General features: G+C 73.3%; 71 protein-coding genes and 2 pseudogenes (1 of these 73 running past the window's edge). 27 read left to right on the top strand and 46 right to left on the bottom strand.

The genetic code is table 11. The features are described from left to right. The 3 genes from G3I54_RS11855 to ssuE all read left to right on the top strand — a co-directional run. Positions 1-1,209: the 3' portion of an NtaA/DmoA family FMN-dependent monooxygenase gene (locus G3I54_RS11855; protein ID WP_164613839.1), read on the top strand. 132 nt of this gene lie to the left of the window's left edge; only the last 1,209 of its 1,341 coding nucleotides appear in the window; the start codon falls outside the window, past its left edge; its stop codon occupies positions 1,207-1,209. A gap of 30 nt (positions 1,210-1,239) precedes the next feature. Beyond that, complete coding sequence (locus G3I54_RS11850) at positions 1,240-2,043, top strand: alpha/beta hydrolase (RefSeq protein ID WP_164613837.1); 804 nt, start codon at positions 1,240-1,242, stop codon at positions 2,041-2,043. Positions 2,044-2,123: 80 nt separating this feature from the next. Further along, positions 2,124-2,681, top strand: a complete 558-nt coding sequence (gene ssuE / locus G3I54_RS11845) for an NADPH-dependent FMN reductase (RefSeq protein WP_164613834.1) — start codon at positions 2,124-2,126, stop codon at positions 2,679-2,681. 51 nt (positions 2,682-2,732) lie between these two features. Here the strand turns inward: ssuE and G3I54_RS11840 are convergent, their stop codons facing one another. Together G3I54_RS11840 and G3I54_RS11835 are read right to left on the bottom strand one after the other, a co-directional pair. Beyond that, positions 2,733-3,566 (bottom strand): PIG-L family deacetylase, encoded by an 834-nt coding sequence (locus G3I54_RS11840; RefSeq protein WP_164613832.1) that lies wholly within the window; start codon positions 3,564-3,566, stop codon positions 2,733-2,735. Between the two features lie 194 nt (positions 3,567-3,760). Then, positions 3,761-5,245 (bottom strand): glycosyltransferase family 39 protein, encoded by a 1,485-nt coding sequence (locus G3I54_RS11835; RefSeq protein ID WP_164613830.1) that lies wholly within the window; start codon positions 5,243-5,245, stop codon positions 3,761-3,763. Between the two features lie 125 nt (positions 5,246-5,370). Here G3I54_RS11835 and G3I54_RS11830 point away from each other — a divergent pair, with 125 nt between their 5' ends. Genes G3I54_RS11830 through G3I54_RS11820 form a run of 3 tightly spaced genes read left to right on the top strand, consistent with a single transcriptional unit; the run spans position 5,371 to position 8,826 of the window. Beyond that, on the top strand, positions 5,371-6,051 hold the full coding sequence (locus tag G3I54_RS11830) for a response regulator transcription factor (RefSeq protein WP_164613828.1): 681 nt from the start codon (positions 5,371-5,373) through the stop codon (positions 6,049-6,051). Next, positions 6,038-7,609 carry a HAMP domain-containing sensor histidine kinase gene (locus G3I54_RS11825; RefSeq protein WP_164613826.1) on the top strand — a complete coding sequence of 524 codons (1,572 nt, stop codon included), beginning with the start codon at positions 6,038-6,040 and terminating at the stop codon, positions 7,607-7,609. The genes G3I54_RS11830 and G3I54_RS11825 overlap by 14 nt, the downstream gene beginning before the upstream one ends. Beyond that, the gene (locus G3I54_RS11820) at positions 7,606-8,826 is read left to right on the top strand and encodes a metallophosphoesterase (RefSeq protein WP_164613823.1); all 1,221 of its coding nucleotides are present in this window, start codon (positions 7,606-7,608) and stop codon (positions 8,824-8,826) included. The genes G3I54_RS11825 and G3I54_RS11820 overlap by 4 nt, the downstream gene beginning before the upstream one ends. A 105-nt stretch (positions 8,827-8,931) precedes the next feature. Here G3I54_RS11820 and G3I54_RS11815 read toward each other — a convergent pair whose 3' ends face one another. After that, positions 8,932-9,924, bottom strand: coding sequence for a hypothetical protein (locus G3I54_RS11815; protein ID WP_164613821.1), 993 nt, complete (start codon positions 9,922-9,924; stop codon positions 8,932-8,934). A 312-nt stretch (positions 9,925-10,236) separates the two neighbouring features. On the opposite strand from G3I54_RS11815, the gene G3I54_RS11810 reads away from it, so the two are divergent. From G3I54_RS11810 to G3I54_RS11785, 6 genes are all read left to right on the top strand, one after another. Beyond that, entirely contained in the window at positions 10,237-10,620 is a 384-nt protein-coding gene (locus tag G3I54_RS11810) for a VOC family protein (RefSeq protein WP_164613819.1), read from the top strand. A 68-nt stretch (positions 10,621-10,688) separates the two neighbouring features. Further along, entirely contained in the window at positions 10,689-11,348 is a 660-nt protein-coding gene (locus G3I54_RS11805; protein ID WP_164613817.1) for an MSMEG_1061 family FMN-dependent PPOX-type flavoprotein, read from the top strand. Positions 11,349-11,480: 132 nt separating this feature from the next. After that, positions 11,481-11,696 carry a hypothetical protein gene (locus tag G3I54_RS11800; protein WP_343240313.1) on the top strand — a complete coding sequence of 72 codons (216 nt, stop codon included), beginning with the start codon at positions 11,481-11,483 and terminating at the stop codon, positions 11,694-11,696. 129 nt (positions 11,697-11,825) lie between these two features. Continuing rightward, entirely contained in the window at positions 11,826-12,314 is a 489-nt protein-coding gene (locus G3I54_RS11795) for a MarR family transcriptional regulator (protein WP_239144336.1), read from the top strand. A gap of 112 nt (positions 12,315-12,426) precedes the next feature. Continuing rightward, the gene (locus G3I54_RS11790; protein ID WP_164613813.1) at positions 12,427-13,032 is read left to right on the top strand and encodes a TetR/AcrR family transcriptional regulator; all 606 of its coding nucleotides are present in this window, start codon (positions 12,427-12,429) and stop codon (positions 13,030-13,032) included. A 61-nt stretch (positions 13,033-13,093) separates the two neighbouring features. Further along, positions 13,094-14,752: an acyl-CoA dehydrogenase family protein gene (locus tag G3I54_RS11785; protein WP_164613811.1), complete on the top strand. Its 1,659-nt coding sequence runs from the start codon at positions 13,094-13,096 to the stop codon at positions 14,750-14,752. Here G3I54_RS11785 and G3I54_RS11780 read toward each other — a convergent pair. Further along, on the bottom strand, positions 14,680-15,474 hold the full coding sequence (locus tag G3I54_RS11780) for a TioE family transcriptional regulator (protein ID WP_239144335.1): 795 nt from the start codon (positions 15,472-15,474) through the stop codon (positions 14,680-14,682). The two genes, G3I54_RS11785 and G3I54_RS11780, sit on opposite strands and share 73 nt — an antisense overlap. Before the next feature lie 58 nt (positions 15,475-15,532). Between G3I54_RS11780 and G3I54_RS11775 the strand changes: the two genes are divergently transcribed. The 9 genes and pseudogenes from G3I54_RS11775 (at position 15,533) to G3I54_RS11740 (ending at position 24,509) form a co-directional block, all read left to right on the top strand. Beyond that, positions 15,533-16,735: an erythromycin esterase family protein gene (locus G3I54_RS11775; RefSeq protein WP_164613809.1), complete on the top strand. Its 1,203-nt coding sequence runs from the start codon at positions 15,533-15,535 to the stop codon at positions 16,733-16,735. Positions 16,736-16,818: 83 nt separating this feature from the next. After that, a complete protein-coding gene (locus tag G3I54_RS11770; RefSeq protein WP_164613807.1) occupies positions 16,819-17,718 on the top strand; it encodes an LLM class F420-dependent oxidoreductase in 900 nt (299 codons plus the stop codon). 125 nt (positions 17,719-17,843) lie between these two features. Beyond that, positions 17,844-18,004: pseudogene (locus tag G3I54_RS39410) on the top strand ((2Fe-2S)-binding protein); the annotation flags it as partial. A gap of 478 nt (positions 18,005-18,482) precedes the next feature. Continuing rightward, complete coding sequence (locus tag G3I54_RS11765; RefSeq protein ID WP_030632474.1) at positions 18,483-19,244, top strand: DeoR/GlpR family DNA-binding transcription regulator; 762 nt, start codon at positions 18,483-18,485, stop codon at positions 19,242-19,244. 121 nt (positions 19,245-19,365) lie between these two features. Further along, positions 19,366-20,733: a sugar ABC transporter substrate-binding protein gene (locus G3I54_RS11760; RefSeq protein WP_164613805.1), complete on the top strand. Its 1,368-nt coding sequence runs from the start codon at positions 19,366-19,368 to the stop codon at positions 20,731-20,733. Then, positions 20,730-21,695 carry a sugar ABC transporter permease gene (locus G3I54_RS11755; protein WP_164613803.1) on the top strand — a complete coding sequence of 322 codons (966 nt, stop codon included), beginning with the start codon at positions 20,730-20,732 and terminating at the stop codon, positions 21,693-21,695. The genes G3I54_RS11760 and G3I54_RS11755 overlap by 4 nt, the downstream gene beginning before the upstream one ends. After that, a complete protein-coding gene (locus tag G3I54_RS11750) occupies positions 21,692-22,588 on the top strand; it encodes a carbohydrate ABC transporter permease (RefSeq protein WP_164613801.1) in 897 nt (298 codons plus the stop codon). The genes G3I54_RS11755 and G3I54_RS11750 overlap by 4 nt, the downstream gene beginning before the upstream one ends. Continuing rightward, entirely contained in the window at positions 22,585-23,574 is a 990-nt protein-coding gene (locus tag G3I54_RS11745; protein ID WP_164613799.1) for a zinc-dependent alcohol dehydrogenase family protein, read from the top strand. The genes G3I54_RS11750 and G3I54_RS11745 overlap by 4 nt, the downstream gene beginning before the upstream one ends. Positions 23,575-23,582: 8 nt before the next feature. After that, positions 23,583-24,509 carry a carbohydrate kinase gene (locus tag G3I54_RS11740; RefSeq protein WP_164614126.1) on the top strand — a complete coding sequence of 309 codons (927 nt, stop codon included), beginning with the start codon at positions 23,583-23,585 and terminating at the stop codon, positions 24,507-24,509. A 363-nt stretch (positions 24,510-24,872) separates the two neighbouring features. Here G3I54_RS11740 and G3I54_RS11735 read toward each other — a convergent pair whose 3' ends face one another. Next, positions 24,873-25,466: a TetR/AcrR family transcriptional regulator gene (locus G3I54_RS11735; RefSeq protein ID WP_164613797.1), complete on the bottom strand. Its 594-nt coding sequence runs from the start codon at positions 25,464-25,466 to the stop codon at positions 24,873-24,875. 89 nt (positions 25,467-25,555) lie between these two features. Here G3I54_RS11735 and G3I54_RS11730 point away from each other — a divergent pair, with 89 nt between their 5' ends. Further along, entirely contained in the window at positions 25,556-26,440 is an 885-nt protein-coding gene (locus tag G3I54_RS11730) for an NAD(P)H-binding protein (protein WP_164613795.1), read from the top strand. Here G3I54_RS11730 and G3I54_RS11725 read toward each other — a convergent pair. The 7 genes from G3I54_RS11725 to G3I54_RS11695 all read right to left on the bottom strand — a co-directional run bounded on the left by G3I54_RS11725 (position 26,428) and on the right by G3I54_RS11695 (position 33,185). After that, positions 26,428-26,814, bottom strand: a complete 387-nt coding sequence (locus tag G3I54_RS11725) for a VOC family protein (RefSeq protein WP_164613793.1) — start codon at positions 26,812-26,814, stop codon at positions 26,428-26,430. The genes G3I54_RS11730 and G3I54_RS11725 overlap by 13 nt on opposite strands. Before the next feature lie 49 nt (positions 26,815-26,863). Further along, positions 26,864-27,292, bottom strand: a complete 429-nt coding sequence (locus G3I54_RS11720; RefSeq protein WP_164613791.1) for a DUF4190 domain-containing protein — start codon at positions 27,290-27,292, stop codon at positions 26,864-26,866. A gap of 86 nt (positions 27,293-27,378) precedes the next feature. After that, a complete protein-coding gene (locus G3I54_RS11715) occupies positions 27,379-27,936 on the bottom strand; it encodes an FABP family protein (RefSeq protein ID WP_164613789.1) in 558 nt (185 codons plus the stop codon). 129 nt (positions 27,937-28,065) lie between these two features. Next, positions 28,066-29,787 carry an ABC transporter ATP-binding protein gene (locus G3I54_RS11710; RefSeq protein WP_164613787.1) on the bottom strand — a complete coding sequence of 574 codons (1,722 nt, stop codon included), beginning with the start codon at positions 29,785-29,787 and terminating at the stop codon, positions 28,066-28,068. After that, positions 29,780-31,498, bottom strand: coding sequence for an ABC transporter ATP-binding protein (locus G3I54_RS11705; RefSeq protein WP_164613785.1), 1,719 nt, complete (start codon positions 31,496-31,498; stop codon positions 29,780-29,782). Before G3I54_RS11705 ends, G3I54_RS11710 begins: the two co-directional genes overlap by 8 nt. Then, positions 31,495-32,379: an alpha/beta hydrolase gene (locus G3I54_RS11700; protein ID WP_164613783.1), complete on the bottom strand. Its 885-nt coding sequence runs from the start codon at positions 32,377-32,379 to the stop codon at positions 31,495-31,497. Before G3I54_RS11700 ends, G3I54_RS11705 begins: the two co-directional genes overlap by 4 nt. A gap of 8 nt (positions 32,380-32,387) precedes the next feature. Further along, entirely contained in the window at positions 32,388-33,185 is a 798-nt protein-coding gene (locus G3I54_RS11695; protein WP_164613782.1) for a siderophore-interacting protein, read from the bottom strand. 140 nt (positions 33,186-33,325) lie between these two features. Between G3I54_RS11695 and G3I54_RS11690 the strand changes: the two genes are divergently transcribed. Further along, positions 33,326-34,315, top strand: a complete 990-nt coding sequence (locus G3I54_RS11690) for an ABC transporter substrate-binding protein (RefSeq protein ID WP_239144334.1) — start codon at positions 33,326-33,328, stop codon at positions 34,313-34,315. A 94-nt stretch (positions 34,316-34,409) separates the two neighbouring features. Here the strand turns inward: G3I54_RS11690 and G3I54_RS11685 are convergent, their stop codons facing one another. The 8 genes from G3I54_RS11685 to G3I54_RS11650 form a co-directional block, all read right to left on the bottom strand. Beyond that, positions 34,410-49,880, bottom strand: a complete 15,471-nt coding sequence (locus G3I54_RS11685; protein ID WP_164613779.1) for a non-ribosomal peptide synthetase — start codon at positions 49,878-49,880, stop codon at positions 34,410-34,412. Beyond that, positions 49,877-65,437 (bottom strand): non-ribosomal peptide synthetase, encoded by a 15,561-nt coding sequence (locus G3I54_RS11680; RefSeq protein ID WP_164613777.1) that lies wholly within the window; start codon positions 65,435-65,437, stop codon positions 49,877-49,879. The genes G3I54_RS11685 and G3I54_RS11680 overlap by 4 nt, the downstream gene beginning before the upstream one ends. Next, positions 65,434-83,106: a non-ribosomal peptide synthase/polyketide synthase gene (locus G3I54_RS11675; protein ID WP_164613775.1), complete on the bottom strand. Its 17,673-nt coding sequence runs from the start codon at positions 83,104-83,106 to the stop codon at positions 65,434-65,436. The genes G3I54_RS11680 and G3I54_RS11675 overlap by 4 nt, the downstream gene beginning before the upstream one ends. Before the next feature lie 264 nt (positions 83,107-83,370). Further along, the gene (locus tag G3I54_RS11670; RefSeq protein ID WP_164613773.1) at positions 83,371-85,398 is read right to left on the bottom strand and encodes a multicopper oxidase domain-containing protein; all 2,028 of its coding nucleotides are present in this window, start codon (positions 85,396-85,398) and stop codon (positions 83,371-83,373) included. Then, positions 85,395-85,613: an MbtH family protein gene (locus G3I54_RS11665; protein WP_065479820.1), complete on the bottom strand. Its 219-nt coding sequence runs from the start codon at positions 85,611-85,613 to the stop codon at positions 85,395-85,397. Before G3I54_RS11665 ends, G3I54_RS11670 begins: the two co-directional genes overlap by 4 nt. A gap of 165 nt (positions 85,614-85,778) precedes the next feature. Further along, positions 85,779-86,930: an iron chelate uptake ABC transporter family permease subunit gene (locus G3I54_RS11660; protein ID WP_164613771.1), complete on the bottom strand. Its 1,152-nt coding sequence runs from the start codon at positions 86,928-86,930 to the stop codon at positions 85,779-85,781. Then, positions 86,927-87,994: an iron chelate uptake ABC transporter family permease subunit gene (locus G3I54_RS11655; RefSeq protein ID WP_164613769.1), complete on the bottom strand. Its 1,068-nt coding sequence runs from the start codon at positions 87,992-87,994 to the stop codon at positions 86,927-86,929. The genes G3I54_RS11660 and G3I54_RS11655 overlap by 4 nt, the downstream gene beginning before the upstream one ends. Before the next feature lie 267 nt (positions 87,995-88,261). Further along, positions 88,262-89,155: a siderophore-interacting protein gene (locus G3I54_RS11650; protein WP_164613768.1), complete on the bottom strand. Its 894-nt coding sequence runs from the start codon at positions 89,153-89,155 to the stop codon at positions 88,262-88,264. A 183-nt stretch (positions 89,156-89,338) separates the two neighbouring features. Here G3I54_RS11650 and G3I54_RS11645 point away from each other — a divergent pair, with 183 nt between their 5' ends. Continuing rightward, on the top strand, positions 89,339-90,367 hold the full coding sequence (locus G3I54_RS11645; RefSeq protein WP_164613766.1) for a S66 peptidase family protein: 1,029 nt from the start codon (positions 89,339-89,341) through the stop codon (positions 90,365-90,367). A gap of 61 nt (positions 90,368-90,428) precedes the next feature. On the opposite strand, the gene hypE is transcribed toward G3I54_RS11645, so the two are convergent. From hypE to G3I54_RS11615, 6 genes are all read right to left on the bottom strand, one after another. Beyond that, positions 90,429-91,418 (bottom strand): hydrogenase expression/formation protein HypE, encoded by a 990-nt coding sequence (gene hypE, locus G3I54_RS11640; RefSeq protein WP_343240324.1) that lies wholly within the window; start codon positions 91,416-91,418, stop codon positions 90,429-90,431. 73 nt (positions 91,419-91,491) lie between these two features. Continuing rightward, on the bottom strand, positions 91,492-92,634 hold the full coding sequence (gene hypD / locus G3I54_RS11635; protein WP_164613762.1) for a hydrogenase formation protein HypD: 1,143 nt from the start codon (positions 92,632-92,634) through the stop codon (positions 91,492-91,494). Next, a complete protein-coding gene (locus G3I54_RS11630) occupies positions 92,631-92,966 on the bottom strand; it encodes a HypC/HybG/HupF family hydrogenase formation chaperone (RefSeq protein WP_164613760.1) in 336 nt (111 codons plus the stop codon). Before G3I54_RS11630 ends, hypD begins: the two co-directional genes overlap by 4 nt. Positions 92,967-92,980: 14 nt before the next feature. After that, positions 92,981-95,365 carry a carbamoyltransferase HypF gene (gene hypF, locus G3I54_RS11625; RefSeq protein ID WP_164613758.1) on the bottom strand — a complete coding sequence of 795 codons (2,385 nt, stop codon included), beginning with the start codon at positions 95,363-95,365 and terminating at the stop codon, positions 92,981-92,983. Beyond that, positions 95,362-96,189 carry a hydrogenase nickel incorporation protein HypB gene (hypB, locus tag G3I54_RS11620; RefSeq protein WP_164613756.1) on the bottom strand — a complete coding sequence of 276 codons (828 nt, stop codon included), beginning with the start codon at positions 96,187-96,189 and terminating at the stop codon, positions 95,362-95,364. Before hypB ends, hypF begins: the two co-directional genes overlap by 4 nt. Beyond that, on the bottom strand, positions 96,173-96,577 hold the full coding sequence (locus tag G3I54_RS11615) for a hydrogenase maturation nickel metallochaperone HypA (RefSeq protein WP_164614122.1): 405 nt from the start codon (positions 96,575-96,577) through the stop codon (positions 96,173-96,175). The genes hypB and G3I54_RS11615 overlap by 17 nt, the downstream gene beginning before the upstream one ends. 32 nt (positions 96,578-96,609) lie before the next feature. Between G3I54_RS11615 and G3I54_RS11610 the strand changes: the two genes are divergently transcribed. Beyond that, positions 96,610-97,026 (top strand): helix-turn-helix transcriptional regulator, encoded by a 417-nt coding sequence (locus tag G3I54_RS11610; protein ID WP_164613754.1) that lies wholly within the window; start codon positions 96,610-96,612, stop codon positions 97,024-97,026. Positions 97,027-97,129: 103 nt separating this feature from the next. On the opposite strand, the gene G3I54_RS11605 is transcribed toward G3I54_RS11610, so the two are convergent. From G3I54_RS11605 to G3I54_RS11565, 9 genes are all read right to left on the bottom strand, one after another. After that, positions 97,130-97,696, bottom strand: coding sequence for a hydrogenase maturation protease (locus G3I54_RS11605; RefSeq protein ID WP_164613752.1), 567 nt, complete (start codon positions 97,694-97,696; stop codon positions 97,130-97,132). Then, entirely contained in the window at positions 97,693-99,144 is a 1,452-nt protein-coding gene (locus G3I54_RS11600) for a hypothetical protein (RefSeq protein WP_164613750.1), read from the bottom strand. Before G3I54_RS11600 ends, G3I54_RS11605 begins: the two co-directional genes overlap by 4 nt. Before the next feature lies 1 nt (position 99,145). Next, the gene (locus G3I54_RS11595) at positions 99,146-99,814 is read right to left on the bottom strand and encodes a DUF6084 family protein (RefSeq protein WP_164613748.1); all 669 of its coding nucleotides are present in this window, start codon (positions 99,812-99,814) and stop codon (positions 99,146-99,148) included. Further along, entirely contained in the window at positions 99,811-100,467 is a 657-nt protein-coding gene (locus tag G3I54_RS11590) for a DUF5947 family protein (protein WP_343240312.1), read from the bottom strand. Before G3I54_RS11590 ends, G3I54_RS11595 begins: the two co-directional genes overlap by 4 nt. Continuing rightward, entirely contained in the window at positions 100,464-101,384 is a 921-nt protein-coding gene (locus G3I54_RS11585) for a NifU family protein (protein WP_164613746.1), read from the bottom strand. The genes G3I54_RS11590 and G3I54_RS11585 overlap by 4 nt, the downstream gene beginning before the upstream one ends. Positions 101,385-101,399: 15 nt before the next feature. Further along, on the bottom strand, positions 101,400-103,190 hold the full coding sequence (locus tag G3I54_RS11580; RefSeq protein WP_164613744.1) for a nickel-dependent hydrogenase large subunit: 1,791 nt from the start codon (positions 103,188-103,190) through the stop codon (positions 101,400-101,402). A 77-nt stretch (positions 103,191-103,267) separates the two neighbouring features. Beyond that, the gene (locus G3I54_RS11575; RefSeq protein WP_164613742.1) at positions 103,268-104,350 is read right to left on the bottom strand and encodes a hydrogenase expression protein HypE; all 1,083 of its coding nucleotides are present in this window, start codon (positions 104,348-104,350) and stop codon (positions 103,268-103,270) included. Positions 104,351-104,523: 173 nt separating this feature from the next. Then, the gene (locus tag G3I54_RS11570; protein WP_164613740.1) at positions 104,524-105,087 is read right to left on the bottom strand and encodes a DJ-1/PfpI/YhbO family deglycase/protease; all 564 of its coding nucleotides are present in this window, start codon (positions 105,085-105,087) and stop codon (positions 104,524-104,526) included. 90 nt (positions 105,088-105,177) lie between these two features. Further along, entirely contained in the window at positions 105,178-106,269 is a 1,092-nt protein-coding gene (locus G3I54_RS11565; RefSeq protein ID WP_164613738.1) for a glutamate--cysteine ligase, read from the bottom strand. 302 nt (positions 106,270-106,571) lie between these two features. Here G3I54_RS11565 and G3I54_RS11560 point away from each other — a divergent pair, with 302 nt between their 5' ends. Next, the gene (locus G3I54_RS11560) at positions 106,572-106,820 is read left to right on the top strand and encodes a hypothetical protein (RefSeq protein ID WP_164613736.1); all 249 of its coding nucleotides are present in this window, start codon (positions 106,572-106,574) and stop codon (positions 106,818-106,820) included. Between the two features lie 78 nt (positions 106,821-106,898). On the opposite strand, the gene G3I54_RS11555 is transcribed toward G3I54_RS11560, so the two are convergent. The 11 genes from G3I54_RS11555 to G3I54_RS11505 all read right to left on the bottom strand — a co-directional run bounded on the left by G3I54_RS11555 (position 106,899) and on the right by G3I54_RS11505 (position 114,938). After that, positions 106,899-107,102 (bottom strand): cold-shock protein, encoded by a 204-nt coding sequence (locus G3I54_RS11555; RefSeq protein ID WP_003964323.1) that lies wholly within the window; start codon positions 107,100-107,102, stop codon positions 106,899-106,901. Between the two features lie 233 nt (positions 107,103-107,335). Beyond that, a complete protein-coding gene (locus G3I54_RS11550) occupies positions 107,336-107,713 on the bottom strand; it encodes a hypothetical protein (RefSeq protein WP_164613734.1) in 378 nt (125 codons plus the stop codon). A 66-nt stretch (positions 107,714-107,779) separates the two neighbouring features. Continuing rightward, positions 107,780-108,097: a hypothetical protein gene (locus tag G3I54_RS11545; protein ID WP_164613731.1), complete on the bottom strand. Its 318-nt coding sequence runs from the start codon at positions 108,095-108,097 to the stop codon at positions 107,780-107,782. Then, positions 108,094-108,534, bottom strand: a complete 441-nt coding sequence (locus G3I54_RS11540) for a hypothetical protein (protein ID WP_164613729.1) — start codon at positions 108,532-108,534, stop codon at positions 108,094-108,096. The genes G3I54_RS11545 and G3I54_RS11540 overlap by 4 nt, the downstream gene beginning before the upstream one ends. Position 108,535: 1 nt before the next feature. Next, entirely contained in the window at positions 108,536-109,402 is an 867-nt protein-coding gene (locus G3I54_RS11535) for a hypothetical protein (RefSeq protein WP_164613727.1), read from the bottom strand. 77 nt (positions 109,403-109,479) lie between these two features. Further along, positions 109,480-109,878: a DUF6221 family protein gene (locus G3I54_RS11530; RefSeq protein ID WP_164613725.1), complete on the bottom strand. Its 399-nt coding sequence runs from the start codon at positions 109,876-109,878 to the stop codon at positions 109,480-109,482. 94 nt (positions 109,879-109,972) lie between these two features. Then, positions 109,973-110,428, bottom strand: a complete 456-nt coding sequence (locus G3I54_RS11525) for a VOC family protein (protein ID WP_164613724.1) — start codon at positions 110,426-110,428, stop codon at positions 109,973-109,975. A gap of 3 nt (positions 110,429-110,431) precedes the next feature. Beyond that, positions 110,432-112,117, bottom strand: a complete 1,686-nt coding sequence (locus tag G3I54_RS11520) for an MFS transporter (RefSeq protein WP_164613722.1) — start codon at positions 112,115-112,117, stop codon at positions 110,432-110,434. Between the two features lie 158 nt (positions 112,118-112,275). Next, positions 112,276-113,292: an FAD-dependent monooxygenase gene (locus G3I54_RS11515; RefSeq protein WP_164613720.1), complete on the bottom strand. Its 1,017-nt coding sequence runs from the start codon at positions 113,290-113,292 to the stop codon at positions 112,276-112,278. Then, positions 113,289-113,816, bottom strand: a complete 528-nt coding sequence (locus G3I54_RS11510; protein WP_164613718.1) for an isoprenylcysteine carboxyl methyltransferase family protein — start codon at positions 113,814-113,816, stop codon at positions 113,289-113,291. The genes G3I54_RS11515 and G3I54_RS11510 overlap by 4 nt, the downstream gene beginning before the upstream one ends. Before the next feature lie 69 nt (positions 113,817-113,885). Further along, a complete protein-coding gene (locus tag G3I54_RS11505; RefSeq protein WP_164613716.1) occupies positions 113,886-114,938 on the bottom strand; it encodes a 3-oxoacyl-[acyl-carrier-protein] synthase III C-terminal domain-containing protein in 1,053 nt (350 codons plus the stop codon). A gap of 118 nt (positions 114,939-115,056) precedes the next feature. On the opposite strand from G3I54_RS11505, the pseudogene G3I54_RS11500 reads away from it, so the two are divergent. Continuing rightward, positions 115,057-115,343: pseudogene (locus tag G3I54_RS11500) on the top strand (hypothetical protein); the annotation flags it as partial.

Below are 115,343 nucleotides of genomic sequence, written 5' to 3'. Positions count from 1 at the left end.
GCGGCCGAGCACGCGCTCTTCGACGCCCTGTTCGTCGTCGACAGCCAGTTCATCAACTCCACCTACCCTTCGCACTACCTCAACCGCCTGGAACCGCTGACCCTCCTGTCGGCCGTCGCCACCCACACCCGGCACATCGGTCTGGTCGGCACCGCCAGCTCCACCTACAACTCCCCCTTCAATCTGGCCCGCCGGTTCGCCTCGCTCGACCTCATCAGCGGCGGCCGGGCCGGCTGGAACGTGGTGACCAGCTTCGACACCGGCACCTCGAAGAACTTCGGCCTCGACGAGCACCTGGACTACGCCACCCGCTACGGCCGCGCCCTGGAGTTCGTGCAGGTCGCCCGGGGGCTGTGGGACTCCTACGAGGACGACGCGTTCCCCGCCGACGTGGAGCGGGGCGTCTTCCTCGACCCGGAACGGCTGCACGCCCTCGACCACGAGGGGGAGCACTTCAAGGTCGCAGGACCGCTCAACATCTCCCGCTCGGCGCAGGGCCAGCCCGTCATCTTCCAGGCCGGGGTCTCCGCGGAGGGCCGCGACCTGGCGGCGAGGGTCGCCGAGGGCATCTACGCACCCGGCGGCACCCTGGAGCAGGCCCAGGAGTACTACGCGGACATCAAGAAGCGCACCGCGGCCCACGGCCGCGACCCCGAGCACATCAAGGTCTTCATCCACGGCGGACCGATCGTCGCCGCCACCGACGAGGCGGCCCGGCGGCGCGAGCGGGAGATCTTCGAGGAGGACAACGACTTCGAACGCAACCTCGCCCTCCTCGGCCGCTCGTTCGGCGCGTACGACTTCAGCGTCCACGACCTGGACGCCCCCTTCCCCGACGTCGCCCACCTCGCCGAGAAGGGCGGCCGCACCGGGGCCACGAAGATCATCGAGCGGGCCCGCGAGGAGAAGCTGACGCTGCGCCAGGTGGCCGAGGGAGCGAACGCGTTCCGGCGGTCCCCGTTCGTCGGTGCGCCCGAGACCGTCGCCGACACCATCGAGCAGTGGTACGACGCCGGCACGCTCGACGGCATCAACCTCGCCTTCCGGAACAACGACGACCTCGAACTCTTCGTCGACGGGGTGGTGCCGCTGCTCCAGAAGCGGGGCCTGTTCCGCACCGAGTACGAGGCCGACACCCTGCGGGGCAACCTCGGCCTCCCGATCCCCGCCAACCGCCACACCCGCGAGCGCGAACTCGCGGGCGGCTGAGCGGCCCTGACTCCGAACGAGGAGACCCTCATGACCGAACCGAACCCCCGGCAGGACCTTCGGCACACCGACCACTTCGGCCCCCGGGGGCCCGCCGTGCGCGGCACCGTCGTCGTGGTGCCGGGCCGGGGAGAGACCCATGGCACCTACGCCCGCCTCGGGAAGCGGCTCGCCGCCGACGCCTACCGGGTGCGCGTCGTGGACGCGGCCCGGCTCGACGCCGAGGACCCCGACGGATCGCTGACCCGCCTCGGCGGCCGGATCGCCGAAGCCGTCGCGGGCACGGCGGATCCGGACGGGGCCGTCGTCCACCCCGTGATCCTGGTGGGCGCCGACACGGGGGCCGTCGCGGTGGCGGCGCTGCTCGGCCGGGAGGACGGTGCGGCGGCGGCCGGCCTCCGCCCGGACGCCGTCGTCCTCGCCGGACTCCCGGCGCGTACGACCGCCCCTCCGTCGGGCGATTGGGACGACGAGCTCGACGTGCGCACGTTCTGTCCCGCCCACCGCTCCACCCTCACCGGCGATGCCGCCTTCGGCCGGGGAGCGCTCGACGAGGCGGTGCCCGAGCACCTCCTCGCGGCGGCCTACGCGAGCGAGGCGGACATCCCGGCGCTGATCCTGGCCGGGGACGCCGATCCGCTCGCGGACCGCGACGCTCTCACCCGTACCGCCAAGTCCCTGCCCCGGGCCCGCCTTTCCGTCGTCAGGGACGCCCACCACGACGTCCTCAACGACATGCAGCACCGCTCGGTCGCCGCCGAGATCGTCACCTTCCTCGAAACCCTGCGCAACGAACTCGTCCCGCTCGTCACCGTGGAGTCCAGCGCCTGGTGAGCGAGCCCGGCGGCCCGGGCACCCCGCCCGGCCCCCGCCGGCGAGCCACCCCGCGCACACCGCACCCTGAAAGGTCGCCCATGGCCACCATCCTGTCCGTCTCCGGAAGCCCTTCCGCCACCTCCCGCACCGCGCGGCTCCTGCTCCACCTCGACGACCGGCTCCGGGACCACGGCCACGACGTGGTCTCCCTCGACGTCCGCACCCTGCCCGCCGAAGCCCTGCTGGGAGCCGACTTCGGGCATCCGGCGATCGTCGAGGCCACCGCCCTGTTCGAGCGGGTGGACGGGGTGGTGATCGGCACCCCGATCTACAAGGCCGCCTACTCGGGGCTGCTCAAGTCGCTGCTCGACCTGCTGCCGCAGTACGCGCTGACCGGCAAGACCGTGCTGCCGCTCGCCACCGGCGGCAGCGTGGCCCATGTGCTGGCCATCGACTACGCGTTGCGCCCGGTGCTCACCTCGATGGGCGCGGCCCACGTCGTACCGGGCTGGTTCACGCTCGACAAGGACATCACCGTCGGCGAGGACGGGGCCGTGAGCCTCGCGGCGGACGCGGCGGAGGCGCTCGCCGAGGTCACCGACCGGTTCTCCGCCGTTCTCCGGGACCGCACGGCGGTACTGGCACCGAGCGCCTGAACCACGGCGGACCGGCGGGGGCCCGCTCGCGCACCGGCCCGGAGAGCGTGGTCAGCGCAGTCCGGCGAAGAGATCGTTCTCGGGTACGGGCGCGTCCGTGGTGTCCCTGACCCTGACGAAGGTCTCCATGCCCATGAACGCGGCGAACCTCTCCTTGCCCATCTTGAGGAAGAAGATGTTCTCGCCCTGACTGGCATGCGCGGCCAGCGCGTCGAACTTCTGGCCGCTGAAGTCGGTGGTGTCCACCCAGGTCGTGATCTCGTCGTCCGGGAGCCCGATCTCGGCCAGCGCGGCGGCCTCTTCGGGGTCCGGCTCCGGGATGTCCTCGCCGAACTCGCGCATGGCCTCGCCGAAGCGCTGCATCATCGAGCGCGGCGCCGTCGTCCAGTACACCTTCGGGGTCAGTTCGGTCAGCTCCAGCGCCGCCATCGTGATGCGGTTGGCCTGGATGTGGTCGGGATGCCCGTAGAAGCCGTTCTCGTCATAGGTGACGACCACATCGGGCCGGTAGTGGCGCATGAGTTCGGCGAGGCGCGCGGCGCCCTCCTCCACCGGGGTCCGCCAGAAGGAGCCGGGGGCGTCGTTGCTCGGCCAGCCCGTCATCCCGGAGTCGGCGTAGTCCAGCATCTCCAGGTCGCTGATCTTCAGGACCTCGCAGCTCGCCTCCAGTTCCTTGCGCCGCATGCGGGCGACGGCCGCCGGATCGTGCCCGGGCTCGCCCGGCTTGACACCCCCCGGACCGTCACCGCAACCGCCGTCGGTACAGGTCACCAGCACCGTGCGGATGCCTTCCGCCGCGTACTGCGCCAGGACCCCTCCGGTGCTGGTGGCCTCGTCGTCCGGGTGGGCGTGCACTGCCATGAGCGTCAACGGCCGGTCAGTCATGAAGCGGTCCTCCGTAGAAATACGTCGTGGTCCGAGTGCGCGGCAGACATACCGCGATCGGGGGCCCGGACGGCGGCGGGTCGAAGGCACTGCCGGCAAGGAGCGGCGTCATACCTCCGGCCCTGAGTCGTCGCACACTGGGCGGATCGTGGGGAAGCTGGACAACATACCGGTTCCCCCGCGGCCGGCTCAGGTCAGGTAGGACGCGCTCCTACACGCCCATGGACGGTCACCCGCGCACCATTGACGTCAACTGTTCTGTGTACGCGGAAATGCCGCCGCAGAGTGGCTTCTTTCGCTTCTTCCTGAGCGTTGCCCGGTGAGTGCACCCCCACCGCCCGCACCACGATGATCCGGTCGAACTCCACCATGCGTGCCGCGATCTCGGGGGCGGCCAGCTCGACACCTGCGAGCGTGTTCGATGCCGCGGGGTCCTGTGCCAGGGCGAGATCCACCAGCAAGCGGGTGTCCTCGGGGTCAGCTGCGGTCAGCATCCGTTGCTTGCCAGAGAGATAGAGCAGGCCGTCGCCGGGGCGTCCCTCCTTGCGGACGGCGGCGCCGACGGCGGTGGCGTCGTTGCTCCGGCTCTGGGGAGTCCGCAGCGAAAGGCTCAGCGGTACGAGCGCGACCAGGGCCGCGACCACCGCGACGTACACGGTCGGGGAGTACCGCGGCAGCCGGCGAACGTGGTCCAGCCAGGCGCCCAGCAACAGGGCGATCCCGATGTTGCTGAAAAGGACGTAACGGTCGACGAAGAGCGGCTTGACCAGCGAGGCGGTCAGCAGCAGGACACCCGGAAGCACGAGCATCGGCACAGCCAGCGCGGCAAGGCTCACGGGCCCCGCGCTCCGCAGCGGTGCTCGCGCACACGCCACGCCGACGACCATCGCGACCAGCAGGTGGTCGGGGCGTACCGGTCCGCCGATCCAGGACACCTGCTCCGACTGCCCCGCACTGACGACCGCCAGCGGCAACAGTCCGATCACCACACCGGCAGCGGTGACAGCCCACGCCCTCAGCACCCCTTTCGGAGTGCGGGAGACGATCAGTGTGACGCCGTGTGCGGCCAGGGCAAGAACCGCGAACTCGTGGAGCAGGCACGCCAGGAGCATGGTGGAGCCGTACACCGCCCACCGCCACCGGGCGCGCCGCGGGACGTTGGCCACCAGGGCGTAGGTCGCCCAGGCGATGAGTGCGCAGACCATCGCGTAGGAACGGCCTTCCTGCGCGTATTTCTGGACCTGGGGGAAGAGTGGGAACAGCAGACCTGCCAGCATTCCCACGCGGGGCCCGGCCAGGCGCAGTCCAAGAAGTCCGACTGCGCCCGCCGCGGCGGACATGGCCAGTACGGACGGCAGTCGCAAGGACAGCAGGCCGGCGCCGAACAGATCGAAGATCACCCGCATCACGGCGTAGTACAGGGCATGGACCAGGTCGACGCGCTGGGCCGTGTTCCAGATCTGGTGCGGTTCGCGGTGCGCGAGCTGGTAGGTGACGGCCTCGTCCCCCCACATCGTGTTCTGTCTACGGACACCCCACATCCCCAGCGCGGCGGTCAGCGTCGCGGGGGCGATGGCGACCAGGGCCTTGACCAAGGTGGAGGGTGGCCGAGCAGCGGGCAGCCGGGACGGCCCCATGCTGGTGGCGGCGACGGCGGGGGCACGTACATCGAGGGACATCGGCGGCGGGACCTTTCGGCGGCGTGGAATCGTCGCCAGCGTGCCCGGCCTCTGTTGACCGGTTGCTGACCCAACCTGACCGGCCGATCAGGAATCGCCGCCGGCCCTGTGCGAGGCTGCACGGCATGCGCATCCTGGTGGTCGAAGACGAGGTGGACCTTGCCCACACCCTGCACACCGGTCTGACCGCCGAGGGCTACAGCGTCGATCTCGCCCATGACGGCCGACACGGGCTGTGGATGGCCAGGAATGGTGATTACGCCGTGGTCGTCCTGGACTTGATGCTGCCCGGCCTCAACGGCTACAAGGTCTGCGCCCAGCTGCGCCGCGAGGGCAACGCGACCCCGATCCTGGTGCTCACCGCCAAGGACGGGGAGTGGGACCAGGCGGAGGCCCTGGACACGGGCGCCGACGACTACCTGGCCAAGCCCTTCTCGTACCCGGTGCTGGTCGCACGGCTGCGGGCCCTGGTCAGGCGAGCCGCCGCCGTCGCCCCGCCCGTCCTGGCCGTGGGCGACCTCTCGCTGGACGTCGCCGCCCGGGTCTGCCGCCGGGCCGGGGAGCGGGTGGACCTGACCCCCAGGGAGTTCTCCGTACTGGAACTTCTGGCCCGCCGGGCGGGCCAGGCGGTCTCCAAAGCGGATCTGCTGTATCACGCGTGGCCGGATGACGCCCTGGACCCGAACCTGGTGGAGGCGCGCGTCAGCGTGCTGCGCAAGAAGGTGGACGCCGCGTTCCGCCGGCGGTCCCTGCAGACCGTGCGAGGCATCGGCTACCGTCTGGTCGACGACCGTGAACACGGCTGAGCCGCGACGCCGCTGGTGGCCCCGGTCCGTACGCGCCCGTACCGCCCTGGCCGTCGCCTCGACCGCCGCCGTCATCCTGGTCGCCATCGGCTGGTGGCTGCACCGCGACGTCTACCGCCAGAGCACGCAGATCGCCCAGGACCAGGCTCGCGACCCGCTCCTCGCTCTCGCCGACCAACTGCGTGAAGGCGTTGTTCCCAGCCGTAGAAGCGCCGTGCCGTACGAGGTCGTCGCCACCGGCCGCAGCACAGCTGTCGCCTCCGGCGGAGGAATGGACGTGTTCGCCCCGGGCGCCCGCCATGTGCTGCCCGCCCCGCCCGCGCTCTCCGAACCTGCTGACACCGGTTCGGGCTGGCACTACACGACAATCGACATGCGTATTCCGGAGCGCCACGACGACGAACCGGCGGGCAGCTTCGACATGGCCGGCCGCACCTACCCGGTTCTGTTCACCGACATCTGGGCCGGTGAACTGGACAGCGCCGAAGCCGCCGCTCTGGGAGTCGACGCGGATGCCACACTGCGGGTCCATGTGGTGGTACTCCCCCACACGGCCGAGGCGATCACCGACAACATGGACCTCCTGCTGCTGCGGGCCGGACTGGTCGGCCTCGTGCTGATCTCCGCCGTCACCTACTTCACCGTACGCATCGCGCTGCGGCCGGTCGAAGCGATCCGCGTCATCACCGCCTCGGTCACCGCGAACGACCCCAGAGAGCGCGTCACCGTGCCCGCCACGGGGCACGAGATCGCCGCCCTGGCCACCACCATCAACACCACCCTGCAACGCCTCGACGAGGCCGCCGCCCGGCAAAGACGCTTCGTCGCGGACGCCGCACACGAACTGCGCAGCCCTCTCACCACCCTGCTGGCCAGTCTGGAAGTGGCGCTCGCCTATCCGGAACGCACCGACTGGCCCAGGGCGGTCGCCACCGCCGCACGGCAGACCGGACGCCTTCAGACCCTCGCCGAGGATCTGCTGCTCCTCGCCCGCCTCGACGCCCACGCACCGACGACCGACGGCGGTCCACCCATCGACCTGGCCGCCCTCGTCTCCCGGCTCGTCGAGGAGTACGAGCCGCCGGACCGACCGGTGACACTCACCGCGGACGCCATCGCGCCCGCATACGTGCACGGCAGCCCCGACGACTACGAGCGGCTGCTGCGCAACCTCGTCGACAACGCCACGCGCCACGCCGCGAGTCGCGTCCAGGTCACCGTACGGAACCAGGATGAGCAGGTCGTCCTGTCCGTGCACGATGACGGGCCGGGCGTACCCGCCAAGGACGCGGAGCGCGTCTTCGAACGCTTCGTCCGTCTTGACGACGCCCGCTCCCGTGACCGCGGGGGCGCTGGGCTGGGACTCGCCATCGCCCGCGAACTCGCCCATCGCCACCGAGGCGCCCTCGTCCTCGTCCCCTCGGACCTCGGAGCGTGCTTCCAGCTACGCCTTCCGTCCCCGTCCGTGGAGGCCGGTCCGAGGGCGACCGGATACAGTGCGCGAGATGTCGGCCCGGTCAGGGACGGGAGATGTCAGGGAGGGGAAGGGGAACGGTGACCGAAACCAGCAGCACGCAGCCCGCCGAGGGTGAGGCGCGGGCGTCGCGGCAGAGCCGACTGCACCGCCTGATGCGCTATCTCCCTCTGATCGCCCCCGTCCTGCTCTGGACCGTGCCCTGCTGGGTGCTCCTGTACGGCGGCCAGCACTGGCCGTCGGCCGTCACCCTGGCCGGCACCACCCTGTTCGTCCTCGGCCTTGTCGGCATGCCGCTCGCGATGGCGCGCGGCCACGGTCGACGCCAGCAGGACGGGGCGGCGATCATCGGTGACACCCTGCTGGGCGCCGCCTGGGTTCTGTTCACCTGGTCCGTTCTGTTCGGGGTCCTCCTGCGGCTCGTCCTGACCGTGACCGGAGTCGGCGAGAGCCAGGACCGGGCCCGAATCGTCACCTGGGCGGTCCTCGGCGTGTCCGCCGCCCTGCTCGCCTGGGGGTACGCCGAGGCCCGCCGCGTGCCACGCGTGCGCCGACTCGATGTGCAACTCCCGCGCCTGGGCGCCGGTTTGGACGGTCTCCGTGTCGTCCTCATCACCGACACCCACTACGGCCCACTCGATCGGGCTCGCTGGTCGGCGCGGGTGTGCGAGACGGTGAACACCTTGGAAGCCGACCTGGTCTGCCACACCGGCGACATCGCGGACGGCACGGCCGAACGCCGCCGCGCCCAGGCCGTCCCTCTCGGCACCGTGCAGGCCACTCGGGCCCGTGTGTACGTCACCGGCAACCACGAGTACTACAGCGAGGCCCAGGGCTGGGTCGACCTGATGGGCGAGCTGGGCTGGGAGCCGCTGCGCAACCGGCATCTGCTGCTCGAACGCGAAGGCGACACCCTGGTGGTCGCCGGTGTCGATGACGTCACCGCCGAGTCCTCCGGTCTGGCAGGCCACGGCGCCCACCTCTCCGGAGCGTTGAACGGCGCCGACCCCGACCTGCCCGTCCTGCTCCTGGCGCACCAGCCCAAGTTCGTCGACCGGGCGGCAGCCGACGGCATCGACCTCCAGCTCTCCGGCCACACCCACGGCGGCCAGATCTGGCCCTTCCACCACCTGGTCCGCATCGACCAGCCGGCCCTTGCCGGCCTCAGCCACCACGGCGCCCGCACCCTCCTCTACACCAGCCGCGGCACCGGCTTCTGGGGGCCGCCGTTCCGCGTCTTCGCCCCCAGCGAGATCACCCTGCTCGTGCTCCGTTCCCCGCGCCTGCCCACCTCGTCGTAGCGCCCGCAGCACCCGGCCGGGGCAACACCTCCGCTCCAGCTCTTCCGGGAGCGTCGAGAACGACGCCTGACCTGGGTTCTTGCCCGTCGCACCCATGGCTCTCCGTCAGGTCCACGTCGCAGCGCAGCTGGGGCGGGTCCGGGCGGAGTAGGAGCGGGCAGCCGCTATGAGGCCGAAGCCCAGGCCCGCGAAGGCCAGACCGCCGAAGGCGACCATCCAGGTGATCCCGGAACCGGTGGTGAACACCCCCGACGGTTTCATCCTCGGCAGTACTCCGGTGGCGCTGAGCGGGGCGTAGACCAGCAGGCAGACCCCGTACACCGACAGGCCGACGGAGCTCAACCACGCCGGCAGCAACGGCAGTAGGCGTGGGACTCTCCGTCCGGAGAGGACCAGGGTCCATCGGGGGAACACCTGCCCCCACGGGTACAGCAGTCCCAGCGACAGGAAGATCGCGGCCATCGCCGCCAGCACGGTGACATCGACGCCCACCGACGCGAGGGCCTTCACCACCCCCGACTCGCTGGTGTTCGCCTCCCGCCACCCCTGCGCCGTGACGCCGATCGCATCGCCACCCAGAGTCCAGACGGTCTTGACCCCGGCCCACGGGAGAAGCCCGCACATGAGCAGGTGGACCGCGACGCGGGTGCGCTTCGACGCGACGGAGGGGCCGGGGCGGGCGAGCGGACCGTCGAATCCTCCCGCGTGCTCCTGTCCGCACCGGGGGCATCTGCCGCGCAGCCGTCGGCGGTACGACAGCCCTACGAGGATGAGAAGGGCGGCGCCCACCGCGCTCAACAGGTCGTGCGCCAGGCCGGTGGCACTGTCCACCCCGGAGAACGACGCCAGCATCACGAAGTACGCCGGCAGACTGGCCATCCCCGTCACCGCGGCCGGGACCGCCAGGATCAGCGCCGCTGCCACCATCGCTCGGCCACGCCCGGCAAGCGTCCGAGTGGTGGCCAGGCAGGCCACGGCGGCGAGGACGGCGATGGCCGCCAGCAGGAGCTGGACCGTCGGCGCGTAGGTGACATCCGGCGACCAGGGCACGGCGGCGCCCGACGCAGCCCACGTGACCTGGACCGCGGCGAACAACACGCCCCACACCGCGGCGGCGTGCGGCGCCCACGTGGGCCAGCGCCGCGACCACACCGCCCACCCCGTGTCCCGTAACGGCGGGCCGGAGCCCCCAGGTGTCCGCAAAGTCGTAGGAACAGCCACCGTGACCTCCGGTTCCGCATGATGGAAGTCAAGATTCCCTCTGCCGCCGCACCGGCCACATCCCCCGCGCAGACCATCCGCCTCCCTCGCATGGGGGAGAAACGAAGGCGTCACCAGGGGCGCACCCTGCACGTCGAGCACGGGGCGACCCGGTTGCGATCGGCGTAGGAATCAGAGAGGCTCGCGCGCATGATCTCGGTATTGCAGAACGTGGCCATCGACTGTGCGAATGCCTACGAGCTGGCGCGGTTCTGGAGCGGTGTGACAGGTCGTCCGCTGCATCCGGAGGACGGGCCGGGCAGCCGGGAGACCCAGGTACTGCTGGCGGAGGGGCCGGTGCTGCACTTCAACCAGGTGCCCGAGGCCAAGACGGTCAAGAACCGGATCCATCTGTGCCTGCGCCCTGACACCACGCGCGATCTGGAGGTGGACCGGCTGTTGGAACTCGGTGCCACCTTCGTCGCCGATCACCGGAACCCCGATGGTTCGGGCTGGGCGATCCTCGCTGATCCCGAAGGAAACGAATTCTGTGTTCTGCGCAGCGAGTCCGACCATGCGGCCATGAATTCCTGACGCTCCTGTGCCGCCCCGGGCCAGCGCGACTCCGGTTGGCGCCCGGCCCGGCCCTTTAGGGTCGAGACATGACACCACCCCTTACCGGCACCGCCTTCGACTCCCTCCGCCTCGACGCCGTTGCCGACCAGGAGACGCTGCGCCAGGCCTATGAGCTCCCCAGAGACGCGGCCTTGCGCAAGCAGATGACCGAACTCACCGATCAGACCCGGCGGTTGATCGGATGCTCGTCGCTGGTCCTGGTCGCCAGCACGGACGCCGAGGGCAACTGCGACGTTTCCCCGCGTGGCGGACCCGCCGGGTTCGTCGCCGTTCTGGACTCACGGACGGTGGCGATACCGGACGCGACCGGCAACAAGCGTCTGGACACCCTGCAGAACGTCATCGCCACCGGACGGGCCGGGCTGCTGTTCGTCATCCCGGGACGCACCACGACGCTCAGGGTGAACGGCCGGGCCTGCGTCTCCACCCGCCCGGAGCTGCTGTCGCAACTGACCGCCGTGGGCAAGCCGCCGGCCAGTGCGCTGGTGGTGGGGATCGAGGAGGTCTACCCGCACTGCCCGAAGTCGTTCCTGCGCAGCGCGGCCTGGAAGCCGGATCAGTGGCTGCCGGCGGAGGCACAGCCGACCTCGGCCGAGGTGACGCTGACCCAGCTGCGGATGCCGGAGCTGACGATCGCCGACATCGAGCGGACGGAGGCGGATTCGCTGAAGTACCGGTACGAGTAGCGGGCCGGGCAGCTGGCCGAAGTGCTGGTCGCGGCCTGTGACCGCACCGGTCACGCCAAGATCATCCGGGCCGTGCCCAGGAGTCGCAGGGCGAGCTTCAGGGTGTGCGGCATGGCGCTGCAAATTGTTCAGGTGAACTTCACAGCCGGGGACGAGACGGCGCTCGGCCGGTTCCGGGCGGAGGCGCTCGGCTGGGGCCTGCCCAGCGAAGGGCCCGGAGTCGCCGACCTGGAACCCGTGGGCTTCGACCGGCCCGACCCGTCCGCCGTCTGCGTCGATCTCGTACGCGTACCGGATCCGGAAAGCCCCTGCTGGACGAGGCGTATCCGGCGGAGCGGCCGTGGGTGATGTCCGCCTGATGGCCGCTCCGGCGGGGGCTTCCGGTGCGAGCGGTTCAGCTTCCGGAGCTTCAAGCGCAAAGTGATGGCGGGCTGCGCCGGAGGGGCGGAAAGGTCCATGAGCGGCACGGGAGGACCCATGAGCGGTACGGGCGAGCACGAGGACGACGAGGAGCCGCGATGGCTCGACGAGCAGGAGAAGGCGGCGTGGACGGGGCTGATCTCCCTGGTCCTGCTGCTGCCCGGCAAGCTGGAGTCGCCGCTGCGGCAGGAGCACGGTCTCACCCTGTTCGAGTACCTCGTGCTCAGCCACCTCTCCGAAGCCCCGCAGCGCAAGCTGCGGATGGGAGAGCTCGCCTTCCTCGCCAGCGGGTCGCTCTCCCGCCTGTCCAACGTCATCAAGCGCTGCGAACAGCGCGGCTGGGTCGTGCGGACTCCCGACCCGGCCGACGGCCGCTGCACGCCGGCCGAACTCACCGACACCGGCTTCGACATCGTGCGCCTGGCAGCGCCCACACATCTGCGCGCCGTACGCCGCACCGTCCCCGACTCGCTCAATACGACCGACCAGAAGGCCCTCGCCCGCATCGCGCAGAAGCTGCACATCGTCCCGGACGACCACGGCTGACCGGCATGGGCGCGGCCCGGGCCTCGCCGGAGGTCGAGCACGCGGCGACCGTCGGCGACAGCCGTTGGGGCCGGGCATGGCGGGAAGCCCTGAATGATGGTTCACTTCTTTCATGGCCTACCGCAAGACACCGGCCGAGGTGCGTCGCCTCGAAGCCGCCCGGGAGCATCTGGTCGTCCGTGCCACCGAGGTCGTGGCGGACGTCGGCTGGGCGCAGGCGTCCGTGACGGCTGTCGCCGACGCCGCCGGGATCGCCGCCGGCTCCGTCTACCAGCACTTCGCGTCCAAGTCCGCGCTCGCCGTGGAGGTGTTCCGGCGCGCCGCACAGCGTGAGGTGGACGTGCTGGGTGAGGTGCTGGAGGGCGACGGCGACCCGGTCGGGCGGCTGCGCCTGGGGGTGGAGGTGTTCACCCGCCGCGCCCTGGAGAACCCCGGCCTGGCGTACGCGCTGCTCGCGGCGCCCGCCGAACCTGCGGTCGGGGCGGAACGGCTCGCCTTCCGGCGGCGCTACCGGGCGTTGTTCGCCACGGTGATCGAAGAAGGGATCACCGCGGAGCTGCTGCCCGGCCAGGACACGGAGATCACCGCCGCCGCGCTCACCGGCGCCATCGGCGAGGTCCTCGTCCACCCCCTGAGCACCTCGGCCGCGCACGACACGGACCGGCTCATCGATCGCCTGACCGCCGTGGCCCTGCGCTGCGCCGGCGCGGGACCCTGACCCGGGCCGGCGCCTTCCTGCCACTGCCCAGCCCGCCGCCCCGCCTCCCGGAGGAGATCCGATGCCCACGTCCGACGCACCCCGCAGCAACCCGACCGCCGTGACGCACGAGGTGACGAATCAGCCGCCGCCGCTCACCGGTCACGACGCCGCCGACGACGCGGTGCTGCTCGAAGGGGTACGCCGCGAGGGCGCCGAGTGGCACGTGGACGAGCTGCACCGTTTCGGCCGCTACGTCGGCAGCGAGGAGGCCCAGCACTGGGCCGACCAGGCCAACCGCCACGAGCCGGAGCTGCGGACCCATGACCGTTTCGGCCACCGGGTCGACGAGGTCGAGTTCCACCCGGCGTATCACTCCCTGATGAACGCCTCGGTGGGTGCGGGGCTCGCGGGCGCCGCCTGGGCCGACGCGCGCCCCGGGGCCCATGTCGCCCGCGCCGGCGGCTTCATGCTGGCCACGATGCTGGAACAGGGACACCTGTGCCCGGTCTCGATGACGTACGCCGTCGTCCCGGCGCTGCGCCGCTCCCCCGACCTCGCCAAGGTGTACGAACCGCTGCTGACCAGCCGGGTGTACGAGCCCGGGCTGCGCACCCCCACCGCCAAGCAGGGCCTGCTCGCCGGTATGGGCATGACGGAGAAGCAGGGCGGCACCGATGTGCGGGCCAACACCACGACCGCCGTCGAGCAGTCCGACGGCACCTGGCGGCTGCGCGGGCACAAGTGGTTCACCAGCGCCCCGATGAACGACCTCTTCCTGGTGCTCGCCCAGTCGCCCGGCGGTCTGTCGTGCTTCCTGGTGCCGCGCGTGCTGCCGGACGGGAGCCGTAACACCTTCCGCATCCAGCGGCTCAAGGACAAGCTCGGAAACCGCTCGAACGCCTCCAGCGAGCCCGAGTTCGACGACACCGTCGCCTGGCTCGTCGGTGACGAGGGCAAGGGGGTGCGGACCATCATCGACATGGTGACGATGACCCGGCTCGACTGCGTGCTCGGTTCCGCCGCCGGTGTCCGTGCCGCGCTGGCGCAGGCGGCCCATCACGCACGCCACCGCTCGGTGTTCGGCGCGAAGCTGATCGACCAGCCCCTGATGCGCAACGTTCTGGCGGACCTGGCCCTGGAGTCCGAGGCCGCCACGACCCTGGCCCTTCGCCTGGCGGGCGCGGCCGACCGTGCGCACCGGGGCGACGGCGCGGAACGCGCCTTTCTGCGTCTGGCCACCGCCGTCGGCAAGTACTGGGTGTGCAAGCGGCAGCCCGTCGCGGTCGCCGAGGCCCTGGAATGCCTCGGCGGCAACGGGTACGACGAGGCGTCCGGCATGCCGCGGCTGTACCGCGAGGCCCCGCTCAACGGCATCTGGGAGGGCTCCGGCAATGTCAACGCCCTCGACATGCTGCGGGCGTTGACGCGTGAGCCCGAGTCCGTGGAGGCCTTCCACGCCGAGATCGAGGCGGCGGCCGGGGCGGACGCGCGTCTCGACGCGGCGTGGCGGGAGCTGCGGGCCGAGCTGGCGCACCCGCAGGATGCGCAGCTCCGGGCCCGCCGGGTCGTCGAACGGGCCGCTCTCGTGCTCCAGGGCTCGCTCCTGGTGCGCCACGCGCCGGGGGCGGTGGCCGACGCGTTCTGCGCGTCCCGCCTCGCCGGGGATCAGGGGCTCGCCTTCGGCACGCTTCCCGCGGGCACGGACTTCGCCGCGCTGCTGGGGCGGCTGCCCGCCTGACGGCGGAGGTAGGCGTCGAGCTCGGCGGCTCCGGCCAGCATCGCGCGCCCTCGGGCGGCCAGCCGGGCGTGCCAGTCGCGCAGGGCGGCGGCCAGCGGCTCCAGGCCGCCGGCCGCCCGGACCTGGGCGATCAGCGGGGCGATCTGCTCCAGTCGGTAGCCACCCCGCCTGAGTTGGTGGGCCAGGCCCGCGTCCCGTACGTCGGTCGCGTCGTACACCCGGTACCCGGTCCGCGGGTCGCGGCGCGGGGTCATGAGACCGGCACGCTCCCATTTGCGGAGGGTGGCGGGCCTGATGCCCAGCTTTCCCGCCAGCGGTCCCACATACATGTCGCCGGGGCCCGATGCCTCGTTGGGTGCGGGCACAGCGCCGGGACCCAGGTCACGGAGGGCCTGCTCGACGGCGTGCAGCGTCCGCCGGTCCTCCAGGAGCTGGGCGTGGCTCTCGTCGACGATGCGGAACGCCTCCTCCGGCTCGTCGCGGTTCACCGCCCGCATGATCGACGTCGCGCCCCCGTGTCCATGGCCGGGGATCAGCGCGAGGAACGCGTCGAGGGCGTGCGCGTGCAGCGGTGTGTAGGTGCGGTAGCCGTGAGGAGTGCGGTCGGCGGCCGGGAGGATCCCCGCCGCCTCGTAGTTCCTGACGGCCTGCGTCGACAATCCGTGCCGGCGGGCCAGGTCGACGGGCCTGAGGCGTTCCGTGGTTTGAGGGTTTTGCCGCATGATCCTGAAGTTATCGCGGAAAAGTTTCAACCAAGGGTTCAACGATATGGTTGAAGCCATGGCCAACGACATCAAGGACATCGCCCACGCCGTCGAGGCGACCGCCGTCATGGAGCTGTTCGCCTCGCCGCCCCGGATGCTGACCCTGGGCGAGCCCACCCACGGGGTGGACGCCCCGCTCCGCCTGCGCAACGTGCTCTTCCGGCAGCTCGTCGAGCGGGAGGGCTATCGGACCATCGCCATCGAGAGCGACTGCGTCGCGGGACTGCTGGTGGACGACCATGTGACGACGGGCGCGGGATCGCTCGACGAGGTGCTGGAGCGGGGGTTCAGCCACGGTCTCGGGGCCTCCGCGGCCCATCGTGAACTGGTGCGCTGGATGCGCGCGTTCAACGACGGCCGGCCCGCGTCCGACCGGGTTCGCCTCGCCGGCTTCGACGGCCCGCTGGAGATGGCGTACGCCGCGAGCCCCCGGGAGGCCCTCACCCGGCTCCACCGCCTTCTCGCGGACCATGTGGACCGGGGCCTGCTCCCCTGCAGCGCCGAGACGCTCGACCGTCTGCTCGGCGCCGACGACCGGTGGACCGACCCGGCGGCGATGCTGGATCCGTCCGCGTCCTTCGGGCGGTCGGCCGAGGCCGGGCAACTGCGGCTGCTCGCCGATGATCTGAGCGCGCTGCTCGACGCGTGGACACCGCACCTGATCGCGGCGACCTCGCGGGACGCGTTCGACCGGGCGCGCCTGTACGCACGGGCCGCCTCGGGTCTGCTGCGCTACCACTACTGGATGGCCGACACCTCGCCGAGCCGGCTGTCCCGGCTGACGGGCCTGCGGGATCAGATGATGGCCGACAACCTCCTCGCGCTCGCCGAGCGGGGCCCGGTCCTGGTGCACGCCCACAACAGCCATCTCCAGCGGGACATGAGCTCGATGCGGATGGGCGGCCGACGGCTGGAGTGGTGGAGCGCGGGCTCCATCGTCAACGCCCGCCTGGGCGAGGAGTACGGCTTCCTGGCCACCGCCTTCGGCACGATGCGGCACCAAGGGGTCGGCGTTCCGCCGCCGGACACCCTCGAAGGAACTCTGTACGCGCTCCCGGACGAGCCCAGCCTGCTGGACGCCGCCGAGCTGACCGCCGCCCTCGACGCCGCGGACCCCGTGCGGCGTACGTCCCCGTACTTCGGCTACGCGCCGCTCGACCCGACGCACCTCGCCCGCATCGACGGAGTGGTGTTCATGAAGGACATCCCGGAGGACTGAGCGGGCGCGCAGGCTCCGCACGCCCGGGCGGGTGAATCCCGGCCGGGCAGGAATAGCTGGACCGGGCCGTTGTTGATCACACCATGACTTCTGAGATTTCCGGTACGGGCAGGGCCTTCGGACGCGTGGGGATCTGGAGCGGCGCCCTGCATCCTTCGCGGGTGGACGACGCGGGCAAGGGCGCGATCACGGACGCGCTCGCCGAACTCGAAGGACTGGGGTACGGCACCGTCTGGATCGGGGGCAGCCCGACGCCCGGCGACGCCGCCGCCGTCGTGGCCGCCACCCGCGGAATCACGGTGGCCACCGGCATCCTGAGCATCTGGAACCACACGGCCGAGGAGGTGGCGGCCGGGATCGCGGCGATCGGTCCGGAAGCGCGTGGCCGGTTCGTCCTCGGTCTGGGCGTCAGCCATGGACCGATGGTGCCGCAGTACGCGAAGCCGTACAGCGCGATGGTGGCCTATCTCGACGCGCTCGACGCCGCCGAACCGTCCGTGGGCTCCGGCCACCGGGTCCTGGCGGCTCTCGGGCCGAAGATGCTGAAGCTCGCGGCCGGCCGGTCGCTGGGGGCGCACCCCTATCTCGTCACCACCGAGCACACCGCGGAGGCCCGCGAGGCGCTCGGCCCGGACGCACTGCTCGCCCCGGAGCTGAGCGTGGTGCTGGACACCGACCTCGACCGGGCCCGCACCACCGCGCGGACGATGCTGGGGATGTATCTCCAACTGCCCAACTACACCGACAACCTGTTGCGCCTGGGGTTCACGGAAGGCGACTTCGAGGGCGGCGGCAGCGTCCGTCTTCTCGACGCCCTCTTCGCGCTGGGCGACGCCGAGCAGGTGAAGCGCCGGACCCAGGAGTACCTCGACGCCGGTGCGGACCACGTCGCGTTGCAGGTGCTCACCGCCGAGGAGGGCGGGGCGGGGCTGCCGCGTGCCGCATGGCGTGAGCTGGCCGAGGCTTTCGGCGACGGGCTCTGACGCACCCGAGACCCACCTGTCAACACGTCGCACCCATCGTCCCGTTCGGGTGAGGTGCGGCGTGTCGGGAGGATATCGGCGCGGCTCCGGGCAGCCTCCGTGCGAGCGATCTTGGAGGGGGAGTCGTGGGAGTGTCACGCGAGTACGGGCGACCATCAGTGAGGGTCCGACACCGGCCGACGTGGCGGGGGCGCCAGCCCTGCCCTACCCGAGCGGCCGGTCCGCGCCGGCCTTCTGGCACGAGCTGCGGCCGAGCACCGTGCCCACCCGGCCGCTCGCGGGCCAGCTTCCGGTGACGGGCCGATCGGACCGTTCCGGCGCTGGGCCAATGGGTTCTATCCGGAGTCACCCGGCAGGGGTTCGGTGACCCGGCCTCCTCGCAGCGAGGGCGAGGCCAGCGCCGTGCTCTCCTGATCTGCCCCGAGCCGCCCCGGTCTCAAGCCCCGGATCTCCCGCGCCGCCCGCCCCTCCTGACCCGGCCTTCCCGCGTCTCTTCCCGGTGCCGCGGAGGCCGGGGCTCCGCACTTCGGGCGCCATTCGGGCAGCAGCCACGGGAAAGCGGGCGTCCCGGGCGACCGGATCAGCGGCCGCACCGGCCCTGACCAGCACCGTCGCATTCATGGAAACGGGCATGAACGGGCCGAGCAGATCTGGTGAAGCGGCTGTTCGTGGCCCTGGTACTGCTTGTACAAACGACACATGAGCCCGAACGGACAAGCGGGCCCTGCCCGTAACGGGCCCAGCAGCGACCAGGGAAGTGCGCCGTGGACACCGAGGAACGCCGTCGGGGAATTCTGGACACGGCCCGGCGGGAGGGGTCGGTCGGGGTGAACGCCCTCGCGGACCTGTTCAAGGTGGCCAAGGAGACCGTCCGCCGCGATCTGCATGTGCTGGAGGAGCACGGACTCGTCCGCCGGACCCACGGCGGCGCCTACCCGGTGGAGTCGGCCGGGTTCGAGACCACGCTCGCCGTCCGCACCACCCGCAACGTGCCCCAGAAGTCGCGGATCGCGGCCGCCGCCGCCGATCTGCTCGGCGACGCCGAGACGGTCTTCGTCGACGAGGGCTTCACCCCGCAGCTGGTGGCCGAGGCGCTTCCCCAGAACCGGCCGCTGACCGTGGTCACCGCTTCCCTGGCCGTCGCCACCTCCCTCGCCGGGGCGGAGAAGACCTCGGTGCTGCTGCTGGGCGGCCGGGTGCGCGGCTCGACGATGGCGACCGTCGACCATTGGGCCTCCCGGATGCTCGCGGACTTCGTCATCGACCTGGCGTATCTCGGGGCCAACGGCATCTCCCGCGAGTACGGCCTCACCACCCCGGACCCGGCCGTCGCCGAGGTGAAGGCGCAGGCGCTGCGGAGCTCGCGGCGGCGGATCTTCGCCGGGATCCACAGCAAGTTCGGGGCGGTGAGCTTCTGCCGGTTCGCCGGGGTCGGTGACTTCGAGGCGATCGTCACCGACGCCGGGCTCCCCTCGGCCGAGGCCCAGCGCTACTCCCTCCTGGGCCCCCAGGTCATCCGCGTCTGACCGGCCCGCCCGCACCGCCGACCGCACGACTCTCCGCCACTCCCCCACCAACGCCGGGGCCTGGCTCGCCATGCCCGCAACGACCCGATCACCGAGCCGCTACGACTGATCAGGAGCCCCCATGCCTCATCCAGGACGCCGCCGCCGACCACGTATGCGCGGTCGGGCCTGTGCCGTGACCGCCGCCCTGGCCCTGCTCGCCACCGGCTGTGCCGGAGCGGGCGGGACCTCCTTCGGCGGCGGTGACGCGCTGAACGTGCTGATGGTGAACAACCCGCAGATGGTCGAACTGCAGAAGCTGACCGCGAAGCACTTCACGAAGGAGACCGGCATCAAGGTCCACTTCACGGTGCTGCCCGAGAACGACGTACGGGACAAGATCAGCCAGGACTTCTCCAACCAGGCCGGTCAGTACGACATCGCCACCATCAGCAACTTCGAGCTGCCGTTCTTCGCGAAGAACGGCTGGCTCCACCCTCTCGACGACTACGCGAAGGCCGACACCGCCTTCGACCAGGAGGACATCCTTCAACCGCTCCAGGACTCGCTCACCGCCGAGGACGGCAAGCTCTACGCCCAGCCGTTCTACGGGGAGTCGTCCTTCCTGATGTACCGCAAGGACGTCTTCGAGAAGCAGGGCCTCACCATGCCCGAGAAGCCGACCTGGGAGCAGGTGGCGAAGCTGGCCGAGCAGACGGACGGGTCGGAGCGCGGGATGAAAGGCATATGCCTGCGCGGGCTCCCGGGGTGGGGCGAGGTCATCGCCCCGCTGACCACCGTCGTCAACACGATGGGCGGCACCTGGTTCACCGAGGACTGGGAACCGCGCCTGACCGCACCGGAGTTCAAGAAGGCGACGAAGTTCTATGTCGACCTGGTGCGCAAGCACGGTGAGCTCGGCGCCCCGCAGTCCGGGTACGCCGAGTGCCTGAACAACATGACCCAGGGCAAGACCGCCATGTGGTACGACGCCACCGCGGGCGCCGGTTCCCTGGAGGCGAAGGGCTCCCCGGTGAAGGGGAAGATCGGTTACGTCCCCGCGCCCGTCGAGCGGACCAAGAGCTCCGGCTGGCTCTACACCTGGGCCTGGGGTCTGCAGAAGGCGTCCAAGAAGTCCGACGACGCCTGGAAGTTCGTGTCCTGGGCCTCCAGCAAGGAGTACGAGGAGCTCGTCGGCGCCACCAGCGGCTGGTCCAACGTTCCCGCCGGCAAACGGGCCTCCACCTACGCCAACCCCGACTACCGGGCGGAGGCGGGCGCGTTCGCCGACGTCACCGAGCGGGCCATCTCCGAGGCCGATCCGAAGAATCCGGGCACCCAGCCCCGCCCGACGGCGGGCATCCAGTTCGTCGGCGTACCGGAGTTCACCGATCTGGGCACCCGGGTGGCGCAGGAGATCAGCGCCGCCATCGCGGGCCGCCAGTCGGTGGACGCCGCGCTCGCCGCCTCCCAGAAGCTGGCCGAGAAGGTCGCGGAGGAGTACCGATGACCGTCACCGCAACCAGAGAGGCCACGGCCTCACCGCAGGCTCCGGCGAAGAAGCCGGGCGCCGGGAACCGTCGGCGCGCCTGGGCGACCCGTGCGCCCCTGCTGCCCGCGCTGATCTTCCTGATCGCCGTCACCCAACTGCCTTTCGTGGCGACCCTGGTGATCTCGCTCTTCGACTGGAACTCCCTCAAGCCGGAGAAGCGCCACTTCACCGGGTTGTCCAACTACGCATCGGTCTTCACCGACGAGGCGTTGCGCGAATCGGTCGTGACGACCGTCGTCCTGACCGCGTCCGTCGTGATCGTCAGCGTCGTGCTGGGGCTCGTCTTCGCCCTGCTGCTGGACCGCACCTTCTTCGGCCGGGGGTTCGTACGCACCCTGCTGATCACCCCGTTCCTGCTGGTGCCGGTCTCCGCCGCGCTGCTGTGGAAGCACGCGCTCTACAACCCCGAGTACGGGCTGTTCAACGGGGCGCTCACCTGGTTCGGCGAGCTGTTCGGGATCGAGTCCATAGCGCAGCCCGAGTGGACCACCGAGATGCCGCTGATCGCCATCGAGGCGTCGCTGGTGTGGCAGTGGACGCCGTTCATGATGCTGATCCTGCTGGCCGGGCTGCAGAGCCGGCCGGCCGAGATCATGGAGGCCGCGCGGCTGGACGGGGCCGGACCCTGGCAGATATTCCGCTATCTGACCCTGCCGCATCTGCGCCGCTACCTCGAACTGGGCATCCTGCTCGGGTCGGTGTACATCGTGCAGAACTTCGACGCGGTGTTCACGATCGCCTCCGGCGGTCTCGGCACCGCCAACCTCCCGTACACCGTCTACGAGACCTTCTACCGGGCCCATGAGTACGGGCTGGCGTCCGCCGCCGGTGTGGTCGTGGTGATCGGCACGATCATCATCGCCACCTTCGCGCTCCGGGTGGTCTCCTCCCTCTTCCGTGAGGAGGCGAGCCGCGCATGAGCGTCTCGACCGCGACACCCGCGTCCACGTCCGCATCCGCATCCGCATCCGCCAACGCCGCCACGCGCAAGGCCCGTCGGCGCTCGGCCGCCCTGGGCGTGGTCGCCTGGGTGGTGGGGATCGGCTTCTGTCTGCCCGCGCTGTGGATGGTGCTGACGTCCTTCCACGCGGAGGCCGACGCGGCGACCAACCCGCCGTCGCTCGCCGCCGCGCTGACGCTGGACGGCTACCGCACGTTCTTCGGCGGCGGAGGAGGGCCGACCCCGTGGCCCCCGCTGGTCAACTCGCTGGCGGCCTCGTTCTTCTCGACCGTGCTGGTGCTGCTGCTCGCGCTTCCGGCCGCGTACGCGCTGTCCATCCGGCGGGTGCGCAAGTGGACGGACGTGATGTTCTTCTTCCTGTCCACCAAGATGCTGCCCGTGGTCGCCGGACTGCTGCCGGTGTACCTGTTCGCGAAGAACACCGGCCTGCTGGACAACATCTGGCTGCTGGTCCTGCTCTACACCTCGATGAACCTGCCGATCGCGGTGTGGATGATGCAGTCCTTCCTCGCGGACGTCCCCGTCTCCATCATCGAGGCGGCGCAGGTCGACGGGGCCCGGCTGCCGACGGTGCTGCGCCGGGTGGTCGCCCCGGTCGCCGGTCCCGGGATCGCCGCGACCGCCCTGATCTGCTTCATCTTCAGCTGGAACGAGCTGCTGTTCGCACGGGTGCTGACCGGCGTGGTCGCCGGTACCGCACCCGTCCATCTGACCACCTTCGTCACCAGCCAGGGTCTCTTCCTCGCCCAGCTGTGCGCGGCGTCCGTGGTCGTGTCCCTGCCGGTGCTCGTCGCCGGCTACGCCGCCCAGGACAAACTCGTCCAGGGCCTCTCGCTGGGAGCAGTCAAATGAGGGCAGCCATCGTCGAATCCGTCGGCAAGGTCTCCGTGACCACCGTCCCGGACCCCACGCCCGGCCCGCGCGACGTGGTCGTCAAGGTGGCCTCGTGCGGGCTGTGCGGCACCGATCTCCATATCCTCCAGGGCGAGTTCGCGCCGACCCTGCCGATCGTCCCGGGGCATGAGTTCGCCGGGGAGATCGTGGGCCTGGGGGCGGACGTCACCGAACTGTCCATCGGCGACAAGGTGGCCGTGGACCCCTCGCTGCACTGTCACGAGTGCCGCTACTGCCGTTCGGGCCGGGGCAACCTCTGTGACAACTGGGCGGCGATCGGTGTCACCGTGCCCGGCGGCGCGGCGGAGTTCGCGGTGGCGCCCGTGGCCAACTGCGTGCGCCTGCCGGAGCACATCGACGTCCGGGACGCGGCGCTGATCGAACCGCTGTCCTGCGCGGTGCGCGGCTACGACGTGCTCAACGGCAATCTCGGGGCCCAGGTGCTGATCTACGGGTCCGGGACCATGGGGCTGATGATGCTGGAGCTGGCCAAGCGCACCGGCGCCGCGTCGGTGGACATGCTGGACATCAACGCCCAGCGGCTGGCCACCGCGACGACGCTCGGCTGCACCGGCGCGGCCGCCCGTGCCGAGGAGCTGGACCGTCCGGGCGGCTGGGACGTGGTCATCGACGCCACGGGCAACGCCGGGGCGATCCAGGACGGTCTGGGGAGGGTCGCCAAGGGCGGTACGTTCCTCCAGTTCGGGGTCGCCGACTACGCGACGACGGCGGTGATCGAGCCGTACCGGATCTACAACCAGGAGATCACCATCACCGGTTCGATGGCGGTCCTGCACAGTTACGAGCGGGCCGCCGCACTCTTCGCGAGCGGGGTGCTGGACGCGTCGGTGTTCATCAGCGACCGGCTGCCGCTGGAGCAGTACCCGCAGGCGATCGAGCGCTTCCAGGCGGGAATCGGCCGCAAGATCGTGGTGGAGCCGTGACGGAGTCCATGACCCCGGCTGCCGCTCCGGACCCCGGCGCCGTCCTCGTGCTCGGCGAGGCGCTGGTGGATCTGGTCCCGGCCGGCGGTGCCGCCGGGGTGCTGTCGGCCCAGCCGGGCGGCGCGCCCGCGAACGTCGCGGTGGGCCTGGCCCGGCTCGGCGGGCGGCCGTCCTTCGTGGGCGGGCTCGGCGACGACGCCTTCGGGGGCCGTATCGAGGCATGGCTGACCGGTGCGGGCGTCGACCTCTCGCTGAGTGCCCGGTCGGCGCTGCCCACGGCGCTCGCGGTGGCCGACCCGGGCGATCACGGGAACACGTACCACTTCCATCTCGGGGACACGGCGACCTTCCGGCTGCCGGACCGGGCGCCGGAGGCGGCGCGCTTCGGCGCGGTGTACGTGGGCGGGCTCGCCGCGGTGGTGGAGCCGGCGGCCGGTGTCGTGGCCGCGACCGCGCGGGCGGCGGCCCGCTCGGGGCTGCTCGCGGTGGACCCGAACGTGCGCGAGGACCGGACGCTCGATCCGGTGCGGAGTGCGGACCGGCTGCGCGAGCTGTGCTCGCTGGCGCAGGTCGTGAAGGCGAGCGACGAGGACCTGGTGCGGCTGTGGCCGGACGCGGCCCCGGAGGCGAGCTGCCGCAGTCTGGCCGGGCAGGGGCGGCTGGTGGTGATGACACGGGGGGCGCGGGGCGCGACCGCGTACGTCCATGACGCCCCGGCGGTCTCGGTTCCCGCCCTGCCGGTGCGGGTGGTGAACACCATCGGCGCGGGCGACGCGTTCATGGCGGGGATGCTGACCTGGCTCGGGGTGGAGGCCGGGTGGGATCCGGCGCTGTCCGCCGGGCGGACGAAGGCGATGCTGGAGTACGCGGTCGGCACGGCGGCGTCGGTCTGCGCCCGGGCGGGAACGGAACCAACGGCACCGCTTGGGGTGTGAACCCGGCGCTGGTCGGGCATCACCATCAGGACCCGAGTTCCGCACGGCCCTCCCCCGGCCCACGGAAACCGACGCGGCCCCACCGGGCTCCTCCGCCCGGTGGGGCCGCGTCGTCGTCTCAGCTCTGGGGACGCTTGCCGTGGTTCGCGCCGTTCTTGCGGCGGGCCTTCTTCTTGCGACGTCGCTTCGAGGACATCGAACCCCTCCTTCTCTGCTGTGTGCTTCCGTTGCGGGCGGTCTGCGGGCGGCACGGCCCGGAGATCACCAGGACGCCTGCCCAGGGACACCGTGGCAAACACCCGGTGCGCATGCAACCGGCGGTGCGCACCGGGCGGGTGTGGACAGGTGTGCGGAGGCGGCCGGTCAGGCTTCCGGCGCGTCGGCTCCGATGACCTGGGCCGTGTACCGCGCCAGGTGGGCGCGGATCTCCTCGTGCGACATGCCCTGCCCGGTGACCAGGTGTTCGACGAGATCCGCGCGGGTGGCCGCCAGCAGGGCGTGGGCGGCGAACGCGCTGTCGGTGAGGCCGTCGATCCGGTCCAGCATGTCCCGCAGGACGCGGTGCCAGCGTTCGTAGTGCTCGGCCCGGTAGGGGCCCGCGTCGCCGGTGTCCTCCAGCGCGAGGGCGAGGTGCCGGTTGTCGAGCTTGAGGCACAGGACGGCATCGAGCAGGGCGGGGATCCGCCGGTGCGGCGGGGTCGTGGGGCCCAGCGGCGGAGGGCCGTCCTCGACGGCGGCCCTGATCGGTTCGAGACGGGCGGCGAACAGCGCCTGGATCAGCCCGGTGCGGTCGCCGAAACCGCGGAAGAGGGTCGCCTTGCCGACGCCGGCCGCCGCCGCGATGTCGGCCATCGTGATGGCCGCGGGGCTCTCACTGCGGGCGAAGAGGTCATCGGCCGCGGCGAGGACGGCCGCACGGTTGCGGACGGCGTCCTTGCGGGGCGTGCGGGCGGTCATGGCGCTCCTCGATTGCAAAACGGACCAGCGGTCCGTATCGTCGACCACGAAACGGACCCAGGGTCCACATTCTAGGTGACGGAGCCTTCATGAAGCCCGACTCAACCCCCGCGGCAACCCTGGTCATCGGTGCGACCGGCACCACCGGAAGCCGCGTGGCGGCCCGGCTCTCCGCCGCGGGCCACCGGGTGCGCGCCGCCTCCCGGGCCGCCCGCCCTGTTCCCGGCGCGGAGCGGGTCCGCTTCGACTGGCAGGACTCCGCGAGCCACGGTCCGGCGCTGACCGGCGTGGACCGGGTCTATCTGGTGCCGCCGGTCGGCCATCCGGAGCCGGCCGAGCTGATGCTGCCCTTCCTGGAGCGGGCCCGGGACGCCGGTGTGGGCCGCGCGGTGCTGCTCAGTTCCTCCGCCATCCCGATGGGCGGGCCCGCGACCGGCCTCGTCCACCAGGCTCTGCCGGACCTCTTCGGGGCGTGGGCGGTGCTGCGGCCGTCCTGGTTCATGCAGAACTTCACCGGCGACCATCTGCACGCGCTGAGCATCCGGGAGGCCGGGGTCATCAGGACCGCCGCGGGCGGCGGGCGGGTCGGCTTCGTGGACGCGGAGGACATCGCCGCCGTCGCCGTACACGCCCTGACCGACGAGCGGTCCCCCGACACCGACCTGGTCGTCACCGGCCCCCGGGCGCTGAGCTACGACGAGGTCGCGGCGGCCGTCGGCCGGGGCACCGGACGCCCGGTGGTCCATGAGCACCTGGGGCACGAGGCGATGCGCGACCGGCTCGCCGCCTCCGGGATACCCGTCCCGTTCGCGGAGCTGCTCGCCGGACTGGACCGGGCCATCGCCGAGGGGGCCGAGGACCGGGTCACCGACACCGTGCTGCGGCTCACCGGACGGCCGCCGGGCGACTTCGACACGTTCGTGGCGCGGGAGTTGCGGCCGTTGACGGACGGGGCCGTCGCTCAGGGCCGGTAGCGCAGCGGATGGTCGTCGGGCACCTCGACGACGGCGATCCGCACCCCGTCGGGGTCCTCGATCCACATCTCGACCAGTCCCCAGGGCTCGCGCTGCGGCGGTCGCAGGACGCTCACGCCCTTCGCCCGCAGTTCGTCGTGGGCGGCCTCGGCGTCGTCGACCTGGAGCCAGATCCGCACGGCCGACGAAGGCGGCTCCTCGCTCCGGCCGGAGACCTCCAGGAACCCGCCGCCGAGGAAGTAGACCGTGCCGCGCTCGGGGCCCGTACCGAACTCCCGGTAGACGGCGAGGCCCAGTGCCTCGCCGTAGAAGGCGCGGGAACGCTCGGGATCGGTGGGGTGCAGCAGAATCCTGCTGCTCAGTACGTGCACCATGGGCCGAGCGTACGCCTTCGGACCTGCGGGGCGGGTCCTTCGGGGTCCGTCAGTTGCTGAGCTCGTCGATGAAGTCGTCCGTGCACCGGTTCTCGGCCGCCTGGCCACTGGCCCGGTCCATACAGTCCTCGAAGTTCTTGAACTCCTCGGAGTCGAGCACGGAGATGGCCACCACGAGGACGACCGCGGAACCGATGAGCCCGAGCGCCCCGAACACGGCCCCGACTATCGCCATCGTCCGGCGCGGCGCGCGGCCCTGGCGGGTGCGGAGCGCGGCGACGATGCCGAAGACGATGGCGAGCAGGCCGAGGAGCAGCCCGCCCACCACGGTCCAGAAGAGCAGGCAGCCGACGAGGCCGAGCACGAGAGCGGCGACCGCGAAGCCGTTGGTCCGTGCGGGCGCCTGGCCGCCGTAGGGGTCCTGACCGGCCGCGGGCTGCCCCGGGTACGAGGGATCCGGGTACGAGGGAAGGGACATCGGGATGGTGCTCCTGTTCTCCTGGCTTCCCGTGCACCTGCCCCGCACTCCGGCGGCCAATCGCCGCTTTGGTCACGCTCCGGCAACTAAACGCGCTGGCCAGGGGCTTCTCGGTGGAGTTCGGCCGAGAGGTGGTGCTGAAGCGGCCGGCCGATCGCGGCGAGATCGTGGACGAAGGAGAGCGTGTCCCGGTCCGTCAGGGTGTAGCGGCGGCGGGTGGCCTCGACCTCCTTGGCGGTGGGGGCGAGGGACACCTGTTCGGTGGCGAGGTCGACGGCGCCGTCGCGGGCGTGGCCGACCGAGATCTCCGCGATGCCGGTGGGCTGGGTGATCAGGGCCTCCACCCGCCCGTCCGGCTGCAGCCGCCACCATCCGCTCTCCCGGGCGGACGGTCGCAGGGGGCGCCCGTCGGCGTCGAGCAGCCAGGCCCGCGCCTCGTACGCGAGGAAGGGCCGCCCGTCGTGGCTGAAGGTGACCTCCTGCGCGTACGTGAACTCCGCCTCCAGCGTCGGATACCCGCCCCGGCCCGTGCCCCGCCAGGTGCCGAGGTATCCGGTCACCGGGGCGAGCAGCGGATGCGGTGCGGGGGACGCGTCCGGGCGGAGGGCGTCGGGGAAGGGGAGTTGGCGGACGGGGTCGTGCATGAGGGTGTGCGCTCCTGGGTCGGGTCGGGCCGGCTCGGAGTCGCAGCCTAGGGGGTGTCCGACCGTCGGCCGAGGATCAGCGGGCGGCGGCCCCGCACCGGGAGGTGCGGGGCCGCCTCCGACCGGAGTTCAGTTGTGGGCGAGCAGGGCGTTCTCGTCGAGTCGGATGATGCGGGGAAGCCGTTTGATGGTGGCTTCGCGGTGGGCGATGACGATGAGGGTGCGGTCCGCCCGCAGGGTGTCGATCGCGGATTCCAGGGTGCGTGCCGTCGCGGGGTCGATGTCGGCGGTGGCCTCGTCGAGGACCAGGACCGCCGGGTCCAGGAGCGCCGCGCGGACCAGGCCGATCAGTTGGAGTTCACCGGCCGAGAGCCGGCCCGTACCGCGTCCGAGGTCGGTGTGCAGGCCTTCGTCGAGCGAGCCGATCCACCCCGCGAGGCCCAGGTGTTCGACGGCCTCGGCGATGCTGTGCTCGTCGGGGTCGCCGGGCACCAGCCGGAGGTTGTCGAGGAGCGTCCCCTCGATCATGTGGACGCGCTGCGGGATCAGGACGATCCGGCGGCGCAGTTCGGCGGGGTCGAGGGCGGCGAGGTCGTGGCCGTCGTAGCGGACGGTGCCGCTGTCCGGGGTGTAGAGGCCGGTCATCAGTTTGGCGAGGGTCGTCTTGCCGGAGCCGGTGGGGCCGACGAGTCCGACCCGTTCGCCCGCCTCCACCCGTACGGAGAGCCCGCCCAGGACTTCGGTGCCCGCCACGTAGGAGTAGTGGAGGTCCTCGATGTCCAGGGCGCCGCGTTCGGCGGTGACCGGGCCCCGCGGCGCGGCGTCGTCCGGCGCCGGCCGGGGGGCGTGGATCTCGGCGCGGGGGGCCGTGGTGGTCAGCAGGTCGAGCAGCCGGGCGAGGCCGACGAGGGAGATCTGCACCTGTCCGACGAGGTTGGACGCCTGGGTGGCGGAGTCGAACAGCTGGCGGGTGGCGAGGATGAAGACGACGACCGTTCCGACGCTGATGGAGCCCCGGGCGGCCAGCCAGCCGCCGACCAGGAGGAGCACGGCCGTCGTGAGGCTCTGGACGATCCGGGCGAGGCTGATCAGGAACAGGCTGCGTTGACTGCGCCGGGCCGCGCGGTAGCGCCGTTCGTTGTCCGCGAGGAAGCGCTCGCGCCAGAAGCCGATGCCGCCGCCGGTCTGGAGCATCTCGCGGGACTGCACGAGTTCGCGGTAGGTCGTGGCGACGGTGCCGGCGGCGGCGGCCTCGGCGGCGAAAGCCGGGTTGGCGGCCTTCTTGAAGAGCCGCAGGACGCCGACGATGGCGGGGACGAACACCAGGGCCAGGGCGAGGGTCAGCAGCGGCGAGTAGGTGAGCAGCAGGACGGTCGTGAAGAGGAGATACGCGGCGACCGTGAGGACGTCGGGGAGCTGGCTGCGCACGAAGTTGGCGAGGTCGGCGATCTCGGTGGTGGTGCGTCTGAGCAGATCGCCCGAGGGGTGGGCTTCGAGGAAGCGGAGCGGGGCCCGGGAGAGCCGGGTGACGGCCAGTTCGCGCAGGGCGCGCACGACGCGTTCGCCGACGGCGATGAGGAGCAGTTCGGACTGGCGGAACAGGAACAGCCGCAGCAGCGCCAGTACGGTCAGGGCGGCGACGGCGGTGAACAGGCCGGAGCGGTCCCGCTCCAGGATCTGGTCGACGCCCGCGCCGATGACGGCGGGTACGGCGACGGTGGTGGCGGTCGCGGCGGCGCCGGCCAGCAGTGCGAGGGTGATGCCCCGGCGCTCGGGGCGCATATGGGGCCAGGCCCTGCGCAGTACGCGGCGCTGGTCGGGGGTCGCGGTGAGGCGCTGGTGCTCAGCCACCGGTGGTCACCCGCTCTTCCATGTCGTCGGGGGCGGCCGCCTCGGCCGGGGCGAGGGTCAGGGTGCGGTCGGCCGCGTCGAGGAAGCCGCCGCGGTGGGTGGCGCAGACGATCGCGGTCTCGCCGGACCAGGCGCGCAGCCTCTCCAGCAGAGTGCGTTCGGTGGTCGTGTCGATCGCGGAGGTGATGTCGTCGAGGAGGAGGACGGGTGGCTTGCGCAGGACGGCGCGGGCGAGGGCCAGGCGTTGGAGCTGGCCTCCGGAGAGGGTGCTGCCGCGTTCACCGACGAGGGTGTCCAGTCCGTCGGGGGCCGCGTCGAGGTAGTCGTCGAGGGCGGCGGTACGGCAGGCGCGGCGCAGTTCGTCGTCGGTGTGGGCGGAGCCGAGCCGGAGGTTGTCGGCGAGGGTGCCGCTGACGGTGACGGGGCGCTGGGGTACGTAGCCGAGCCTGGCGTGGACCTCGGCGGTGTCGGCCTCCTCCAGCGGGCGGCCACCGAAGCGCACGGTGCCGGTGGTGGGCGGGAGGAGCCCGGCGAGGATCCTGAGCAGCGTCGTCTTGCCGGAGCCGGTGGGGCCGGTCACCGCGACGAGTTCGCCGGGGCGCACGGTGAGGTCGACCGGGGCGAGGATCGGGTGTCCCCCGGCGCTGTGGCCGACGCCCTCGGCGGTGAGGTCGCCGGTCGCGGGCAGCGCCGCCGTTCCCGGGGCCCGGTCCGTGGGGTGCGGCAGCAGGACGTCCTGGAGGCGGCGGGCCGCGGTGGTGGCCTGGCTGAGCTGGCTGATCCGCAGGGTGATGACGCCGACCCACAGGACGAGCATGCTCATCCAGCTGGTGAAGGCGACGATGCCGCCGACGGACATGGTGCCGCGCAGCACGGCGACGCCGCCGAGGCCGAGCCCGGCGCCGATGGCGAGGGCGGGCACGAAGGGCGAGAGGGCGGCCCAGCCGGCGGAGACCCGGCCGGTGGTGAGCGTGTGTTCGGTGACGGTGGCGCTGCGCTCGTGGTGGCGTCGCACCAGGGCGGGTTCGCCGCCGAGGCCGCGGACGGCGGCGCTGGCGGAGAGCAGTTCCTCGACGGCGTCGGCGCGGCTGCCGTGGGCGGCGGAGAGCGCGGTGTTGGCCGCGCCGAACCGCTTGGGGAACCAATAGGTGTTGATCCATACCAGGGGCGGCACGCACAGCAGGCAGATCAGGGCGAGGAGCGGGTCGAGCCGCATGATCGCGACGATCATGACGGCGAAGCCGGTGACGCCCGTGAGGAACGAGGCGACGCCGGAGAGCCAGCCGCGGACCAGGTCCACGTCGCGGGTGCCGCGCATGCCGAGGTCGCCCTCCCCGTACCGGGCGACGGCCCGGGCGTCGAGGCGGGAGACGCGGTCGGCCAGCGCGATGTAGAGGCGGTTGCCCTGGGTCGTGGCGAGGAGGGTGGAGTACCAGCCGAGGACCATCTCCGCGAGGGCGGCGAGGATGCCGGCCCCGACGATGATCAGGGCCCAGTGCCACAGGGCGGAGCGGTCCTCGTGGACGATGCCCTGGTCGACGGCGCGTTCGATGAACCAGGGCAGGGCGATCAGCGCGAGCTGGTAGACGAGTCCGCCGAGGACGGCGAGCGCGGCGAGGGCGGGACGGTCCCTCAGGCAGCCCGCGAGGAGTCTCAGCCCGTCGCGGGTGGTGGGCTCGTACGGGCGCGGCTGCTCGGCCGGGGCGTTCACGCTCCACCCCGTCCGCGTGCGGGGGCGGGTGCGGACGCGACGCGACCGGGGGCCGCGGGGCACGCGTCCCCGGAGCGGCGGGCGAAGAAGTCGAGCATGGCGGCGTTGACCTCCGCGGGGCGTTCGAGATGGCCGTAGTGGCCGCAGCGTTCGATCTCGGTGTAGCGGGCTCCGGGGACGGTGTCGGCGATCTCCCGGGTGGCCGCCGCCGGGATCATGACGTCGTCGGCGAAGCCGATGCACAGGAGCGGTACGTCGAGCGTGGCGTAACGGGGCAGCCGGTCGGTGTCGCCCATCGCCTCGTACTGGGCGCGGACGCCCGGGCCCGTCGCGCCGTCGGCGTACGTGAAGACGTCGAGCCAGTCCCGTACGGCGCTCGGGTCGCGCAGCGTGTGCGGCGAGAGGTAGCACAGGGCCTGGAAGACGGCGTGGTACGAGGCGGGGACGGCGGCTCCGCTGTCGTACAGGTCGGCGGCCGCGCGGGAGACGGCGGAACCGAAGGGGTCGACGCGGGCCCGGCCGGCCATCAGCACGGCCTGGCTGACGAGTTCGGGCCGGGTGAGGAGGAGTTCGCCGACGATCGACGCGCCGAGGGAGAAGCCGACGACGCGGCAGGGCGGGAGGGCCAGGTGCTCGATCAGCGCGGCCAGGTCCGCGGCCATGGCTTCCAGGGTGATGCCGCCGGGAGGTAAGGCGTTCGGCGGGATGCCGCGGTTGTCCGGGGCGATGACCCGGTAGCCCGCGGCGACCAGGGCGGGGGTCTGGTGGGCGCGCCAGGCGGTGCGGGTGGCGCCCGTGCCGTTGACGAGCAGCACGGGCTCTCCGTCGCCGCCCGTGTCGTCGTGGACGAGGTCGATGCCGTTGAGGAATGCGGAAGGCATGGTGGGGGTCAGACCTCGCTGTCCTGGGTTTCGCCCTGGGTCCAGTAGGCGGTCAGGTGGGTGTCGGCGCGGTCGAGGCCGCGGACCTGGACGAAGTGGTGGCGCAGCTCCCGCATGACACCGCGTTCCGCGCCGCCCCACACGCGCCCCTGGCCGTCCGGGAGTTGCAGGGCGGTGGCATGTTCGCGCAGGAGGTCGCCGTGGGCGCGGTCGTGGCGGTGGAGCCAGGTGACGGTGGCGTCGGCCCGGGTGGGCAGGGGCTGTTCCTCGGCCCGGTCGGCGATCTCGACGGCGGCCAGGACCTGGTGGCCCGGGGGGAGTTCTTCGAGGATCGCGCCGATGGCGGGCAGCGCCGTCTCGTCGCCCAGGAGGAGGGTCCAATCGGTGACGGGGGCCACCGGGTAGGCCGGGCTCGGGCCGAACCAGATCACCTCGTCCCCCGGCCGGACCCGCTCGGCCCACCCGGAGGCGAGTTGGTCGGGGCCGTGCAGCACGAAGTCCATGTCGACCTCGCGGAGTTCGGGGCGGTGGTCGCGGATGGTGTAGCGGCGCAGGCGTGGTGTGGCGACGGGCAGCAGGGCTCGGGCCGCCTCGGTCGTGAAGGGCCGGGGCAGTTCGACGCCGGGCTCGTAGAAATACAGGGCGACATGCTGATCACCCCCATTGCTGCTGAATTCTGACAGGTCATCACCTCCCAGGGTCAGCCGGACCATGCGGGGCGTGATGCGGCGCATTCTGCGCACGGTGGTCACATGTATGCGCCCTGGCCTGCGGTTTCGGCGCTCGTCGGTCGCGGCCGTACTCATGGCGTGCGGACTCCTCATGACTGATCGGGACGGTCGGCTCCCTGAATCCTGCCCGGAAGCGATAGGTTAGGCATACCTTACTTCCGGCTGCGTTCCGATGCGGCCGGAAGATCTCTCTGTTTCTGAACGAAGGAGTGAACATGGCACGTTCACGTTTCCTGTCCGGACCGGTGGAGCGCAGGCGCGTCCTCGGCGGACTCACGGGTGCCGCGGCGGCGTTAGGGCTGACGGCCTGTGGCGTGAGCGAGTCCGACGGCAAGACGTCGGACGGCGGCTCCAAGGAGCCGTCCGGCGCGGCGACGCGCAGCCTGGAGACGGACAACGGGACCGTGAAGGTCCCGCAGGATCCGAAGCGGGTGGTGGTTCTGGAGAACTACGACGCGTTGATGCTCCTCGACCTCGGAATCGTTCCCGTCGGCATCCCCGACGGGGCGGCCAACCCTCAGCTGCTGCCCAAGGAAAGCTATGAGCAGCTCAAGGGCGTCGCCACGATCGGTGCGTCGGGTACGCCCAACTCCCAGGCCATCGCGGCCCTGAAGCCTGATCTGATCATCGATCAGTTCTACAAGGAGAAGTCGGCTCCGCTCAAGACCATCGCGCCGGTGGCCTACTTCGACTGGCACACCAGCGGGGCGTTCTGGAACGAGCAGATCGCCAAGTTGGCGAAGGCGGTCAACCGCGAGAGCCGGCTGGCCGAGAAGAAGAAGGAGTACGAGGGCCGGATCGCGGAGGTGAAGACCGCCTACCGCAAGCAGATCGAGACCACCACCTGGGCCCCGCTGAGCGGCGGCCCGAACGGCAAGTTCTTCCTCGGGACGCCGCTGGTCACCGTGATGCGCGATGTCGGTCTGCGGATCGGGGCGGGGCTGCCCGAGAAGGAGGCGGGCTTCGTGCCGAAGAGCTACGAGGAGATGGACGTCCTCAAGGACTGCGACGCGCTGATCTACTCGGTGCAGGCCGACGGCAAGGCGACGCCCACCACCCAGCAGCTGCTGGACCACAAACTGTGGAAGGGCGTGCCCGCGGTCAAGGCCGGACGGGCCTTCCCCTCGCGGCACTTCGTGATGGCCAACTACACCTTCGCCATCGCCACGGTCGACGAGATCGAGGGCATGCTCAAGAAGATGTAGCGGGCCGCCGGGCCACGTCGCGCCCGTGGTCCGCGGGGCGCACCCGAGGGGGATCCGGCACCGGCCGGATCCCCCTCGGGCATGCTGCGTCCGGTCAGCCACCGTCGCGCCCGCCGACGACGGGCTCGCTCGTGCCTTGCCGCCGTAGTCCGGCGGCGAGGCCGGCGGCCGTGCGGTGCCGGAAGACGTCTCGCGGGGCGACCTCCCAGCCCCCGGCCCGCAGGACCCCGGCCAGCCGCACCGTGACGATGCTGTCGCCGCCGAGGGCGAAGAAGTCGTCGTCCGCGCCGATCCTGGGCAGCGAGAGCACCTCGGCCATGGCGGCGCACACCGCCCTCTCCCGCTCCCCCTCGGGCTCCCGGCCGCCGACCGCCGCGCCGAAGTCCGGGGCGGGCAGCCGGTCCCGGTCCAGCTTGGCGTTGGCGGTCATGGGCAGCGTCTCCAGCAGAACGACCGCCGCCGGAACGAGGTGCGCGGGCAGCCGCTCGGCGAGCCAGGCCCGCAGCGCGACCGGGTCGGGGGCGGTGCCCGGCCGGGGCACCGCGTACGCGACCAGGCGGCGCACCCCGTCGTCCTCCCGGGCGGTGACGACCGCCCGCGAGAGGTCCGGGTGGGCGGCGGCGACCGTCTCGATCTCGCCCGGCTCGATCCGGAAGCCCCGGATCTTCACCTGGTCGTCGACCCGGCCGAGGAACTCCACCGCCCCGTCCTCGGTCCAGCGCGCCAGGTCGCCGGTCCGGTAGAGCCGGCCGCCGTCGGCGGCGAACGGGTCCGCGACGAAGCGGGTCGCGGTGAGCGCGGCCCGGCCCCGGTAGCCACGGGCCAGTCCGGCCCCCGCGAGGTACATCTCCCCCGGCACCCCGGGCGGCACCGGCCGCAGTCCCGCGTCCAGCAGGTACACCCGGGCGTTGTCCACCGGCCGGCCGATCAACTGCCTTTCGCTGTCCCGGACATGGGCGATCATCGCGTCGACGGTGCCTTCGGTGGGACCGTACAGGTTGACCACGTCGGTGCCGGGCAGCTCGCGCAGCCGGGCCCACTGGCTGTCGGGTACGGCCTCGCCGCCGACGCCGAGCAGCGGCAGCGGGCAGCTCCCGCCCTCGGTCAGCCCGGCCTGCTCCAACTGGGCGAGCACGGTGGGGGCGACCTCGATGAAGTCGATGGCGTGCTCCCGCAGATAGCGGTGCAACTGCTCCGGGTCGCGCTGGATGTCCTCGGCCAGCACATGGACGCAGTGGCCGTGGTACATCCACAGCTGGGGCTGCCAGGAGGCGTCGAAGGAGAACGACCAGGCGTGCCCCACGTGCAGCCGGGTCCGGCCGGTGCGCTCGACGACCGGCTCGTACAGGGCCCGGCGGTGGCTGTGGAAGAGGTTGACGACGCCCCGGTGGGTGATCACGACTCCCTTGGGGGTGCCGGTGGAGCCGGAGGTGTAGATGAGATACGCCGGGTTCTCCGGACGGAGCGGTCGCAACCGGTCGGCGTCGGTGGGCGGTTGGGTCGATCGGGCGGCGAGTGCGGCCGTTGTCCCGGGGGCGTCGAGCAGCACGGTGGCCGGGTGTCCGGTCCGTCCGGCGAGGGCGGTGGTGGTGAGCAGGAGGGCGGGCGAGGCGTCGGCGAGCATGAACGCGAGGCGTTCGGCCGGGTAGTCGGGATCCAGCGGCAGGTAGGCGGCTCCGGCCTGGTGCACGGCCAGGACGCTGATGAGCATCTCCTCGGTACGCGGCAGCATCAGCGCCACGAGATCCTCGGGTTCGACGCCCCGGGCGATCAGTTCGCGGGCGAGGCGGGCGGCGCGCGCAGACAGTTCGCGGAAGGTCAGGGTCGTGTCGCCGCAGACCAGGGCCGGGGCCTCGGGGTCCGTGGCGGCCGCCTCGGCGAAGAGGTCGGGCAGGGTCCGGTCCGGGTGGGGCCGGGGGGCGGGGTTCCAGTCGTCGAGAACGCGGTGGCGCTCGGCCTGGTCGAGCGCCTGGAGGCGGTGGACGCGGGTGTCGGGGCGGCTGCTCACCTCGGCGAGCAGATGGACGAGCCGGCCCAGCAGGGCGGCCGCCTCCTCCGGCCCGAAGAGGTCGGGCCGGTATTCGAGGGTGAGGTGACCGCCGGGGACCACGGCGAGGGTCAGCGGGTAGTGGGTGGCGTCGGTGTGTTCGCTGCCGGTGACGGCGAGTTCCCCGGACCGCTCCGCGCGGCGCAGCCCTTCCCCGTCGACGAAGTAGTTCTCGAACACCAGCAGGGTGTCGAAGAGTTCGCCCGCTCCGGTGCTCCGCTGGATGTCGGCCAGACCCAGGTGCTGGTGGGCGGAGAGCTTCGCCTGCTCCGCCTGGAGCCGGGCCAGTGCCTGGCGTACGGTGCCGCCAGCGCGCAGGTCGACCCGGACCGGCAGAGTGTTGATGAAGAGGCCCGTCATGCTCTCGACCTCGTCGAGCTCCGGCGGCCGCCCGGACACGGTGGCTCCGAGGACGACGTCCTCGCGCCCGGTGTGCCGCGCCAGCAGCAGCCCCCAGGCGAACTGGATCACCGTGTTGAGGGTGACGTCGGCGCTCCTGGCGAGCGACTGGAGCCGTTCGCGCAGCGCCTCGTCGAGCCGGTGCGGGATCCGGTCGGACAGGGCGGGTCGCCTGCCGGGGTCGGCGGGGGCGATGAGGGTCGGTTCCGTGATCCCTTCCAGCGCCTCTCGCCAGGCGTCCTTCGCCGCCCGCTCGTCCTGGGCGGTGCGCCAGGCCAGGAAGTCCCTGAACGACCGGCGCGGGGCCGGGGGTTCGGCGGGGCCGGTGAGGGAGGCGTACAGCGACAGCAGTTCCTGGATCAGGACGGGCACGGACCAGCCGTCGAGGATCGCGTGGTGGTTGGTGACCAGCAGGGCGTGTTCCCGCTCCCCCAGGCGCAGGAGCCGCAGGCGCAGCAGCGGTGGCGCGGTGAGGTCGAAGGGCCGGGTGCGCTCGTCCTCGGCGAGCGCCCGCAGGGCGTCCTCGCGTGCGTCGGCGGGCTCGGGGCGCAGGTCGTTCTCGGTCCAGTCGGGGGCCACGTCGTCGAGCACGATCTGTACGGGACGGCTTCCCGCGCCGACGAAGGCGGTGCGCAGCCCGGGGTTGCGGTCGAGCAGTCCGGCGTAGGCCCGGCGCAGGGCGGCCGGGTCGAGGTCGCCGGTGAGGCGCAGGGCGAGCTGCATGGTGTAGACGTCGAGGTCGTCGCCCGCCAGGTGGGTGAGGGCGTACAGCCCTTCCTGGAGCGGGGTGAGCGGCCAGATGTCCTGGAGGGCGGGCCACCGTTCCCGGAGCGTGTCGAGCTGCCCCTGGTCCAGTCGTACGAGGGGGAAGTCGGACGGGGTGTGGACCGGGTCGGCCGGGGCGTCGGCGAGGGTGCGCAGCGCCTCGCACCACAGGTCAAGGAGGCGTTCGGCCCCGGTGGCGTCGAGGATGCCGGTGGCGTACGTCCAGCGGGTGGCGAGCCTGGGGCCTTCCGGGCCGTCGACCGTGGAGGAGATGATCTCCAGCGGGAAGAGGACCGGGACGGTGTTGCGGACCGGGCGCAGGGCGGGCAGCGCCTCCGGGGCGGGCGTCCACGCGGCCGGTTCGGCGTCGGCCGTGCCGCCGGGGCCGGAGAAGCGGCCGAGGTAATTGAGCACGATCTCCGGGGTGCGGGAGGGGCCGGCCGGGTCGTCCAGGTGGTGCAGCAGCCCGTGTCCGATGCCCTGGTCGGGCGTCTCCCGCAGATGTTCCTTGACGGCCATGAGCGCGCGGCGGGCCTCGTCGCCGGGTGCAGCGGTGGCTGCGGAGAGGTCCGGCGCGACCGGGTACCAGCTGGTGAACCAACCGACGGTGGTGGATAGTTCGGCTCCCGGCACGACGCTCTCCTCGCGCCCGTGCCCCTCGACGGCGATCACGTCGTGCCCCGAGGGCTCGGCGCGTTCCTCGCGCCAGCGGGCGAGGGCGAGGGCGGCGGCGGCCACGAGGACGTCGTGGACGGAGCCGTGGACGGCGGCGGGGACGCGGGTGATCAGGGCCAGGGTGAGGTCGGGGTCCAGGGTGCGTTCGAGGTGGGCGACGGTCTCCTGGGTGTCGCGGGCCGGGTTGAGGGGGCGGGCTCCGAGGGCGGGGGCGTCGCGCTCCTCGCGGGCCCGCCAGGCGGGGGCTTCGGCGCGGCGGGCCGGGGTGGTCGCGGCGTCGGCGAGCCCGAGGGCCCACTGCCGGAAGGAGGTGGAGTCGCCGGGCGGGGCGGGCGGCTTTCCGGCGAGGACGTCGTCGTGGGCGGCGGCGAGGTCGGCGGTGATGATCCGCCAGGAGACGCCGTCGACGGCGAGGTGGTGGATGACCAGGACCAGGCGCCCCGTACGTCCGGGGCCCCGGTCGCACCAGACGGCCCGCACCAACTCGCCTTGTTCGGGGTTCAGTTGGTCGACGGCTTCGGCGGTCCGGGCGGCGGTCAGCTCCGCCGCCCGCTCGGCCGTCTCCCCCGCCGCGTCCACCGGGAGCAGCATAGGGTCGGCGGACGGGTCCGTGGGCCCGGGGATGTGCAGGGCCTGATGGCCGGGCTCGCCCACCAGGGCGGCCCGCAGCATCGGGTGACGGTCCATCAGCCTGCCGAGGGCGGCGGTCAGGGTGGCGCGGGTGGCCTCCGGCGGGGTGACGAGGTGGGCGTACTGGTGGAGGCCGTCGATCGGCCCCTGCTGGAGCGCCCACCGCATGATCGGGGTGAGCGGGGCCCGTCCGGCGGGATCCAGTCGGGGCACGGCGGTGGGTCCGGCGGTCGCGGCGACGCGGGCGAGCGCCGCCGGGGTCTTGTGCTCGAAGACGTCCCGGGGGGTGAGGGCCATTCCGGCCTTGCGAGCGCGGGCGACCAGTTGGATGGAGAGGATGCTGTCGCCGCCGAGGGCGAAGAAGCTGTCCTCGGCCCCGGCCGCCGGAATGCCGAGCAGTTCGGCGAAGAGCGCCGTGAGCACGGCCTCCCGGATGCCGCGCGGCGCGATGGCGGTGGCCGTGGCGGCGAGGTCGGGGGCGGGCAGTGCGGCGCGGTCGAGCTTGCCGCTGGGGGTGAGCGGCAGGGCGTCCAGGGCGATCAGGGCGGTGGGCACCATGTGGTCGGGCAGCCGCCGGGAGATGCGTTCGGTGATCTCCCCGGTGTCGGGCGAGGTGCCGTCGGCGGGGACGAGGTAGCCGGTGAGCACCGGCCGTCCGGGGGTGTCCTCGCGCAGGACGACGGCCGCCGCGGCGACCCGCCGGTCCTCCGCGATGACGGCCTCGATCTCGCCGAGTTCGACGCGCAGTCCGCGCAGCTTGATCTGGCCGTCGGTGCGGCCCACGTAGACCAGTGCGCCGTCCGCTCGTCGTCGTACGAGGTCGCCGGTGCGGTAGAGGCGTTCCCCCGGCGCGCCGAACGGGTGGGCGACGAAGCGGTCGGCGGTGAGGGCGGGCCGCCCGTGGTAACCGCGGGCGAGCTGCGGGCCGCTCAGGTACAGCTCGCCGGTGACACCGTCCGGGACGGGGCGCAGTCCGGCGTCGAGGACGTACGTACCGGTGTTGTGGACGGGGCGGCCGATGGGCACGCTCCCGTCCGGCTCCCCGGTGGCCTCCCAGGCGGTGACGTCGATGGCCGCTTCGGTGGGCCCGTACAGATTGTGCAGGCTCGCGCCGGGCAGGACGCGGCGCACCGTCCGGGCCAGGGAGGCGGGCAGTGCCTCGCCGCTCGCGATGATCCGGCGCAGTCCGGTGCAGTCGGCGGCGCGGGGTTCGGCGGCGAAGGCGGCCAGCATGGAGGGGACGAAGTGCACGGTGGTGACGTGGTGCCGGATGATCGCCCCGGCGACCTCGGCCGGGTCGCGGTGGAGCCCGTCGGGCAGGACGACGAGGGCCGACCCGGTCAGCATCGGCAGGAAGAACTCCCATACGGAGACGTCGAATCCGGCCGGTGTCTTCTGCAGGACGCGGTCCTCGGCCGTGAACGGGAAGTGGCCGGCCATCCACCGGAGCCGGTTGACGAGGGCCGTGTGGGTGATGACGACGGCCTTGGGGCGGCCGGTGGAGCCGGAGGTGTAGAGGACGTACGCGGCGTGCTCGGGGCGCAGGGCGGGGTGGACTCCGGTGGCCAGGGCCGCGTGCTGTTCGGCCCTAACGTCCGGGGCGTCCAGCTCCAGCACGGTGAGGCCGTCGGGGACGGGCAGCCGCTCCCGGAGCGCGGTCAGGGTGATCAGGAGGCGCGGGCCGGCGTCGGTGAGCATGTGGGCGACGCGTTCGGCCGGGTACTCCGGGTCGACAGGCACATAGGCTCCGCCCGCGCGCTGGACGGCGTGCAGGGCCACGACCAGGTCGGCGCTCCGGGGCAGGGCCACGGCGACCCGGGCCTCGGGGCCGACGCCCCGGTCCCGCAGGAGGGCGGCGAGCCGCCCCACGCGCCGGTCGAACTCCTCGTACGAAAGGGTGTCCTCGCCGTCGATCAGGGCGGGTGAGGACGCCTCAGCGGCGTACCGCTCGGCGAGGAGGTGCGGCAGGGACACTTCCGGCAGGGGGCGTTCCTCTCCGGTGGAGGCCGCGAGCACCCGGGCCCGTTGCGGGGCACTGAGCACGGCGGCCCGGTGGACGGGGAGTTCGGGTCGGGCGACCAGAGCGGCGAGGAGGGTGACGTAACGGTCGGCCAGGGCCTGGGCGGTGGCACGGTCGAACAGGCTGGTCTGGTAGATCAGCATGCCGTTGATGCCGGCCCCGTCGGGTCGCTCCGCGAGGGTGAACTGGAGGTCCAGCTTGGCGACTCCGGGGTCCGCGCTGACCGGGGTGACGTCGAGTCCGGGCAGCGTGAAGGTGTCCTCGGAGACGTTCTGGAAGACCAGCAGGACCTGGAAGAGCGGGTTGCGGGCGAGGGTGCGCTCCGGGGCGACGATGTCGACGAGCTGCTCGAAGGGCAGGTCGGCGTGGTCGAAGGCGGCCAGGTCGGCGTCCCGGACCCGGGCGAGCAGTTCGTGGAACGTGGGGCGGCCGCTCAGGTCGGTGCGCAGGACGAGGGTGTTGACGAAGAAGCCGATGAGGTCGTCGAACTTCTCGTCGGTGCGGCCGGCGACCGGGGTGCCGAGCGGGATGTCGGTGCCCGCGCCGTGCGCGGAGAGGAGGACGGCCAGGGCCGCCTGGACCGCCATGAAGACGCTCGTGCCGTTGCGGGCGGCGAGGGTCCGCAGGTCCGCGTGGACCGCCGGGTCGACGGCGAAGGCGACGGTGGCCCCCTCGTGGGTCTCCTCGGCGGGGCGCGGGCGGTCGTAGGGCAGGGCGAGTTCGTCGGGCGATCCGGCGAGCGTCCGCTCCCAGAAGGCGGCCTGGCGGGCTACCTGGCTGCCGGGGTCGCTCAGCTCGCCGAGGACCTCGCGCTGCCAGAGCGCGTAGTCGGCGTAGTCGACCGGGAGCGGCCGCCAGTCGGGGCCGGTGCCGGTGACGCGTGCGGTGTAGGCGGTGCGCAGATCGTCGACGAGGGGGCGCATCGACCATTCGTCACCGGCGATGTGATGCAGCGTCAGCACCAGGACGTGGTCGGATTCGGTGCGCAGGAGCTGAGCCCTGAGCGGGATCTCCTCGATGATGTCGATGGGCTGGGTCACCCGGGCCCGCAGCGCCGCTTCGAGGTCCGCCTCGGCGACCTCCGCCACCTCGGCGACGGCCCGGTCGCAGACGGCGCGGGCGCTCTCCTCCTCAAGGATGTACTGGTGGGGCAGCCCGTCCGCGTCCGGGTAGACGGTGCGCAGGCTCTCGTGGCGGGCGACGACATCGCCGACGGCCAGCCGCAGCGCCTCCCGGTCCAGTTCCCCGCCGAGGCGGACCACGATGAACAGGTTGTAGGTGGCGCTGGGGCCGTCGAGGCGGTGCAGGAACCACAGTCGGCTCTGCGCGAACGACAGCGGGATCCTCTCGCCGGGGCGGCGTTCCCGTCGTACGGGGGCGGTGCGGGCGACCGGGCGCGGCAGGACGGTCCGGGCGAGTGCGGCCGGGGTGGGGTGCTCGAAGATGTCGCGCAGGGCGACTTCGACGCCGAGGGTGGAGCGGAGCCGGTTGGCGAGCTGCATGGCGAGCAGCGAGTGGCCGCCGAGGTGGAAGAAGTCGTCGTCGGGTCCGGCGTGGGCGAGGCCGAGGACATCGGCGAAGAGCTCCCCGAGGACGGCCTCGCGGGCGTCCCTGGGCGCGCGGGCCCGCTCCCCTCCGGAGGCCTGGGGTGCGGGCAGGGCCGCCCGGTCGACCTTGCCGTTGGGGGTGAGGGGCAGGGCGGGCAGCTCCATGACCACCGAGGGCACGAGGTGCTCGGGCAGCCGTTCGGCGAGGTAGGGGCGCAGGCCGGTGGCGGTGCCGGTGACGTAGGCGACGAGGCGTACCGCGCCGCTCGGGTCGGGCAGGCCGACGACCACGGTGTCGGTGACCTCGGGGTGGGTGCGCAGGACGGCCTCGATCTCGCCGGGCTCGACGCGGTGGCCGCGGACCTTCAGCTGGTGGTCGGTGCGGCCGAGGACGGACAGGGCGCCGTCGTCCTGGAGGCGGGCCAGGTCGCCGGTGCGGTACATCCGGCTGCCGGGTGCGCCGTACGGGTCGGCGGTGAACCGGGAGGCGGTGAGCGCGCCCCGGCCGAGGTAGCCGCGGGCGAGCCCCGCGCCGCCGATGTACAGCTCGCCGGGCACACCGGGCGGCACCGGCCGCAGCCAGGGGTCCAGGACGCGCAGGGTGGTGTTGTGCAGGGCGTGTCCGACGTGCGGGGTTCCGCCGTCGGGGGCGAGGTCGGCGACGGTGGACCAGATGGTGGTCTCGGTCGGCCCGTAGAGGTTGAGCAGCCGCGCTCCGCCGGTGGCGAGGCGTTCGGCGAGGTCGGCCGGGAGCGGTTCGCCGCCGCTCAGGACGCAGAGGCCGTCCAGCAGCCCCGGTGCGGCGTCGATGATGCCGCGCCACAGGGACGGGGTCGCCTGGAGGTGGGTGGCTCCGGTGCGCTCGGCGAGGGCGGACAGCAGCAGCGGGTCGAGGACCTCCTCCCGCCGGGCGAGGATGACGGCGGCCCCGGTGACGAGCGGGACGAAGAGTTCCAGGGCCGCGATGTCGAAGCTGACGGTGGTGACGGCCAGCAGCCGGTGGCCGGGCCCGGAGTCCAGGCTCTCGGCTATCGCGTTGAGGAGGTTGGCGAGGGCCCGGTGGGTGACGACGACGCCCTTGGGGTTGCCGGTGGAGCCCGAAGTATGGATGACGTACGCGGTCGCCTCGGGCGCGGGCGCGGTGCCGGGCAGTTCGGTGAGGGGGCCGGCGTACGGTCCCGGGGCCAGGACCGGGTGGTCGGGGCGGATGACCAGCAGCGGGTCGGAGTCCGCCAGGAGGTAGGCGACGCGGTCGGCCGGGAAGTCCGGGTCGACGGGTACGTAAGCGGCTCCGGTGGCGGAGACCGCGAGCAGCACGGCGACCAGGTCGGCGCTCCGGGGCAGGGCGACGGCGATCAGCCGCTCGGGGCCGGCCCCGAGGTCGCGTAGTCGGCCGGCGACGGCGGTGACCCGGGCGGCGAGGTCGGCGTAGCTCCACTCCTCGTCGCCCGCGAGCAGCGCGGGCGCGTCGGGCGTCTCGGCGGCCTGGTGCAGGAAGCGTCCGGCGAGGCCGAGCGGGGTGACGGCGCGCGTGGGCCCGTCGAGGCGGGCGGGCTCGGCGAGGCCGGGCAGGACGGCGGCGGCGGTGGCGTCGGGGTGGTCGACGAGCTGTTCCAGGACGGCGAGCAGCCGGTCGCCGATGGTGGCGACCTGATCGGCGGTGAGGAGCTCGGGGCGGTGGTCGAGGGCGAGGGCGAGGCGGTCGCGGCCGGGCAGGGCGACCAGGACCAGCGGGTAGTGGGTGGCGTCGTGGCCACGCGCTCCGGTGACGAGCAGTCCGGCCCGCTCCTCGGTGCGGCGCAACTCCTCGGCGTCGACCGGGAAGTTCTCGAAGAGGACGAGGGTGTCGAAGAGTTCACGGTGTCCGGCGAGGCGCTGGAGCTCGGCGAGCGGCTCGTACTGATGATCCATCAGCACGGCCTGTTGCGCCCCGAGTTGTTGTACGAGTGCGGCGATGCTCTGGTCGGGGCGCGCGGTGACCCGGGTGGGCACGGTGTTGATGAACAGACCGATCATGTCGTGCGAGCCGTCGAGGTCGGCGGGGCGTCCGGAGACGGTGACGCCGAACGTCACGTCGGTGCGACCGGTGAGCCGGCCGAGCAGCAGGCCCCAGGCGCTCTGGAGCACGGTGCTGACGGTGACGTCGCGGGCGCGGGCGAAGGCGTGGACGCGGGCCACCAGGTCGTCGGGGAGCGGGATGTCGACGCGTTCGGGCGTGCCCGCGGGCATCGCGGCGGCTTCCGGGACGAGCCGGGTGGGACCGTCGATCCCGGCGAGGGCCTGCTGCCACAGGCTCTGCGTCGTGGCGCGGTCCCGGTCCTTCAGCCAGAGCAGGTAGTCGCGGTAGGGGCGGGGCGCGGGTCCGGGCGTGCCCCGGTAGAGGGCGAGCAGGTCCTGTACGAGCAGCGGCCCCGACCAGCCGTCGAGAAGGATGTGGTGGGAGGTGACGGCGAGCAGGTGCCGGCGTTCGCCGAGCCGGACGAGGGTGAGCCGCAGCAGTGGCGGGGCGGTCAGGTCGAAGCCCTGCCGCCGGTCGGCCGCCAGGATGTTCTGCGCCCGGCCCTGTCGCCGCCCCTCGGTCAGCTCGGGTGAGGTGAGGTCGTAGGCGTGTACGGGGATCTCGGCCTCGGCCGGGATCACCTGGAGCGGGTCGGCTCCCCGGCGGCCGTGGAATCCGGCCCGGAGGTTGGGGTGGCGGGCCAGGAGGGCGCGTCCGGCGCGGCGCAGCCGTTCGGGGTCGAGGTCGCCCTCGATGTCGAGGGCGGTCTGGGTGGTGTAGACGTCGGGTCCGTCGCCCTCCGCGCCGAAGCCGGTGAGGAAGTACAGCCCGGCCTGGAGCGGGGAGAGCGGCAGCAGGTCGGCGAGCGGGGCGCGGGCCTCCAGGGCGTCGATCTCCGGCTGGTCGACCTCGACGAGCGGGAAGTCGCCGGGGGTGTGCCCGCCGGCCGCCGGGTCGTCCAGCAGGCGGGCCAGGCCGCGCAGGTGGGTGGTCCAGAGGGCGGCGAGGCGCTCGACCTCCGCGGTCTCCAGCAGCCGCCCGGGGAAGCTGAAGCCGGCCTGGAGGGCAGGCCCGTGGGGGCCGTCCACGACGGAGGCGTTGAGCGTGAGGGTGTGCGAGGCGGGCAGCGCGTCGTCCGCTCCGCCGCCCAGCGATCCGGTCAGGGCCGGGCTCCAGGGGGCCGGTGAGCCGGACCGGCCGGTCGTGCCGGAACTCCCGAAGCGGCCCAGGTAGTTGTAGGCGATGCGCGGCTCGGGCAGGGCGGCGAGGGTGTCGCGCAGTTCGGGATGCAGATGGCGCAGCAGGCCGAAGCCGAGACCGTTGTCGGGTGCGGCCCCCAGCTGTTCCTTGATCCGCTTGACCGCGCCCACCAACTCGTCGCCGCTCGACCGGCCGAGGCCGCCCAGGCCGCCGAGGTCCAGGCGTACGGGGTGGACGGCGGTGAACCAGCCGACGGTGCGCGACAGTTCGGCGTCGGGCACCAGGTGGTCGGCGCGCCCGTGGCCCTCGATGTCGACGAGGACCGGCTCGGTGTCGCCGCGCCAGGCGGCCAGCGCCAGGGCGAGGGCGGTGACGAGGAAGGCGTCGGGGCCCGTGTGGAAGCGTTCGGGGAGGTCGGTGAGGAGGGGCAGGGTGTGCTCGGGCGCGAGTTCGACGGGGACCGTCGTCACGGTGGCGAGGGTGTCCCGGGCCGGGTCGAGGGCGGGCAGGGCCGCTCCCCCGTCGCGGAGGACGGTGGTCCAGTGCGCGGCCTCGGCGGCCCGTGCGGGTTCCTGCGCGGCCCGTTCCAGGCCCTGCGCCCAGTCGGCGAAGGAGGTTTCCACCGGCGGGAGTTCGGCGGTACGGCCGTGGCGTGCGGCTTCGAGGGAGGTGGCGAGGTCCTGGGTGAGGATGCGCCAGGAGACCCCGTCGACGACCGCGTGGTGGATGAGCAGGGCGAGCAGCCCGCCCCGGTCGGGCCCGGCGTCCAGCCAGACGGCCCGGACCATGGCTCCGCCGTGCGGGTCGAGCAGCCGGGCGGCCTCGCGGGCCCGGGCGCGCAGGGTGGGCAGCAGCTCCTCGTCAGCGGTCTCGACGGCGTCGATCCGGGTCAGCGGCGTCGGCCCGGAGGCGTCGCCGGGGGCGGGGATCTCCAGGGTGCGGTGGGTGAGCCGGGCCCGCAGGACGTCGTGGTGGTCGAGGACGCGTTCGAGTCCGGCGGTGAGCTGTTCGGCGGTCGCTCCGGCCGGGGTGTGCAGGACGGTGGACTGGTGGTAGTCGGCGATGGGCCCGCCGCGCTCCACGAGCCGGCGCAGAATGGGGGTGAGGGGGGCGCTGCGCGCGGTGCGTTCGACGGGGGCGGCGGTGTCGTCCACCGTGCGGGCGAGGGCGGCGAGTTGTTCGACCGTACGCCGTTCGAAGACATCGCGGGGGCTCAGGCGCAAGCCCCGGCGGCGGGAGGCCCCGACGAGCTGGATGGCGGAGATGGAGTCGCCGCCGAGGGCGAAGAAGCTTTCCTCGACGCCGACTTCGGGCAGGTGGAGGATCTCGGCGAAGAGGGCGGCGAGTTCCTTCTCCCGGTCGGTGCGGGGTGCGGTGCCGCCGCCGGTGGCGGTGAAGTCGGGGGCGGGCAGCGCCGATCGGTCGGTCTTGTTGGCGGCGGTGAGCGGCAGCGCGTCGAGCAGGACGACGGCCGCGGGGACCATGTGGTCGGGCAGCGTCTCGGCGGCCCAGGCGATGAGGTCCGCCGGCCGGGGGTCGCCGCCCGGGGCGGGGACGGCGTGGGCGACGAGGCGGCGGACGCCCCGGTGGTCGGTGTGGCCGGTGACGACGGCCTGGGCGAGGCCGGGGTGGGCGGTGAGGCGGGCCTCGACCTCGCCGGGCTCCACACGGAAGCCGCGGATCTTCAGCTGGTGGTCGGTGCGGCCCGCGTACTCCAGCTCGCCGCGTTCGTTCCAGCGGGCCAGGTCGCCGGTGCGGTACATCCGGGTGCCGGGCTCCCCGAACGGGTCGGTGACGAAGCGGTCGGAGGTGATCAGCGGGCGGCCGAGGTAGCCGCGGGCGAGGCCGGGGCCGCCGATGTACAGCTCGCCCAGGACGCCGGGGGCGACCGGGCGCAGGGCGCTGTCCAGGACGTAGGCGCGCTTGTTGACGTCCGGGGGGCCGATCGGCACGGGTCCGCCGGTCCACGCGGCCGGGACCTCCCAGGTGGCGGAGTTCACCACGGCCTCGGTGGGCCCGTAGGCGTTGAACAGGCGGTGCCGGCTCGCCCAGGCGCGGACGACCTCGGGGGGCAGTGCCTCGGTGCCGACGATGAGGGTCATGCCCTCGGGGAGGGAGGCGTCGAGCGGCAGAGAAGCGACGACGGTCGGCGGGATCACGGCGAGGGTGACGGCGGCCCGGTTCAGGAAGTCGGCGAGCGGCGCGCCGGCGCGCTCCTCCTCCGGGACGATCACCAGGGTGGCCCCGGAGAAGAGGGAGTTGGCGAGTTCGCAGAAGGTGACGTCGTAGCTGGGCGACGCGAACTGGGTGACCCGGTCGCCGGGCCGGGTGGCGAAGCAGGCGTTGGCCCAGGCGATGAGGTCGACGAGCGGCCGGTGTTCGACGAGGACGCCCTTGGGCCGGCCGGTGGAGCCGGAGGTGTAGATGAGGTACGCGCCGTTGTGCAGCCGCAGCGGGGCCCGGCGGTCGGCGTCGGTGGGGTTGTGGTCGGGCGGACCGCCGGGCAGCCGGTCGGTCGTGATGACGGTCGTGTCGCCGGACCAGGCGGTGTGGTCGGTGCCGGAGTGGGCGAGGACGACGGTGGCTCCGCTGTCGGCGATCAGGCCGGTGAGGCGGTCGGCGGGCTGGTCAGGGTCGAGCGGGGCGAAGACGCCGCCCGCCTTGCCGACGGCGAGCTGCGCCACGTACACCTCGGCTCCCCGGCGCAGGGCGACGCCGACGACGTCCTCGGGGCCGACGCCCGCCGCGATCAGGGCGTGGGCGAGCAGGTTGGCGCGGCTGTTCAACTCGGCGTACGTGAGGACGCGTCCGGAGTCGTCGACGGCGGGCGCGTCGGGGTGCGCGGCCGCCTGCCGCTCGAAGAGCACGGGCAGGGTGGCGGGCTCCACGTCGACGGTGTCGGCGTTGAAGGTGCGCAGCACCCGGTGGCGCTCCTCGATGGTGAGGAGGTCGGTGCGGGGCAGCGGGCGGTGCGGGTCGGCGGTGAACTCTTCGACGGCGCGGCGCAGTCGGGCGGCGACGCGCGCGGCGTCGCCCGCGCTCAGGGCGTCGGCGCGGTAGCGCAGCCGCAGGACGGGCCCTCCGTCGGCACCGGGGGCGGCGACCAGGGTGAGCGGGTAGTGGGTGGCGTCCCGGCCGGTGACGGCCTCGACGCGCAGCCCGGCGAACTCCTTGGCCCCTGCTGCCGTTTGCTCGTCGGCCCCGGTGTCGACGAGGTAGTTCTCGAACACGCACAGGGTGTCGAACAGAGGGCCGCCGGTGTCGGTGAGCTTCTGGATCCGGGCGAGCGCGACATGGTGGTGCGCCAGAAGGGCGGCCTGTTCGGCGGCGGTGCGCCGGACGAGTTCGGCGAGGGTCTCGTCGTGCCGGATCCGGACCCGCACCGGAAGGGTGTTGATGAAGAGCCCCACCATGGACTCGGCCCCGGCCAGCTCGGCGGGCCTGCCGGAGACGGTGGTGCCGGACACGATGTCCTGACGCCCGGTCATATCGGCCAGGACGAGGGACCACAGGGTCTGTACGACGACGGGCACGGTGACGTCCAGCGCCCGGGCGGCGGCGACCAGGGCCGCGGCGGAGCCGGTGGCCAACTCCACGTCCTGGGCGGCTGGTTCGGCCTGCGGCTGCTCGTCCAGGCCGGGTGCGATGACGGTCGGCCCGTCGAGGTCGGCCAGGGCCTCGCGCCAGGCCCGCTCGTCGGCAGCGGTGTCCTGGGCGGCGGCCCAGGCCAGGTAGTCGCGGTACGGGCGGACCTCGGGCAGTGCGGTGGGCGCGCCGTCGGCGGCGTACAGGGCGAAGAGCTCCTGGACGACGCGGGCGGTGGACCAGCCGTCCAGCAGCAGGTGGTGGTGGGTGAACAGCAGCCGGTGGCGTTCGGGGGCCAGCCGGATCGCGGTGAAGCGGATCAGCGGCGGCCGGGCCAGGTCGAAGCGGGTGTGCCGGTCGGCGTCGGTGAGCCGGAGCACCCGTCGGTCGCGTTCGGCGGGGTCGAGGCCGGAGAGGTCGGCGTCCTGCCAGGGGATGTCCACCGTGTGCGGGACGACGGTCACCGGGTCGCCGTTGCGGCGGGTGCGGAAGGCGGCCTTGAGGTTGGGGTGCCGGGTCAGGAGGGCCTCGGCGGCGCGGCGCAGGCGGTCCGTGTCGAGCGGTCCCGTCAGGTCCAGGCCGAGCTGCACGTTGTAGACGTCCAGCGCGCTGTCGTCGTAGGACGACAGGAAGTAGAGCCCCTGTTGGAGCGGGGACAGCGGGAGTATGTCCTGCAGTCCCTGGGGTGCGCCGGTCACGTGGTCCTCCACTCGTCTTCGAACTCATCGATTTCGTCCTGGCTCAGCGACAGCAGGCCGAGGTCGGACGGGGTGTGCCCGGCGGCCCGGGTGCGGGCGGCTGCCACCAGGGTTTCCAGGGCGGTGCGCCACCAGCGGTCCAGGGCCGCGATCTCCTCGTCGCTCACGAGGCGGCTCGCGTGGTGCCAGCCGACGGAGAGCTCGGTGCCCGAGGGACGGCGCAGTGCGGTGATGTCGAGGTCCACCGCGGTGTGGACGCCGAGCGCGGGGGCCGGTCGCCAGACGGCGGCCGACTCGGGGCTCGGGGTCCAGGGTTCGGGTGCGACGGCGTCACTCTCGCCGACGTCGTAGCGGCCCAGGTAGTTGAAGCCGGTCAGGGGTTCCGGACGGGCGGCGAGCGCGTCTGCGGATTCGGCGTCCAGATGGCGCAGTTGGCCGTATCCGATGCCGTGGTCGGGGACGGCGCGCAGCTGCTCCTTGATCTGCTTGAGGAGCCGTCCGGCCGCGTTCGGGTCGGAGATGGCAGTGTCGGGACCGACTTCCGTGAGGCGCGCCCGGAACGGGTACTGGCTGGTGAACCAGCCCACCGTCCGTGCGGGGGCGGCGACTTCGGGGAGCGCGGCGTCGCGGCCGTGCCCTTCGAGCAGCACGAGGGTGCTGTCCTCGCCGCGCCAGCGGCTGTGGGCGAGGAGATACGCGGTGAGCAGGACGTCCTGTTCGGTGCAGTGGAACGCCGCGGTCACCTCGTTCAGGGCGGGTTCGGCCAGGTCGGCGGCGACGGTGGTGGTCAGCCGGTGGACGGTGTCCGGGGTGTCGGTCGCGGGATCGGGTTCCCGGCCGTACGGGGCGGGCCCGGCCTCGCCCAGTACCTCGCTCCAGTACGGGAGTTCGGCGCGCCGGTCGGGCGCGGTTCCGGTGAGGGCCCGGGACCAGGTGCGGAAGGAGGTCTCCACCGGGGGCAGCGGCGCGTCCGGGTCGGCGCACAGCTGGGCGAGGTCGGGGAGCAGGATCCGCCAGGACACCGCGTCGACCACCAGGTGGTGGGCGACCAGCAGCAGTCGGCCGGGGTGCCCGTCGCCGGGGTCGAGGAAGGCGGCGCGCAGCATCCGGCCTGTGCGCGGGTCGAGTTCGCCGATGGCGGCACGTGAGGCCTCGGTGATCGCCTCCGCGAGGGACGTGCTCGCGTGCGCTTCCACGTGGCGCAGGGCGTCGTCGTCGAGAGCCGGGTCCTCGGGGACGTACAGCGTCCACACGCCGCCCTGTTCGCTCTGATCGCTCTCCAGCCGGGCGGCGAGGACGGGGTGGTGGGCGACGAGACGCGACAGCGCCCGGCGCAGCCGCTCGGCGGTGAGCCCGGGCGGGGTCGTCACCAGGAGGGACTGGTGGAAGGTGCGGTGGTCGCCGCCGCGCCGGCGCAGCGCGTGCATGACGGGGGTGAGCGGGACGGGCCCGGCCCCCGGGTCGTGGACCAGGGCGGCGACCTCCTCGCACCGGGCCACCCGGGCGAGGGCGGACACCGTGCGCTGCTCGAAGACGTCGCGGGGGCTGATCACGAGGCCGCGTCGCCGGGCGGCGCTGACCAGCACGATGGAGGTGATGCTGTCGCCGCCGAGGCCGAAGAAGCTGTCGTGCCTTCCGACGGCGGGCAACTTCAGCAGATCGGCGATGAGTTCGGCGAGGACCTCCTCGGTCGCGTCCTGGGGCCGTTCCCCGTCGGTCGGGTCCGCGACGGCGGGCGCGGGGAGTGCGGACCGGTCCACCTTGCCGCTCACGGTCAGCGGGAAGCGGTCCAGAACGACGACGTCGGAGGGCACGAGAGCCCTGGGCAGGAGACCGGCGCTGTGCGCGATCAGCACGTCGGGCGTCGGCGGCGCGGACGGGTCGTCGGGGGTGACATAGCCGACGAGGCGGGCCGCTCCGGGCAGGTCGTCGCGTACGAGGACGAGCGCGTCCCGGACGCCCGGGTGGCCGAGCAGCGCGGTGCGCACCTCCGCCGGCTCGATCCGTACACCGCGCAGCTTCACCTGGTCGTCGGCGCGGCGCAGATATTCCAGCTCGCCGCGTACGTTCCAGCGGGCCAGGTCGCCGGTGCGGTACAGCCGCTCCCCCGGTGCGCCGAACGGGTCGGCGACGAAGCGTTCGGCGGTCTGTGCGCCCCGGCCGAGGTAGCCGAGCGCCAACTGCGCTCCACCCAGATACAGTTCGCCGATCACCCCGGGCGGCACGGGCCGCAGGGCCGCGTCCAGGATGTAGGCGCGGGTGCCGGCTCCCGGAGCGCCGAGCGGGACGAGGGGCTGTTCACCGGGCACGGCGGTGCGGGCGGTGACGTCGACGGCCGCCTCGGTCGGCCCGTACTGGTTGACGACGGGGGCGGCGAACACCTCGGCGCAGCGCCGCACGAGCTGGTCGGTGAGGGCTTCGCCGCCGCTGAAGATCCAGCGCAGCGAGGTGCAGTGCGCCGCCTCGGGTTCGGCGGCGAACAGGGCGAGCATCGAGGGCACGAAGTGGACGGCGTGGACGCCGTGTTCGCGGATCAGCCGGGCGAGGTGGGCGGGGTCGCGGTGCCCGTCGGGTCCGGCGAGGACGACGGTGGCCCCGGCGAGCAGCGGCCCGGTCAGCTCCCAGACGGAGACGTCGAAGCCGGGGGCGGCCTTGGCCAGCATGCGGTCGCCCGGTCCGAGGGGGAAGCGCCGCCGGTTCCAGGCGAGCCGGTTGGCGAGCGCCCCGTGCGGTACGACGACGGCCTTGGGGCGGCCGGTGGATCCGGAGGTGTGCAGGATGTACGCGGGCTGCGCGGGATGGGGTTCGGCGGGGGCGAGGTCGGCGGGGGCCGTCGGGCGGGGGTCGTCGAGCAGCAGGACCGGCCGGTCGAACCCGTCGGGCAGCAGGCCCCGGTGGGCGCGGTCGGTGAGGAGCACCGCGGGCGGGTTGTCGCCGAGCATGGCGGCGAGCCGGGCGGCCGGGTGGTCCGGGTCCAGCGGCAGATACGCCCCGCCTGCCTGGAGCACGGCGTGCGCGGCGGTGACGAGTTCCGTCGAGCGGGGCAGGAGTACGGCGACGGGTTCGCCGCGGCCCACTCCGTGCTCGCGGAGGAGGGCGGCGAGCGACCGGGCGTCGTCGAGGAGTTCGCCGTACCGGACGGTGCGGTCGCCGTCGATCACGGCGGGGGCGTCGGGCGCCAGGGCGGCCCGCTCGGCGAACTCCTGGGCGATGGAGGGCGGTTGTACGGGCTCCTCGGCACTGTTCCAGGTGGTGAGGAGCTGGTGGCGCTCGGCGTCGGTCAGTAGACGGCAGCCGCCGATGGGCCGGTCGGGCCACTCCGCGAAGGTGGCCAGGACGCGTCCGTACCAGTCGGCGATCCTGCGTACCGTCGTCTCGTCGAAGAGCCCGGTGCGGTAGGTGATGCCGCCGTTCAACGCGCCGTCGACGCCCGGTTCCTGGACCAGCGTGACGGTGAGGTCGAACTTGGCGGTGCGGGTGTGCACCGCGACGGGCTCGCTGGCCAGGCCCCCGAGTTCCGGTCCTTCGGCGGTGCGGGTCTGGTAGTTCAGCATGACCTGGAACAACGGGTGGCGTTCCAGGGATCGTTCGACGTCCAGGAGGTCCACCAGCCGTTCGAAGGGGACGTCGGCGTGGTCGAGTGCGTCGAGGGTGGCGGCCCTGGCGCGGGCCACGAGCTGGGCGGGGGTCGGGTCGCCACCGACGTCGGTGCGCAGGACGAGGGTGTTGACGAAGAATCCGACGAGGTCGTGCACCGCCGCGTCGTCGCGTCCTGCGACGAGCGTTCCCACGGGGACGTCGTCGGTGCCGCCGATCCGGTGGAGCAGGACGGCGAGCGCCGCGTGGGCGACCATGAACGGGGTCGCGCCGGTGCGTGAGGCGAGCCGCCGCAGCCCGGCTGTGACCTCGGCGGAGAGACCGAATTCGACGACGCCTCCGTCGTGGCCGGTGTCCGGGCGGCGGGGCCGGTCCAGCGGGAGGGGCAGTTCGGCCGGGAGTCCGGCCAGCTGGTCCTTCCAGTAGCCGGCCTGTCGACTCATCTCGCTGTCCTCGTCGGTCTCGTCGCCGAGCAGTTCCCGCTGCCGCAGGGTGTGGTCGGCGTACTGGAGGGGCAGCGGCGCCCACGCGGGGGCCCGGCCTTCGGAGCGGGCGGCGAAGGCGGTGGCCAGGTCGTCGAGGAGCGGGCGCACGGACCACTCGTCACCGGCGATGTGGTGCAGGACGAGGAGCAGCACATCGTGGTGCGCGCCGGTGCCGTCTTCCGGGGCCACCCGGAACAGTCCGGCGCGCAGCGGTGTCTCCCGGTCCAGGGCGAAGGGCAGGCCCGCGGCTTCGGACAGCGCGGCGTCCAGGGCGTCCGGCGTCACGGTGCGGACGGTGAGGGGTACGGGGGCGTCGCCCGGGTCGAGGACGCGCTGTACGGCGCGCCCCTCGCGCTCGGGGAACACCGTGCGCAGCACCTCGTGGCGGGCGGTGAGGTCGGCGAGCGCCGACTCCAGTGCCGGTGCGTCGAGGGTGCCGGTGAGCCGGAGGGCGATGGGCACGTTGTACGCGGCGGTGGGTTCCTCCTCCAGCCGGTGGAGGAACCAGAGGCGTTGCTGGGCGGCGGAGAGCGGCGGTTCGGCGGGGCGCGGCCGGTCGACGGGTGCCGTCGGCCGGGCGGTCCCGCGTGCTCCGCGCAGCAGAGCGGCGGTGGCAGCCGGGGTGCGTGCGGTGAACAGGTCGACGACGGACAGCTCCGCGTCGAGGACCGCCCGGGCCCGGCCCACCAGGCTCATCGCGGACAGCGAGTGCCCGCCGCGCTCGAAGAAGTCCTCGTGCGGGCCGAAGCCGGGCAGCCCGAGGGCGTCGGCGAAGATCCCGCAGAGGAGTTCGGTGCGCTGGTCGTGCGGCGGCCGGTGGCCGGTGGCCGCCGGGGCGGCGGCCTCCGGGGCGGGCAGGGCGGCGCGGTCGATCTTGCCGTTCTCGGTGAGCGGGAGCGCCTCGACGGCGACGAGGCGGGCCGGGACCTGGTAGTCGGGGAGGCGGGCGGCGAGGCGTTCGCGCAGGGCCGCGGGGTCCAGGGTGGTGTCCGGTTCGGGTACGGCGTATCCGACGAGGGCGGGGCCGCCCGGGAGGTCGGTGCGCAGGACCACGGCGGCGCGGGCGACGCCCGGTTCGGCGAGGAGGGCCGCCTCGCTCTCGCCGGGCTCGACGCGGTGGCCGCGCAGTTTGATCTGGTCGTCGGTGCGGCCGAGGAAGTCCAGGGCCCCGTCGGGCCGGATGCGCACCAGGTCGCCGGTGCGGTACAGCCGCTCCCCCGGCTGCCCGTGGGGGTCGGCGACGAAGCGTTCGGCGGTGCGGCCGGGGTGGCCGTGGTAGCCGCGGGCGAGGCCGGCTCCGCCGATGTACAGCTCGCCGGGGGTGCCGGGCAGGGCGGGGCGCAGGGCGGTGTCGAGCACCCGGAGGGTCATGCCGTCGAGCGGCCGCCCGATGGGCAGCGGGCCGCCGTCGGGTGTGTCGGGGCCGAGGGTGTGTGCGGTGGCGAAGGTGGTGGTCTCGGTGGGTCCGTAGCCGTTGACGACACGGAGGTGCGGGGCGGCGGCGTGTGCGGCGGCCACGGCCGCGGGGGCCACGATGTCGCCGCCGGTCCACACCTCGCGCAGGGCGGTGAAGACCTCGGGTGCGTCCTGGGCGAGGAGGGCGAACAGCCCGGCGGTGAACCAGGCGCTGTCCGCTCCCCCGCCCCGGCCCGCGCCGCCCGTCAGAAGCTCGCGCCAGCGGGCCGGATCGAGGGGTGCGTCGGGGGCGAGGACGAGTTCACCGCCGCGCAGCAGGGTGCCCCATACCTCGTGGGTGGCGGCGTCGAAGGAGTGCGGCGAGTGGACGAGGATCCGCCGGTGGGCGTCGCCGGTGAACCGGCTGTCCGACGCAAGGGCGAGGACCGCGCTCTCGGGGACGGCGACGCCCTTGGGTTCGCCGGTGGAGCCGGAGGTGTACATCACATAGGCGAGCCGGTCCGGGGCGGCAGCCTCGGGGGGCGTACCGCTCGGCCCGGCCGAGGTGTATTTGACCGGCGGGTGCAGCACGGTTACGGGGCCGTACGCGTCGGTGTCGGTGCCGGGGCGGCAGACCAGGGCGACCGCGTCGGCAGCCCCGAGGACGGTACGGATGCGCTCGGCGGGCCAGTCGGGGTGCAGCGGCAGATAGGCGGCTCCGGCCCAGGCCACGGCGAGTTCGGTGACGACCAGGTCCACCGAGCGCGGCAGCAGCAGCGCGACCACGGTCTCCGGCCCGGCTCCTGCCTCCCGCAGCCAGTCCGCGAACAGGCGTGCGCGCACGACGAGTTCCCCGTACGTCACCGGCTGACCGCCGTCGAGCGGCCGTACGGCGACGGCGTCCGGGCGTTCGGCGGCGACGGCCGCGACGGTTCCGGCGCAGCCCAGGGTGGCGGCTGCGCCCGGTCGGCCGGTGAGTCCGGGCGAGACCTCCGGTGCGAGGTCCACCTGACCGGCGGGCAGGTCCGGCCGGTGGGCGAGGTGGTCCAGGGCGCGGGTCAGCCGGTCGAGGACGGCTCGGGCGGACGGGGCGTCGTAGAGGTCGGGGCGGTGCTTGAGGACGAGCCGCAGCCGGCCGCCCTGGAGGGTGATCGCGAGGGTCAGCGGGTAGTGGGTGGCGTCCCGTCCGCCGATACCGCGTACGTCGAGCCCGGCGGCGCGTTCGCTGCCGGTGAGCGCCTCGTCGTCGAAGGGGTAGTTCTCGAAGACGGTCATGGTGTCCAGCAGCGCGGGCAGGCCGACGAGTCGCTGGATGTCGGCGAGCCCGAGGTGCTGGTGGTCGAGCAGGGCGACCTGGCGGGCGTGCAGGTCGGCGACCGCGTCGCCCAGGGTGCGGGCGGGCGCGATCCGCACCCGGGTGGGCAGGGTGTTGACGAAGAGCCCCAGCATCCCTTCCACGCCGTCGAGTTCGGCGGGGCGGCCGGAGACCGCGCTGCCGAAGACCACGTCGTCGCGTCCGGTGAGCCGGGCCAGGACGAGCCCCCACCCGGTCTGGACGACGGTGTTCAGGGTGGTGCCCGTGGTGCGGGCGCGGTCCTGGAGCGCGGAGGTGAGGGCCGGGTCGAGGACGGTCGCGGTCTCCTCGGGGACCAGCGCGGCGGACGGAGTGCCGGCGGGGACGGCGAGTGTGGGCTCGGTGACGCCGTTCAGGGCGGTGTGCCAGGCGGCTTCGGCGGCCGGCCGGTCGCGGTCGCCAAGCCACCGCGCGTAGTCGGCGAAGGGGCGCCGGCGGACCGCGGGGCGTCCGGCGTAGGCGTCGAACAGGTCGGTGAGCAGCAGCGGCGCGGACCAGCCGTCGAGCAGCAGATGGTGGCTGGTGAACAGCAGCCGCCACCGGTCGTCGGCGGTGCGGATCAGGGTGAAGCGCAGCAACGGCGGCCGGTCCGGGTCGAAGGGCCGGGTGCGGTCGTCGGCGACCAGGGCGGCGAGGCCGTCCGGGCGGGCGCGCAGGTCGTGCTCGGTCCATTCGGGCGGGGCGTCGGCGGTCGTGTACTGCACCAGGCGGCCGGTGGTGAGGCGGCGGAATCCGGCGCGGAGGTTGGCGTGCCGGTCCGCGACTGCCTGGGCGGCGTGGCGCAGGCGGCCGGGGTCGAGCGGTCCTGTGAGCTCCAACTCCAGCTGGACGACGTAGGGATCGGTACCGGTCTCCTCGGTCAGCGCGTGGTAGGCGAGGCCGTGCTGAAGGGGTGTCAGGGGCAGTGCGCCGTCGAGTGCGGGGATCGCCGCTTCGAGCTCGGCGATCTCGTGCCGGTCGAGGGCCACCGGGAAGTCGGCGGGGCTGTGTCCCGCGAAGCCGGGTTCGTCGCGGCGGTGGACGAGCTCGGTGAGGGCGGCGGTGAACCGGTCGGCGAGGACGCGGATCCGGTCCGCGCCGATGAGGTCGGACGCGTACGTCCAGCGGACGGTGAGGACGGGGCCGTCCGGGCCGTCCAGGGTGGAGGCGTTGAGGTCCAGGACGTGACCGTCGAGGAGGACCGGCTGCGGACCCGGGTGGACCGCGTCGGACTCGGGTGCGGGAACCCAGTGCCCGTCCGGGGTGTCGGCGGTGAACCGGCCCAGGTAGTTGAAGGCGACCTGGGCCCCGCTGGGCCCCTGCCCGTGCAGCGCCCCGTAGCCGGTGCCCCGGCCGGGAACGGCCGCGAGCCGGTCGCGGACCCGCTTGACGTCCTGGCCGACGGTTCCGGTGCCGGGGTCCAGCCGGACGGGGTACTGGGTGGTGAACCAGCCGACGGTACGGGAGAGATCGGCGTCGGGGGCGAGTTCTTCGTGGCGGCCGTGGGATTCCAGGTCGACCAGGACCGGTGAGTCGCCGCCGACGGCGTGGACGAGTGCGGCCAGCAGGAGTTCGTCGGGGCGGGCGTGGAAGGCGGCGGCGGTGGCGGTGAGCAGAGGGGCGGTGAGGTCGGGGGCCAGTTCGGTGCGGAGTTCGCCCGGGGTGTGCGGGGTGTTCGCCATGTCGTGGGGGGCGAGCGGGGCGGGCCGGTCCGCCAGGACGTCGTCCCAGTGGGGCTGTTCGGCGGCGAAGCGCTCGGCGTCCTCGTACAGCGCACTCGCCCAGTGGGCGAAGGAGGTGGAGGGCCGGGCCGGCGGTGTTCCGGTGGCGACGGCGTGCGCGAGGTCGGGCAGCAGGATGCGCCAGGACACGCCGTCGACGGCGAGGTGGTGGACGAGGAGCAGCAGCCGTCCGTCCCGGCCGGGCCCGCGCGGGAACCAGACCGCGCGCACCAAAACGCCCTGCTCCGGGTCGAGTTCGGCAGCCCGGGCGCGGGACTGTGCGTCGACGGCCCGGCGCAGGTCGGCTTCGTCGCCGCCGACCGGGACGACGGTGAGGAGGGTCGCGGGGTCGGGTGCGGCGTCGGCGGGCGTGAGCCGGGGGCGGCCGTCCGGGTGGTCGGTGGTGACGCGGGCGCGCAGCAGGTCGTGGGTGGCCAGGAGGTGGCCGAGCGCCGTCCGCAGGCGGTCATCGGTGAGCGTGGCCGCCACGGTGACCAGCATCGACTGGTGGAAGCCGCCCCAGTGTTCCGGGTTCCGGCGCAGCCAGCGCATGAGCGGGGTGAACAGGGCCGGGGCGTTGTGGTCGATGTCGGTGGGCCGGGGTCCGGCGGCCGGGTGCGGGGTGGACTCCTCCGCGAGCACGTCCGCGAGGGCGCGCGGGGTGGGGTGCTCGAAGATCTGCCGGGCGCTGAGCGCCAGGCCGGACTTCCGTGCGCGGGAGACGAGTTGGATGGAGGAGATGCTGTCGCCGCCGAGTGCGAAGAAGGAGTCGTCGCCGCCGGGCGGCCCGTCCAGCCGCAGGACGTCGGCGAACAGGTCCGCCAGGGTGGCGGCCGCGCCGGTCAGCGGGGCGTCGTCGGCGGTGGCGACGACCGGGGCGGGCAGCGCCGCGCGGTCCACCTTGCCGGTGGGGCCGAGCGGCAGGGCGGGCAGCACGGTCAGGGTGGCCGGGACGGCGTAGTCGGGCAGGGTGCGGGCGAGCGCCGTACGCAGCCGGTCGGGGTCGAGGTGCGCGCCGGGCCGGGCGACGGCGTAGCCGGCGAGCTGCCGGTTGCCGGGCCGGTCCTCGCGCAGCACGGCGGCGGCCTGCCGTACGCCGCCGAGCGCGGTGAGGGCGGACTCGATCTCGCCCAGCTCGATCCGGAATCCGCGCAGTTTCACCTGGTGGTCGGCGCGGCCGAGGTATTCCAGCTCGCCGTCGGCGCGGCGGCGGGCCAGGTCGCCGGTGCGGTACATCCGGGTGCCGGGCGGGCCGTACGGGGCGGCGACGAAGCGGGTCGCGGTGAGGCCGGGGCGGCCCAGGTAGCCGCGGGCGAGCCCGGACCCGGCGACGTACAGCTCACCGGGGGTGCCGGGCGGTACCGGCCGCAGCGCCGCGTCCAGGACGAGGGCGGCGGTCTCGGCGACGGCGGTGCCGACGGGCACCGGGCTGTTGTCGTCGGTGCGCAGCCGGTCCGGGTCGCAGCGCCAGAGGGTGGCGTCGACGGTGGTCTCGGTGGGGCCGTAGGAGTTGAACATGCGGGTGCGTGGGGCCCAGGCGCGGACGAGGGCGGGGGTGCAGGCCTCTCCGGCGACGATGAGGGTGGTGCCGGGGGCGATGGCGTCCTCGGGGAGTGCGGCGAGGACGGCGGGCGGGACGGTGAGATGGGTGACGCGGTGCTCGGCGAGGAACTCCGCGAGCGGTTCGCCCAGGCGGCGGTCGGCGGGCACGATCTCCAGGGCCGCGCCGGAGAACAGCGCCATGACGATCTCCCACACCGAGGTGTCGAAGCTCAGCGAGGCGAACTGGAGGACGCGGTCGCCCGGCCCGGCCCCGAAGGCGTCGGCGAGGGTGCGGGCCAGGGCGGGCAGCCCGGTGTGGGTGACGGCCACGCCCTTGGGGCGGCCGGTCGAGCCGGAGGTGTAGATGATGTACGCCGCCGCGTCGGGCCGTTGGGCGCGCCAGAGGCCCGGGTCGTCGGCGGACCGGCCGAGCAGGGCCGCGTCGGCCTCGAACCGGGGTACGCCGTCGAACACGGGCGTTCCCGGGGCGGTGAGGACGAGGGCGGGGGCCGCGTCGGTGAGCATGTGGTCGATCCGCTCGGCCGGGTAGTCCGGGTCGACGGGCAGATAGACGGCTCCGGTCTTCGCCACGGCGAGCAGGGCGACGACGGCCTCGACGGTACGGGGCAGCATGACCGCGACCCGCTCCTGCGGCCGTACGCCGTGTGCGGCTAGGTCCCGGGCCAGGGCGTTGGCGGCGGCGTCGAGTTGCCGGTAGTCCAGTTCGGTGCGCCGCCCGGTGGCCAGGTCCGGTCCGGCGAGGGCGGGGGCGTCGGGGTGTGCGGCGGCCACGGCGGCGAAGAGGCCGGGCAGGGTGGTGGAGGCGTCGCCGTGCGGTACGGCGGTGTCCTCGGGGCGGCCGAGGAGTGCGGCGCGTTCGGCGGTGCTGAGGATCTCCAGCCGGTGCAGGGGGGTCGCGGGGGCGGCGGTGGCCTCGGTCAGGACCCGGACCAGGCGGTCGGCCAGGGCCTGCGCGGTGGCGGGTTCGAAGAGGTCCTCGGCGTACTCCAGGACGCCTTCGATGCCGTCGGCCCCGGCGCGCTCGGCGAGGGTGAAGGTCAGGTCGAACTTGGCGGAGCGGCCGAACGCCGGGACGGTCGTGGTGGTGAGCCCGGGCAGCCCGATCTCGCCCGCCTGCCGGTTCTCGTACGCCAGCATCACCTGGAACAGCGGGTGGCGGGAGAGGGAACGGTGCGGGGCGAGCGCGTCGACGAGGTGCTCGAAGGGGACGTCGGCGTGGGCGTACGCGGCGAGGTCGGCCTCCCGGACCCGGTGCAGGAGGTCGCGGAAGGACGGGTCGCCGGACAGGTCGGTGCGCAGGACGAGGTTGTTGACGAAGAAGCCGACGAGGTCGTCCAGTGCGGTGTCGTGGCGTCCGGCGACGGGGGTCCCGACGACGATGTCCTGGCCGGCCCCGGTGCGGGCGAGCAGGGCGGCGAGCGCCGCGTGGGCGACCATGAACAGCGAGGTGGACTCAGTCCGGGCCAGGGTGCGCATCGCCGTGTGCACCTCGGGCGGCACGGTGAACCGGGCGAAGCCGCCGCGGTGGCTGGGGACCGGAGGACGCGGCCGGTCGGTGGGCAGGGGCAGTTCGGCGGGGAGGTCCGAGAGCGTGGTCCGCCAGTGGTCGAGCTGGGCGGCGGCCGCGCCGTCCGCGTCCGGCGCGTCGTCGTCCCAGCCCAGGGTCTCGCGCTGCCACAGGGTGAAGTCGGCGTATTGGACGGGCAGCGGCGGCCAGGCGGGGGCGTCGCCACCGGTGCGGGCGGCGTAGGCGGTGGCGAGGTCGCTGAGGAGCGGGCGGGCCGACCACTGGTCGGCGGCGATGTGGTGGACGACGAGCACGATGAGGTGCTGGTCGGGGGCGAGCCGCAGCAGGCCCGCGCGCAGCGGCACGTCCCGCTCCACGTCGAAGGCGGTGCCCGCCATCTCCTCGACGTAGCGCCGGAGTTCGCCCTCGGTGCCGGTGGCGTCGGTCACCGTGAGCGGATCGGTGAGCTCGGAGATGTCGACGATGTGCTGGTACGGCCGTCCGTCGGTGGCGGGAAACACCGTGCGCATCGCCTCGTGACGGGTCATCACGTCGATGAGGGCGGCGCGCAGGGCGGGGATGTCCAGGGGGCCGGTCAGGCGGGCGGCGAAGGGGATGGTGTAGTCGGCCCCGATGCCGTGGAGTTGCTGGAGGAACCACAGTCGGCGCTGGGCCGGGGAGAGCGGCAGGGTGGCGGGGCGCGGCCGGGGCCGGAGCGGTTCGGGGGCACGGCCGGCGTGCTGGACGCGGCGGGCGAGGGCGGCGACGGTCGCGGCCTCGAAGACGTCGCGTACCGACAGGGTGACGTCGAGGGCCGCCCGGATGCGGGAGGCGAGGCGGGTCGCGAGCAGGGAGTGGCCGCCGAGGGCGAAGAAGTCGTCGTCCGCTCCGACCTGTTCGCGTTCCAGGATCTCCGCGAAGAGGTGGGCGACGATCTCCTCCTGCGGGGTGGCCGGGGAGCGCCCGCCGGGGGCATGGGTCTCCTCCGGTTCGGGCAGGGCGTTGCGGTCGAGCTTGCCGTTGCCGGTCAGCGGCCAGTGGTCGACGGGGATGACGGCGGCCGGGACGAGGTAGTCGGGCAGCCGTTCGCGCAGGGCCGTGCGGAGCCGGTCCGGGGCGAGCGGGCCGGCCGCGGGGGTGGCGTAGGCGAGGAGCCTGGTGCCGCCGCCGGGTGCGGGGCGGGCCAGGACGACGGCGTCGGCGACCTCGTCGAGTGCGGCGAGCGCGGCGCGCGCCTCGCCGGGCTCGACCCTGAAGCCCCGGATCTGCACCTGTTCGTCGGCGCGCCCGAGGTAGTCGAGTTCGCCGTCCGCCGTCCAGCGCGCCAGGTCGCCGGTGCGGTACATGCGGGTGCCGGGCGGGCCGTACGGGTCGGCGACGAAGCGGGTGGCGGTGAGGGCGTGCCGGCCGAGGTAGCCGCGGGCCAGGCCGGGCCCGGCGATGTACAGCTCTCCGGTGGCGCCGGGGGCGACGGGGTGCAGGGCGGAGTCGAGCAGCCGGACGGCGAGGTCGTCGAGCGGCCGGCCGACGGGGCTGAGCGGGGCGTCCGGGCCGTTCTCCTCGTCGGTCTCCTCGGGTTCCATGACCCGGTGGGTGACGTGCACGGTGGTTTCGGTGATGCCGTACATGTTCACGAGCTCGGGGCCGTCGTCCCCGTACCGTGCGAACCAGCCGGCGAGCCGTCCGGGGTCGAGCGCCTCGCCGCCGAAGACCACGGTACGCAGGGCGAGTTCGTTCTCTTCGGAGGCTTCGAGCAGGACGTCGGCGAGCTGGTGGAAGGCGGACGGGGTCTGGTTGAGCACGGTGACGCGTTCGCGGCGCAGGAGGGCGGCGAACTCCTCGGGCGCGCGGGTCGTGGCGCGCGGTACGACGACGAGGCGTCCGCCGTGCAGCAGGGCCCCGAAGATCTCCCAGACGGAGAAGTCGAAGGCGTAGCTGTGGAAGAGCGTCCATACGTCGTCCGGGCCGAAGCCGAAGTCGTCGTCGGTGGCATCCAACAGCCGCAGCACATTGTGGTGTTCGACGACGACGCCCTTGGGGCGTCCGGTGGAGCCGGAGGTGTGGATGACGTAGGCGGCGGCGTGCGGGGAGATGGCGGGGGTGGGGTACGGGGTGTCGCCGGGGGCCGCTGCCGGGAGGTCGTCCAGCGTCAGCCAGCCCGCGCCGGGGCGGTCGGCGTCACCGTCGATCGAGGGCAGGCCGTCCCGCTGCTGGGAGGTGGTGGTGAGGCCGACCACCGGGCGTGCGGAGGCGAGTTGGGGGTGGATGCGGTCGGCGGGGGCGTCGGTGGGCAGGGGCAGGTAGGCCGCGCCGGTCTTGAGGACGCCGAGGATCGCGGCGATCTGCTCGGCGGACGGTTCGAGGGAGAGGGCGACCAGGGTGCCGGGGCCCGCGCCCCGCGCGTGCAGCAGGTGGGCGATCCGGTCGGAGAGGGCGTCGAGTTCCCGGTAGGCGATCGTGTGGTCGCCGTCGGTCACGGCGGTCGCGCCGGGGTCCAGGGCGACGGCCCGGGCGAAGCGGTCGGGGATGGAGTGCGTGGGGGTCTCGTCGTCGGGGGCGAGGGCCTCGCCGTCTTCGAGGACGCGGCGGCGGTCCTGCGCCGCGAGGAGCTCCACCGTCCCCGCCGGGGCGGCCGGGGCGGTGGCCAGGGCCTCCAGGACGCGGACGTAGGCGGTGCCGAGGGTGCGGGCCCGGTCGGCGGTGAGGAGGTCGGGCCGGTAGCGCAGGGCGATCCGGGTCTCGGGGCCCGGGTGGACGACGACGGTGACGGGGTAGTGCGTGGCGTCCTCGCCGCGCACGGACCGTACGGTGAGTCCGCCCGCCGCCTGGGCGTCGGCGAGGCCCCGGGTGTCGACGCCGAAGTTCTCCACCACCAGCAGGGTGTCGAACAGCTCGCCGATCCCGGCGAGTTGCTGGATCCGCGGGAGCCCGAGGTGTTCATGGCCGAGGAGCTTGGTGCGGTCGGCCTGGAGGGTGGTGGCGATGTCGGCGAGCCGGGCGCGCGGGGGTGCGTGCACGACGACCGGGAGGGTGTTGATGAACAGGCCGATCATGGACTCGACGCCGTCGAGGTCGGCCGGTCGGCCGGAGACGGTGGTGCCGAACGCCACGTCGGCGCGGCCGGTGAGCCGGGCCAGGGTGATCCCCCAGGCCGCCTGGTGGACGGTCGCCGTGGTCAGCTGCCGGGCCGTCGCGAAGGCGGCGAGCCCTTCGCCGGCCGGGGCGGAGAGCCGCAGATCGAGCTGGACGGGTGGCTCGGGCACGGCGGCTCCGGCGGCGGCCGGCGCGAGGAGCGTGGGCGCGCTCAGCGGGGCGAGCGCTTCGCGCCAGGCGGTCTCGGCGGCGGGCCGGTCCTGGGCGGCCAGCCAGGCCAGGAAGTCGCGGTAGGGGCGGACGGTGGGCAGGGCGGGGGCTGCGGGGGCCTTGGTGTGCTGGGCGTAGGCGGTGAACAGTTCCTTGCCGAGCAGCGGCACCGACCAGCCGTCGAGCAGGATGTGATGGGCCGTCAGGATGAGTGTGTGGTCCTGGTCGCCTTGGCGCAGCAGCGTGAGGCGCAGCAGCGGGGGCCGGGTCAGGTCGAAGCGGTGGGCGCGCTCCTCGTCCAGGATCCGCTGTTCCTCGGCCCGCCGCCGGTCGGGGGCCGCCTCCCGCAGGTCGAACTCCCGCCAGGGCACCTCGGCCGCGCGGGGAATCGCCTGGACGGGCCGGTCGAGGCCTTCCTGGAGGAACGCCGCCCGCAGGTGGGGGTGGCGGTCCAGCACGGTGTCCGTCGCACGGCGCAGGGCGGTGGTGTCGAGGTCGCCGTCGAGACGGAAAACCAGACGCATGGTGTAGACGTCGAGCCCGTCGGTCGCACCGGGGGCTCCTCCGGTGTCGGAGAGGTCCGCGTGGAAGAGCAGGCCTTCCTGAAGGGGCGCCAGCGGAAGGATGTCTTCCAGGCCGTGGTCCGCACTCACCGGTTCCTCCATCGGGCTTCGAGCATGGCTGTCTGTTCGGGGCTGAGCGGGGACAGACCGTGGGCGGGTCTGTCGGTGGGCCGACCGGTCGGTCCGGTGGTGGGCTCCGGTCCGGCGGTGTTCTCCGGTCCGGCGGTGTTCTCCGGTCCGGGAGGTGGCGGGGCGTCCGCGGCGAGGGCGGTCAGCGCGCGCTGCCAGCAGTCGGCGAGGTCGTGGGCCGCCATGTCGTCGAAGGCCGCCGGGGACCAGGTGATCCGGGTGTCCAGCAGGGGGCCATCGGGGGTGTCCCGGGTGAGGGCGTTGAACTCGACCGCGTGCGCCATGGTGAGCGCGTCGTCGATCGCTCCCCCGAGCACACCGGCCTCGGGCGCGGGCGTCCAGGCCGCTCCCCCGCCCGCGGGCGGGGTGCCGAACCGTCCCAGGTAGTTGAAGGCGACCAAGGGCGCGCCGGGTCCGTCGGCCTCCGCCGCGGGCAGGGGCCCGCCGGGGTCACCGTGCTCCGCCGCGTACCGCAGCAGGCCGTAGCCGATGCCGCTGTCGGGGAGGCGTTCTAGGTGGCCGCGGGTGCGCGCGAGGGTGTCGCCGGGCGGTTCGGCGGCCGTGGCGGCCAGCCGTACGGGGTAGAGGCTGGTGAACCAGCCGACGGTACGGGAGAGATCGGCGCCGTCCTCGATCTGCTGTTCCCGGCCGTGGCCCTCGACATGGGCGGCGAGGTCCACCCGGTCGCGCCCGCTCCACTCGCGCACCGCGCGGGCGAGCGCGGTGAGCAGGAGGTCCTGGACGCGTGCGCCGTGGCGTTCGGCGGCCCCGGTGAGCAGCGGGCGGGTGTGCGCGGCGTCCAGGGTCCGGACCAGGTGGCGGGCCTCGGAGACCGTGCCCAGGGCGCGCGGCGCTTCGCAAGGGGCGCCGGGCGCGGGCAGCCGGTCCGGGGCCGCCAGGATCTCGTTCCAGAGCGGGAGTTCGGCGGTGCGGGCGGCGGCCTGCCGTCCGAGTGCGTGGGCCCAGCTCCGGAAGGAGGTGGTCACGGGCGGCAGTTGAGGTGCCCGCCCCTGTGCGATGTCGTTCCAGGCCTGGGCGAGGTCGTCGAGCAGGATGCGCCAGGAGACGCCGTCGACGGCCAGATGGTGGACGACGAGCAGCAGCCTGCCGGAGCGTCCGTCCAGCCCCGGGTACTGGCGGGCCCGCACCATCAGCCCCTCGGCCGGGTCGAGTCGGGCGGCAAGATCGTCGACCTCGCGGGCCGGTGCATCGGGGCTCGACCACGTACCGGAAGGGCCCTCGTCCAGGGCCGGGACGGCTGCCGCGTCCGGCTCCGGGATCTCGAAGGTCCCGGCGTCCAGGTCGATGCGGGCGCGCAGCACCGCGTGGTGGCGCAGGACCGCGTCCAGGACCTTCGCCGTCGCTGCGTGGTCGACGGCGGGCGGCAGGGTCAGCAGCATGGACTGGCTGAACCTGCCGGTGGGGCCCGGCCGTTCGGCGATCCAGCGCATGATGGGCGTGAGGGGCGCGGGTCCGGTGTCGGGAAGGGCGGGGGCCGAGGGGCGGCCCACCGCCGGGTCCGGCGCGCGGTCGGAGACCAGAGCGGCGAGCGCCCGTACGGAGGTCTGCTCGAAGACCTCGCGCGGGGTGAGGCGCAGCCCGGCGGCGCGGGCTCGGGCCACCAGCTGCATGGAGAGGATGCTGTCGCCGCCGAGGGTGAAGAAGTTGTCCTCCGCGCCCACCGAGGGCAGGGCCAGCACCTCGGCGAAGAGCGCGGCCAGGGTCTCCTCGACCGGGCCTTCGGGGGCGCTGTCGCCGGTGGCCGCGCCGAAGTCGGGGGCGGGCAGCGCGGCGCGGTCGAGCTTGCCGTTCGCGGTGACCGGCAGCCCGGGAACGGTCACGAAGGCGCTGGGCACCATGTGGTCGGGCAGCACGCGGGCGAGGGCGGTGCGCAGGGCGGTGGTGTCGGGTGCGCCCGCCGGTGCGGGGTGTTCGTGCGTACGGCCGGCGGTCGGGGAGGTGTCGCCCGGGTCGGCGGCCGGGGAAGCCTCGCCCGGTTCGACGGCCGGGGAAGTCTCGCCGGGTTCGACCGGGACCAGGTAGGCGACCAGTCGGCGCGGCCCCGCCGGGTCGTCCTGGCGCAGCACGACGGCCGCCGCGCGGATCTCCGGGCGGGCCTGGAGGGCGGCGACGATCTCGCCGGGCTCGACGCGGAAGCCCCGGACCTTCACCTGGTCATCGGCGCGCCCGTGGTAGAGCAGGGAGCCGTCGGGCGTCCGGGACACCAGGTCGCCGGTGCGGTACATGCGGGCGCCGGGCGGGCCGCCGGGCTCGGCGGTGAAGCGTTCGGCGGTGAGCCCGGGGCGGCCGAGGTAGCCCTGGGCGACGCCGGGCCCGGCCACGTACAGTTCGCCGGTCCCGCCGGGAGGCACGGGCCGCAGCAGGGTGTCCAGGACGTGGGCGCGTACGCCGTGCAGCGGGGTGCCGATGGGCGGGGTCGCGCCGGGGTTCAGGGGTGCGCTCATGGTGACGCAGGCGGTGGCCTCGGTGGGCCCGTAGGCGTTGACCATGCGGCGGCCGGGGGCCCAGCGGGCGGCCAGCGGTGCGGTGCACGCCTCGCCGCCGACGATCAGGGTGCGCAGGCGGTCGAGCCCGTCCGGTTCGAGGCCGGTGAGGGCGGTGGGCGGGATCAGGGCGTGGCTGACGCGGCGGCGGGCGATCGTCTCGCCGAGGAGCGGTCCGGCGAGCGGTCCGGGTTCGGGGACGACGAGCGTCGCGCCGGTCGCCAGGGCCATCAGCGTCTCCATCACGGAGGCATCGAAGGACGGGGAGGCGAGCTGGAGGACCCGGGCGGTGTCGTCGATGCCCAGCCGCTCCGCCTGGGCGGTGGCGAGGGCGGCGAGGCCCCGGTGAGGGGTGATCACGCCCTTGGGGCGGCCGGTCGACCCTGAGGTGAAGATGATGTAGGCCGGGTGGTCGGGGGTGACGGCGGTGTCCGGGGCGGGACGACTATCCTCGGCGGGCCGGCCGTCCTCGGCGAGTCGGCTGTCCTGGGCGGGCCGGCCGTCCTCGGCGAGGGGCGCGTCCGTGCCTGTGACCACCGGCGCGTCCGTGCCCGTGACCACCGGCGCGTCCGTGAGCAGGGCGTCCGGGTGACGGTCGGCGAGCGCCCGGTGCGTGAGGATCCCCGCCGGGCGAGCGTCCTGGAGCATCGCGGCGATGCGGTCCTCCGGATAGTCCGGGTCGATGGGCAGATGGGCGGCGCCCGCCTGCTGGACGGCGAGTTGCGCGACGACCAGGTCGACCGAGCGCGGCAGGATCACGGCGACCGACTGCCCCGCCCCGATCCCCGCCGCACGCAGGGCTCCGGCCAACTCACGGGCCCGGCGGTCCAGTTCCGTGTACGTCAAGGAGACGTCCGGTGCGTCCACGGCCACCGCGTCCGGCCGTCGGTCGCGCTGCTGAGCGAAGAGCTGGGCCCAGGTGCGGGCGGTGGGGGCGGGCGGACCGGCGCGGTGCGCGGTGAGCGTCGTGCGTTCGGCGTCCGTCAGCGCGTCCAGGGCGGCGATGCGGGTGTCCGGGGCGGTGACGAGCGTGCGCAGCAGGTGTTCGACGCGTGCGGCGAGTTCCCGCGCACGGGCCGGGGTGACGGCCGCCGGGCGGTAGGTGAGGCGCAGGGTGAGCCGTTCGCCGGGCACGGCGGCGAAGGTCAGCGGGTAGTGAGTGGCGTCGCGGCCCCGGATCTCCTCCAGGTCGAGGCCGGTGGCCTCGGCGAGCGCGGGGATGCCGTCGGCGGGGTAGTTCTCCAGGGCGGTGAGGGTGTCGAACAGGACGCCGTGTCCGGCGGCCCGCTGGATCTCGGCCAGGCCCAGGTGGTGATGCGGCAGCAGGCCGGTGAACTCGTCCTGGACGCGGGCCGCGAGGGCGGCGAGCGTCTCGTCGGGGCGCACGGTGACGCGTACCGGAACGGTGTTGACGAACAGGCCGATCATGTCCGTGACGCCGGGCACCTCGGCGGGCCGGCCGGAGACGACCGTGCCGAAGACGACGTCGCGCCGACCCGTGTGGGCGCTCAGCACCAGCCCCCACACGGTCTGCGTGAGGGTGCTCAGGGTCAGTTCCCGTTCCCGGGCGAACGCCGCGAGCCGGTCGGTGAGTTCGGGTTCGAGCAACACCGTGTGTTCGTCGGGGATTTCCTGCTCGCCGGGGTCGTCGGGAACGAGTCGGGTGGGCTCGGTGACACCGTCCAGCGCTTCGCGCCAGGCCTCGGCGGCGCCCTGCTCGTCCTGGGCGTCGAGCCAGGCGCGGTGGCGCGGGTAGTCCGGCGGGGCGGGCAGCTCGATGTCCGCGTAGGCGTGCAGGAGTTCACGGACGAGGAGGGGCAACGACCAGCCGTCGAGGACCAGATGGTGTCCGGTGAGGACGAGTTCGCAGGCCTCCGAGCGGCGGACGAGCGTGGTGCGCAGCAGCGGTGGGGCGGACAGGTCGAAGCGACGGCGGCGGTCGTCGTCGGCCCGCCGCACGGCGCGCCGTTCCTGCTCCTTCGGCTTGCGGCGGCGCAGGTCGAGTTCGTCGAAGTCCGGTTCCGCTTCGGCGTGCACGCGCTGGGTCCAGCCGTCCTCGTCGCCGGTGAACGCGGTGCGCAGGGGCGCGTGGCGATGGATGACGGTGCGCAGGGCGGTGCGCAGGCGCTCGCTGTCGAGGTCTCCGGCGAGGCGGATGACGACCTGGACGTGGTAGACGTCCAGCGGCTCGCCGCCGGTGGCGGTGGCCCCCGGGCCGTCGTACTGGGAGAGGAAGAGCAGCCCTTCCTGGAGTGGGGTGAGCCGGCCGGGGGCGCCGTCGTCCGGTGCGACGGGCAGGGCGGAGGGCCCGGCCGCCGGGGTGGCGCGTTCGGCGACGGCGAGCAGACCGCTGACGGTGCGGTGGCGGAAGACGTCCTGCGGGGTGAAGACGAGTCCGGCCTTGCGGGCCGCGCCGACGAGCTGGATGGACAGGATGCTGTCGCCGCCGAGGGCGAAGAAGCTGTCGTCGACGCCGATGTGTTCGGCCCGCAGGAGTTCCGCGAAGAGGGCGGCGAGCCGCAGCTCCTCGTCCGTCCGGGGTGCGGTGCGGGTCTCCGGTGAACTGAGGCGGGGCGCCGGGAGTGCGGCGCGGTCGAGCTTGCCGTTGGCGGTGACCGGCAGGGCGGGCAGCGGGATCAGGGCGGTGGGGACGAGGTGGGCGGGCAGCCGGGCGGCGAGGTGTTCGTCCAGACCGGTGGGCAGCGCGGCGCTTTCCTCCGTATGGAAGTCGACTCGGGGAACGACGCGGGGAACGACTCGGGGAACGACGTAGCCGATCAGGTGGGTGGCGCCGGTGGCGGTGTCCTCGTAGGCCACCACCGCGCAGCCGGCGACCTCGGGGTGGGCGTCGAGTGCGGCGCGGATCTCGCCGGGCTCGACGCGCTGACCGCGCAGCTTGATCTGGTCGTCGACGCGTCCGAGGTGCTCCAGTCGCCCGTCGGCCCGCAGCCGGGCCAGGTCGCCGGTGCGGTAGAGGCGGCTGCCGGGCGGGCCGTACGGGTCGGCGACGAAGCGGGTCGCGGTGAGGGCGGCGCGGCCGTGGTAGCCGTGGGCCAGTTGGGCTCCGGCGAGGTACAGCTCGCCCGCCGCGCCGGGCGGGGCCGGGCGCAGCCGTTCGTCCAGTACGAGGGCGGTGGTGTTCCAAACCGGGCGGCCGATCGGGATGTGCCCCGCGGCGATATCGGCGGCGGTGACGGGGTGGGCGGTGACGTCGACGGCGGCCTCGGTCGGCCCGTAGAGGTTGTGGAGCTCGGTGTGCGGGGCGAGTCGCAGCAGTCCGTCGGCGGCCGCCGGGGTCAGGGTCTCGCCGCTGGCCAGGACGCGGCGCAGCGAAGCGCAGTCGTCGGGTGCGGCGACGCCGGTGAAGGCGGTGAGCATCGACGGCACGAAGTGGACGGTGGTGACGCGGTGTTCGCGCAGCAGCCGGGCGAGGGCGGCCGGGTCGCGGTGGTCGTCCGGTCCGGCGGTGACGAGGGTGGCCCCGGCGAGCAGCGGCCAGAAGAGTTCCCAGACGGACACGTCGAAGGTGGCCGGGGTCTTGAGGAGGACGCGGTCCTCGTCGGTGAGTTGGTAGGCGTCCTGGGCCCAGCGGAGCCGGTTGGCGACGGCGCTGTGCGGCACGGAGACGCCCTTGGGGCGGCCGGTGGAGCCGGAGGTGAAGAGGAGGTAGGCGGGGTCGGCGGGGCGGGGCGTGTCGAGGACGGTGGTGAAGCGGGGCACCTCGTCGGCGGTGATGTCGAGGACCGGCAGGCCGTCCAGAGCGTCCTCGGGCAGCGGCACGGCCGGGTCGGTGAGCAGCAGGACCGCTTGCCCGTCCTGGAGTTGGGACCTGATGCGGGCGGCCGGGAGGTCCGGGTCGAGCGGCAGGTAGGCGGCCCCGGCGCGCTGGACGGCGTGGACGGCGAGGACGAGTTCGGCGGAGCGCGGCAGGGCGACGGCCACGGTGTCGCCGCGTCGGACGTCGTGTTCGGCGAGAAGTCCGGCGAGCCGGTCGGCCTCGGTGTCGAACTCGCCGTAGCTCCAGCTGCGGGTGCCGTCGCGCAGGGCTTCGGCGGCCGGGGTGCGGGCGGCCTGTTCGCGCACCAGGTCGATGAGGGTGCGCCCGGGCAGCTCGGCCTGGGGTCCGGTGGAGGCGGCGAGCACCTGCCCGGTCTCGGCCTCGTCCAGGACGGGCACCCGGTCCACGGGCAGGTCGGGGTGGGCGCAGAGCCGCTGGAGGAGGGCGGTCAGCCGGCGGGCGAGGGCCTCGACGGTCGGGCGGTCGAAGAGGGCCGTGCGGTAGTTGAGGGCGGCGCGCAGCCCGTCCGTACCGGGTTCCTCGACGACGGCGAGCGTCAGGTCGAACTTCGCGGCGCGGGTCTCGACGAGTTCCGCCTCGGCGGTGCCGGGGCCGAAGGGGTGGGTGCGGTCGGGGGCGTTCTGGTGGATCAGGGCGACCTGGAAGAGCGGGTGGCGGGAGAGCGAGCGGTCCGGGGCGAGGGCGTCGACGAGGCGTTCGAAGGGCAGGTCGCCGTGGTCGAAGGCGTCGAGGTCCACCGCGCGGACCCGGGCGAGGAGTTCGGCGAAGGTGGGGCTGCCGGAGGTGTCGGTGCGCAGGACGACGGTGTTGGCGATCAGGCCCGGCAGCTCTTCCAGGGCGGGTTCGCCGCGGCCGCTGAGTGTGGTGCCGATCGGCAGGTCGTGGCCCGCCCCGTGTGCCGTGAGGAGTACGGCGAGGGCGGACTGGAGCACCATGAAGAGGGTCGCGCCGCCCTCGCGGGCGATCCGGACCGCGGCCCGGTGGGCGTCGGCGGGGAGGGTGAACTCCACGGAGTCGCCGCGCTCGTCCACCTCCGCCGGCCGGGGCCGGTCCAGGGGCAGGGCGATCTCCTGGGGTGCTCCGGCGAGTGCGGTGCGCCAGTAGGCCAGCAGCCCGTCCTCCCGGGCGGCGGTCGCCTTCCGGTGCCAGAGGGTGTAGTCGGCGTACTGGAGGGCGGGGGCGGCCGGTGGCGTACGGTCCGGGTCGAGTTCGGCGGCGTACAGCTGGGCGAGGTCCCGTACGAGGGGTCCGGTGGAGGCCTCGTCGTAGGCGATGTGGTGGACCACGAGCAGCAGGGCCCGCTCGTCGCCGGGGCCGGTGAGCAGGTGGGCGCGGAGCGGGGGCCGGTCGGCCAGGTCGAAGGGCTCGGCCGCGAGCCGCCGGGCCGCGTCCTCGATGCTCTCGCCGTCCAGGAGCGCGGTCGTCAGGGGTACGGGGGCGGCCTCGGGCAGCACCTGCTGGACCGGGCGCCCCTCGTGTTCGGGGTAGCAGGTGCGCAGGATCTCGTGGCGTCGGGTGAGGGCGGTGAGCGCGCGGCCGAGGGCGTCCGCGTCGAGGGGGCCGTGCAGCCGCAGCAACAGCGGCACGGCGTAGGTGACGGCGGAGCCGCCGAGCCGGTGGAGGAACCACAGCCGGGCCTGGGCGGGTGACAGCGGGAGCCGGTCGGAGCGTTCAGCGGCCGGGGCGAGCGCGGGGACGCGGGCGTCCGGGGTGCGGGTGAGTCCGGTGAGGCGCGCCGCGAGCGCGGCGACCGTGGGGGCTTCGAAGAGGGCCCGGACCGGGACGTCGAGGCCGAGTTCGGCGCGGACGCGTCCGGCGAGGCGGGTGACCAGCAGGGAGTGGCCGCCGAGGGCGAAGAAATCCTCGTCCACGGCGACGGGGTCGCGGCCGAGGACCTCGCCGTAGAGCCGGGCGATCAGGCGTTCCTGCGCGGTGCGGGGAGCGCGTCCGGTGGACGGCCCGTCCGAAGCGGCGTCGGGGAGGGGCAGGGCGGCCCGGTCGAGCTTGCCGTTGGCGGTCAGCGGCAGCCGGTCCAGGCCGACGAACGCAGTCGGCACCATGTATTCGGGCAGTCGGGCCGTGCAGGCGGCGCGCAGGTCGGCGGCCGGGACGCCGCCGGTCGTGTAGGCGACGAGGCCGGGTCCGGTGGGCAGGTCCTCGCGCAGCAGGACGGCGGCGGCGCGTGCTCCGCCCGCGTCGCACAGCACGGTCTCGATCTCGGCGGTCTCGATGCGGAACCCGCGCAGCGACACCTGGCTGTCGGCCCGGCCGAGGTAGTGGAGGATGCCGTCGGCGGACCAGCGGGCGAGGTCGCCGCTGCGGTACATCCGGGTTCCGGGCGCGCCGAACGGGTCGGCGACGAAGCGTTCGGCGGTCAGCGGGTGGCGGCCCCGGTAGCCGCGGGCCAGGCCGGCCCCGGCGACGTACAGCTCACCGGTCACACCGGGCGGCACGGGCCGCAGCCGCCGGTCCAGGACGTAGGTCCGCAGGTCGTCGATGGCCCGGCCGACGGGGCTCACACCCGGGACGGGCGCGCCGGGGCCGAGGTCGTGGGTGGTGACGTGCACGGTGGTCTCGGTGATCCCGTACATGTTGACCACCCGGGGTGCGCCGGGGGTCCGGAGCCAGGGGGCGAGGCGGGCGGGGTCGAGGGCCTCGCCGCCGAGGACGATGAGGCGCAGGGCGGGCGGGATGCCGGGCGAGCCGGGGGCGGTGAGGGCTTCGGTGAGCTGGTAGCAGGCGGACGGGGTCTGGTTGAGGACGGTGACGCCCTCGTGGTGCAGCAGCGCCAGGAAATCGTCCGGGGACCGGGTGACGGTGTGCGGGACGACGACGAGGCGGCCGCCGTGGAGGAGGGCGCCCCACATCTCCCAGACGGAGAAGTCGAAGGCGTAGCTGTGGAAGAGCGTCCAGACGTCGTCGGGGCCGAAGGCGTCCTCGGCGGTGGCGTCGAAGAGGCGGGCGAGGTTGCGGCCGGTGACGACGACGCCCTTGGGGCGGCCGGTGGAGCCCGAGGTGTAGATGAGGTAGGCGGCGTTGTCCTGGTGGTGCGGCGTGGTGCGTTCGGCGTCGGTGACCGGTCCGTGCGGCTGTCGCCGCCAACTCCCGGCGTGCGGTTCCTCGTCGAGGACGAGCACGGGGGCGGTGCAGGTGACGGGGGTGCTGGAGACGGTCGCGGTGTCGGTGAGGACGAGGGCGGGGGCGGCGTCCTGGAGGGTCCAGGCGATGCGGTCCTGCGGATGGGCGGGGTCGACGGGGACGTAGGCGGCCCCGGACTTGGCGACGGCGAGGACCGCTTCGACGAGGGCCGTGGAGCGGGGCAGCAGCAGGGCGACCCGGTCCTCGGGGCCGATGCCGTACGAGATGAGCAGCCGGGCCAACGCGTTGGTACGGGCGTCGAGTTCGGCGTAAGTGAGGGTGTCGCCCTCGTGGGTGAGGGCGGGGGCTCCGGGGTGTTCGGCGGCGGCGCGGGCGAAGCGGTCGAGGACGGACGGGCCGCCCCGGTGGTCGCCGGTCGGGTTCCACCGGCGCAGGACGGTGTCCTCCTCCCCCGCGGTGAGGAGGCCGATGGAGCCGATCGGGGTGTCGGGGTGGGCGACCGCGCGGGCCAGGAGGGTCACCAGCCGCTCGGCGAGGGTCCAGACGGTGGTGGCGTCGAACAGGTCGGCGCTGTAGTTGATCGCCCCGTCGATGCCACCGCCGGCGAGGTGGTCGGTGAACCCGACGATGAGGTCGAACTTCGCGGTGTCCGTCTCCCGCAGGGTGAACGCGGCGTCGACGCCGGGCGCGGTGAACGGGACCGGGGTGCGGTTCTGGTAGGTCAGCATCACCTGGAACAGCGGGTTGGCCGGGCCGCGTTCGGGGTTGGCCTCCTCCACGACCCGTTCGAAGGGCAGGTCGGCGTGGTCGAAGGCGTCGAGGTCCACGGCCCTGACCCGGTCCAGGAGTTCACGGAAGGACGGGTCGCCGGACAGGTCGGTGCGCAGGACGAGCGTGTTGACGAAGAAGCCGATCAGGTCTTCCGTACGCCGATCGGTCCGGCCGGCGGTCGGGACGCCGAGGGGGATGTCGTCCCCGGCCCCGAGTCCGGCGAGCAGGGCGCACAGCGCGGCCTGGGTCACCATGAACGGCGTTACCCCGGCGTCGGCGGCCAGCGAGCGCAGCCCGGAGGCGACCTCGTCGGGGAGGGTGAAGGGGACGAACCCGCCGCGTCCGGTGGGTGTTTCGGGCCGGGGCCGGTCGGTGGGCAGGTCGAGGGCGGCGGGTGCGCCGTGGAGCGTGCGCCGCCAGAAGTCCGCCTGGATCTGGAGGTGGCCGCCGTCCAGGAGGGTGCGCTGCCAGTGGGCGTAGTCGGTGTAGTGGGCGAGGAGGGGTGGCAGGTCGGGGGCGTCTCCGGCGAGCCGGGCCCGGTAGGCGGCGGACAGGTCGGTGAGCAGCGGGTCGACGGACCATTCGTCGGCGGCGATGTGGTGGATCAGCAGCAGGACGGTGGTGCGGTCCGGCTCGGTGAGTACGGTGACGCGGAAGGGCGGTTCGGTGGCGAGGTCGAAGGGTTCGGCGCTGAGGTCGGCGAGCAACTCCTCTGCCTCTTCGGGGCTTTGAACGGGCCGTACGCGAACGGGTGCGGGCCGGTCCAGGATGTGCTGGGCCGGTGCCCCGTCGGCCTCGGGGAACACGGTGCGCAGCACGGCGTGCCGTTCGGCGAGGTCGCCGACGGCGGCGGTCAGGGCATCGTGGTCGACCTCGCCGGTGAGGGTGAGGACGAAGGGCAGGTGGTAGCCGGGGCCGGGCTGGAGCCGGCTCAGGAACCACAGCCGCGCCTGGGCGGGCGAGAGCGGCAACGGCCCTTCGTGTACGGCGGGTTCGAGCGCGGGCAGCGGGGCGGCCGGAGGCGTGGAGTGGGCGGCGAGCGCGGCGACGGTCGGGGTGTCGAAGATCTGCCGGACCGGCAGCGGGTGGCCGAGCACGTCGGCGGCCCGGCCCGCCAGCCGTGCGGCGAGCAGGGAGTGGCCGCCGAGGGCGAAGAAGTCGGCGTCCGCGCCCACGTGTTCGAGGCCGAGCAGATCGGCGAAGAGCGCGGCGAGCAGTTCCTCGCGCTGTCCGGCCGGGGCGCGTCCGGCGGATGCGGCGGTGGGCCGGGGTGCGGGCAGGGCGGCGCGGTCGAGCTTGCCGTTCGGGGTGAGCGGGAGGGCGTCGAGCGGCAGGCAGAGGTCCGGGACGAGGTGGCCGGGCAGCACAGTGCGCAGCTCCTCGCGGACCCGGGCCGCGGTGGCCGCCCGGGTCTCGGGGGTACCGGTGAGCCCGGTGAGGTGGGCGATCAGGCGGGGGGCCGGGTCGGACGGGTCCTGGTGGGCGACGACGGCCGCGTCCTCGACTTCCGGGTGGGCGCGGAGGGCTGCGGCCACCTCGCCGGGTTCGATGCGGTGGCCGCGGATCTTCACCTGGTGGTCGGCGCGGCCGACGATCTCCAGGGTGCCGTCGGTGCGCAGCCGGGCGAGGTCGCCGGTGCGGTACATGCGGGCCCCGGGCGGGCCGCCGGGCTCGGCGGTGAAGCGTTCGGCGGTCTGTCCCGGGCGGCCCAGATAGCCGAGGGCCAGTCCGTCGCCCGCGAGATACAGCTCACCGGTCACTCCGGCGGGCAGCGGGACCAGGCCCCGGCCGAGGACCAGGGCGCGGGTGTTCCACAGCGGGGTGCCGATGTGCGGGGCCTCGGCGGCCGTCGCGTCGAGGGCGCCGGAGGTGGACCAGATGGTGGTCTCGGTGGGCCCGTAGAGGTTGACGAGCTCCGCGCCGTGGGCGACGAGCCGCCGGGCGAGGTCGGGGGCGAGGGCCTCTCCCCCGGCGAGGGCGAGCAGCCCGTCGACCGCGCCGGGCCGGGCGTCCAGGAGGGCTCGCCACAGGGAGGGGGTGGCCTGCATGACGGTGGGGCGGGCGGAGTCGATGAGCCCGGCGAGGAGGGCGGGGTCGCGGACCTGTTCCCGGTCGGCGAGGACCACCGTACCGCCGGTGATCAACGGCAGGAACAGCTCCAGGACGGCGATGTCGAAGCCGACGGTGGTGACCGCGAGGAGCCGTTCGGATCCGCGGAAGCGCAGGGTGTCGGCCAGGCAGAGCAGGAAGTTGACGACGGCGGCCCGGGTGACGACCACGCCCTTGGGGCGGCCGGTGGAGCCCGAGGTGTGAATGACGTACGCGGGTGCGTCGCCGTGGGCGGGCCGGGGCGCGAGCGGTACGGCGTCGGCGGCGGCGCGCACGGTCGCGGGGTCGTCCAGGAGGAGGGCGATGCGCGGGTCCGTGCCGAGGGAGCGGGCGGTGGCGCGGTCGGTGACGAGGAGCGCCGGTGCGGCGTCGGCCAGCAGCAACCGGATGCGGTCCGCCGGGAAGTCGGGGTCGACGGGGAGATAGGCGGCTCCGGTCCGGCCGACGGCGAGCAGGGTGATCAGGAGGTCGGCGTTGCGGGGCAGGCTGACGCCGACGAGGACGCCGGGGCCCGCCCCGCGTTCGGCCAGCAGCCGGGCCAGCCGGGCGGAGCGCTCGTCGAGTTCCGCGTAGCTGATCTCGTCGGCCCCGCTGACCAGGGCGGTACGGGCGGGGGTGCGGGCGGCCTGGGCGGCGCACAGCTCGGCCGGCGAGGTGGCCGGGACGGGGTGTGGCTCGGGCGTCGCGACCGCCGCGCCGAGAAGGGTGCCGGGGACCGTTCCGAGGGTGACGACGGGGCGCTCGGGGGCGGCGGTGGCCTGGTCGAGGACGTGCAGCAGCGCCCGGGCGAAGCGGTCGGCGGCGGAGGCGTCCCAGAGGTCGGTGCGGTATTCGAGCTGTCCGGTCGCGCCGGTCGCCGGGTCCTCGCTGATGGTGCACTGGAGGTCGAACTTGGCGGTACCGGTCGGCACGAGACGGGGCCGGCCGGTCTGGCCGGGCAGCACGGGCCGGTCGGGGAACTCCTCCCGTACGGCGAACAGCACCTGGAACAGCGGGCTCACGCCCGGCAGGCGGGGCGGGTTGACCTCGGCCACGATGCGCTCCAGCGGGAGGCGCTGGTGGGCGAGGGCCGCGAGGTCGTCGTCCCTGGTGCGCTCCAGCAGGTCGAGGAAGCTGGGTGTGCCGTGCAGTCTGGTGCGCAACGGCAGGGTGTTGATGAAGAAGCCGACGCTGTCGCGGAGCGCCTCGTCGTCGCGGCCCGCGACCGGGGTGCCGATGACCAGGTCGTCGCCGCAGCCGAGTTGGGAGAGGGTGGCGGCGAACGCCGCGTGCAGCACCATGAAGGTCGTGGTGCGGGTGCGGCGGGCCAACGCCCGTACGCGCTGGTGCAGTTCGGCATCGAGGGCGAAGTCGTGGGTGCGAGCGGGGCCGCCGGTCCGGGCGGGCCGGGGCCGGGCCCAGGGCAGGGTGAGCTGTTCGGGGGCTCCGCTCAGCCGGTTGCGCCAGTGGTCCGCGTCCGCGTCCTCGTTCGCGGCCACGACGTCCTGCTGCCAGAGCGTGAAGTCGGCGTGGTCCACGGGCAGGCGCGGCAGCAAGGGGGCGGCGCCGGAGAGGCGGGCGGCGTAGGCGGCGGCGAGATCGTCGAGGAGCGGCGGCAGGGACCATTCGTCGGCGGCGATGTGGTGCAGGACGAGCAGCAGGGTCTGCCGGACGGGCTCACCGCCCTCGGGCACGGCCCCTCGCGGTTCACCGCCCTCGGGCTCGGGCTCGGCCTCGGTCGCCGTGGTGAACAGCACGGCGCGCAAGGGCGTTTCGCGCTCCACGGCGAAAGGCTTCGCCGCCTCCGCCACGATGCGGTCCGCCAAGTCCGCCCCGGGCAAAGTGACTTCGCCGAGTTCCGGCTCCGCCGACGCGGGGTCCAGCACATGCTGCCAGGCCTCTTCGTCATGGACGGGCAGCACGGTGCGCAGGATCTCGTGGCGGGCGGCGACATCGGCGAGCGCACGGCGCAGCGCGGCCGGGTCGAGCCGGCCCGTGATATCGAGGGCGAGCGGGATGTTGTACGAGCCGTCCTCGCCCTGGCTGCGGGCGAGGAACCACAGCCGCCGCTGCCCGAAGGAGAGCGGCGGCCGCTCGGGCCGGGGCCGCCGGACCAGCGGAGGCACTGCCCCGGCCGTACGCCGGGAGGCCTCGGCCTTTTCCAGGACGGCGGCCAGCCGGGCCGGGGTGGGGTGGTCGAAGACGACGCGTACGGGCAGTTCGGCCCCGGTACGGGAGCGCAGCGCGGTCACCAGGCGGGCGGCGGACAGCGAGTGGCCGCCGAGGAGGAAGAAGTCGTCGTCGGGCGCCGCGCCGCTCCGGCCCAGCACCTCGGCGAACAGCTCGCACAGCAGCGACTCCGCCCCGGAGCGCGGGGCACGCCCGGCCGCGGGGCGGGCGGTGGGCCCGACGGCGGGCAGCGCCGCCCGGTCGGTCTTGCCGTTCGGCGTCAGCGGCAGCCGGTCCAGCGCCACGAAGTGGCCGGGCACCAGGTGCTCGGGGAGCTGCTCGGCGAGCGCGGCGCGCAGCGGTTCGGCCCAGGAGCCGTCGCCGCCTGCCCCGACCTCGGCGGCGGCCTCCTTCTCCGTACGAGCGGACTCGTGCCCCGTCCGTACGAGAACGCAGTACGCGGCGAGCGTCAGGTCGCCGCCCGGGGTGGGGACGGCGGTGACGGCGGCCTCCGCGACCGAGGGGTGCGCCAGCAGGGCGGCCTCGATCTCGCCGGGCTCCACGCGGTGGCCGCGGATCTTGACCTGGTGGTCGGCGCGCCCCAGCACCTCCAAGGTGCCGTCGTCGCGGAACCGGGCCAGGTCGCCGGTCCGGTACATCCGGCCGCCGGGTGTTCCGTGGGGGTCGGCGACGAAGCGTTCGGCGGTCAGTGCGGGGCGGCCGAGGTAGCCGTCGGCGACCCCGTCGCCCGCGAGGTGCAGTTCGCCGGTCACGCCGACGGGTGCGGGGGCGAGGGTGCGGTCCAGGACGTAGGCGCGGGTGCGGCGCACGGGCCGGCCGATGTGCGGCGGGGTGCCGCGGCCGAGGACGGCCGCGGTGGACCAGACGGTGGTCTCGGTGGGCCCGTAGAGGTTGACGAGTCCGTTCGCGTGCCGGGTCAGGATGTCCGCCAGATCGGCGGGCAGCGGCTCTCCCCCGCTGAGCGCCCGCAGGCCGCCGAGGGCGTCCGGGGCGGCGTCGGCGAGGACGCGCCAGAGCGAGGGGGTGGCCTGCATCACGGTGGGTGCGCTCGACCGGATGAGCGCGGCGAGCGCGAAGGGGTCGCGGACCTCGTCGTCGGCCGCGAGCACCACGGTGGCCCCGGCGAGGAGCGGGACGAAGAGTTCGAGGGCGGCGATGTCGAAGGAGACGGTGGTGACCGCGAGCAGGCGGTCCTCGCCGGACAGGTCGAGCAGCCGGCCCATGGCGGCCAGGAGGTTGGCGAGTGCCTGCCGGGGCACCACGACGCCCTTGGGGCGGCCGGTGGAGCCGGAGGTGTGGATGACATAGGCCGGGTCTCCCGGGCCGGCCTCCGCCGACGGCACCGGACCGGCGGCCTCGGCTCCCGGGGTCACGTCCGCCTCCGCGCCCGGGACGGTTCCGCCCGGGACCGTCCCGTCCGGGGCGACCGTGAGCAGCGGCAGGTCCGCGCCCCAGGGGTGGTCCCGGTCGGTGACCAGCAGGAGGGGCCGGCTGTCCGTCAGCATGTGCCGGAGCCGGTCGGCCGGGTAGCGCGGGTCCAGCGGTACGTACGCGGCTCCCGCCGACGCCACGGCCAGCAGCGCGACCAGGAGCGCCTCGCTCCGGGGCAGGGCGACGGCGATCAGGCTGCCCCGGCCCGCGCCCCGGGCCCGGAGGGCCGCTGCCAGACGGTCGGCCCGGTCCGCCAGCTCCGCGTAGGTGAGGTGGGCGTCGCCGTGGCGGAGGGCCACCGCGTGCGGGGTGCGGCGGACCTGCGCGGCGAAGCCCTCGGCGAGGCCGGGGGCCGGGGCGGCTTCGGCGTCCTTGTCGGCGGGGGTGTTGAACTCTTCCAGGACGCGCCGGTGTTCGGCCTCGCCGAGGAGTCCGACGCGGGCTGCCGGGAGGTCGGGCTCCGCGCGGGAGAGCCGGTCCAGGAGGGTGGCGAAGCGGTGGAGGTGGGCGTCAAGCTCCTCGGCTCCGTACAGGTCGGGGTTGCCGTCCAGGACGAGGTCGAGTCCGGTGAGGCCGGTGTCCGGTGCGCCCCGTCCGTTCACCGTGACGTTGAGGTCCTCGACGGCTCCGGCGGCCAGTGAGTGGACCGCGCCCGCGCAGTCTCCGAAGGCGAGTTCGGTGGTGAACGGCTTGATGTTCAGCTGGGGGCCGACGAGCCGTCTGCCGTGCCCGAACAGCTGGAGGTCGCGGCGGAGTTGCTCGCCCCGGTAGCGCTGGTGGCGGCGCTGTCGGCGCAGGGTGCGGGTGATGCGGCGCAGGAGGTCGCCGACCGGTTCGCGTTCGTCGACGGTGACGCGGAGCGGGACGACGTTGACGGCGGTGACGGGGGTGCGGGCGAGGACGCTGCCCGTGCGGTTGCTGACGGGCAGCCCGATGACGGCCTCGGGTGCGGCGGTGAGCCGGGTCAGATACAGCGCCCACGCGGCGGTCACCGCCTCCGGCCAGGTGGCGCGGGACCGCTGGGCGAACGCGGCGAGCCGTTCGGCGTCCTCGGCTCCGAGGGTGAGGCGGCTGCGCAGGGAGCGAGGGGCGACACGGGCGGGTGCGGTGCGGGCCGGGGTCGGCGGGTGCGGCCGGTCGGCCAGCAGCTCGTGCCAGAACCGGGCGTCGAGGGTGTGCTGTTCGGATCCGGTGTAGCGCCGGTCCTCCTCGACGGCGTCGCGGAGCGAGCCGAACGAGGCCGCGGGGGCTTCGGTGCCCGCGCACGCGTGGCCGTAGAGCTCGGCGACGCGTTCGGCGAGGCGGGCGTAGCCGTAGGCGTCGAGCAGGATGTGGTGGCAGCGGTGGTACCAGAGCCATCGCTCGTCGCCGGTGCGCAGCAGCGCGTGCCGGTGGAGCGGGCCGCGCTCGATGTCGACCGGGGTGGAGCGCTCCTCCTCCATCCAGGCCAGGGCGGCGGTGTGCGGGTCGTCGGCGGTGCGCAGGTCAAGGACGTCGGGGTCGGCCGGAAGGAGCACGCCGGTCTCCTGGTGGACGTCGTCGCCGTCGGCGGTGAAGCGTACGGAGAGCCCGTCGGCCTCGCCGACGGCCCGGGTCACGGCCGCCGTGAACGCCCGCTCGTCCAGCGGTCCGGTCAACTCGACGTACTCCGCGGTGAGATACACGGGGTTCGCCGGGTCGAGTCGCTGCGCGGACCAGAGACCGAGCTGGGCCTCGGTCAGCGGCAGGCGTTCGCGGTGGGTACTCATGCGCATTCTCCCGGCAGGAAACCTCGGCCGGCTTTCCCGGTGAGGTGGGCAGGTTCGTGGGCAGGGCGTGCCGGAGGGCACGCGGACGAGGCCGTCGGCGCGGCTGTGTGACGGTGCGTGGGGGCGAATGTGGGTGGGGGGCGAGTGGTGGGGGGTGGCGCTTGGTGCGGCCCGGGCGCGGAGGGGCACCGGGACCGGCCGGTGGTGCGGGCCGGTGTCCCGGTGCGGTGTGCTCGGCGGGCCCGGAGCCGGACCCGGGGTGGGTCAGTCCTGGGGTCTGTGGCCGTGGTGGGGGGCGAGGGCCAGGACGGCTTTCGGCTGCACGACGAAGGGGCGCATCATCATCATGTCCTCGTGCTCGTAGACGTGGCAGTGGTGCATGAACCGCCCGGGCGGCCCGTCGAACGTGGCTCCGACCGTGATGAGTTGGGCGGGAGCGAGCGAGATGACGTCCTTGGGGCCCTGTTCGGCCGCGGTCAGCGGGGCGTTCTTCCGCCAGCGGATCGGGGTGGTGGTGCCGGCCCCGTAACCGCCGCCCGGCAGCTCGAAGAAGGTGAAGGAGCTGACGTCGTACACCTCGCGGCTCAGCCCCTGGAAGGCGACCGCGTGGAGGTGCATCGGGTGCGGGTAGGCGCCTTCGGACTTCTCCAGGCTGAGGAATCTCCAGCGTTCGGTGGCTCCGGCGGCGACGGTGAACCGCACCGGGTCCTCGAAGGTGGCGGAGACCCGCCGGAAGGTGCGGACCGTGCCGCGCTCGTCCTCGATCTGGACGATTCCGTCGATCGGGAGCTTACCCTCGGGCGCCTCGGTCTCCTCCATCTCCCAGAGTTCGGGGTCCTTGGGGTAGACGGGGGTGACGATGACGAGGCGTTCGGGGGCGGCGGCCGACGGTTCGGCCGGGGTGAAGGACGTGGCGAGGCGCTTCGGCGGGACGAACATGTCGTGCCCGGCCCGCGACGCGACGCGGAACTCCATCAGGTCGGGGCGGGCTCCGGGTTCGGGCAGGGCGTTGACGAGCCGCAGCCGTCTGCCGCGCAGGGCGGAGAAGTCCACCAGGAGGTCCGCGCGTTCACCGGGGGTGAGCGGGACGCCGTCGGTCACCGGGTCGGGTTTCGGCAGCAGTCCGCTGTCCGTGCCGATCAACCGGAAGGCGCGGGGCGGGAGTTCCTCGCCCTCCTCGTCGAGAATCTTCAGGAGGTAGGGGCGGTTGTTCGACGCGTTGAGGGCGCGGAAGCGGTACCACCCGGCCTCGACCTCCAGGTGCGGCCAGATCACTCCGTTGACCAGGTTGAACGGCCCGGTGAAGGGGCGGACCAGTTCGTAGGGGTCGTCGGCGACGACGATGCCCTTGTAGAGGAGGTCGCCGGTGAACGCGCCGTCCTCGTCGAGGTCGAGGTTACGGTCGAAGAAGAGGAGGGGGATCTCCCGGTCGCCGGAGGGCAGACGTAACCGCCTCTCCTCCTCGTCGCGGATGAGATAGGCGCCCGCGCCGAGGCCGGTCATCACGTTGAGGTGCGTGATGTGCATGGCGTGGTCGTGGTACCAGAGTCCGGCGGCGGGCTGCTCGTTGGGGTATTCGGCGAGCTGGGCGGCGCCCGGCAGGACGGCGTTCTCCGCCCAGCCGTCGTTGCCACCGCCGGTGACGGCTCCGTGCAGGTGGACCACGGCCCACGGGGGCAGTGCGGCGACGTCGGCGCGCACCGCGGCTCCCTCGCGGCCCGGGCGGTCCCACATGAGGGGCAGCTCCGGATCGTAGGCGAACGGAACACGGACGGCCTGCAGGGGGTAGGCGCCGGTGAGGTCGTTCTCCCAGGCGATCCGGAGTCTGCTGCCGCGCTTGGCCTCGATGGTCGGGCCGACGTGCGTGCCTTCGTACGTCCACAGCCGGGTGTGCGGCAGGCTGCGGTGGAGGCGGACGCGGGCCGAGCGCATCGTGACGGTCAGCTCCCCCTTGCGGCCGCTGATCACCCGGGGGACGGGCAGCGGGTCCAGGAAGGGCACGAGGGCTTTCGCCGCCTTCGCCGCGCGGGCGGCCTTCTCGGCGGCATCCCGCGTGAGCCGGGGCCCGGCTTCCCGGGCCTCGCGGACGGCGTCGGGCAGGTCGTCGAGCGGGGTGCCGAGGGCCGCCGTCATCAGGGCGGACCGGGGCGGCGCGGTGGCGGCCATGGCGCGGCCGGATCCGCCGGGGAGGGCGAGTCCGGTGCCGAGGGCCGCCCCCGCGCCCGCCACGCCGGCTCCGATGAGGAACCCCCGGCGGGCGACCAGGTCCGACAGCTTGGGGGGAGTTCTCATGTGGGATCGGCCGCCATGCTCTCTATCAGGCTCTTGGGCCGCAGATCGGTCCAGTTCTGCTCGACGTAGTCCAGGCAGGCCTGGCGGGTGTCCTCCGGGTGGGCCACGGTCCATCCGGCGGGCACCTCGGCGAACGCGGGCCACAGGGAGTGCTGTCCCTCGTCGTTGACGAGCACCAGGTAGGTGCCGTCCTCGTCCTCGAACGGATTGGTCACCGCAACCTCCATCGACTTAGGTAAGGCTATCTTTACTTGATCGATAGCGACCCTACCCACCCATCTCGCGGTTGACTCACCGATCCCACAACTCACGTGCTCAACAACGAATTTGATGGCTTGAAATGAGCGCCCCGGGCCTCTCTCGGCATCCGGGGCGCGCCTTCACGCGGTACCGGTGCCGCGCCGTTTGAACAGCACCCACCCCAGGTACACACCGCCCAGCACGGCGGTGGTGACGCCCACCGGCAGCAGATTGTTGCGCTGCGACTCCTCCACGACCCGGATCCATCCGATCTGCCGGTCGGCCCACACCAGGGCGGAGAAGAACTGGCCGGAAGCAAGGTGTGCGGCCGAGAGCAGTCCGGCGCCCACCGCCCCCGCCGAGACCAGGCTGACCCCCGGGCTGCGGCTGACCATGGCGGCGATCTGCGGGGCGGCCAGCGCGATGAACGGGATGGGCCCGGCGCTCGCCACCGCCACCCCGCAGAGCCCGATGCCCAGCACCGTCAGGGCGAGCCGCGAGCGGTTCACCCGGACGCCCAGGCCGGTGGCGAGATCGTCGCCGAGCTCCATCATCCGCAGCCGTATGCCGAACAGCAGCACCGGCGGCAGGAGGATCGCCAGGGCGACGGCCATGATCTGCACGGAGCTCCAGCCCCGCCCGTTGAGCGTGCCGACCAGCCAGATGTGCGCGTTCTGGGCGTCGTTGAGGGAGGACCGGGTCAGCAGATAGGAGTTGACCGAGCCGAGCATCGCCGTCACACCGAGCCCGATCAGGACCAGCCGGATGCCGTGCAACCCTCCCCTGCTCGCCAGGACGGAGACCAGCAGCGCGGTGACCAGGCCGCCGACGATCGCTCCGGCGGCCACCGAGGCGGCGGCTCCGCCGAATGTCACGATGACCAGGATCGCCCCGGTCGCCGCGCCGCTGTTGAAGCCGATGACATCGGGGCTGGCGAGCGCGTTGCGTGACACGCTCTGGAAGATCGCGCCGCTCATGCCCAGCGCACAGCCGGCCAGGATCGCCAACAGGGCCTGGGGCAGGCGCTCCTGGTTGACGAAGTGGACGGCGAGCCGGTCGCCCGTCCCGTAGAAGAGGGCGCGCGCCACCTCGGGCACCGGCACCGGGTAGGAGCCGACGCACAGGCTGACCAGCAGCAGGAGCGCCGCGAGCAGCAGGGCGCCGCCGCTCACCAGGGCCGTACGCCGGTGCATCCGGAAGCTGACCCTGCCGGACCACCACCGCACGGGGCGGGCGGCGTCCGAGGCGCGGGGGCTCTTCTCCGGGGCCGTACGGACGTCGGTCGCCGTCACAGCGAGGCCTCCTTGCGTCGGCAGACCATCGCGATGAACACCGGCGCGCCGATCACCGCGGTCACCGCACCGACCTCCAACTCGTCGCCGGGCAGCGCCACTCGGCCGATGATGTCCGAGACCAGCAGCAGCACCGGGGCCAGCAGCATCGAGTACGGCAGCACCCAGCGCAGGTCCGGCCCGGTCAGCCAGCGCGCGACCAGCGGAACGACCAGGCCCACGAAGCCGATCGGCCCGGCGGCCGCCGTCGAGGCTCCGCACAGCAGGGTCACGGCGATCACCGCGGCGATCCGGGTGCGGGCGATCCGCGCCCCGAGCGCCCGGCCCAACTCCTCGCCGAGGGCCAGGGAGTTCAGCGGACGGGCGAGCAGCAGGGCGATCACCAGGCCGACTGCCACGAACGGCAGCAGCTGCACGACGAGTTCGGGTTCCCGTCCGGCGAGCGAGCCGACCATCCAGAACCGCAGGTAGTCGTAGGTCGCGGAGTCGAAGACGGTGAGTCCGGCGATGACGCCGCTCAGGCTCGCGCTCACCGCGGCCCCGGCCAGCGCGAGGCGTACGGGCGTTGGCCCGGCTCTTCCGGAGGCGCCGAGCACGTACACGATCACCGTGGTGAGCGCCGCGCCGACGAAGGAGAACCACACCAGCGACCCGAAGCCGGCCAGGCCGACGACGCCGATGCCGAACACCACCGCCGCCGAGGCGCCCGCGTTGACACCGAGGAGCCCCGGGTCGGCCAGGGGGTTGCGGGTGACGGCCTGCATGACCGCTCCCGCCACGCCGAGCGCCGCACCGGTCATCAGGCCGACGAGCGTGCGTGGCAGGCGGAGTTGGCGGACGACGTCGGTGGCGTAGGAGCCGTCGTCGTGCCAGAGGGCGGTCCACACCTGGCCGAGCGTGGTGTCCTTGGTGCCGATCCAGGTGCTCAGCACGACGAGGATCAGCAGCAGTCCGGCGAGGACGAGGAGTCCGCCGCCGCGCAGGGCGGACCGGACGGCGGTGGGTTCCGGCTGCGGCTTCCGTGCGGCGGACCGGCGGCCCAGCGCGGTGGGCGAGGCCGTCATGTCGGCGTCCCGCCCGCGCGGAGCGATCGAGGAGGGCCCTCTTCTAACGCCTGCGGCGCGCGAGGCCCTCCGGTCCGAGAGCCGAACATAACCACCCGCATGGTGCTGCCTTCCGTCGCGTCCACAGTCATCGCAGTGGCGCCACGCACCGTCAACCAACCTGTCGCACAGGCCGGTTGACTGATCGAGCGAAGCGGAGCCCCCCGCGAAGTAAGGCTGACCTTACCCAAGATCGTGTCGGCTGAGGAGACCGGTTCCCGGGCCCGGTCAGAGCCCGAGGTCGCTCAGGCGGGCCTCGTAGCGGATGGTGAGGTCCTCGGAGTCGCCGGCCGGGTTGTCCCAGAGGGCCTCCAGCTCGGAGCGCACCGCGTCGGGCAGCGCCTCGTACCGCTCGGACCAGGTGTCGGAGTTCGGTATCCAGTAGCCGACGACCTTGAAGCGCTCCGCCGGGAGCCCCAGCTCGCGGCGGAGGTAACGGCGTACCGTGCGCAGGGCGTTGGTCTCCCCCGCGACCCATACGTACCCGCCCGCGAGATCCGTGCCGGGCGGGACCGCGGCGGTCACCAGGTCGGCCAGCCGGCTCGGGCCGTGACCGTTTCCGCCGTAGGTCCAGGTCACCTTGGAATCGGGCAGCTCCCGCAGGGGCAGTACGGCCGAGGGATCGGGCGCCTCCAGGACCACCCGGGTCCTGACATGGTCCGGTGTGTTCTCCAGCAGGCGGGCGGCGGCGGGCAGACCGGTCTGGTCGGCGACCAGCACCTGCCAGGTGAGATCGGCCGGAGGGTTGTAGAGCCCGGTGGGGTCGTTGACGCCGACCACATCGCCGGGCCGCGCCTCGGCGGCCCAGCCCGACGCGACTCCGCCCTCGTGGAGCACGAAGTCGATGTCGATCTCGCCCTCCGCCGGGCGCACCGCGCGGATCGTGTACGTGCGCATCGGCGCGACGGGCTGCCCCTCGGGGGTCTCCCACCCGCCCTGCTCGGTCGTCCGGGGCAGCGAGACGTCGGTGCGGTCCGGGCCGTGCGGAAGGAAGATTCGCACGTACTCGTCGCCGACCCCGGTGGACCCGAAGCCCGCCAGGCCTTCGCCGTGGAGGGTGACGCGGGTCATGGTCGCGGTGAGCGGCCGCACTCGGGCGACGACGGCTCGGTGGATCGTCATAGACACTGCCCCTTCGTACGCGTGGTCGGCCTGAGCGCCTCGCCCGCAGGACGAGAGAACCGATGTGACTTAGGCCAGCCTAACCTTCCATCGGCGTCGGTTCGAGACGGCCTCGGCCATCAGCCCGGTACCTGCCGGAAAACGGCGTCGCCACTCCCCGGCGTACATGCCAGAATCCGCCGCATGTCGGTTCGCTATCCCCGCCCCCTGCAGCCCGGTGACCGCATCGGCGTCACCTCTCCGTCCAGCGGCGTGCCGAAGGAGTTGCGCGAGCGGCTCGCCGTGGCGGTGCGCGATGTCGAGGCGCGCGGGTACGAGGTCGTGACCGGCCGGTGCATGGACGGCTCCGGGCATGTCAGCGCCCCCGCCGCCGACCGGGCCGCCGAGCTGACGGCGATGCTGACGGACCCCGGGATCAGGGCCGTGGTACCGCCGTGGGGCGGGGAGACGGCGATCGACCTGCTGCCGCTGCTCGACTGGGACCGGCTGCGGGAGGCCGAGCCGACCTGGGTGGTGGGCTACTCGGACATGTCGACCGTCATCACCCCGCTGACCCTCCTCACCGGGGCGGCGACCGTGCACGGGAACAACCTCATGGACACCCCGTACCGGGTGCCGGAGGGGCTGGTGTCCTGGCTGGACGTCGTCGCCGCGCCGCCGGGCCACCGGTTCACCCAGATCCCACCGGAACGGCACCGGGCCACGGGCCGGGACGACTACGCCGAGCACCCGGACGTCCGGGCCTTCACGCTCGACACCCCGGGCCGGTGGACCCGGCTGGACGGCAGCGGCGACGTGGACGTCGAAGGGCGGCTCGTCGGTGGCTGTATCGAGATGCTGGCCAACATCGCGGGCACGCCGTATCTCGACACCTCCGACTTCGCCCGGGCGCACGCCCCGGAGGGTCTTCTCGTGTACGTGGAGGCCGGCGGCGACGACGCGTTCGCCATCTGCCGCCACCTGCACGGGATGCGGCTGGCCGGGTTCTTCGACACGGCCGCAGCCGTGCTCGTCGGCCGGACCTCGGCCCCGGACATGGGTTCGCTCACGCAGTATCAGGCCGTGCTGGACGCCCTCGGTCCGCTGAACGTGCCGATCGTCGCCGATGTCGAGTGCGGTCATGTGCAGCCGTTCCTCCCGCTGGTCAACGGGGCGCGCGCCCGCGTCGTGCACACGTCGACGCGCAGCGAGCTGACCCAGACGCTGGACTGACCGCCGCGACGCCCGACGAACCGTCATGAGCAGGCGCATCGGTCCTGACGTGCGGACCAGCTCAGCAGATGCGCGGCAGCTGCTCGCCCAGCGGCATGTCCACCACCCGGGTGCCGCCGAGGCCCGTGGCCGCCACCACCATGCCGGGGTGCTCCGCCACGCAGGTGCCGATCCGTACGGACTCCTTGCCCAGCGGGTGGGCGCGCATCGCTTCCAGCACCGCGTCGGCGTGGTCCGGCGGTACGAAGGCGACGAGCTTGCCCTCGTTGGCGACGTACAGGGGGTCGAGGCCGAGGAAGGAGCAAGCGTTGGCCACGGTCTCGGGCACCGGGAGGGAGCCCTCGTCGAGGGTGATGCCGATGCCCGCGGCTCCGGCGATCTCGTTGAGCGAGGTGGCCAGGCCGCCCCGGGTCGGGTCGCGCAGGACGTGGAGGTCACGGCAGACGGCGAGCATGTCGGCGACCAGGCCGGCCAGCGACGCGGTGTCGCTCTGGATCTCGACGCCGAACTCCAGCCCCTCGCGCACGCTCATGATGGCCACGCCGTGGACGCCGATCTGCCCGCTGACCAGGACCGCGTCACCGGCGGCGGCGCGCTGGGGGCGGATGTCGACGCCGTCGGGGACCAGACCGATCCCGGCGGTGTTGATGAAGATCCCGTCGCCGTGTCCGGCGTCGACGACCTTCGTGTCGCCGGTCGCGACGGTCACGCCCGCCGTGCGGGCCGCGTCGCCGAGCGCCTGCGCCACCCGCCCCACCACGGACAGTTCGACGCCTTCCTCCAGGATGAAGCCGCAGGAGAGGTAGGCGGGCTCGGCGCCCGCCATGGCCAGGTCGTTGACCGTGCCGTTCACGGCGAGGTCCCCGATGCTGCCGCCGGGGAAGAACAGCGGCCGGACGACGAAGGAGTCGGTGGAGAAGGCGAGCCGGGCGCCGCCCATGGTCACATGGGCGGAGTCGCCGAGCTCGGCGAGGACGTCGCTGCCGAAGGCGGGTGCGAAGAGGTGCTCGACCAGTTCGGCGGAGAGCGTTCCGCCGCCGCCGTGCCCCATCACGATGCGTTCGTGGTCGCGCAGCGGGGCGGGGCAGGTCCAGCCGGAGAAGTCGGCGGGGGCCGGGGCGATGTCAGCCAACGGAACTCGCCTCCTTCGTCGCGGCCTTCGGGGCGTCCTTCTTTGGGGCTTCGAGCCGCCGGTACAGGTAGTACGCGGCGCACGCGCCCTCGCTGGAGACCATGGTCGCGCCGAGCGGGTTGCGCGGGGTGCACTCCTTGCCGAAGGCGGCGCACTCGTGCGGCTTGATCAGGCCCTGGAGGACTTCGCCGCTGCGGCAGACCGTGGACTCCTCGGTCTCGATACCGGTGACGGAGAAACGGTGCTCGGCGTCGTACTCGCGGTACTTCGGCGACAGCCGCCAGCCGCTCCGCGGGATCATCCCGATGCCGCGCCAGGAGCGGTCGGTGACCTCGAAGACGTCGGCCAGCATCGCCTGGGCGGCCGGGCTGCCCTGTTCGTTGACGGCGCGCGGGTAGGCGTTCTCGACTCTGTGCTCGCCCGCCTCCAACTGCCGTACGGCGCGGCGGATGCCTTCGAGGATGTCGAGGGGTTCGAATCCGGTCACGACGATGGGGACCTCGTGCTCGGCGGCGAGCGCCGGGTACTCCTTGGTGCCCATGACCGTGCAGACGTGCCCGGCGGCGAGGAACGCCTGGACCTGGCAGTCCGGCGAGTTCATGATCGCGTCGATCGCCGGGGGCACACGAACGTGCGAGACCAGCAGGCTGAAGTTGGGGATGGACAGCTTCTTCGCCTGGTAGACCGTCATCGCGTTCGGCGGGGCGGTGGTCTCGAAGCCGATGCCGAAGAAGACGACCTGCTTGTCCGGATTCTCCTGGGCGATGCGCAGGGCGTCGAGCGGCGAGTAGACCACGCGGACGTCCGCGCCCTCGCTCTTGACCTGGAACAGGTCGCGGCCGCTGCCCGGAACACGGAGCATGTCGCCGAACGAGCAGAAGATCACGTCGGGCCGGGAGGCGATCTCCAGGGCCTTGTCGATGATCTCCAGCGGGGTCACGCAGACGGGACAGCCCGGGCCGTGGATCAGCCGGATCTCGTCGGGCAGCAGCTGGTCGATGCCGTGGCGGATGATCGAGTGCGTCTGTCCGCCGCAGACCTCCATGAGGGACCAGGGCTTCGTGGTGAGCGCCCGGATGTCGTCGAAGAGCCGTTTCGCGAGGACCGGGTCGCTGAACTCGTCGAGATACTTCATGACCTCGCCTCCTTCTCAGTCCCGTCGGCGGGGAGTTCGGTCCCGGCCGGGCGCTCCGCGCCCGCGTCCTTGGCCGCCTTGCCCCAGTGGTCGCCGAACTCCTCCTCCAGCACACCGAGGTTCTCGAAGAGTTCCAGGGTCTGGCGCGCCGATTCCTCGTCGAGCCGTTGCAGGGCGAATCCGACGTGGACGATCGCGTAGTCGCCGACCTGCATGTCGGGGACGTACTCCAGGCACACGTCCTTGACGACGCCGCCGAAGTCGACCTTGGCCATTCGCGTGGCGTCGCGTTCCTCGATCTCCAGCACTCGGCCGGGTACGGCCAGACACATGGCGCTCTCCTCCCTCACTCCTTCGTCCGGGCGGCGACGATCAGTTGACCGAGGGCGAGTCCGCCGTCGTTGGGGGGCACCTTGCGGTGCCTCAGTACGGTGAAGCCGTCCGCCTCCAGCCCCGTACAACAGCCTTCGGTGAGCAGGGCGTTGCAGAAGACGCCTCCGGTCAGGGCCACGGTGGCGATGCCCGTGCGCTGCCGGGCCGCCGCGCACACCTCCCGTACGAGGACGGTCACCGCGCGGTGGAAGCGGCGGGCCACGGCGGTGGCCGGGGCGCCCGCGAGGACGTCCGCCGCGGCGGCGGCGAGGACCGGTCGCGGGTCGGCGATCAGGGGGGCCGCCGGCCCGTCCGGCTCTGCTCCCAGGATGAACCCGTACGCGGGCTCCCGCCCGTCGTCGCCGCCCGGGGCCGCGTCCGCGCCGGTCAGCGCCGCGTTCTCCAGGCGCATCGCGGCCTCGGCCTCGTACTCCACCCGGTGGCAGACACCGGCGAGCGAGGACACCGCGTCGAAGAGGCGGCCCATGCTGGAGGTGGGTACGCAGTTCAGGCCGCGCTCCAACTGCCGCTCCAACAGGCGCCGTTCACCGGGCGGCGCGATGGCGGTGCAGGGCAGGGCGTCCGACCACGGCAGTCCGGCGGCGCGCAGGTGCGACAGCGCCATCCGGTACGGGTTGCGGACCGCGGCGTCGCCGCCGGGCAGCGGGACGTAGCGGAGGTGGGCGAAGCGTTCGAAGCCGTCGTAGTCCGCGATGAGGATCTCGCCGCCCCAGACCGCGCCGTCGTCGCCGTATCCGGTGCCGTCGAAGGCGATCCCGATGACCGGCGAGCCGCCGTCGAGGCCGTGTTCGGCCATCGTGGAGGCGACATGGGCGTGGTGGTGCTGGACCTGGCGCAGCGGGAGGCCACGGGCCTCGGCGGTGCGGCGGGCCCACTGGGTGGAGCGGTAGCCGGGGTGCCGGTCGGCGATCAGGAGGCGCGGGGTGACGTCGGTGAGGTCGGTGAGGTGGCCGGTGGCGCGCTCGAAGGCGGTGAGGGTGGCGAGGTCGTCCATGTCGCCGACGTGGGCGGAGAGCCAGGCGTAGCGGTCGTCGGCGGCGCAGAAGGTGTTCTTCAGGTCGCCGCCGACCGCGAGGGCGGGTTGGACGGGCAGCGGCAGGGCGAGCGGCAGCGGGGCGTAGCCGCGCGAGCGGCGGACCGGGAGTTCGGCGCCGGCGCAGATCCGGACCACGGAGTCGTCGCAGGGCACATGGATGGGCCGGTCGTGCCGGAGCCAGGCGTCGGCCAGTCCGTCGAGCCGGGTCAGGGCCTCGGTGTCGTCGGTGACGATCGGCTCGCCCGAGCGGTTTCCGCTGGTCATGACGAGGACGGGCGGTCCTGGCGGGTCGCCGGGGAGGCCGAGGAGCAGGCGGTGCAGCGGGGTGTACGGCAGCATCACGCCGAGATCCGGGCTGCCGGGGGCGACGCCGGGCGCGACATCGTGCGCCGGGCGGGTGCGGCGGCGCAGCAGGACGACGGGTTTGCGGGGGCCGGTGAGGAGGGCGCGTTCGGCGCTGTCGACGTGGGCGAGCGCTTCCACGGTGGCCAACGAGTCGGCCAGCACGGCGAACGGCTTGTCGCCCCGGTTCTTGCGCTTGCGCAGGGTCCGTACGGCGGTGGGGTCGGTGGCGTCGCAGGCCAGGTGGTAGCCGCCGAGCCCCTTCACGGCGAGGACGGCCCCCTCTGCGAGCAGCCTGCGGGCCGCGTCGAGCGCCTCGGCGTCGCGCAGGGCGCCGGGGTCGTCGGGGCCGCGGCAGAGCATGAGGTGGGGGCCGCAGCGCGGGCAGGCGATCGGCTGGGCGTGGAAGCGGCGGTCGGCCGGATCGGCGTACTCCCGGGCGCACTCCGCGCACATGGGGAAGCCGGCCATGGTGGTCAGCGGGCGGTCGTAGGGCAGACCGGTGACCACGGTGAACCGGGGGCCGCAGTGGGTGCAGGTGATGAACGGGTGGCGGTGCCGCCGGTCGGCCGGGTCGGCGAGCTCGGCCAGGCAGGCGTCGCAGGTGGCGGTGTCCGGCGGGATCAGGGTGCGGCCGGGTCCGGCGGCCGAGGGGCGGATGGTGAAGCCGCCGTCGTCGTTCGTGACGGTGACCGGTCGCGCCTCGACGGACTCCACGAGGGCGAGCGGCGGTGCGCGGGTCCCGAGGGCGTCGGTGAAGGCGTCCACGTCAGCCGCCGGGCCCTCGACCTCGGTGCGGACGCCGCCGGCGTCGTTGGTGACCCAGCCGGTGAGGCCGTGTTCCTCGGCGAGGGTGTAGACGAACGGGCGGAAGCCCACGCCCTGGACCGCGCCGCGCACGGTGAGGTGGCGGCGGACCCGTTGCGGGGCCGTCGCGGGCGGGGGCTTCCGGGGGGTCATCGCGGGCTACCCGCCGGTAGGTGCGCGGCCGCCCGGTCGCGCGGATGCGCGTGCTCGCGCTCCTCGTGCCCGTGCTCCGGGCCGTCCTCGTGCCCCGGGTCGTCCTCGTCGTGACGGTGGTGCAGGTGCTTCTCGTGCTGCTGGGCGAGGACCGGCGTGTGCGTCTCCAGGCCGTCGGCGGCGCGCAGGACGTGCGCGAGCAGCTCGTCGACGCCCTCGCCCGTGCGGGCGGAGGTCTCGATCACGGGCACGCCCGGGTTGACCTGCTGGACGCCCGCGAGGAAGTCGTCCCGGCGGAACTCCACCGCCTCGGCCAGGTCGGACTTGGTGACCACGACCAGCTGCGCGAGCCCGAAGGCGGCCGGGTATTTCACCGGCTTGTCCTCGCCCTCGGTCACCGAGGCGAGCGCGATCCGCAGGGTCTCGCCGAGGTCGTAGGAGGCGGGGCAGACGAGGTTGCCGACGTTCTCGACGAAGAGCAGCCGGGTCTCCTCGGGCAGCCAGCCGTCCAGCTTGCCCCACAGCATCCCGGCCTCCAGGTGGCACAGCCCGTCGGTGAGGATCTGCCGTACGGGGGCTCCCGAGCGGGCCAGGCGGGTCGCGTCGTTCTCGGTGGCCAGGTCTGCGGTGACGGCGGCGGCGGGGGTGCCGCCCGCGACAGCCCTGGTGAGGAGCGTTTCCAGCAGGGCCGTCTTGCCGCTGCCGGGGCTCGACATCAGGTTGACGGCCGCGGTGCCCCGCTCGTCGAGGGTGCGGCGCAGCTCCACGGCGTTGGTGTCGTTCTTCGCCAGCACGGCCTGATGCAGGTCAACGGTGCGGCACATGGCTCGCCTCCGGTACGTCGTCCCCGGGCCGGCCGTCCGATTCCTCCAGGACGACCCGGGCGATCTCCAGTTCGCGCCCGCCGGTCAGGCTCATCGCCCGCGCGCAGGGCGCGCACCACAGGTCCGGGGGCATCCCGGTCGCGGGGTCCCGGCCGCAGCCCTCGCAGTGGGCCCGTCCCTCTACAGTCTCGATCAGCAGCCGCGCGCCCGCCAGCGAGGTGCCCTCGGCCGCCACCCCGAAGGAGAAGTCGAGCGCCTCCGGCACCACCCCGGACAGCTCCCCGATCCGCAGCGTCAACGACCGGACGTGCGCGTCCCCGGCGTCCTGCTCGCGGACCGCGCTCTCCACCTGGTCGACGACCGCCATCGCGATGGACAGCTCATGCACGGCGCTCACCCCCTCGCTACCCTGAAAGGACCATGGCTGGTCACGAGGTCGAACGGCGAGCGCTGCTCACCCCGGTCCTGCTTCTGCTCCTGGCCGAACGTCGGGGTCATGGCTACGAGCTGGTGCAGCGGCTGGGCGCGTTCGGCTGGGAGGAAGCCGAGTCGGCGCATGTGTACCGGCTGCTGCGGGGCATGGAGAAGTGCGGTGAGGTCACCTCGCGGTGGTGCGCTTCCGCCTCCGGCCCCGCGCGCCGGGTGTACGCCATCACTCCGCAGGGCGCCATGGATCTCGCCCTGTGGTTCGTCCGGCTGGGAGAACTGCACAGCACCCTCCATCTCTTCCTCGAGCGCTATGTGCAACTGGAGGATGTCGGGGGCGGGGACGAGCCTTCGGACCGCTCCCGTCATCACTCCGATCACGGGGACTACATCCGGCGCATGCGCAGGTAGCGCCGGGCGTCGGGCAGGTTCCTGACGACTCCGTAGAGGGCCGCGAGGCCCGCGGCGACGCCGATCCACATCCAGTGCATCCTGTGCCTCCAACGTCGTGGGCTCAGTTCTTCTGCGGTACGGGGTTCTTCTGCGGCACGGGGTTCTGCGGTACGGGGGTGGCACGGCGCGCGAGCAGGTCGAGCACCCGGTCCACCGCCGGCTCCACCGCCGCTTCGACGGGCGCGCTGAGCCCCATGCCCTCCGCCGTGTCCAGGGGCTCGCAGCCGATGACGTACACCTCGTCGGGAAGGGTGCCGCCCGCGCCGGCGTGCAGGTCGTGCAGCAGGCCGAGGACGGTGGCGGGGTCCATGGCGTGGATGTCGAGCGGGCCGGGTGCGGGGCGGGCGTCCGGCGGCCGCGGCCCGACGTCGATGGTGTAGAGCGTGCCGGGCGGGCCTTCCCGGCCGACGATGTCGACGAGGACGAGGGTCCGGTAGCCCTCCAGCAGCTTGTACGCGAGGTGGACCCCGCGGATTCCGGCGTCCATCAGCTCGGTGCCGGGCGGCAGGCGGGACGGGTCGAGGCGGCCGAGCCGCCGGACCGTCTCCACGCCGAAGCCGTCGTCCTGGAGGAAGATGTTGCCGACCCCGGCGACGAGTGTGCGCGCGGGCGTCCGCGTCGCGGTCATGGCTCCTCCTCCCGCAGCGGGGACACCTCGTCGGGCTTGAAGTAGAGGAAGCGGCCCTGTTGGCGGCGGATGTCGTTGCCCGGGTCGTCGTCCAGGACGACCGCGAGGTGCACCTCCCCGTCCAGGTCCGCAACCACGGCTTCGACGGTGGCCGGGCAGCCCCGCAGGAAGGCGTCCTGGGCGTCCGTGCGGCGGGCGCCCGGGGCGAGGAGCACCCGGCTGCCCTCGCCGACCGCCTCGCCGTCGATGGAGACGGTGGCGGGGGCGTCGGCCGCCTCGGGGTCCTGCTGCGGGTCCCACCAGGGGTGCCCCGCGCCTTCGGGGAGGCTGAGCCCGGCGGTGGGCGCGGCGGTCTCGGTGGGCTCCTCCCCCGTGACCTCGCGCAGCCCCCGGATCGCCCCGTGCAGCCGTTCCCGTACCGCTTCGGGCATGGTGTCGACCAGGTCGATGACCTCGGCGGCGCGGGTGTCGGTGCCGCGTGCCTCGCGCTTCTCGTGCTCGGTGAGGGCGGCGGTGCGCAGCGAGAGGATCTCGTCGATCTCGGTGGCGTCGTAGAGGGGGCCGGGGCTCTCGTCGGCGAGGGCGGGGTGGTCCTCCAGGATGATCGGCGAGGAGAGCACGACGTCCTCCCGGTCGGCCGGTCCGGCGAGGACGGGCCAGGTGTTCTCGTTGCGCAGTTCCGCGACGGCGGGGCGGGCCCATTCGGGCGGGTCGGTCATCGACAGGAAGCGGCCGCCCTCCACCGCGAGGAGCAGATGCGCGCCGATCATGCTGTGCGGGAGGACGTCGTCGCGGCTGCCGCCGGGCCCGGACGGGGGCGCGTCGACGGTGTTGTCCACAGTGACGGTGAGGCGGGAGAGCCGGTAGGGGCCGGGGAGTTGTTCGATGTACGGGCGGATCTCCCCGGAGAGCCGGCCGCGTCGGCGTACCAGCCGGCCCAGGGTGCGGCCCTCCGCGTCGAGCACCGGTTCGTGTTCGGTGCCGGGCGGCAGGTCGAAGGTGACGGTACGGGTGTGGGCCTGCTCCCCCGTGAGTTCGGCGAGGGGCGCGTGGAGCCGGACGCGTTCCTCGTGGCCCTCGTCCCAGGGGACCAGGACCCGGTCGGGCAGCTCCAGTGCGGGCACCTCGGTGTAGGAGCCGTCGGGTTCGAGGCGTTCGACGGTCCGCCGCCGCACGTGCAGGAAGCGCAGTTCGGCGTGGAGCCGGTCGCCGGAGCGGGGTTCCAGGAGGATGTCGGTGCGCTGCCCGGCGTGTTCGCCGCCGTCGGCGGTGCGGGCCGGCGGCACCAGGACGCCGAACTGCCAGCGCATCCGGTTCTTGGCGGAGGAGGCGCGGTAGGGGTAGAGGACGTAGCCCTCGAAGAGGACGGCGTCGGCGACCGTGCGGGCGTGGTCGAGCGCCTCGTCGAGGGTGGCCGCGAGGTCCGGGGCGCGGTGCGGAGCGGTCATCTCACTCGGCCCCTTTCGGCTGTGCGGCTTCCGCCGCCGCTGCGGCTTGCGCGGTGGCGAGGAGGTCCTCGAAGACGCGCTCCCAGGAGGGCAGGGCGCGCGCGGACCGGTAGCGGCGCAGGTCCTCCAGGCAGTCCTTGCGCAGGCGCAGCCAGCCCGTGTTGGGGAAGTAGGCCTCGATCAGCTCCTGCCACACGGCCACCGGCATCAGGCAGGACGCTTCCTTGTGCCAGGGGATCGGCTCGGCGCGGAAGCTGCTCCGGCCGGTGAAGACGGTGCCGGAGAAGAGCATCAGCAGCGGTACCTCGCCGCGCGCGAGGGCCCGGAAGTAGGAGGCGGAGGCGACCTCGGTGTCGTAGGTGCAGGGCACCGGGAGGTCGATGTGGGTGGTGCCGGTGAAGGCGGGCACGGTGAGCGAGGCGTGGGCGAACTGGAGCGGTTTGAGGGTGCTGCTCCAGCGGCTTGGCTCGCCGAACAGGTCGCCCAGCATGTCGACCTCGTCCGGGTCGTAGGTGCGCTTGGCGGGCTCGATGCGGATCTGGCAGCGCAGGGCGACGGCGTGGACGGGCAGATGGTCGCGTTCCTCGATGCGCAGGCCGAACAGGAGCGTGGGGCTCGCGCCGAAGGGCTCGGGCCGGACGCCGGTGCAGCGGAAGTCGAGGTCGGTCACGGGGCGCCCCCGGGAGTCCTCGCGCTTTCGGTCCCGGCCGCCGCGGGCAGCGGCCGGGCGCGGGACGCGACGCGGTCGAAGAACTCCGCGAGCGCGGCGCGGGCCTCGGATCCGCCGTCGAAGCCCTTCCAGTGGAGCCGCATCCGGCCGACGAGTTCGTAACAGACGTCGATGGGGACGAGGGTGCAGGTGGCGGGCCGGTCGCGTTCGGCGTGCAGCAGCAGGGCCTCGACGTCGTCCTCCAGCAGCCCGGCCAGGCGGGTGGAGCCGATGACGGCGTCCCAGGTCGCGGGGTCGAGTTCGCTCTCGGTCGCTCCGGCGGGGCTCGGGTAGAAGGCGGCGAACCGGTCGAGGGCGGAATTGCGGAAGAAGAAGGCGAGCCCGACGGGGATCTGGAGGCGGTTCCAGCCCTCGCCGTCGAGTGTGAAGTCCGGGTCGGTGAGGTAGCGGTCGGGAACGGCACGGAAGCGGCCCTGCCCCGCGCCGGGCCGGGTGAAGAGCAGATGGCAGGGCGGGCAGGAGCATTTGAGGGAGCGTCGGGCGGTGTCGACCAGGTGCCGGTGTTCCTCGGGCAGCGGCTCCCCGCACAGTTCGCACCGCTCCCCCGGCGGCGGGGGCCGGCGGGTGAACTGGGCCAGCACGTTGGCGCTCACGATCCGGCCCCCAGCAGTTCGGGCAGCGCGACCCGGACGGCCCCGTCCTCCTCCAGGAGCGGCAGCGGTTCCAGGTGGGTGCGCTCGCCGCGCCCCGCGTGCCGTACGTCGAACCGGGCGGCGCACGCGGCGCAGCTGAGGAACTCCCCGTCGAGCGGGGCGGTGCGCAGGTCGGCCCCGCAGCCGGGGCAGCGGTCGCGGTAGGCGTAGAGGTTGCCGGGGAGCCGGACGAGCAGGAGTTCGTTGCCCTCGATGTCGGCGACGCGGGTGGTGCGGTCGTGCGCGGGCAGCACCGGTCCGGACAGGGTGTGCCAGCGCGGCGGTTCGGCGGGTGCGTCGCTCCGCACGGGCTCGGGTGCCGCGCCCGGGGCGTCGTCGGGCGGGCGGGGCTGGATCTGGAGCAGCGGCGGTTCGGCGGGGGTGGCCTCGGCGACGCCTTCGACCTCGATGTGCGCGATCTCGGGGGCGAGGCGGGCGACGGCTTCCTCGATGGTCCAGCGCACGGTCTGGGTGGAGGACGGGCAGCCGTCGCAGCTGCCGCGCAGCCGCAGTCGGAGTGTGGGTCCTTCGGGGGTTTCGGTGTCGAGGCCGGCGATGTCCACGTCGCCGGAGTGGGAGCCGAGGTAGGGGCGGACCTTGTCGAGGGCGCGGCCGACCCGGGTCATCGTGTCCTCGGGGTGCAGGTCGTGCAGGATGAGCAGGTCGCCGACGAGTTCGTCCGCGGTGAGCACGGACAGCGGGTCGGCCCCGGCCGGTGCCGAGCGCAGCAGCCGTACGGTGCGGGCGAGGCCCTCGCCGTAGAACTCCACGACGCTCCGCACCAGTTCGTCGGCGGTCTCGCGGGCTCCGGGTCCGGCCTCGCGTCCCAGTCGGTCCAGCAGTTCGCCGATGCGTGCACCGGGGTCGGCTCCCGCCATCGTGGGCCCCTCTCGTCAGCCGCCCGCCAGTCCGCTCAGGCCGGTCGGCATATGGGTCTGCTCGACGGTGCGGCCGCCGCCGACGTACATGTGCACACCGCACGGCAGGCACGGGTCGAAGCTGCGGACGGCCCGCATGATGTCGATGCCCTTGAAGTTCTCGGGCGGGTTCTCCTCGAAGATCGGCGTGTTCTGGACGGCGTCCTCGTACGGTCCGGGGGTGCCGTAGCTGTCGCGGACGCTGCCGTTCCACGGGGTCGGCGGGTACGGGTGGTAGTTGGCGATCTTCCCGTCCCGGATGACCATGTGGTGGGAGAGGACGCCGCGTACCGCCTCGGTGAATCCGACGCCGATCGACTCGTCGGGGACGTCGAACTGCTCCCAGGTCTGGGTGCGTCCGGCGCGGACCTCCTCCATCGCCTGTTCGGCGAAGTGGAGGGCGGCGGCGGCCGCGTACGCCTGGAAGTAGGTGCGGGCCCGGTTGCGTTCGATGGCGTTGGACCACTGCGGGATCTTCCACTCCAGCGCCATTTCCGGCTTGGTCATGGTGCGCGGGAGGTTGATCTGGACGCTGTGGCCGGTGGCCTTGATGTAGCCGATGTCGACGAGTCCGGACAGGGCCGTGGACCAGAGGCGGGCGATGGGGCCGCCGCCGGTGTCCAGGGCGAGGTGGTCGGTGCCGTCGAACCAGCGCGGCGACATCACCCAGCTGTACTTGTCGTCGAAGTCGCGCTTCTGCGGGGCCGGGATGGTGTGCTGGTTCCAGGGGTGGCGTTCGTCCAGCTCGTTGCCGAGCGGGTCGCGTTCGACGAACTTGCCCATGCCCGCCCAGTCCTCGTAGTACGAGGAGCCGAGGAGGATGCGGATGCCGAGGTTGATGTCGACGAGGCTGTTGGTGACGAGTTTGCCGTCCACGACGACGCCCGGGGTGACGAACATCTTGCGGCCCCAGTCCTCCATCGTGGCGTACTTGAAGTCGCAGAACTCCGGGTCGTTGAGGGCGCCCCAGCAGCCGAGCAGGATGCGCCGGCGGCCGACCTCCTCGTACCCGGGCAGCGCCTCGTAGAAGAAGTCGAAGAGGTCGTCGTGGAGCGGGACGACCCGCTTCATGAACTCCACGTAGCGGGTGAGGCGGGTGAGGTAGTCGGTGAAGAGCTGGATCGTCGCCACCGTGCCGACGCCGCCCGGGTAGAGCGTGGAGGGGTGCACATGGCGGCCCTCCATCAGGCAGAACATCTCCCGGGTGTAGCGGCTGACCTGGAGCGCCTCGCGGTAGAACTCGCCCTCCAGCGGGTTCAGCGAGCGCATGATGTCGGCGATGGTGCGGTAGCCGTGGTCGGCGGCGTGCGGGGCCTCGGTGCGTGTCGCGAGTTCGAGGACTCCGGGGTTGGTCTCGCGGACCATCCGCTCGCAGTAGTCCACGCCGACCAGGTTCTCCTGGAAGATGTTGTGGTCGAACATGTACTCGGCGGCCTCACCGAGGTTGATGATCCACTCGCCGAGATGCGGGGGCGCGACCCCGTACGCCATGTTCTGCGCGTAGACGGAACAGGTGGCGTGGTTGTCGCCGCAGATGCCGCAGATACGGCTGGTGATGAAGTGGGCGTCGCGCGGGTCCTTGCCCTTCATGAAGACGCTGTAGCCGCGGAAGATCGACGAGGTGCTGTAGCACTCCGCGACCCGCTTCGCGGCGAAGTCGATCTTGGTGTGGATGCCGAGGCTGCCGACGATGCGCGTGATCGGGTCCCACGACATCTCCATGAGGCCGTCAGCGTCGACGACGGGTTTGCCGGTCGCAGTCGCCATGGTCCCGCGCCGCCTTCCTGGTAGGTCGTGCTGCTCGCCCTGGCCCTACGGCCTTCGGGGGGTGCCGGAGGCCCGGGTCACCAGGGCGGCCGGTAGCCGGTCTTGATCGTCTCGGTCTTCGACCGCCACTTCGGTTCCTTGTCGACCGTCTTCGCGGTGAAGTGGCGCAGCCGCCGGATGACGGAGCCGTACACACCGCTCGCCGCGGCCGAGACATGACCGCCCGGCGGCTCGTCCATGAACGGCATGAACTTGTCCGGGAAGCCCGGCATGGTGCAGCCGATGCAGATGCCGCCGACGTTCGGGCAGCCGCCGACCCCGTTGATCCAGCCGCGCTTGGGCACGTTGCACTTGACGACCGGGCCCCAGCAGCCGAGTTTCACCAGGCACTGCGGGGAGCCGTACTCCTCGGCGAACTGGCCCTGCTCGTAGTAGCCGGCCCGGTCGCAGCCCTCGTGGACGGTGGCGCCGAACAGCCAGGTGGGCCGCAGCTCCTCGTCCAGCGGAATCATGGGCGCGGCGCCGGCGGCCTGGTAGAGCAGGTACAGCAGGGTCTCGGAGGCGTTGTCGGGATGGACGGGGCAGCCGGGGATGCAGACGATCGGGATGCCCGCCTTGGACTTCCACTCCCAGCCCAGATAGTCCGGTACGCCCATGGCTCCGGTGGGGTTGCCCGCCATGGCGTGGATGCCGCCGTAGGTGGCGCAGGTGCCGATGGCGACGACGGCGAGGGCCTTGGGGGTGAGGCGGTCGAGCCATTCGCTGGTGGTGATCGGCTGGCCGGTCTCGGGGTCGTCGCCGAAGCCGCACCAGTAGCCCTCGGGCTTGATGCGCTCGTTCGGGATGGAGCCCTCGACCACCAGGACGAAGGGTTCCAGCTCGCCCCGGTCGGCCTTGAAGAACCACTCGACGAAGTTGTCGGCGCCCTGGACGGGCCCGCACTCGTAGTCGATCAGCGGCCAGTGGACGGCGACCTTGGGCAGGCCGGGGAGGGCGCCGAGGGCGAGCTCCTCGATGCTCGGCTGGGTGGCGGCGGTGAGCGAGACGGAGTCCCCGTCGCAGCTCAGCCCCGCGTTGATCCACAGAATGTGAACGGTCGGGTCTTCCTGAGGTGTGTCCAGTACGTCCGTGTCGGCCGTAGTGGCGGTCGGGGCGTCCATGAGCCCTCCTCGGTCGGCCCGCTTCAGGATCTCTGGCCAGCAGCCTGTCTCCTGGGTACCCCGAGGACGCCCCGGCAGGTAAGTGCGGCGTGGCCCTATTGCCCGTGTGCACCTGCCCGGTCGGCGCGCCGACCGGGCAGGACACCCCCTGGGGCTGGTCCGTCGCGGGCTGCTCAGGCCTCCGCGAGCACGGCGTCGATCTCGCCGAGGAAGTCGTCCAGGTCGCCGGGGTCGCGTGAGGTGATCAGCGACCAGCCCTCGGCGTCGTCGCGGACCACCGGCTTGTCGACCCAGGTGCCGCCCGCGTTGGTGATGTCGGTCCGCAGCGAGGCGTACGAGGTCAGCGTCTTGCCCCGGACGTAGCCGCCCTCGATCAGCGCCCACGGCCCGTGGCAGATGGCGGCCACCGGCCGGCCGGACGCCGCGAACGAGCTGACGATCCGGGTGGTGGCCTCCTCCAGGCGCAGCGAGTCGGCGTTCAGCGTGCCGCCCGGGACCAGCAGAAGGTCGTACGCGGCGGGGTCGACGTCCTCCAGCGTGAGGTCGGGCCGCACGGTCCTGCCGGGGTCACGGTCGCCGACGAGCGTGCGGATCTCGTCGGTGGCGACCGCCGCCACGCTGACCTGCGCCCCGTGTCCGCGCAGATGCTCCACGGGGACGACGAGTTCGTCCTGTTCGACGCCGTAGTTGGTGACGATGGCCAGAATCCGGCGGTCGTCGAGAGCGGTGGTGGACATGGACTGCTCCGTTCCTCGGGTGCTCTGGTTCTTCTGCTTCCTCGGGTGCTCTGGTCTTGTGCTCTTCTGATGTCGTTCGTCCGGCGCCGCTCACCCGGCCGTGACGCGGACGCATTCGGCGACGGTGTCGCGCAGGCTCCCGGTCCGGGCCAGGATGTCGCGCTGCACCCGTGCCCCGTTCCCGCGCCGGTGCACCGCGGCCACGGCCCTCTCCGCGGATTCCCGGTCGCCGTTGTCCTCCAGGGCGTCCCGCACGTGGTCCAGCAGGGCCCGCAGGACGTCGGGGGCGGGCTCCGGCCGCAGGGTGCGGGGATGCACGAGCCGGTCCTCCAGCCCCGAGCGGCCCGCCCGCCAGGTGGCCACACGCAGGACCGACGTGTCGACGTCCGGCGGCGGCTCTCCGGCGCGCCACTGCCGGGCGGCCGTGTCCACCAGACCTCGCACCAGGGTGGCCAGCAGCACGGTGTCGGCCGGGTCCAGACAGACGTCCGCGATCCTCACCTCCACGGTGGGGTAGCGGTGCGAGAGGCGCGCGTCGAAGTAGACCATCCCCTCGTCCCGGAGCGCTCCGGTGCCCACCAGGGACCGCACCCGGTCGTGGTACGCCTCGGCCGAGCCGTGGACGTCCACCGGACCGGCCGACGGCCACCGCCCCCACACCTGGCTGCGGTAGCTGCTGTACCGGCTGTCCTGGCCCTGCCAGAACGGGGAATTGGCGCTCAGGGCGAGCAGGGCGGGAAGCCAGCAGCGCATCCGGTCGAGCACGGCGACGCCCTCCTCGTCCGAGGCCACCGAGACATGGACGTGGCAGCCGCAGGTCAGCTGTTCCTGTGCGGTCAGTCCGTAGTGCTCCGCCATCCACCGGTACCGCTCGCCCGTGCCGATGGTCGGGCTGACCGGCAGCGGCGAGGTCGCCATGGCCACGACCGACGTTCCGGCGTCGGCGGCGTGCCGTACGGCCTCGGCCCGCCACCGGTGGACCGCGTCGGCGAGTTCGCCCATGTCCGCGCACGGATGCGTGGCGAATTCCAACTGCTGGCGGTGGAGTTCCGACTCGAAGGCGGACTCGCCGACCGCGTCCTTCTCGGCGAGCGCCAGCACCGCGGAGGACAGGGCCCGGGCCTCTCCGCTCGCCGCGTCGACCAGCAGCAGTTCTTCCTCTACACCCACCGTACGGGCCACAGCGCCATCCCCTTCGATCGGCGGCGATCAGGCGGGTACCCGCACCCGGGCGGGCCACACACCACGGGCGGCGCGTCCGCGGCTCCGCGCCGCGCGGCGCACTCCGGCCGGCGGCCCGGAGCTCCCAATATGGCCGGGCACCGCGAGCCCCGCATCTTCTTCTTCCGTAGCGTGGTGCGGGAGGCCGCGACACGTGTCCGGGGCCTCACCGCGCCGGGAGACTGCTTCGCCGGGCAGCGGGTACCCAGCAGAGCGCGTCACCAGCCCCCGGTCGCACCGGGGCCGTACGAAAGGAAGCTCTCATGACCGACCGCAGGCCGGAAGGCACCGCCTACACCGGGGCTTCCGGCAGCCCGCCCCCCGTACCGGCGGACATGCCCGACCAGCAGAACCAGGAGGGCGAGGACGCTCTCGACATACCGATACCGGACCGGGTGGCCCGTGCGAGCGGTCACCCCGACCCGGACGAGGCCGGGGCCGGCCGGGACACGCCGCGCAACGCGGGTGCGCACCCCGACGAGCACCCGACCCCGGAGGAGTCGACGGGCTAGCCGGCCGGCGGCGGCCCGGAACGCCCCGGAGCCCCGGAACGCGGTGCGTTCCGGGGCTCCGGGGTCGGTCAACCCGGATCAGGCGGTGGTGATGTTCTCCGCCTGCGGGCCCTTCTGGCCCTGGGTGATGTCGAAGGTCACCGCCTGGCCTTCCTGGAGCTCACGGAAGCCGGTGGAGTTGATGTTGGAGTAGTGCGCGAAGACGTCGGGACCGCCGCCGTCCTGCGCGATGAAGCCGAAGCCCTTTTCCGAGTTGAACCACTTGACGGTTCCGCTGGCCATGCCCGTACCTCTCAGCAGTAAACGGATCCGCACCGCGCGGACCCGGAGGTGATCGCCCTGGTTCTCAGGCACTGCACAGCAAAACGCCCGCGCCAGGCGCGGGCAGGTACTGCGAACCACGACATCTTCCGGCGACGCTACACGGCGGGATCACTCCTCACCAGAGAGCAACGCCATTTTGCTGTGGATCACCTTCACGGTCACCGGCTCGTACCACACCGACTACGGTCCGTTCAGGGCCTGTCGGCGCCCCGGGCGACCCCGCGCGCCCACAGGACCAGCGGCACCTGGAGCGGCAGCCGCGCATAGGCCGCGACCCGCTGCGGCCGGGGCCGGTGACGCCAGTCGACCGCCATCTGCACATTGGCCGGAAACACCCCGACGAGGAAACCGGCGGTCACCCGGGCGGCGGACGCGCGGGTCCGGGGGTGGGCGAGGCCCGCGGCCAGGGCGAGTTCGACCACTCCGCTGGCATACGTCCAGGTGCGGGGCTTTCCGGGCAGGATCCGGGGCACGGTGGAGTCGAAGGCCTTCGGGACGGCGAAGTGGAGCACCGCCGCTCCGCCCATGAGCCCGGCGAGCAGGACGGCGGAACGCGACTGGCGGGACATGCTTCTCCTTCGTCGACGGGGCTTACTTGGGAGTAAGTTACGGGTTCCCGGCGCGACCCGCACCCCTCAGGGCGCCAGCAGCCGCCAGAGCAGCAGCAACCCCACACCGCAGACGAGCAGCCCGGCGACCAGGGCCAGCGTTCCCCGGCGTACGTTGTCGGGCTGGAAGCCGCCGAGCACGCTGAAGCACAGCCGGACCCCGTGGGCCACGGCCAGCAGCCCGCACGCGGTGACGGCGAACCCGGCCGCGATGGCGTCCCACTGGTCCTCGAACGCCCTTTGGTACGGCCCCGGCTCCCGGGTGGCCAGTACATATCCGGCCGAGGTGAGCAGAGCGGCGGGGAAGGCCACCAGGCCGAAGAAGACGGTCAGGCGTCGGATCACCGGAACGCCCCTCTTTCCACCGGGAAGCGGGAGAGGCGTTCACGGACCGACTGCTTCAGCCGTTCCTCCCACCGGTCGCGCTCGGCGACATGGGTGAACAGCTCCCGCATCCGGTTCACCTCCTCGATCATGGCGCGTTCCTCCTCCGCGAACCGCCGGTTCAGCGGCCGTTCGATCCTCAGCAGAAGGGCCACGCAGGCCGCGAGCGAGAGCGCCGCCACGGCCAGGCCGGCCACGACGAGCACGCCCCCGGGGCCGTCGCCCGTGGCGGCGGCGAGCGCCAGCACCACCGGGATCAGCACCGCGAGGGAGGCCGAGGCGATCCGGGGCCGGCGGACCCGTCGCCGCCGCGCGCTCAGGGCCTGGACGCCGGCCAGTCGCCGTTCCGCGGCCGTCAGGGTCCTAAGGAACGCCGCTCCGCCGTCGATCGCGGCCATGTCAGCCCCCGTTCCGCTGGGTGATGAACGACTGGAGTTCCTGGCCGAAATGGGTGCGCAACGCGCCGATCTGCGCGTCGTCGAGCTGGGACGTCTCCACGGGCAGCCCCGGAAGGTACTGGTGGCGGATCAGCCGGGAGGCCATCGGCAGGACGGACAGCCGCAGCGACGTCTCGTTCTCCAGGTCCCGCATGAGCGCGGCGAACGGGGACTCGCGGCGGGACCGCCCGGGGATGTAGTGGTCGCGCGCCTCATCCAGCCGGTCCCAGTACAGATCGGTCTTGGACACCGCCACGATCAGCCAACGCAGCCGCTTGGCCAGCTGTCCGTCGATGATCGCGTCGACCAGCAGCCGGAAGTCGGCCGCCTCCTTGCGGCGGTGCCAGTTCCGTACGGCTTCCCGGTCGACGACGCCGTCGGCGGCGAGCGCCTCGTGGACGTCGCGCTGGGAGGCGCGCTGCCAGATCCTGTTGTGGCCCCAGCAGACGACGTGGACGATGCCGTGCGGGGAGGCCTCGCCGCCCATGGTGTCGTGCAGGGCCCGTTGCCGCTCGGTGGACAGCTGCCCCGGGATGACGGTGATGGCGGCCCGGGTGCGGCGGTTGCCGGAGCGCAGGACCGCGGCGTGCTTCTCGATGTCGGGGCTGCGGGAGCTGTCGCTGTCGCCCGTGCGGATCGACTGTGCCAGCGCGTCGTACAGCACGGTCTTGCCCGCGCCCGCCTCGCCGGTGACGGCGACGGGGTTGACCGAGAGGCCGAGCCGTCCGTTCAGGGTGGCCACGCCCGGCCCGGGCGCCGGGCCGCCGCCGTCCACCGCGTGCCGGACGCTCTCCCACCGTGATCGGGTGTTCTCCCAGACGTCGGGCACGCGCGCAGCTCCCCCGGGTAGGCCGATGGGGAGATGCTATCGATCAACAGGGCGCGGTGCACCGGCACTTGCGGGATTCACTGGATGAACCGGGGCAGCCAGCGCGCCTGGTAGTCGGGGTGGCCCGCGTACTCCGCGGCGAGCTGCCGTACGGCGAAGCCGAGGCCCACCGCACGGCCGGAGCGGAAGTCCTCGGCCGGGCGGTCGGTGTCCAGGTCGGCCACCTCGACGTACTCGCCGAGCATCACGCGGTTCGTCTCGATGCGCTCCAGGGTCCGCGCGGGGTTCTGGAGGGCGATGTGCTGGTCGAAGCCCCGGCCGCGCACCGTGAACGCCACGCCGCCGGTGCGGTCGTGGACCTCGCCCGGCACGTCGGCCGGGCACCGCCATCGGTCCCCGCCGGCGGCCAGGGCGACCTGTTCCTCGTCGGCGAGCCGTGCCTTGACGAAGGCCACCATGTCTGCGTTGCCGGCCATTGGATGCCGCTCCCTTGCGCTGATGGATCTCTGCACTCGATACGGGGAGCATTCTGGTGGACCGGACGCGGCACGATCCACCTCCGCATCCGGTTCACCCCACCGTGTCCCCCGCACCGCTCGCGGCCAGGTCGGCGAGGACCTTGTGCAGGGGTTCGGTCTTCCGGCGGCGGTACTCCTGCACCGCCCAGCCGTTGCCGTCCGGGTCGGTGAAGTACATGAAGGTCGCCCCGTCGTCGGGGGCGTACCGCTGCGGCTCGGAGACCTCGACGCCCCGGCCGACGAGCTCGGCGTGCGCGGCCTCGATGTCGGTGACGCAGAGCTGGAGGCCGTGGTACGTGCCCGGCTGCGGAGTGCCGGTCGGGTTGGGCAGCCCTTCGGTGAGGGCGATCGAACAGCCGGATCCGGGCGGCGTGAGCTGGACGACGCGGGCGCCCGGCATCACCTCGCCGTCGATGTCGACGTGGAAGCCGAGCTTGTCCCGGTAGAAGTCCCGGGCCCGGTCGACGTCGGTCACGGGCAGCACGATCACTTCGAGGGTCCAGTCCATGGGTCAGTGCCCTTTCGCGGGTCGGTCGGTGTCCGGGTCGGCCCCTGGCTCGTCCGGGGCGGTGGGTGGTGTGTCCGGGTCGGATCGCGGCGTGTCGGCCACGGCGTCTTCATCCCCGACCCCATCCTCGGAGGCCGCATCCGCCTCTCCGGCGAGCGGCGTCGTGCTGCCCTGGAGGCGGGCCAGGTCGGCGGGCCGGACCTGGATGATGAACAGGGCGACCAGGGCGGCGAACACGGCGAAGCACGCGGCGACGATAAAGGCGCTGGAGACGCCCGAGGTGAGCACCTCGTCGCCCCAGGGCGGCGGCAGCTCGCCGGTCCTGCGGAACTCCAGGAGCTGGGCGGGGGTGCCCTCCTGGAGAAATCTCGGCACCTGGTCGGTCGCCTCGTTGCGGCTGGCCGTGCCGAACGTCGTGACCAGGATCGACAGCCCCAGCGAGCCGCCGACCTGCTGGGTGGCGTTGAGGATGCCGGAGGCGGCGCCCGCCTCCTTCGGCGCGACGCCCGAGACCGCCATCAGGGTCAGCGACACGAACTGCATGCCCATGCCGAAGCCGAACACCAGCATCGGGCCGAGGATCGAGCCGAGGTAGGAGCTGTGGACGTCGGTCAGCGTCAGCCAGCCGAGCCCGACGGCGGCCAGGAGCGCGCCCACCACCATGAAGGGTTTGGGTCCCCAGCGGGGCAGCAGCTGCGAGGCCAGGCCGGCGCTGACCGCGATGACGGCGCTCACCGGCAGGAAGGCGAGGCCGGCCCGCAGCGGGCTGAAGTCGAGGACGTTCTGCACGAACAGGGTGAGGAAGAAGAACATCCCGAACATCGCCGCGGCGAGGCTGAGCATCATCGCGTAGGACCCGGCGCGGTTGCGGTCACGGAACATCCACAGCGGCGTGATGGGCTGTTTCGAGCCGCGTTCGACCATGATGAACACCGCTAGGAGCACCACGGCAGCCGCGAACGAGCCGAGGGTGAGCGGGTCGGTCCAGCCGTCCTCGGAGGCGCGGATGAAACCGTAGACGAGCAGCACCATGCCGACCGTCGACGTGAGCGCGCCGGCGATGTCGAAGTGGCCCGGCCGGCGTTCGGACTCGGGGATGAAGCGCGGGGTCGCGAAGGCGATCAGCAGGCCGATGGGGACGTTGACGAACAGCACCCAGCGCCAGTCGAGCCACTCCACCAGCAGCCCGCCGGCGAGCAGTCCGATCGCGCTGCCGCCCGCCGAGACGGCGGCGAACACCCCGAACGCACGGTTGCGTTCGGGGCCCTCGCGGAAGGTGGTGGTGATCAGCGACAGGGCGGTGGGCGAGGCGATGGCGCCGCCGACACCCTGGAGGGAGCGGGCGGCCAGCAACTGCCAGCCCTCCTGGGACAGTCCGCCGAGCAGCGAGGCGAAGACGAAGAGGAGCACGCCGAAGATGAAGACCCGGCGGCGGCCGAGGATGTCGCCGAGGCGTCCGCCGAGCAGCAGCAGTCCGCCGAAGGTGAGGGTGTAGGCGTTGACCACCCAGGAGAGGTTCTCGGTGGAGAACCCCAGGTCCTTCTGCATGTGCGGCAGCGCGATGTTGACGATGGTGACGTCGAGCACCACCATCAGCTGGCACGAGGCGATGACCAGCAGCGCCAGTCCGCCCCGGTGTCGGTCAGAGGTCTTTGCCGTGTCTGCGGGGGTCGCGTGGGAGCCCGTCATAGTGCGGTTCGTCTCTCGTGCCGAGGGCAGTGCGCCCCGTGGGAGCTGCCGGTCTCCGCGTCGGTCGGGTGAGCGCGGGCGTTCACCCGACCGACGTTATGACGGAACCCGGGGCCTCGCCAATCGAGCCGTCGACAGGTCCGCGCGGGCCTCCCGGCTCACTGGAGCGCGTGGACCGCGGCGCGGAAGACGGCGGGCGCCCGGTGGGCCGCGGCGACGATCAGCCGCCCCGAGGACGGGTGCCCGGCGGCGCCCAGCAGGGCCGCCGTGAGGAGGCGGTAGCGCCGGGTGGCCCTGGCCCACCGGCGGGGGTAGTCCTCGGGCCGCCCGGCGGTCAGACAGTCGACCGCGGCCGTGGCGGTGGCCACCGCGAGGGCGATGCCCTCCCCGGTCAGGGCGTCCACATAGCCCGCCGCGTCGCCGACCAGCAGGACGCGCCCGGCCCGCGGGCCCAGCGCCCGCTGCCGCAGCGGACCGGCCCCGCGTACGGGGGTGGCCCCGGGTCCGTCCGCGAGCCGGGCCGCGAGGGCGGGGAAGGCGGCCAGGTGCTGGTCGTAGGGGCGGCGGTCGCGGCTCAGGACGGCCACCCCCACCAGGCGTTCGCCGACCGGGGTCACGTACGCCTCGCCGTGCCGGGACCAGTGCACCTCGACGTGGTCGGTCCACGGGGCGAGCGGGTAGTGGCGGCGCAGACCGTAGCGTCCGGGCCCGGGCACGGGCCGGTCGAGGCCCAGGGTGCGGCGCAGCGGCGAGTGGAGGCCGTCGGCGGCGATGAGCCAGCGCGCGGTGAGCCCGGCGGCGGTGACGCTGCGCTCGTCCTGGCGGATCTCCCCCACCTTCGCGGCGACGACGCGTACGCCGAGGGCGGCGGCCCGCTCGTGCAGGGCGGTGTGCAGGTCGGTGCGGCGGACACCCGCGCCGGGGCCGCCCCGGAAGGCCGCCTCCGCGCTGCGCAGGCCGTCGGTGTAGCGGATGCCGCGCAGCTCGTGGCCCCTCACCCGTACGCCGAGGTCACGCAGGGCCGCGACGCCGCCGGGCATGATGCCCTCGCCGCACGCCTTGTCGACGGGGGCGGTGCGCGGTTCGACGACCACCGCTTCCAGGCCCTCCTGCGCGGCCCGGATCGCGGCGGCCAGTCCGGCCGGTCCGCCGCCGGCGACCAGGACGTCGATCACGCCGGCGCGTCCACGGCCGGGAGGCGGTCCAGCGCCCGGTCCTCGCACCGGATCCGTACGGCCATGAGCGCGGCGTTGAGGGCGGTGAACACCAGGGCGGTCGCCCACGCCCCGTGGACCAGGGGCAGTGCGAGGCCTTCGGCGGCGACGGCGACGTAGTTGGGGTGACTCAGCCACCGGTAGGGGCCGCCGGTGACGCGGGGCAGTCCGGGGACGACGATGACGCGGGTGTTCCAGCGGGGTCCGAGTGCGCGGATGCACCACCAGCGCAGCGCCTGCGCGGCCACGACGACGGCGACCATCGTCCAGCCGAGGACGGGCAGGAAGGGACGCTCGGCGAGCCGGACCTCCGCCAGACAGCCGACCAGCAGGGCGGTGTGCAGCGCGACCATGGCCGGATAGTGTCCGCGGCCCGATTCGACACCGCCGCGGGCGAGGCTCCAGCGGGTGTTGCGGCGGGCCACGACGAGTTCGGCGAGGCGCTCGGCGGCGACGGCCAGCACGAGGAGGGTGTACCAGGTCATGGGGCGGGCTCCGGTTCACGGGCGGGCGGGCGGACGAGCACGAGTGGCGGGCCGTCGGGTCTCTCCGTCCTACCAGCGCAGGAGCACCAGTTCGCAGCAGAACCCCGGGCCCATGGCCAGCAGTAGCCCGGGCGTGCCCGGTTCCGGCCGGCGCTGTTCGATGGTGTCCCGCAGGACGTGCAGGACCGAGGACGAGGACAGGTTGCCGACGTCGGCCAGCGAGCGCCAGGTGACGTCGAGCGCGCCGTCGGGCAGATCGAGGACCTCGGTGACGGTCTCCAGCACCTTGGGGCCGCCCGGGTGGCACACCCAGTGGGCGACGTCCTTCGGTTTGAGGCCGTGCTCGTCGAGGAACTCCCATACGTCGTCGGCGAGATAGCGGCGGACGACATCGGGCACCGCCGGGTCGAGGACCACGGTGAAGCCGGTGGAGCCGATGTCCCAGCCCATGACGTGCTCGGTGTCCGGGTACATCCGGCTGCGGGTGGCCACGATCTCGGGTCCGGCGACGGCACGGCGGCCGCCGAGCGCGACCACGGCGGCGGCTCCGTCGCCGAACAGCGCGGTCGCCACCAGGTTGGCGGGCGAGGCGTCCTGGCGCTGGAAGGTGAGGGAGCAGAGCTCGACCGACAGGAGCACGGCCACGTCGTCGGGGTGGCCGAGGAGGTAGTCGTGCAGCCGGGCCGTCCCGGCGGCTCCGGCGACGCAGCCGAGGCCGAAGACGGGCAGCCGTTTGACGTCCGACCGCATCCCGAGGCGGGTCACCAGCCGGGCGTCGACGGAGGGGGCGGCGATGCCGGTGACGGAGGTGAACATCAGCAGGTCCACATCGGTGGGCCGCAGCCCCGCCGCCCGCAGCGCACCGCGTACGGCCTGGGCGCCGAGGTCGACGGCGGACCGGATGAACACGTCGTTGGAGGCGCCGAATCCGTCGAGGCCGCGGTAGGCGTCCAGCGGCAGCACGGTGTGCCGGGTGCGGACCCGGGCGTTCTCGTGGAGCCGGTCCAGGACCCGGCGGTCGGCGCCGGGCGGCAGGCAGGTTCGGGCCACCATGTCGGTGACCTCGCGCTGGGTGTGGCGGTGGGGCGGCAGGGCCCCGTGCACCGCGGCGATGCGGGTCATCCTGCCTCCTGCGTCGGTGGCGTCATGACCCCATCCTGCCCACAGAACGTGATGAATCGTGGCAAAGGACCCGCCCGGTCGTCGCATTGACGGGGTGACAGGCCCCTACGATCGCCCGATGGACGCCACGGACAGGGTGAGCCCGGCGGACGCGGTGCCGGCCGGAGCGGTTCCGGCCGGCACCACCCCGGCCGACGCGGTTCCGGTGGGCTCGGTGCGGCGGGGCCGGGTCGTGGGGCTCGCGCTCGCGTGCCACCCGGGGCCGGCGCTCGCGGTGACCGCGCTCGCCTGCGCCCTCGCCCTCGGCTCCGGTCTCGGCGGGCCACGCTCCGCACTGGTCACGGCGGCGGTGCTGACCGGTCAGCTCTCGGTGGGCTGGTGCAACGACGCGTACGACGCCCGGCG

The sequence above is a fragment of the Streptomyces sp. SID14515 genome, assembly GCF_010548505.1.
GTDB lineage: Bacteria > Actinomycetota > Actinomycetes > Streptomycetales > Streptomycetaceae > Streptomyces > Streptomyces caviscabies.
The sequence above is the reverse complement of the archived record's forward strand: the minus strand, read 5'-3'. Positions and strand labels throughout refer to the sequence as shown.

Bases quoted from the DNA above. Each gene is read 5' to 3' on its own strand.
- G3I54_RS11850 (WP_164613837.1), top strand. From the start codon at position 1,240: ATGACCGAACCGAACCCCCGGCAGGACCTTCGGCACACCGACCACTTC.
- ssuE (WP_164613834.1), top strand. From the start codon at position 2,124: ATGGCCACCATCCTGTCCGTCTCCGGAAGCCCTTCCGCCACCTCCCGC.
- G3I54_RS11840 (WP_164613832.1), bottom strand. From the start codon at position 3,566: ATGACTGACCGGCCGTTGACGCTCATGGCAGTGCACGCCCACCCGGAC.
- G3I54_RS11835 (WP_164613830.1), bottom strand. From the start codon at position 5,245: ATGTCCCTCGATGTACGTGCCCCCGCCGTCGCCGCCACCAGCATGGGG.
- G3I54_RS11830 (WP_164613828.1), top strand. From the start codon at position 5,371: ATGCGCATCCTGGTGGTCGAAGACGAGGTGGACCTTGCCCACACCCTG.
- G3I54_RS11810 (WP_164613819.1), top strand. From the start codon at position 10,237: ATGATCTCGGTATTGCAGAACGTGGCCATCGACTGTGCGAATGCCTAC.
- G3I54_RS11805 (WP_164613817.1), top strand. From the start codon at position 10,689: ATGACACCACCCCTTACCGGCACCGCCTTCGACTCCCTCCGCCTCGAC.
- G3I54_RS11795 (WP_239144336.1), top strand. From the start codon at position 11,826: ATGAGCGGTACGGGCGAGCACGAGGACGACGAGGAGCCGCGATGGCTC.
- G3I54_RS11790 (WP_164613813.1), top strand. From the start codon at position 12,427: ATGGCCTACCGCAAGACACCGGCCGAGGTGCGTCGCCTCGAAGCCGCC.
- G3I54_RS11785 (WP_164613811.1), top strand. From the start codon at position 13,094: ATGCCCACGTCCGACGCACCCCGCAGCAACCCGACCGCCGTGACGCAC.
- G3I54_RS11780 (WP_239144335.1), bottom strand. From the start codon at position 15,474: ATGCGGCAAAACCCTCAAACCACGGAACGCCTCAGGCCCGTCGACCTG.
- G3I54_RS11775 (WP_164613809.1), top strand. From the start codon at position 15,533: ATGGCCAACGACATCAAGGACATCGCCCACGCCGTCGAGGCGACCGCC.
- G3I54_RS11770 (WP_164613807.1), top strand. From the start codon at position 16,819: ATGACTTCTGAGATTTCCGGTACGGGCAGGGCCTTCGGACGCGTGGGG.
- G3I54_RS11760 (WP_164613805.1), top strand. From the start codon at position 19,366: ATGCCTCATCCAGGACGCCGCCGCCGACCACGTATGCGCGGTCGGGCC.
- G3I54_RS11755 (WP_164613803.1), top strand. From the start codon at position 20,730: ATGACCGTCACCGCAACCAGAGAGGCCACGGCCTCACCGCAGGCTCCG.
- G3I54_RS11750 (WP_164613801.1), top strand. From the start codon at position 21,692: ATGAGCGTCTCGACCGCGACACCCGCGTCCACGTCCGCATCCGCATCC.
- G3I54_RS11745 (WP_164613799.1), top strand. From the start codon at position 22,585: ATGAGGGCAGCCATCGTCGAATCCGTCGGCAAGGTCTCCGTGACCACC.
- G3I54_RS11740 (WP_164614126.1), top strand. From the start codon at position 23,583: ATGACCCCGGCTGCCGCTCCGGACCCCGGCGCCGTCCTCGTGCTCGGC.
- G3I54_RS11735 (WP_164613797.1), bottom strand. From the start codon at position 25,466: ATGACCGCCCGCACGCCCCGCAAGGACGCCGTCCGCAACCGTGCGGCC.
- G3I54_RS11730 (WP_164613795.1), top strand. From the start codon at position 25,556: ATGAAGCCCGACTCAACCCCCGCGGCAACCCTGGTCATCGGTGCGACC.
- G3I54_RS11725 (WP_164613793.1), bottom strand. From the start codon at position 26,814: ATGGTGCACGTACTGAGCAGCAGGATTCTGCTGCACCCCACCGATCCC.
- G3I54_RS11720 (WP_164613791.1), bottom strand. From the start codon at position 27,292: ATGTCCCTTCCCTCGTACCCGGATCCCTCGTACCCGGGGCAGCCCGCG.
- G3I54_RS11715 (WP_164613789.1), bottom strand. From the start codon at position 27,936: ATGCACGACCCCGTCCGCCAACTCCCCTTCCCCGACGCCCTCCGCCCG.
- G3I54_RS11700 (WP_164613783.1), bottom strand. From the start codon at position 32,379: ATGCCTTCCGCATTCCTCAACGGCATCGACCTCGTCCACGACGACACG.
- G3I54_RS11695 (WP_164613782.1), bottom strand. From the start codon at position 33,185: ATGAGTACGGCCGCGACCGACGAGCGCCGAAACCGCAGGCCAGGGCGC.
- G3I54_RS11690 (WP_239144334.1), top strand. From the start codon at position 33,326: ATGGCACGTTCACGTTTCCTGTCCGGACCGGTGGAGCGCAGGCGCGTC.
- G3I54_RS11675 (WP_164613775.1), bottom strand. From the start codon at position 83,106: ATGAGTACCCACCGCGAACGCCTGCCGCTGACCGAGGCCCAGCTCGGT.
- G3I54_RS11670 (WP_164613773.1), bottom strand. From the start codon at position 85,398: ATGAGAACTCCCCCCAAGCTGTCGGACCTGGTCGCCCGCCGGGGGTTC.
- G3I54_RS11655 (WP_164613769.1), bottom strand. From the start codon at position 87,994: ATGACGGCCTCGCCCACCGCGCTGGGCCGCCGGTCCGCCGCACGGAAG.
- G3I54_RS11650 (WP_164613768.1), bottom strand. From the start codon at position 89,155: ATGACGATCCACCGAGCCGTCGTCGCCCGAGTGCGGCCGCTCACCGCG.
- G3I54_RS11645 (WP_164613766.1), top strand. From the start codon at position 89,339: ATGTCGGTTCGCTATCCCCGCCCCCTGCAGCCCGGTGACCGCATCGGC.
- hypE (WP_343240324.1), bottom strand. From the start codon at position 91,418: ATGGGGCACGGCGGCGGCGGAACGCTCTCCGCCGAACTGGTCGAGCAC.
- hypD (WP_164613762.1), bottom strand. From the start codon at position 92,634: ATGAAGTATCTCGACGAGTTCAGCGACCCGGTCCTCGCGAAACGGCTC.
- G3I54_RS11630 (WP_164613760.1), bottom strand. From the start codon at position 92,966: ATGTGTCTGGCCGTACCCGGCCGAGTGCTGGAGATCGAGGAACGCGAC.
- hypF (WP_164613758.1), bottom strand. From the start codon at position 95,365: ATGACCCCCCGGAAGCCCCCGCCCGCGACGGCCCCGCAACGGGTCCGC.
- hypB (WP_164613756.1), bottom strand. From the start codon at position 96,189: ATGTGCCGCACCGTTGACCTGCATCAGGCCGTGCTGGCGAAGAACGAC.
- G3I54_RS11610 (WP_164613754.1), top strand. From the start codon at position 96,610: ATGGCTGGTCACGAGGTCGAACGGCGAGCGCTGCTCACCCCGGTCCTG.
- G3I54_RS11605 (WP_164613752.1), bottom strand. From the start codon at position 97,696: ATGACCGCGACGCGGACGCCCGCGCGCACACTCGTCGCCGGGGTCGGC.
- G3I54_RS11600 (WP_164613750.1), bottom strand. From the start codon at position 99,144: ATGACCGCTCCGCACCGCGCCCCGGACCTCGCGGCCACCCTCGACGAG.
- G3I54_RS11585 (WP_164613746.1), bottom strand. From the start codon at position 101,384: ATGGCGGGAGCCGACCCCGGTGCACGCATCGGCGAACTGCTGGACCGA.
- G3I54_RS11580 (WP_164613744.1), bottom strand. From the start codon at position 103,190: ATGGCGACTGCGACCGGCAAACCCGTCGTCGACGCTGACGGCCTCATG.
- G3I54_RS11575 (WP_164613742.1), bottom strand. From the start codon at position 104,350: ATGGACGCCCCGACCGCCACTACGGCCGACACGGACGTACTGGACACA.
- G3I54_RS11570 (WP_164613740.1), bottom strand. From the start codon at position 105,087: ATGTCCACCACCGCTCTCGACGACCGCCGGATTCTGGCCATCGTCACC.
- G3I54_RS11560 (WP_164613736.1), top strand. From the start codon at position 106,572: ATGACCGACCGCAGGCCGGAAGGCACCGCCTACACCGGGGCTTCCGGC.
- G3I54_RS11555 (WP_003964323.1), bottom strand. From the start codon at position 107,102: ATGGCCAGCGGAACCGTCAAGTGGTTCAACTCGGAAAAGGGCTTCGGC.
- G3I54_RS11550 (WP_164613734.1), bottom strand. From the start codon at position 107,713: ATGTCCCGCCAGTCGCGTTCCGCCGTCCTGCTCGCCGGGCTCATGGGC.
- G3I54_RS11540 (WP_164613729.1), bottom strand. From the start codon at position 108,534: ATGGCCGCGATCGACGGCGGAGCGGCGTTCCTTAGGACCCTGACGGCC.
- G3I54_RS11530 (WP_164613725.1), bottom strand. From the start codon at position 109,878: ATGGCCGGCAACGCAGACATGGTGGCCTTCGTCAAGGCACGGCTCGCC.
- G3I54_RS11525 (WP_164613724.1), bottom strand. From the start codon at position 110,428: ATGGACTGGACCCTCGAAGTGATCGTGCTGCCCGTGACCGACGTCGAC.
- G3I54_RS11520 (WP_164613722.1), bottom strand. From the start codon at position 112,117: ATGACGGGCTCCCACGCGACCCCCGCAGACACGGCAAAGACCTCTGAC.
- G3I54_RS11510 (WP_164613718.1), bottom strand. From the start codon at position 113,816: ATGACCTGGTACACCCTCCTCGTGCTGGCCGTCGCCGCCGAGCGCCTC.
- G3I54_RS11505 (WP_164613716.1), bottom strand. From the start codon at position 114,938: ATGACCCGCATCGCCGCGGTGCACGGGGCCCTGCCGCCCCACCGCCAC.